The sequence below is a fragment of the Mesorhizobium sp. P2_B5 genome, from assembly GCF_056404775.1.
Genome location: NZ_JBFUDJ010000003.1, coordinates 165,323 through 277,677, shown reverse-complemented (window position 1 = coordinate 277,677; position 112,355 = coordinate 165,323). Strand labels below are relative to the sequence as shown.

Sequence of the window (112,355 nt, the reverse complement as noted above, 5' to 3'; positions counted from 1 at the left end):
TGGCCGTTGCCTGGCACCCGTACGCCGCGCCCGTGCGTCCCCAGCCTTTCGTATCGTGGTCACCCGGACCTTGCCCAATCCTTGCCAGGGCGTTCAATAGGTTCGTTGTCACGCATTGGGGCGCGGCTAGTGCGGCAGGACGCTGAAGACGATGGCCGCCAGCGCCACGGCGATCACTGCGACCACGATCGCCGCGATCCGAAAACGCTTCGCCCACACTTTGCGCCCAGGGCGAGCCACTGTCGCGGCATCGTAAGCGCTGTAAATGCGCCGACCATCCTCCTCGAAACGGTCGCTGTTGGGGTATGCCTTTTTGGGCTTTGGCCTAGGACGAAGAAAGCTCACTGATCCCTCCCAAGAAACCGCTTCCAGCCCGTGTCTATTAGCACATACTTGTATTTATATTGAAGCGGGAGCATCCTTGCGGATGCGCGGAAGAGGCCGCCAGGATAACGGTTGAAAGGGGTAGTTCATGGAAACAGTTTGCTCCGTCCCCGGCGGGATTTGTCTCTTGTCGGTTTTCGTCAGTGTCGCGATGGCGTTTGTTGTCATGGCGCCGTTCGCAGCTACCCGCCTGCTCGTGTTGAGGATGCGCGAGCGTTCGGTCGGACACCTTCAACCCGCCTGAATGTGTCGGCCGCGTCCTTCTCGTCTGCTGCGAGCCGCTTGAACCTTGCGTTTTGCTCCCGGATCTCGTCATCGGCATACGCATGGCTGGCGAGTGATAGCCTTGCCGCTCGCCGCGTCGAAGTCGTAGTGCTTGCATTCGTTTGGCGTTGAGGTGCTGACTTTCAACAGTAGGTCATGGGTTCGAATCCCATCGCGCTCACCGATACCACTCGCAAAATGACAAGACGAACCTCGCGCCTGCATCGGCCCAGAGCAGCTTCCAACCTTGTCGCCACACCCGCCGCTGGCTAAACTCGACCTTCCCAGGGGAGGGTTCGAAGATGGCACTTCAGCTTTCGGCGGATGCTGTAGCTCCTAAGGCGGCGACACCTCAGAAGTATCTCTTCGGCCCGGTCGCCGATTTCCTCATGCTGGGCGGCAGCGCTTTTCTCATCCTGCCGGTGCTGTTTCTCGTTCCGCTCGAGTATGAGGGTCCGGTAGCCGCAACGATGGTCTTCGTGGCCTATCTCGTGAACTATCCCCACTTCGCCCACTCCTACCAGCTTTTCTATCGCAATTTCACGCGCAAGGTGTCCGGCGACGGCTACGACCGGAGCCTGCAACTCCGCTACATCTTTGCGGGCATTGTCGTGCCCCTGGTCATGGCCGGGTTCTTTGCCTATGGCGCGGCGGCGGCGAACACGCGGCTGCTCGGCTATGCAACCAACGCCATGTTCTTTTTCGTCGGCTGGCACTACGTCAAGCAGGGCTACGGCATGCTGATGGTGGATGCGGTGCTCAAGCGCAAATTCTTCGACGACCGCGACAAGAAGGTGTTGCTGGTCAATTCCTACACCGTGTGGATCCTGGCGTGGCTGCAGACCAACACCGCAGTCACCCAGGGCAAATATTACGGGCTGGACTATTACACATTCGCCGCCCCTTCCTGGATTGCCGACATTGCCCTGCTGGCGGCCGTAGCGTCGACGGCGGCCACGCTTTTGATGTTGGTCAATCGCTGGCGAAAGAACGGCGGCGGTCTGCCCTATAACGGCCTGGTGGCCTATGTCGCGTCGCTCTATCTGTGGATCCTGATTGCCAGAATAAACCCGCTCTGGCTGCTGATCGTGCCCGCGCTCCACTCGCTGCAGTATCTGGCCGTGGTCTGGCGCTACCAGACAAACGTCGAGCGCGACAGCTCCGATGCCGAAAGCGATCCGCAGCCGAAGGTCCTGTCCTTTCTCGGCCCTCTCTACAGGTTCCGGCTCCTCGGCTTTATCGTCGGCGGCACCGCCCTTGGCTATCTCGGTTTCTGGCTTATCCCGTCCGCGCTGACGGCTTTGGTCCCCTATGACAGGCAAGTCCTGGGATCATCGCTGTTCTTCTTCATCGTGCTGATCTTCATCAACGTGCATCATTATTTTCTGGACAATGTGATGTGGCGCCGTGGCAATCCGGAGGTATCGCGGTATCTGTTCCGCTAGCCGTCAGGAGCCGTCGAACACCAGCGAGACATTGCCGCCGGCGTGGCGCTCGATGCGGCCGGCAAGGTCGAGTTCAAGCAGCACCATCGACACCTGGGCGGCGTTGAGGCCGGTGTGGCGGATGATTTCATCCACCGCCACCGGAGTCGGCCCCAACACTTCGAGCACGCCGCTGCGCTCGTCCTCGCCGGGCGGCGGCGTTGCCGAAAAGTCGGGCGCCTTTTCCGAGGACGCCGCCATGGGCGGCCGCGTGCCGGCCAAGGGCGCGATCGCGCCGGAAACATCGGATGCCTCGGTGACCAGGGTGGCGCCGTCCTTGAGCAGGCCGTTCGAGCCAGCGCAGCGTGGATCGAGCGGTGAACCCGGCACGGCAAAGACCAGCCGGCCCATTTCGCCGGCCAGGCGCGCGCTGATCAGCGAGCCGGAGCGTTGCGCCGCCTCAATCACCACCAGTCCGAGGGCCGCACCCGCGACAAGCCGGTTGCGGCGCGGAAAATCCTGCGCCCGCGGCTGCCAGCCGAACGGCATCTCCGAAATAACGGCACCGCCACGTTCGGCAATGTCGTCGCACAAGCCGGCATTTTCGGGCGGGTAGGGGACGTCGAGCCCGCCGGCCAGCACCCCAATCGTGCCTGTCGAGAGACTGCCCTGATGTGCCGCCGTGTCGATGCCGCGCGCCAGGCCCGAGACAATGGCATAGCCGTCGCGGCCAAGATCCGCCGCCAGCATGCGCGCCATCTTGATCCCGGCCAGCGAAGCGTTGCGGGCGCCGACAATGGCAACGGCCGGCAGGCGAAACACCGCGGCTTCGCCCTTCATGGCGATCAGCGGCGGCGGATTGTCCATGTTTTTCAGCATCGGCGGGTAGTCGGCCTCGCCGATGCCGACGAAGCGGGCGCCGTTCTCGCCGGCCGCCTCCAGTTCCGCTTCGGCCTCGGCGATGGAGGGAATGCGGACGATTTTTCTGGCGCCGCCCGAAATCATCAGCTCGGGCAGCATCTCAAGCGCTGTCTCGGCCGAGCCGAAGCGGTTGATCAATTCGCGAAACGAGGCCGGGCCGACATTTTGCGTGCGGATCAGCCGCAGCCAGCTCAGCCGCTGCCGGTCGCTGAGGCGCGGCCCGGCGGCAGGCTTGCTCATCCCTTGGCTCCAATCTTACCCTCGGTGCCGGCAAGCAGGCGCGAAATGTTGGCGCGGTGTTTTACAATGACGATCAGGCTCATCACCACGAACAGCCCGGCGACCTCAGGCGTGCTCCAGAAATAAAGCGCGATCGGCACGACGACCGCTGCCGTCAGCGCCGCCAGCGAGGAGTAGCGAAACAGGAAAGCCATCGCCAACCAGACGACGATGAAGATCAACGCCACATGCCAGCCGAGCGCGATCAGCACGCCGAGATAGGTCGCCACGCCCTTGCCGCCCTTGAAACCAAGCCAGACCGGAAACAGATGGCCAAGGAAGGCGCCGAGGCCCGCCCAGAGTCCAAGGCCGGCCCACGGTCCGAAGTCGTGCCCATAATGGCGCGCGATCATCACCGCCGCCGTGCCCTTCAGCGCGTCGAGCACCAGCGTCGCGGCGGCCAGGCCCTTATTGCCGGTGCGCAGCACATTGGTGGCGCCGATATTGCCGGAGCCGATCTTGCGCACGTCGCCGAGACCGGCGGCGCGGGTGATCAGCAGGCCGAAGGGAATCGAGCCCAGGAGATAGCCGAACAGCAATGCCAGGATAACGTTGTAACTCATTGTTTCCCCCCGCATTTCCCTGGCAGCAAATCGACGTGCAATGGGCCGCGATTGCCCTAGGCTGAAAACACTGTGCGGCCCGCCACCAGCGTTTGCAAGACCATGCCCTGCAGCCGCGCACCTTCGAAACAGGTGTTTTTCGAGCGCGAACGGATACCGCTTTCGCTGACGATCCAGGGTTCTTCCAGATCGACGACTGCAAGATCAGCCGGAGCGCCAGGCTTCAGCGTGCCGCCGGGCAGGCCGAACAGTTTCGCCGGCGCGGTCGACAGCGTCTCGACCAGCCTGAGCAGCGGCACATCGCCATTGTGGTAGAGCCGAAGCGCTGCGCCCAGCAACGTCTCCAGCCCGATGGCGCCAGCGGCGGCATCGGCGAAGGGCAGGCGCTTGGTATCGACATCCTGCGGGTCGTGCGAGGAGACGATGATGTCGATCGTGCCGTCCTTGACCGCTTCGATCATCGCCATCCGATCTTCCTCGGTGCGCAGCGGCGGCGTCAGCCGGAAGAAGGTGCGGTATTCCCCGACATCGTTCTCGTTGAGTGACAGGTTGTGGATTGCCACACCCGCCGTGACATTGGCTTGGTCGGCCTTCGCCCGCGTCACCGCTTGCGCTGATATCGCCGTCGAGATCTTTGCCGCGTGGTAGGCGCCGCGTGTCAACCGCGCCAACGCCAGGTCGCGCTCCAGCGGGATGGACTCGGCCTCGCGTGGAATGCCGGCTAGGCCAAGCCAGCTGGCATAGAGGCCTTCATTCATCACGCCTGCCGAGGCGAGATCGCCATCCTGCGTCTCATGCGCGATGACGCCGCCGAAATCGCGGGCATAGGTCAGTGCCCGGCGCATCACCAGCGCGCTGGATATTGTATGCCGGCCGTCGGTGAAGGCGACCGCGCCGGCCTCGCGCAGCAGGCCGAACTCGGTCATTTCGCGACCGGCAAGGCCCTTGGTGATCGCCGCCGCCGGGAAGATATTGACGATTGCGGTGTCCCGGGCAGTGCGCAGCACGAATTCGACCAGCGCGACATTGTCGATCACCGGGTCGGTGTCGGGCATCATGACGACGGAGGTGACGCCCCCGGCCGCCGCCGCAACGCTTGCCGATGCAATCGTCTCGCGGTGTTCGCCACCGGGCTCGCCGATGAAGACGCGCGCATCGATCAGGCCGGGGATAATCGTCTTCCCGGCGCAGTCGACGACTGTGGCTCCCGCCGGCACCCCCTGGTTCGAGGCAGCCTTGCCGGCAGCAACGATCTTACGGCCCTCGACGATGACGGTGCCGACTTCATCGATGCCCCGCGACGGGTCGACGATACGGGCGCGCTCAAAGACCGTCGTGCTCATGCGCCTCGGCCCTCTGCGTTGCGGCGGGGATCAAGCAGCGCTTCCATCACCGCCATGCGCACGGCGACACCCATTTCGACCTGTTCCTGGATGACACTTTGCGGGCCGTCAGCGATTTCGGACGCGATCTCGACGCCGCGGTTCATCGGTCCGGGATGCATAACCAGTGCGTCATCCTTGGCCGCCTTCAGCTTTTCGACATCGAGGCCGAAATAGCGGAAATATTCGCGCACCGACGGCACGAAGGCGCCTTCCATGCGCTCGCGCTGCAGGCGCAGCATCATCACCACGTCGGCGCCTTTCAGCCCTTCAGCCATCGAGCGCGAGACGATGACACCCATTTTCTCGACGCCGGACGGCAACAGCGTGGACGGCGCGACGACCCGCACCTGCGCGCCGAGCGCGTTCAAGAGCATGATGTTGGAGCGCGCCACGCGCGAATGCAGGATGTCGCCGCAGATCGCCACGATCAGCTTCGACAGCGGCCCCTTGGCGCGGCGGATGGTCAGCGCGTCGAGCAGCGCCTGCGTCGGATGCTCATGTGCGCCGTCGCCCGCATTGACCACCGAGCAGCCGACTTTCTGTGCCAGAAGCGCGGCGGCGCCCGCCGACTGGTGGCGGATGATGAGGATGTCAGGGCGCATGGCGTTCAGCGTCATCGCCGTGTCGATCAGCGTTTCGCCCTTCTTCACCGAAGAACTCGCCACCGACATGTTCATGACGTCGGCGCCAAGCCGTTTACCGGCCAGCTCGAACGACGATTGCGTGCGGGTCGAGGCTTCGTAAAAGAGGTTGATCTGGGTACGGCCGCGCAGCGTCGAGGTTTTCTTCTCGGATTGCCGGGAAATGGCGACGGCGCGATCGGCCCGGTCGAGCAAAAGCTCGATATCGGCGGGGGAAAGATCGCGGATGCCCAGAAGATGGCGATGAGGATAAAGCGGCAGGGACGAAGCGTCGGTCATCTCAAGGCGCTGCTATAGGGGGGAGAATTCCTTGCTGCAAGCGCCAGCTTGGGATTGCGGCCTTTCTCCCCGGTATTTTCGTCGCGCGCTCCGGCAAGCTTGGGCTATATCTAGCCGATGGCTTCGGATTCGAAGCCTTCGTAACGTAAGGACTGTCCGTGACCGACGACGTGACCAACCAGCCGCCGCCGCTGACGGGCGGCAACGCTTGGCGGGGCGATCCGTTGCTGATCCAGCTCGCCGAACGCTTTTCCGATCCGGTGCGCAAGGATCTCGACGGGCTTGGCCGCTTCGTCCTGACGCAGGAAGCGCAGGAGCTGGCGCGTCTTGCCAATGTCGAGACGCCCAAGCTCCGCACGCATGACCGCCAGGGCCGGCGGATCGACCAAGTCGAATTCCATCCGGCCTATCATGCGCTGATGCGGCGCTCGGTCGCCGGCGGGCTGCATTCCTCGATCTGGGAAAACGGCGACAGCGAGATCGGCCGCCGCCATCAGGTCCGCGCCGCGCGTTTCTACCTGACAGCCGAGCTCGAAACCGGGCACCTGTGCCCCATCACCATGACCAGCGCTTCACTGGCCGCGTTGATGGCCAGCCCAAAGCTGTTTCGCGAATGGGCGCCGCGCGTGACGACGCGCAAATACGACCAGAGCCAGAAGCCGCCGGTCGAAAAGACCGGGCTGACGCTCGGCATGGGCATGACCGAAAAGCAGGGTGGCACCGACGTGCGCGCCAACACCACAAGGGCCGAGCGCGCCGGCAGCGGTTTTTATCGCCTCACCGGCCACAAATGGTTCATGTCGGCGCCGATGTCAGACGCTTTTCTCGTGCTTGGACAGGCGCCGGAAGGGCTTTCCTGCTTTCTCGTCCCGCGCATCCTCGGCAACAGCTCCGGCAACGGCTTCCGTTTCCAGCGGCTGAAGGACAAGCTCGGCAACCGCTCCAACGCCTCCTCGGAAGTGGAATTCGTCAATGCCATCGGCGAGATGGTCGGCGAGCCCGGTGCCGGGGTGAAGACGATCATGGACATGGTCACCTTGACCCGGCTCGACTGCGCTGTCGCCTCGTCGGCGATCATGCGCGCCGGCTTGGCCGAAGCCGTCCATCACACTCGCCACCGCCAGGTGTTCGGTTCGACATTGATCGAACAGCCGCTGATGCAGCGTGTGCTGGCCGACATGGCGCTCGATGTCGCCGCCGCCACAGCGCTCTCGTTCCGGCTAGCGCGTTCTTTCGACGAGGCGGCCAGCGACCGCGGCGAGGCGGCTTTTGCCCGCGCCATGACGCCGGTGGTCAAATACTGGGTCTGCAAGATCGCGCCGCCGCTGCTCTACGAGGCGATGGAATGCCTCGGCGGCAATGGCTATGTCGAGGAAGCGCCGCTCGCCCGCTACTATCGTGAAGCCCCGGTCAACGCGATCTGGGAGGGCTCCGGCAATGTCATGGCACTCGACGTGCTGCGCGTGCTTGGCCGCGCGCCCGGCCTGTTCGAGGAGGTGCTGGCCGGCATCGATCGCGATCTCGGCGCCGGCGGACGCGGCACCATCGGCGTGCTCAAGGCCGCCATGCAGGTCGCAGGCACCGATGAGGGGTCGGCCCGCCTGCTCACCGAGCAGCTGGCGCTGTCGGCGGCAGCGGCGGAATTGCGCCGGCTGGGGGCAGGGCGGATTGCCGATGCCTTTGTCGAGACGCGGCTCGCCGGTCAATGGCGCAACACCTATGGCATGCTCGATTCACGCCATGACGCGCGCATGATCATCGACACGCTCTATCCGCCGGTCAACTGAGGCCGGCTGCACAGCCTGTCACCGCGAATTTATCGCGACCTGTGGATGGACGTTAACCTTAACAAATGGTTTCCATTGCAGCGGCGGGCCGCAAAGCCCACTGTCTTTGTCACCAAAGCAGGAATGCCATGCGTGCCATTTTGACCTCTTTTCTGGCCTTGCACTGGGCAGTGGTTTTCGCCCTGCTGGCGTTCATCTGTATGGATGGAAACCGCGGCGTTGCGGGCGCTCTGGCGGTGCTCGGCGTCGTCGTGGAAAACACCCGTCTGGTCGATCTCGACAACGCTGCCGTCGTGGCGCCGCTGGCCATTGCGCTGCTGGTCGTCGCGGTGTTGTTTTGCTGGGTCTTCGTCGAGAGTTTGGTTAACGCCTCAGCGAGCCCCGACGGAGCCGATAGCGTGGCGCGGACCGCCTTTATTTCCGCATCCGCCGTCCTGTCGCTGATCCTGATCGGCGGCGCCGCGCAAGGCATCAACGGCCTGTTCATGGTTGTGGCCGTGCAACTGGCGGCACTTCTGGCCTCTTACCTCGCCATGCATGCCGAGCGGAGGTCGGTTTTGGCCGTCGCAGTTTCGCACGAGGCCGAGAGCCGCGACACTGCGCACGCTATGGCACAAGGCGCCGCGCACGGCTCCTTGCTGTCGCGCATTTCCGGCCGGCCGGACATTGGTCCCAGGGATGGCGGTCCCAGAGACGGTGGCCATAGAGGCGGCTCCAGCCGCAGGGACGGTCACTGATGCGCACTCTGTTCGCATTGTGGGCCGCCCCACTTGCTCTGTTCTGGGGCTGGTTCTTCCTGTCGCTCAACGACATCAATTTCGGCTACGTCATGCTCAGCCGGCAGCTGCATGACGTCGTGTTCCAGCTCTACGGCCAGATGCTGGGCATCGACCCGGCAATCATTCCGGGCATGGTGGCAAGAGCCTGCGTCTTTGACGGATTCCTGTTGATGGCATTGTGGGCGTTCCGGCGCCGCCGCAACATCGCCGCCTGGATCAGGCGCCAGACGGGAAGTCCGGTCCCGTCCGATCGGATGAGCCAAGCGACTGGAGTCGATCTAAAGCTCCCTGCAGAATAAAGGCGGCGGCCGCCGAATCGATCTTGCCGGCGCGCTTGGCGCGCGAGAAATCCATTTCGATCAACGTCCGCTCGGCGGCGACCGTCGACAGCCGCTCGTCCCACAGCACGAAGGGCAGGTCGGTCACGCCTGCCATGTTGCGCACGAAGGCGCGCGATTTCTGGGCGCGGGGACCTTCCGACCCGTCCATGTTGATGGGAAGGCCGAGCACGAACGCGCCGATATTGTCCTTCTGCAGTTGGGCAAGCAGCGCCGCCGCATCCAGCGAAAACTTCTTGCGCAGGATCACCGGGCGCGGATGGGCGAAGGACAGGCCCCGGTCGGAAACGGCGACGCCGATCGTCTTGTCGCCTAGATCCAGCCCGGCCAGCGTCCTGCCGCCTTCCAGGCGCGCCGGCAGATCCTCGATCGCTATGATGCCCAACGGCTTTCCCCAAACCAGTTTTACCGTGACAAAGCACCTGACACGTTCTTTTGAACCAGGAGCACACTATGTCACTTTAATTTCGCAGCCGGCGTTCTATCTTCCGGCGCAACCAAAATCGAGGAAAACGATTGATGAAATTGACCTGGTACGGACATTCGGCCTTTCGCATCGAGACATCAGGTGCGACCATCCTGATCGACCCCTATCTCATCGGCAATCCGTCATGGACGGGCGGCTGGGAGGGGCCGGCGGAGGGTGTCACCCATGTGCTTTTGACCCACGGCCACAATGACCATGTCAGCGGCGCGATGGAGGTGCTGAAGAAGAGCGGTGCGCAGCTGGTCGCCAACTACGAGATCTGCATGTACCTGGTCGGCAAGGGCGTCGACGGCAACAAGATCAACCCCGGCAATCTCGGCGGCACCGTCGATTGTGGCGCGTTCACCACCACCTTCGTGCAGGCGCTGCATTCCTCGTCGTTTGGCCTCGATGGTGGCCAGAACGTCTATCTCGGCAATCCGGGCGGGCTGGTCCTGCATTTTCCGGAAGACAAGACGCTCTACCACATGGGCGACACCGACATCTTCTCCGACATGGCGCTGATCAACGAATTGCACGAGCCGAAGATCGGCATCGTGCCGGTCGGCGACCGCTTCACCATGGGCGGTGCGGTGGCGGCCCTTGCCTGCCGGCGCTTCTTCCACTTCGGCACGGTCGTGCCCTGTCACTTCGGCACGTTCCCGATCATCGACCCAACGGCGGAAAAGTTCGTTGCGGGCCTCGAAGGATCGGGTGTTGACGTGGCCTTGCCAGCAATCGGCCAAACGATCACACTGTAGAGCGATCGCTTGGACGATCCCTTGTCGCAAAAGGGAATGAAACCATGGGTTTGAGAAGGACTCTTTGCGTGTCGATGCTGGTTGCGGCGTCACCCGCATCGGCCGCCGAGGACTTCATCAAGGGCGTCTATCTCCAAACCCAGGAGCTTTGTGCGCAAGCAAAAAAGGATACGCTGCAGACGCTGATCGACGCCGGCAATGTCATCCTGTCGGCGGACGGACTGCAAAGCGTCGAGTACAATTGCGAGTTCGTCCAGGTCACCAAGGCGACGGGCTCGCCGAGCTGGGCGGTCACCGCCATCTGCCAGGAGCCGGGCTTTCTTTTTCCCGACGTGCTTTCGATCACGCAGATGAACGCGACGCAAATCGACATCGTCTCGGTGCGCCCGACCGCCGACGAAGGCGAGCAGGCCGGCAATGGCGGCAGCTATTACCTGTGCGAAGGCGTGTCCCTGCCTTGAGCAATTCCAGGAAAAGTGTGGAGCGGTTTTCCGTCGGAATTGCGTAAAACAAAAAGGCTGAAATTTGCTTTCCGGCGAGATGATGCACCGCACACATCCGCATGCTAGCGTGACCCTATGGGGATGCTGAAACGGATGGGATTGCTTTTGCGGGGAGAGCAGCCGGTGTTCCGGAAGCTCGAACTGCATGTCGCACATGGCTGCAATCTGGCCTGCGAAAGCTGCTCGCACTATTCCAACCATGCCCATTCCGGCACGGTGTCGCTCAAGGATGCCGACCGCTGGATGGGGCTGTGGAGCCGGCGCGTCTCGGTCACCCGGTTTTCCCTGCTTGGCGGCGAACCCACCATCCATCCGCACTTGCCGCAATTTGTCGGTCTGGTGCGGCGGCATTGGCCGCACACACAGATCGAGATCGTCTCGAACGGCTTCTTCCTGCATCGCCACCCGACGCTGCCAACCATCCTTGCGGCGGACTCGGATGCCCGCCTTGTCATATCCGTGCATCATGATTCCGAAGAGTACCGCGAGCGGTTGAAACCGGTCTTCGCCTTGCTGGAGCAATGGCGGCAGGAACATGGATTCGTCGCCAGAGTGCGTCCAGCGCACAAGAACTGGACCCGGCGCTACGAAGGTTTTGGCGACACGATGCTGCCGTTCGAGGATGGCGACCCGCGCGCCAGCTGGGAGGCCTGTCCGGCTCGTCACTGCAAGCAGCTTTTCGATGGGCGCATCTGGAAATGTGCTCCCTTGGCCTATCTGCCGATGCAGAAGGCAAAATACCGGCTTTCCGACAAATGGGATGGCTATCTCGCCTATCGCCCGCTCGAACCGGATTGCTCCAACGCCGAGCTGAAAGACTTTGCCGCGCTCGAAGATGAGGCCGCCTGCGGTATGTGTCCGGCGAAGGAGCGGCTGTTCGAATTGCCGCTTCCGCTGCGTCAGAGGAAGGCCCGGGCCGGCACTGCAGCGCAGCCCTGAGCACGATCGATGTTGCGCGGCACGCGCCGCGCCGCTATAGCGCCATCTGGTTTTCCCAAAGGCTAAAGACATGTCCGTTGATCTGCAGACAGTGAAGCGCGTCGCGCGTCTCGCCCGCATTGCGGTGAGCGAGGAGGATGCCGAGCGCATGACCGGCGAGTTGAACGCCATTCTGGGCTTCGTCGAGCAGCTGAACGAGGTCGATGTCTCCGGCGTCGAGCCAATGACCTCGGTGACGCCGATGGAGATGAAGAAGCGCCAGGACATCGTCACCGACGGCAACAAAGCCGCCGACATCGTCGCCAACGCGCCGGCCACCGAAGAGAATTTCTTCCTCGTGCCGAAGGTCGTGGAGTAGGCGGCCGATGGCAATCGAGATCGCCATCGAAACGCCGTTGCAGGACGATGTCCGCGCTTTGGTCGAGGAGCTCAACGCGACGCTGCTCGAACTGACGCCGCCGGAGCACTGTTATCACCTGACGGTCGAGCAGATGGCCGGCGCAGACACCACCGTCTTCATAGCCCGCGACGACGGGCAGGCCATCGGCTGTGGCGCGCTGAAGCGCCATGATGCGACCGTCGGCGAGGTGAAGCGCATGTATACGCGGCCCTCGCATCGCGGCAGGAAGATCGGCGCCAAAATCGTCGAGCGGGTCGAGACGCTGGCGCGTCAAGAAGGATTGAAGCGCCTGGTGCTGGAAACCGGCGACCGCCATCCCGCGGCATGGACCGTCTATGAACGCGCCGGCTTCTCGCGCTGCGGTCCGGTGCTGGATTATCCCGATTCCGAGTGGTCGGTGTTTTACGAAAAGAGCCTTTGATGAGCGAACTGACCCATCTGACGATTTCGCAGGCCCGCGCCAAGCTGCGCGGCAAGGAGATTTCCGCCGCCGAGATCACCGAGGCCTATCTCTCGGCGATCGAGCGCGCCAATCCGGTGCTCAACGCCTACATCGTCGTCACCGGCGACAAGGCGCGCGATATGGCCAAGGCCTCCGACGCCAGGCTGGCCAAGGGCGAGGGCGGTGCGATGGAAGGCATCCCGCTCGGCATCAAGGACCTGTTCGGAACCGAGGGGGTCCACACCCAGGCCTGCAGCCATGTGCTGGACGGTTTCAAGCCGCGCTACGAATCGACCGTCACCGCCAACCTTTGGGCCGACGGCGCCGTCATGCTGGGCAAGCTCAACATGGACGAGTTCGCCATGGGCTCGTCCAACGAGACCTCCTATTACGGCCCGGTCGTCAATCCGTGGCGGCGCTCGCGCCTCGACACGGTGGTGATGCCGACCACGCATCAGGGCGATGGCGGTTTCGTTTCGGCCGGCGGCACCAAGACCGCACGCACTTTGGACAACGCGCAGCTGGTGCCGGGCGGTTCGTCGGGCGGCTCCGCTTCGGCCGTTTCGGCCTTCCTGTGCGCCGGCGCCACGGCCACCGACACGGGCGGCTCGATCCGCCAGCCCGCCGCCTTCACCGGTACGGTCGGCATCAAGCCGACGTATGGCCGCTGCTCGCGCTGGGGCATCGTCGCTTTCGCTTCGTCGCTCGACCAGGCCGGCCCGATCGCCCGCGACGTGCGCGACGCCGCGATCCTGTTGAAGTCGATGGCCTCGGTCGATGCCAAGGATACCACTTCGGTCGACCGTCCGGTGCCGGAGTACGAGGCGGCGATCGGCAAGCCGATCAAGGGCATGAAGGTCGGCATTCCCAGGGAATACCGCGTCGACGGCATGCCGGAAGAGATCGAGGCGCTGTGGCAGAAGGGCATTGCCTGGCTGAAGGATGCCGGCGCCGAGATCGTCGACATTTCACTGCCGCACACCAAATATGCTTTGCCGGCTTATTATATCGTCGCGCCCGCCGAAGCGTCGTCCAACCTCGCCCGCTACGACGGTGTCCGCTACGGCCTGCGCGTACCAGGCAAGGACATCGTCGACATGTATGAAAAGACCCGCGCCGCCGGTTTCGGCCGCGAGGTCAAGCGCCGCATCATGATCGGCACCTATGTGCTGTCTGCCGGCTATTACGACGCATACTATTTGCAGGCGCAGAAGGTGCGCAATCTGATCAAGCGCGACTTCGAGACCGTCTTTGCCGCCGGCGTCGACGTCATCCTGACGCCAGCAACGCCGTCCGCCGCCTTTGGCATCGCCGACGAGGACATGGCCGCCGATCCGGTGAAGATGTATCTCAACGACATTTTCACGGTGACCGTGAACATGGCCGGCCTGCCGGGCATCGCGGTTCCAGCCGGCCTCGACGCCAAGGGCCTGCCGCTCGGCTTGCAGTTGATCGGCCGTCCCTTCGATGAGGAAACCCTGTTCCAGACGGCTGCCGTCATCGAGCAGGCGGCGGGAACCTTCCAGCCGGAGAAGTGGTGGTAGCATGTCGCCGCCGTCTCGCATTTCCATCGTCGAGACGGGAAACGAATTGCTGATCACAAACCCACCACGCACCTCGGATTTCAGGACGGGCTTTGTCCTGATCGGGGCCGCGATCGTAGCCTACACCGGCTATATGGGATTGAGAGACACGTCGCCCGCAACGCTCACCAGCGGCACTCTCGGTCTGCTGTCGTTCGTGGCGATGATTGCCCTGTTCACCTATTTCCTCGGCAAGGATTTCATCTGGCTGGTCTTCGGCAAGGAAACGCTGCGGCTAAGCCACGCCGCAGCCATGCGCGACATCAGGGGCTCTTTGCAAAATCGTTCGTCATTGCCTTTGAAAGGGCACCTTAAGGTCGAAATCCTCGACCATACCTATCCGACGGATGAAGCGGGACTGTCGGAAGTCATCAGATTGACCAACGCGGATGGCGTCCTTGTTTTCGGCAGGGAGTTGAGCCGTCCCGAGGCCGAGGCTGTGGCGAGTGCGGTCGAGCACTTCATCGGCCGTCAAAATTCGAGCTGGCGATAGGCAGGCAATGTTCTTCTATCTCTCCAAGATCTTCTGGTTCTTCGTGCAGCCGCTCAATCTGGCGATCTTCCTGCTGCTGGCTGGTTTGCTCGCGGCGCTGATCGGCCGTCGGCGGCTCGCAGCCACCGGCAGTGTGCTCGCCTTCCTGATTCTCGCGCTGTCGGCATGGACGTCGCTCGGTGCCATGATGCTCAATCCGCTGGAGGAGCGCTTCCCGAGGTCACCGCTGCCGCAGAAGGTCGATGGCATCGTGGTGCTCGGCGGCGGTTTCGAAGGCGCCATCAATCTGGTGCGCGGCGGCTATGAGCTGAATTCCAGCGGCGACCGCATGATCGAGACAGCGATCCTCGCCCGGCGCTTTCCTGAGGCAAAGGTGGTTGTCTCCGGTGGCACCGGCGAATTGTTGCTGGAAGGCGAGGGCGATGCGGCCACCGCGCCGCGCCTGCTTGGGGCGCTCGGCGTCAGCGCCGATCGGCTGGTGCTCGAGAACAAATCCCGCAACACCTATGAGAACGCAGTCTTCAGCAAGGAATTGGTGACGCCGAAGCCGGGAGAGACGTGGCTGCTGCTGACCTCGGCCTTCCATATGCCGCGCTCCAAGGCGCTGTTCGACAAAGCCGGCTTTCCGACGATCCCGTGGCCTGTCGACTATCGCACCTCGGGAAAGGAAGGCTTTGGCCTGTTTCGCGACAACGCACCGGATTCGCTGCAGACCACCACCACGGCGATCCGCGAATGGATCGGGCTTGCCGCCTATTGGCTGTCGGGCCGGATCGACCAGCTTTTCCCTAGCCCCGGCGGCTGACCGATGACTGCTTGTCTGGCGGCCGAGAAGAACTGGCGCCGCACCAGAACCGCCAGAAGCAGCAGCGTTGACAAAACGAACACGACCGGGTCGACGAACCAGCCGAGATAGCCGATCGAGAAGAACACGGCGCGCAGGCCTGAATTGAAGTGCTTGCCGGCCAACATGTTCATGCGCGCCGCGCGCCACACCGCCGTTTCGCTGATCGGGTTGCGCGAGGCCTCGCCATGCGCGATCGGCACCGCGCCGATCAGGATCGTGCAGTAATTGAAGAGACGATAGGCCCAGCCGAACTTGAAGAAGGCGAAAGCCAGGATCAGCACCAGGCCGAAGACCTTGATCTGAAAGGCCGAGCGCGATGAGGTCGCGTTCAGCGGCAGGTCGTTCAGCACGGCAAGCACCTGGTCCGAGGCGCCGAGCAGCGCAAAGCAGCCGCCGAGCGCAATCAGCGAGCTCGAGGCGAAAAAGGCGGTGCCTTGCTGCAGGCCGCTCATGATGGCGGTGTCGACGATGCGGATCTCGCGCTCGGCCATGGTACGCATCCAGGCCTCGCGCTGCACGTTCATGGCCATCGTCAGCGATATCCGGCTGACCAGCTTGCCGTCGGACGCCAGCGTGTGCAGCCACCATGCGAGGAGGAAGAAAGCCAGCGCCGCGAGATCAGCCGTCGACAGATGAAAGGAATCGCCCATGCAACCCTTTTACCACAGGCCAGGCGCCCGTTTCGACGGCTGGCTCAGGCCGGCAAAGGCGCGGCCATGTGCAACGCCTCGATGACGCTGTCAGTCCTGGTGATCCATCCGAAAGCGTGTTCGAAGTTCCACAGCGTCGACTGGCGGTTAAAGTCGGGACCCGAATGGTTCATCGCGTCCTCGACCAGGATCGGCCAGAATTCCAGCATGTAGGCGTCGCGCGCGGTGGCATCGACGCAGATGTTGGTGGCGACGCCGGTGAACAGCAGATTTCGGATCTTGCGGGCGCGCAGATAGGATTCCAGGCCGGTGTTGCCAAAACCGCTGTAGCGCGATTTGCGGATGATCTGGTCGCCCGGCTCGGGCTTCAGCGCGTCGACGATCTGCCAATCCCAGCTGTTGTCGATCAACAGTCTGCCGGCAAGCTCGGGACGCTCGCGCATCATGACCATCCCCAGCTCCTTGTGATGGTTCGGGGACGATGGGTCTCCCGCATCGCTGAGATCGGGCTTGTACGACATCTGCAGGTAAATGACGCTGACGCCGGCCTCGCGTGCCGCCTTGAGCAGGCGCCTGTTGGCGTCGATAGCCGGTGCGGCGCCGGATATGTCGAAGCCGGCGAGGTCGAACATGCCCCCTTTCGAGGCAAAGGCGTTCTGCATGTCCACCACGACGACGGCAGTCTCGGCAGGCGCGATGCGCACCGGCTGCGGCCTGGCATTCAACGTAAGCACGGTTCTCTCCCTCGGCAGACGAGAAACAAACGCTGCGGGCGCACCCCGGGGCGCGATGTTCAGAATAGCCGCGCCGTCATGGTCGAGCAATCAATGTCGCTGCCGGAGCAAACAAGGTCGGCGGGTGCAGCGCTGCGTTTGTCAAAACAGCACAAACATCATGGAAAGTCCTATATGTAGGTCTTGATCCCATTTCCGGAGACGGCGCAGCGTGTTCCTTTCGGTTTTCGACCTGTTCAAGATCGGCATCGGGCCGTCGAGCTCGCACACGATGGGGCCGATGACGGCGGCGCGGCGGTTTCTCGACGAGATCGCCGGCGATGACTGGCCACGCCCGGCCGGCGTCAAGGTCGATCGGATCGGCGCCAGCCTGCACGGCTCGCTCGCCTATACCGGCATCGGCCATGGCTCGGACCGCGCTGTTGTTCTCGGCCTTGCCGGCCTGACACCGCAGACAGTCGACCCCGATCAGGCCGATACCATCGCCACGCGCATCGCCGCCGAGAAACGGATTTCGCCGCCCGGCCATCCCTCTTATCGCTTCGATCCGGCGACGGATCTGGTGCTCGACAGGAAGACGCCGCTCACCGGCCATGCCAACGGCATGGCGTTCTACGCCTACGATGCCGGCGACCGGTTGCTGCTCAAGCGCATCTATTATTCGATCGGCGGCGGCTTCGTGGTCTCGGAAGAAGAGCTGCAGCGGATGAAGGTGAAGGGCTCGGTGACGACCGAAGGCAAAAAGGTGCCTTACCCCTTCAAGAACGCTGTCGAGATGCTAAAGATGGCCGGCAAAAGCGGGCTGTCGATTGCCGATATGAAGCGTGTCAACGAAGAGGCGCATATGTCGCGCGAGGAGCTCGACAGCGGCCTCGATGCCATCTGGGGCGCCATGAAAGGCTGCATCGACCGCGGCCTGTCGCAGGACGGCATCATGCCGGGCGGCTTAAAAGTGCGCCGCCGCGCCCGCATGCTGCACGACAAGTTGCAGGAGCAGTGGCAGCAGAACAAGCCCAACCCGTTGCTCGCCAATGACTGGCTATCGATTTACGCCATGGCGGTGAACGAAGAAAACGCCGCCGGCGGCCGCGTCGTCACCGCGCCGACCAATGGCGCGGCCGGTACGCTGCCGGCCGTGCTGCGCTACTGGCTGCATTTCCATCCCGAGGCCGACCAGCCGAGCATCCGCGACTTCCTGCTGACCGCCGCAGCCGTCGGCGGCATCATCAAGACCAACGCTTCGATCTCCGGCGCCGAAGTCGGCTGCCAGGGCGAGGTGGGTTCGGCCTCGGCAATGGCCGCGGCTGGTCTCTGCGCCGTCATGGGCGGCACGCCCGAGCAGGTCGAGAACGCCGCCGAGATCGCGCTCGAACACCATCTCGGCATGACCTGCGATCCGGTCGGCGGTCTTGTGCAGGTGCCTTGCATTGAGCGCAATGCGCTTGGCGCCGTCAAGGCGGTGACCGCCGCTTCACTGGCCATCAAGGGCGATGGCGTCCATTTCGTGCCGCTCGATGCGGCCATCGAAACCATGCGCCAGACCGGCCTCGACATGAACGAGAAATACAAGGAAACCAGCCTTGGCGGCCTCGCCGTCAATGTCGTCGAATGTTGAAGGCTCAACGCCACTGGCACTGTGGAGAAGTCGGGCAGGGCCGTTGACGCAATCGCGCGCCGGACTAAACCTTAAGCGATGGCACTCAATCTCCTAAAACTGTGCGTTGGTTGCGACAGCGTCGAGGATCTCGAAGAGTGGATCGCCTTCCGTCTCGATGAGCGGCGGCGTGCCGGCGAGCCGGCCGAACACTGGCACACGACCCGCATGGTGCCGACGCGCGGCGCCGAGGTGACCGATGGGGGTTCGCTCTATTGGGTGATCAAGGGCAGCGTGCAATGCCGCCAGTTGATCACCGAAATCCGCCCCTTCACCGACGATGAAGGTATCGGCCGCTGCCATTTGATGCTCGATCCGGAGGTCGTGCGCACCGACTGGCAGCCGCGCCGCGCCTTCCAGGGCTGGCGCTACCTGAAACCGTCGGACGCGCCGGCCGATATCGGCAAGGGCAAGGCCGTCGAGATGCCGCCGAAGCTGAAGCGTGAGCTCGCCGATCTCGGTCTGCTCTAACGCCTGGGCCGGGCGTCCTGCCCGCTGTGCGATCGCTGGGCCCTTTATCTTGTCCGAGACTGGACTTGCAAGCAGCCCGGCAACGCCACATCTTGCTTCTCATGAGCGACAAGAAGCAGCCGGTGCCCGCAAGGGCCAACCCTGCGCCGGTCAAGCCTCAATCCAATGCCGGCGAGATCGACGCCTTTATCCGTCAGGCGCGGACACTTGCCGCGTCCGCGACCGGCTCCGGGCGGCTGATCCTGGCGCTCGACGCGACGATGAGCCGCCAGCCGACCTGGGATCTCGCCACCAAGCTGCAAGGCGAAATGTTCGATGCCGTCGGCAAGGCCGGAACCCTCAGCGTCCAACTTGCCTATTTTCGCGGGCTGGGAGAATGCCGGTCATCGGTCTTCGTTGCCGACACCGATGCCTTGAAGACGTTGATGACGCGCATCGTGTGCCGCAGCGGCACCACCCAAATCGGCAAGGTCCTCACCCATACGCTGAAGGAGACGGCGAAGGCGAAGGTCAATGCGCTGGTCTATATCGGCGACGCCATGGAAGAGAATATCGACGACTTGGCGCAGAAGGCCGGCAGCCTAGGCCTGCACGGCGTTCCCGTCTTCGTCTTCCAGGAAGGTCATGATTCCGGCGCAGAAAAGGCGTTCAAGGAGATCGCGCGGCTGTCCAAAGGGGCCTGGTTCCGGTTCGACCGGCGGGCTGCCGCGACCCTGGCCGGACTGCTTTCAGCCGTTGCCGTCTATGCGACCGGTGGATTGAAGGCGCTCGAGGCAAGGGATCGGCCGGGAGACCGGCTGTTGATCGAGCATCTCAGGGGCGGCGGGAATTGATGGGCGCAATCATTGCACTTGTTGCACTGTTTCTGGTGCTGCTTGGCGCGGCGACGATCTTCGTCCGCGCCGATCCGCAAAAACTGGCTAGCGGCATGCGCACGCTCGGACCGGTGCTTCTGGCGCTGGTTGGCCTCGCCATGCTGGTGGTCGGCCGCGAAGGCATTGCCGGCCTCATCCTGGCCGGGGCCCTTGCCTGGTATGGTTCGGTGCGGATGAAGCGGCCCACGGTCAGGCCGGCGCCCGGCAAGCGCTCAACGGTGCGCACCGCCGCGCTGGAGATGGAACTTGATCACGATACGGGCGGACTTGAAGGCCTGGTTCTGGCGGGCCGCCATGAAGGCAAGATGTTGGGCGCGATGGGCCTGCCCGAACTGCAGCAGCTTTACCGCGAGCTCCCCGGCGATCCGGAGAGCCGTCAGTTGCTAGAGACGTATCTTGACGGCCGTTTTCCCGTCTGGCGCAAAGACGCTGAGGCGAACGGTGGCGAAGGGTTGGGTGTTGCGCCAGGTGCGGGCGCCATGACTAAGGAGGAGGCCTACAAGGTCCTTGGTCTTGAAGCGGGGGCCGCCGCGGCGGATGTCCGCAAGGCGCACCGCCGCCTGATGCAGCGCCTGCACCCCGACATCGGCGGCACGTCTTTCCTGGCGGCGCGGATCAACGAAGCCAAGGACGTCTTGCTCTCCAATCACAACTAGTCTCCTTCGACGCAGTAAATTTCCGGGAGATGGTTCCGACGCCGCCCTATTGCTGGACGGCGTAGCAGGTAATTTTCTTCTTCTTCAAAGCGTTGCAGGCATTCCATGCGGCATCCTTCGAACCGAAACCGCCGAAGCGGGCGCGGTAATAGGTCTCGCCATCCTTGTCGAAAGCGACCGTAAAACCGGAGGCAGATGCAAGGATCTTCGGCGCCTGCTTGGCGGTCTTGTCGAGGAAAGCCTGGGCTTCGGACTGTTTGGGCGAAGACGCCACCTGTACCGCCCAACCGGACGGCACCGAGGCGGTGTTGACCGGATCGACCGCCGGAGGCGATGCTGGCGTGGGCTCGGCGTAGGCCGCGACCATTTGTGCCGTTTCGACCTTGGGCGCCGTCACGATGACGGTCTTGACCTTCCTGGTCTTGACGACGGGTGCGGGTTCTTCGACCGCGGCCACCGTTTGTTCGTCAGCAGACTGCTCGTCAGCAGATGTCGGATCGTCGTTGGACGCTACGGCATCGTCTTCAACCATCGGCTTGTCGTCGGGCGTCGGCGCGTCATGCTTGGGCAACAGCACCTTGGCCAACGCTCTGATCGGATTGTCGCCACCAGCCTTGGCGATCAGGGCGCCGCCGCCGCGGGTGGAGGCGCGCGGCATATAGGCGTTGATCAGCCCGGCCATCTGGTTGTCGCGGCTGCGGCCCGAGGTCCCGCCCATGACGACGGCAACGAGGCGGCGATTGCCGTCCGAAACCGATGAGACGAGGTTGAAGCCGGAGGCGCGGGTATAGCCGGTCTTGATGCCGTCGACGCCCTTGATGCGTCCTAGCAGGCGGTTGTGGCCGTTGATACGCTGGCGTCCGTAGAGAAAGGAGCGCTGCGAGAAATAGCCGTAATACTGCGGGTAATGTTCCCGGAGCGCGATGCCGAGCATCGCCATGTCGTGGGCGGTGGTGAACTGGCCGGGATCGGGCAGGCCGTTGGCATTGCGAAACACGGTGCCGTCCATGCCGAGCTGCCGCGCCTTGGCCGTCATCATGCGGGCGAAATTGCTCTCGCTGCCGCCGAGCAACTCGCCGAGCGCGGTCGCCGAATCGTTGGCCGACTTGGTCACCATCGACAGGATGGCGGTCTCGACCGAAACCGCTCCGCCGGCCTTGACGCCGAGTTTGGTCGGGGGCTCGGCCGCCGCTTTTGCCGAAAACGGCACCGGCGTGTTCTTGCTGATCCGCCCCTTCGCCATGGCTTCGAAGGTCAGATAGAGCGTCATCATCTTGGTCAGCGACGCCGGGTAGCGCCGGCCATTGGCATCGGACGAATAAAGCACCTTGCCGGTCTTGGCATCGACGACGATCGCCGACGACCTGGCGGCCATCGACGATGCGACATCCGCAACGACGAATGACATCGCCAAAGCGAGGATCATGATCGTTTTGAGGGAAGATGCGGATTTTGAACCGAAGACCGACAACGCCTGACGCACTGATAGTTCCTTTGAAACTCATTGCCCTGGAGGCGGCAAAGGGATCCGACCTCACTTGCCGTCAAACTATCGCGGCCTGCGTTACCAATCCGTTTATGGTAACCGGCGCGTTCACCATTTTCCTCGGGCTTGAGGCTTTCTTTATTCGAATTTTAGTCGTTGCCGACGCAGCGCGGCCCGATGCCGCAGAAATCTTGACTTTTGTGCAGCGCACAATATATTCTCCTGCATTGCACAACTGCGCTCAGGCAAGGGGCGCTTTAAAACCGCCAAGGGAGACGTGAAATGACCCAGACCTATGAGGACTTCTCGAAATACGGCAAAGAGTTTGCCGAGACCGGATTGAAGAGCTTCGCTTCGCTCTCCAAGGGCGCGCAGGCGATCGCCACCGAAGCTGGCGAATACACCAAGAAGAGCTTCGAAGCCGGCAGTGCCGCGGTCGAAAAGCTGATCTCCGCCAAGTCGCTGGAAAAGGCGATCGAGATCCAGTCCGACTTCGCCAAGCAGAGTTATGAGAGCTTCGTCGCCGAGGCGACCAAGTTCGGCGATCTCTATGCCGAGCTCGCCAAGGAGGCCTACAAGCCCTTCGAATCGATTGTCGCCAAGGCGAAGTAATTTCGCTTCAAAATACCAGGCACGGCCTTTCGGGCTTGCAAAACAGACCCGGTCGCGAATGCGCGGCCGGGTTTTTTCATGCCGGTTTCAATTCCGGGGCCTTGGCGGTTCACGATTTTGAAAATCGCCTCGGTTTGCCCACCTAGCCATATTGTCAGCTAACAAGAAGGGCTTAAAATCGTCCATCGAACACCTACATGTCGAACTCGCATGGGGATTCGAAAAAGGCAGGATTACGTGACTTCAGGTTTGACTGCCACGACAAGCGTGGTGCGGATGCAAAGTGATAGCGACGGCAATGAGGCCGGTCGCGGCACGGCCGTCATTACGCGCACGAAAACCAAGACCAAGAAGCCTAGCCTTTATCGGGTCCTTATCCTCAACGACGACTACACGCCCATGGAGTTCGTGGTTCACGTCCTGGAGCGTTTTTTTCAAAAGGACCGCGAAGCCGCCACACGCATCATGCTTCATGTTCATAATCATGGAGTGGGCGAGTGCGGGGTCTATACATTCGAGGTGGCCGAGACCAAAGTGTCCCAGGTCATGGATTTCGCCCGACAGAATCAGCATCCGCTGCAATGCGTGATGGAGAAGAAGTGAGGTAACATGCCGGCTTTCTCCCAAGGCCTGGAAAAGGCGCTTCACCAGGCGCTGACGCTCGCCAATGAGCGGCACCATGAATACGCAACCCTTGAACATCTGCTGCTCGCGCTCATCGACGACACCGAGGCGGCCGCCGTCATGCGCGCCTGCAACGTCGATCTCGACGAGCTGAAGCACACCGTTCTCACCTATATCGACACCGAACTCGACAACCTCGTCACTGGTTACGACGAGGATTCCAAGCCGACCGCCGGCTTCCAGCGCGTGATCCAGCGCGCGGTGATCCATGTGCAGTCATCCGGCCGCGAGGAAGTGTCCGGCGCCAACGTGCTCGTCGCCATCTTTGCCGAGCGCGAGAGCCATGCCGCCTATTTCCTGCAGGAACAGCAGATGACCCGCTACGACGCGGTCAACTACATCTCGCACGGCATCGCCAAGCGCCCGGGCGCATCGGAGACGCGCTCGCCGCGCGGCGCCGATGATGAGCAGGGCGGCCAGAACGGCGCCGAGCCGCAAGAGGAAGGCGGCAAGAAGAAGCAGCAGCAGGATGCGCTGACGGCTTATTGCGTCAACCTCAACAACAAGGCCAAGGCCGGCAAGATCGATCCGCTGATCGGACGCGAGAGCGAGATCAACCGCACCATCCAGGTGCTGTGCCGCCGCTCCAAGAACAATCCGCTCTATGTCGGAGATCCCGGCGTCGGCAAGACGGCGATTGCCGAAGGCCTGGCCAAGCGCATCGTCGAAGGCGATGTGCCGGAAGTGCTGCAGGACGCCACCATCTTCGCGCTCGACATGGGCACGCTTTTGGCCGGCACCCGCTATCGCGGCGATTTCGAGGAGCGGCTGAAGCAGGTCGTCAAGGAGCTCGAGGATTATCCGGGCGCCGTGCTGTTCATCGACGAGATCCACACCGTGATCGGTGCCGGCGCTACCTCGGGCGGCGCCATGGATGCGTCGAACCTGTTGAAGCCGGCGCTGTCTTCGGGTGCGATCCGTTGCATTGGCTCGACCACCTACAAGGAGTTCCGCCAGTTCTTCGAGAAGGACCGCGCTCTGGTGCGGCGCTTCCAGAAGATCGACGTCAACGAGCCGACCATCGAGGACGCCATCGAAATCATGAAGGGCCTCAAGCCCTATTATGAGGAGTTCCACAAGGTGAAGTTCACCAACGAGGCGATCAAGGCTTCGGTGGAGCTGTCGGCGCGCTACATCAACGACCGCAAGCTGCCGGACAAGGCGATCGACGTGATCGACGAGACAGGCGCCTCGCAGATGCTGGTGCCGGAGGCCAAGCGCAAGAAGACGATCGGCATCAAGGAGATCGAAGCCACGATCGCCACCATGGCGCGCATCCCGCCGAAGACGGTTTCGGCCGACGACGAGAAGGTGCTGCAAGGGCTCGATATCGAGCTGAAGCGCGTCGTCTACGGCCAGGACACCGCGATCACCGCGCTGACCTCGGCGATCAAGTTGGCACGCGCCGGCCTGCGCGAACCGGAAAAGCCAATCGGCTCTTACCTGTTCTCGGGTCCGACCGGCGTCGGCAAGACCGAAGTGGCCAAGCAGTTGGCTGCCTCGCTCGGCGTCGAGCTGATCCGCTTCGACATGTCGGAATATATGGAACGCCACACCGTCTCACGGCTGATCGGCGCGCCTCCCGGCTATGTCGGCTTCGACCAGGGCGGCCTGTTGACCGACGGCGTCGACCAGCATCCGCACTGCGTGCTGCTGCTTGACGAGGTGGAGAAGGCGCATCCCGACCTGTTCAACATCCTGTTGCAGGTCATGGACCACGGCAAGCTGACCGACCACAACGGCAAGCAGATCGACTTCCGCAACGTCATCCTGATCATGACCACCAATGCCGGCGCATCCGATGCGCAGCGCGCGGCGATCGGTTTCGGTTCGACCAAGCGTGAAGGCGACGATGTCGAGGCGATCAACCGGCTGTTCACGCCGGAATTCCGCAACCGTCTCGATGCGATCATCCCGTTCGGCTCGCTGCCGGTCCCGGTCATCCATCAGGTGGTGCAGAAGTTCGTCATGCAGCTCGAGGCCCAGCTTTCCGAGCGTGGCGTCACCTTCGACCTGTCGCCCGACGCGATCGCCTGGCTCGCCGACAAGGGCTATGACGAGCGCATGGGTGCGCGGCCGCTCGGCCGGGTCATCCAGGAGCACATCAAGAAGCCGTTGGCCGACGAGGTATTGTTCGGCAAGCTCAAGAAGGGCGGCACGGTGCGCGTCACCGTCGAGAAGAAGGAAACCGGCGAAACCGGCCTGAAGCTCGAATCGCTGGCCGACGAAGCCCCGGTGCAGCCGAAGCAGGAGCCGGAAGAGGCGCCGAAAGCCCGCAAGGCAGTGGCCAAGAAGCCTGTCGCAAAGAAGGCGGTGGCGCAAAAGCCCAAGGGCAAGGACGAGCCTGAGCCCAAGGGCAAGGACGGCGGCAAGCGCAGCCTGGTGCCGCAACTGCCACGCAAGGGCTAAAAAGTTCGCCAATGAAAAGGCCCCGGTGACGGGGCCTTTTTTCATGGCGGCCGGTTTGCCGAAACAGCGCCCGTGTTTTCAGGTCGGATGCTGCCAGGTCAGGCGGCGACGCCGTCGGGTGCGAAGCGGGCCAGGAAATGACCGCACGCCTTCCAGATGGCGATCGAGATCAGCACGCTCGCATAGCCATCCACGGCATAGTGCCAGCCAAGGACAACCGAACCGACCATGATGATTGCGGCGTATGCCCACATCAACAGGCCAACCAACTGCGAGCGGCGCGTTGCATAAAGCGCGAAAAGCACCGCCATCGCTACATGCATGGACGGGAAGGCGGATATGCCGAGACTGCCTGGGGTCGCCCCGATGTAGCCGCTCCACAAAATGTCCTGCGTGCTCAGCGCCCAGATCGGATAGATGCGATCGGCAGCAGCGAGCGCCTGCATCAGGGGATGATAGTCGCTGCCCAGCCCCAGCCGCTCGTAAAAGCACGGCCCTGCCGAAGACAGGCCCATCGCCAGGAAGAAACCCGCCAGTATCCATACGAGCATGAAGCTCACCAGGAACTGGTGGCGCAGCTTCGTGTCCTTGCGCGTGATGCAAGCGATGAAGACCGAGGCGATAAGGACGACGAACCAGAAATTGTAGACCAGGTTGAACGCTCTTACGGCGAGCGGCGACTGGACGATAAACCATAGCCATTCATGAGGAGCTCGACCGAAATGCAGCGCCCGGTCGGCCTGGGCCAATGCGTGGTCCCATGCGAATGGCGAAAGGATCGCGATCGCGCCTTTCAACACACCGAAAGCGGATATGAGCGCAATGCTCGCGGCCAGACCGTTCAGGCTGTTGGCGTTGCGCTCAGCGTCGCCAAAGAAACCACCCATCGACCTCAGAAAAGTGCCGAGCGGTCTAGGATCCCGCTTGATGAGCGCAAGGTGAAAAAAACTGCCGAGTGCGAAGGCGCAGCCGCCCATCCAGAAAGCGAACAGAAGATATAGGGCGTAGTCTTCCAGCACGCTGAAATCCGGCATGTTTCCGGTACGCAGGCCGACCGCGGCTGCCAAGAGCAAGGCAGCGATGGCCATCACGTGCAGCAGCCGGTGTCGCCGGTATGCGTCTGCCAAGATGCTCAGAAAGACCCGCCCGGCACCTGCTTTTGCCAGCGGTTCTGATGTCACAACCGAATTTCCCACGATTTTTGAAAACCCAAACGCACCACGGTACGGCAAGTTACCATGGCGTGGTTTGATACTTTCCTAACCGACGCGGTGGAATTTGCCCAAGCGCATCGTCTTGAGGCACCCCGGCTTCAACCGTTCAGCACTGCCCGGATCTTGGCCGCGTTCTCAGCCAGCACTTCGGGCTTCTCCATCTGTCCCGTATGCGGCTTGAGCGCGATGCCTTCGAACCGCGGGATGACATGGACATGCAGGTGATAGACGGTCTGGCCAGAGGCCGGTTCGTTGAACTGCAGGACGGTGACGCCGTCGGCGCCGAATGCTTTTTTGACCGCCAGCGCCACCTGCTTAACGACCGTGAACAGCGGGCCGAGCGTCGACGGATCGGCATCGAGCAGATTGCGCGACGGCGCCTTCGGCACAACCAGCGTGTGCCCGGGCCCCTGCGGCATTACATCCATGAAGGCAACCACCGCGTCATCCTCATAGACGCGGTGCGAGGGGATTTCGCCGCGCAGGATCTTTGCGAAGATATTGCTGGGGTCGTAGCTGGCTTCAGCCATGGCGGTGCTCCGGAATTGTGCCTCCCCGTGTAGCGAAGCCTCCCCAAACCGGCAAGTCAGTCAGGTGAGATCGGCCATGCCGGCTTGGACCAGCGCGCGACGGAAACGCCGTCCTTTGTCGACGCGATGTCGAAACAGGCGGCTGGATCGTCGTTGCGCAAGGCGGCACGGGTGGCGAGACCGGATCGAGACCGCTATTCCTCGAGGTCCTTGCGGAAAGGCGTGTGCTCTTCCAGAATTTCGCCCATTCGCTCGACCTCGCGCCGCTCACGCCGGAGATAATCTGCCACCGCATTGCGCAGGCCGGGATGCGCAATGTAATGCGCCGAATGCATGGTCACGGGACGGTAGCCGCGGGCCAGCTTGTGCTCACCCTGCGCACCCGCCTCAACCACCTTCAGCTTGCGCTCAATGGCGAAGTCGATGGCCTGGTGGTAGCAGACCTCGAAATGCAGGAAGGGGTGGTCCTCGATGCAGCCCCAATTGCGCCCGTAGAGCGCACCGGAGCCGATGAAGTTGATGGCGCCGGCGATATAGCGGCCGTTGCGTTTGGCCATCACCAGCAGGATGTCGTCGGCCATCCGCTCGCCGATCAGCGAGAAGAACTTGCGGTTGAGATAGGGCCGGCCCCATTTGCGGCTGCCGGTATCCATGTAGAAGGCAAAGAAATCGTCCCAGGCCTTTTCGGTCAGGTCCTTGCCGGTCAGCCGGTCGATCGAGATATCGTTGGCGAGCGCCTCGCGGCGCTCCTTCTTCATCGCCTTGCGCTTGCGCGATGCCAGCGTGGCAAGGAAGTCGTCATAGGTCGAAAAGCCCTCGTTGAAGAAATGGAACTGCTGGTCGGTGCGGTGCAGGAAACCGGATGCTTCTAGGGTGGCGACGTCGCTTTCCTGCGCGAAGGTGACATGCGCTGAGGACACACCGAGCTTTTCCGTCACCGCCTTCAGGCCTGCCGCGAGACCAGCTTTAACAGTCGCGCTATCCTCGCCCCTGCTGACCAGCAGGCGAGGGCCGGTGACAGGGGAGAACGGCACGGCGCACTGCAATTTTGGATAGTAGCGGCCCCCGGCGCGCTCGAATGCATCCGACCAGCCATGGTCGAAGACATATTCGCCCTGGCTGTGCGATTTGAGATAGCAAGGCACCGCGCCCAGCAGCCGGCCTTGCGCATCTTCCAGCCTGAGATGATGGCCCTGCCAGCCGGTGCGCCGCACGGCGCAGCCGGAATCCTCAAGCGCGCTCAGAAAAGCGTATGAAATCAGAGGGTTATAGCCGTTTTCTGTGCTGCCGCGCGTGGTGCCGGCAAAGCCGTTCCACTCATCGCATGTGAAGGCATTAATTCCAGCGGCGATGCGGATGGAAAACTCCGCATTCGCCGTTTGTCCATCGCCTTCGTCACCCTGATCCATGAGACTTATTTAAGCTCTGTGCGGGCCGCTACAAGTCACGTTTGAGGCACTCGTGTCAGGCGACTTTGACCAGATCGGGTTCGAACCCTTCGAAGGTCATCTGGTCTGCGTATTTGAAGGTGAGATCGACCGCCGGCTGGTCATGCACCGTCCAGGTAATGACAGGCATTTTCAGCTTTTCGCGCACGAAGCTGACGAACGGGTTCGGCAAATCGCCCGCGGCATAGGAGGTGAAGGCAAGGTCGTGCGCCAGCATGGCGAAATGCGCCTCGATCAACTGGTTGTCCCGGCCATAGGCCGTGAGCCCGCCCGGAATGCCAGGCGCATCTTTGGGGAAATCGCGGACCAGCCAATGGTCGAACGACATGATCGCGGCCTTGCCCCTGTAGCGCTTGAGCATCTTGCCGACGCTGGCCACCAGTCCCTCGTCATAGCCGGGCACGCCCTTCAGTTCGACCACCAGCGGCACGCGGCCGTCGACAAGGTCGAGCGCTTCCTGCAACGTCGGCACATGGTCCTTGGTGCCGCCGATCCTGAGTGCCGCCAGTTCCGCCGCCGTGCGTTGCCAGACGAAGCCGTCCTGACCGGTCAGCCGCTTGAGGTCGCCGTCATGTATGATGACGGGAACCCGGTCGGACGATAAATGCACGTCGCATTCGATCGCATAACCGCGCTCGGCGGCTGCCGCGAAGGCCGACAGCGTGTTCTCCCAGCGCGTCTTGTTCATGTCGTGGAGACCGCGATGCGCGACGGGACGGGCGGTCAGCCAGGAAAGGTCGGTCATGGTCGTGGCTCTGCTCATGCGACTTCGAAGACGGCTTCGATTTCCACTGCGGCATTAAGCGGCAGCGAGGCGGTGCCGACGGCAGAGCGGGCATGCTTGCCGCGTTCGCCGAGGACGGCGACCAGGAAATCGGAGGCGCCGTTGGCGACCAGATGCTGCTCGACGAAATCCGGCACTGATGCGACGAAGACGGTGATCTTGACCAGACGCTGGATCTTTTCGAGATCGCCAAGCGCCGCCTTGGCCTGCGCCAAAATGTTGACTGCGCAGTATTTTGCACCTTCCTTGCCGGCTGCCGTGTCGATGTCGCGGCCGAGCAGGCCGCTTGCCTGCAGCTTGCCGTCCTTGAGCGGCAACTGCCCGGCGGTGAACAAGAGATTGCCAGACCTGCAATAGGGCACATAGTTCGCGGCGGGTGCTGCGGCGGCCGGTAACGTCACGCCGAGATCGCTTAGCCGCTTTTCGATTGTTTCACTCATCGTATTTCCCTATTGCTTGGAGACGCTGCGCTGGCCGGGGCCGAAATTGCTATTTTTGCCTCGCTTCCGCCACGACTTTTTTTAAGCTGGACCATCTTTCCCTGCGGCCTGCCACCAGCCGCGACGATCGGAGCCCCCTATGCGCGCAACGCGCCTTGCCTTCCACGCCGTTCTTGTCCCGGCGCTGTTCTCGATGGCGCCCGCCTTTGCCGTGCCGGCATTGCAGGCGCATCGCGCCGTCTACGATCTTACGCTCAGCAAGGCGTCGGACCGTTCGGGGATCACTGGCATCTCCGGCCGCATGGTCTATGAGTTCAATGGCTCGCCCTGCGAGGGCTATACGGTAAAATTCCGTTTCGTCACCCAGATCGTCACCGGCGACAACACCCGGCTGACCGACCAGCAGACCACCACGTTCGAGGATGCGGAGGGCAAGACCTTCTCGTTCGTGACCAAATCCTTCGTCGACCAGAATCTCGACAAGGAGGTCAAGGGCATCGCCACGAAAGAGACCAAGGGCCTAAAGGTCGACATCGACAAGCCCGAGAAGAACAGCCTCGAACTCGCCGCCACCCAGTTCCCGACCCAGCATCTGGTCGAACTGATCGGCAAGGCCGAGAAGGGCGAGAATTTCTACGAAACCAGCCTGTTCGACGGTTCGGAAGACGCCAACAAGGTGATGACCACCACCGTCATCGTCGGCAAGAAGACCGAGGGCGACAAGACCGATCCCGAAGCGCCGGCGCTGGCCAAGCTTGCCGGCGACAAATACTGGCCGGTCGACATCGCCTATTTCGACGAGACCGACAAATCCGGCGAAGAGGTGCCGGAATACCGCATCTCCTTCAAGCTGCATGAAAACGGCATCACCCGCGACCTCACCATGGACTATGGCGAGTTCTCGATGACCGGCAAGCTGGTAAACCTGTCGCTGTTCTCCCAGACAAAGCCTTGCCCGGTCTCGAAATAACAACGATGCGGAGCTGGCCACGGCAGGCATGATGGCGGTGTATGTCGACGCGGCGATCTGGAAGTGGGCCGGCCATCGCTGGTGCCACCTGATGGCAGACGATACCGACGAGCTGCATCGTTTCGCCGCCGTGCTTGGCGTCAAGCGTTCGTCCTACCAGGGTCCGCCCAAGACATCGGCGCCGCACTATGACATAACCGGCTTCGAGCGCGACCGCGCGGTGCGGCTCGGCGCTATCGAATGCAGCCGCGAGGAGATCGTCGCGATCTTCCGGCGCGTGCGGGTACCCAACGGAAAGGGCCGATCGTGACTTTAACGGCATTCCTGGCCTACTGCCTTGCCATCACGCTTGCCGCCGCAACGCCGGGTCCGGCGATGTTCACGGTTATCACCAACGGAGTTTCGCGTGGGTTCCTGCGGGCCTTCGTCGCCGGAGTTGGCATCGCTGCCGGGGACGCCGTGTTGGTCACCCTGGCCCTGCTCGGACTGGTGGCGCTGGCCCAGACTTTCGAATGGGTGTTTCTCGCCTTGAAGTATGCCGGTGCGGCCTACCTGATCTTTCTCGGCGTCAAGATGTGGCGGGCCGCGCACGCGCAATCGACCGCGCAGGGGATGCCTCAAACCAGATTGTCGCGGTCGTTCCTGCTTGGCGCGTCCGTGGCGCTCGGCAACCCGAAGGCGATTTTGTTCCATGCTTCGATCATGCCGCTGATCCTCAACCTCGACACCATGACATTTGCCGATGGCCTGCTGGTGGTGGCCGTCGTCGTCACCGTCAACATCCTCACCATGGGCACCTACGCCGCGCTGGCGGGCAGGGCATCCGGCTGGTTCAGGACGCCCAAACGCATGCGGCTGATGAACCGGTTCGCCGGCAGCGCCATGATCGGCACCGGAGCGCTGATTGCCGCACGCTGAGTGGTGAAGTGCCATACGGCTTGCGTTTGCAGCACTTCCCCTCTATATGCGCGCTCATTCCACACACGGACTTTGGTGTCTGCCCGGGAGAAATCCGGCTGAAACCTCCGGTGGCGTTCGAGGACAAAGTCCAAAAATGCCTGTGTCCGTGGAGGCTAACCGGAAAGGAACTAAGAATGGCACTGCCTGATTTCAGCATGCGCCAGCTTTTGGAAGCTGGCATTCACTTCGGCCACCAGACCCACCGCTGGAACCCGAAGATGGCGCCCTACATCTACGGCGCCCGCAACAACATCCACATCATCGACCTCTCGCAGACGGTGCCTTTGCTGCACCAGGCGCTGAAGCAGGTTTCGGACACCGTCGCCAAGGGCGGCCGCGTGCTGTTCGTCGGCACCAAGCGCCAGGCGTCGGACATCGTCGCTGACGCGGCGCAGCGTTCGGCTCAGTACTACGTCAACTCGCGTTGGCTCGGCGGCATGCTGACCAACTGGAAGACGATCTCGAACTCGATCCAACGCCTGCGCAAGCTCGACGAGATGCTGGCCGGCGAAGCTCAGGGCCTGACCAAGAAGGAGCGCCTCAACCTCGACCGCGAGCGCGAGAAGCTCGACAAGGCGCTGGGCGGCATCAAGGACATGGGCTCGACGCCCGACCTGATGTTCGTCATCGACACCAACAAGGAAGCGATCGCCATCCTCGAGGCCAAGCGCCTCGGCATCCCGGTCGTCGCCATCATCGATTCGAACTGCGATCCGGACAAGATCGACTTCCCGATCCCCGGCAATGACGACGCGGCGCGCGCCATCCAGCTCTATTGCGACCTGATCGCCAAGGCTGCCATCGACGGCATCGCTCGCCAGCAGGGCGCGCTCGGCGTCGACATCGGTGCCTCGGTCGAAGCTCCGGTCGAGCCGGCGCTGGATCCGACCCCGGCGGCCGAGACCCCGGAAGCCTGATAGCGGAGGCCGGTCCCGGCCTTCATCTTTCTAATATTTTGGCACGCTAAACGGACGCATCACCGAGTACCGGTGGTGCGTCGGTGCATTTAAAACAAAGAGGCGACAATGAGCATTTCGGCTGCACAGGTCAAAGAACTCCGCGACTTGACGGGCGCGGGCATGATGGACTGCAAGGCGGCGTTGACCGAGACCAACGGCAACATGGAAGAGGCCGTCGACTGGCTGCGCAAGAAGGGCATCTCCAAGGCCGACAAGAAGGCCGGCCGTACTGCGGCAGAGGGCCTGATCGGTGTCGACAATGGTGTGCGCGAGGCTGCTGTCGTCGAAGTCAATTCCGAAACCGACTTCGTCGCCCGCAATGCTGCTTTCCAGGAAATCGTCGCCAACGTCGCCAAGGTTGCACTCGCCTATGGCACGACCGAAGCCGTGGCTGCCGCAAAGTACCCGGGTTCGGACAAATCGGTTGCTGACACCATCAAGGACGCTGTCGGCACGATCGGCGAGAACATGGGCTTCCGCCGCTCGGCCAAGCTGACCGTTCCGCATGGCGCGGTCGCGACCTATGTCCACAACGCGGTCGCCGACGGCCTTGGCAAGCTCGGCGTTCTGGTTGCGATCGAAACCACGGGCAATGAGCATGCCGCCAACGCCTTTGGCCGCCAGGTCGCCATGCATGTCGCCGCCACCAACCCAATGGCGCTGACGGCCGAGCAGATCGATCCGGCTGCGGTGGAACGCGAAAAGGCGATCTTCTCCGACCAGGCACGCCAGTCCGGCAAGCCGGAAGCGATTATCGAAAAGATGGTCGAGGGCCGCCTGCGCAAGTTCTACGAGGAAGTCGTGCTCTTGAAGCAGGCCTTCGTGCTCAATCCCGACATCACTGTCGAGAAGGCGCTCAAGGATGCCGAGAAGGAAATCGGCGCTCCGGCCAAGATCTCCGCCTATCTGCGCTTTGCGTTGGGCGAAGGCATCGAAAAGGAAGAGACCGATTTCGCGGCGGAAGTCGCGGCTGCGGTGAAGAAATAATCCTTGGAAATAGCCCCTGAAAAAGGGGCTTCTCAGCTCAGGCAACTCGGCCGGGTGTCCGCAAGGATGCTCGGCCGATTTCTTGTGCGGTATCGATGAAGGCCCTGAGCTTCGGCGCCATCGAAGCCCGGCGCGGGAAGTAAAGGAAGAGGCCGGGCTCTTCGATCGCCGTTTGCGGCAGGATCTGCACGAGGCGGCCGGCGGCCAATTCCGCGCGCACCAGCGGCTCGAACACATAGGTCAGCCCGACGCCGGCAAGCGCAAGGTCGATCGCGGCGAGCGAATCCGTAACGATGACATTGCCCTTCGTCTCGACCACGACATCCTTGCCGTCTTCGGTCAGGTCCCAGCGATAGAGCGCGCCGGAGCGGACGAGCCGGTAGCCGACGCAATTGTGATTGGCGAGATCGGCCACGCTGCGCGGGCGGCCATGCCGGCCGACATAGGCGGGAGAGGCAACGATGACGGCCCTGAATGGTGGCGTCAGCCGGACCGTCACCATGTCTTGCGCGATCATCTCGCCCAGCCGGATGCCGGCATCGAAACCTTCGCCGACAATGTCGATGAGTCCCTGGTCGGTGAGCAATTCGACAGTCACATCCGGATAACGGTCCGCCATCGCAGCGACCACAGGCGTGACGGCAAGCGGAATAGCGATGTTGGGGACGTTGAGCCTGAGCAGACCCGACGGTCGGCCCTTGATGGCGTGGATGCGGTCCATCCGTTCGGCAATGTCCTGAAGGGCAGGGGCCGCCGTCTCCACCAGCGCCTTGCCGGCTTCCGTCAATGAAACGCTGCGCGTCGTGCGTGCAAACAACGGCTGACCGATGCGCTCCTCGACAAGGCGCACGGCATGGCTGACCGCGGATGGGGACATGCCGAGTTCGGCCGCGGCAAGCGCAAAGCCGCCACGTCGGGCGACGGCGACGATGACAGGCAGATGAGTGAGCAGGTCGCGGTCCATTCATGAATGATATCGCATAGTCCTTGCGAACAATTCAATCTTCTCGGTGCCGGCTGCGCGGCCCACATTGCCGCCAACAGGTCGGCGGTGGCCGATACACAAAGGAGAAGAGACATGAATGCCCTGAAACACATGACCTTCGCCGCAGGCTTGGCCCTGGCGCCGGCCGATGCCGGCGGCGCCGAGCCGTTCGGCTGGCGCGCGCTCGCCGACGAACGCGCCGTCATCCGCATAGCCGACGCCATTGACCGTGCCGTCGATGCGCAGGACTGGAAGCTTGCCCGTTCCTATTTCGCCGATCGCGTCACCGTCGACTTCAGCAGCCTGTCGGGACAGCCCGCGGCCACCATCGCCTCCGACGATCTGATCGGCACCTGGGCCGGCAACCTCCGCGGCAGCAAGACCAGCCTGCATCTGCGCACCAACCACCAGGTGGTTCTCGAGGCGGATGCGGCCAGCGTCTCCTCAAACGGCTATGCCTGGAACCGGATGGAAGGCAATGGCGACCCGCTGTGGGAAGTCTGGGGCACCTACGAGCATCATCTGGTCCGCTCAGGCGCCGGCTGGAAAGTCGACGGCTTCATTTTCCGCGCCAAGCATGAGCGCGGCAATCCCTGGGTCAAGGCAACCCCCGGCCAGTAAGTCGGCATCATTCAGATCAGCATCGGAAGAAACATCATGACCATGACCTATTACACGCTCGGCAACAGCGGCCTGCGCGTCAGCCGGCTGGCGCTGGGGACCATGACCTTCGGCACCGAATGGGGCTGGGGGGCGGACAGGGAAACGGCGCGCGCCATGGTCGACGCCTATGTCGACGCTGGCGGCAATTTCTTCGACACTGCCGATCTCTACACCGGCGGCACGAGCGAGACTTGGCTCGGCGAATTCATCGCCGAGCGCGGCTTGCGCGACAAGGCGGTGATCGCCACCAAATTCACCTTCAACGCGGACCCTGGCAATCCCAACGCCGGCGGCAATGGGCGCAAGAACATCTTGCGCGCCGTCGACGCCTCGCTGAGGCGGCTGGGCACCGATTACATCGACCTCTACCTCCTCCATGTCTGGGATCAGCTGACGCCGGTCGAGGAGGTCATGCGCACGCTGGATGATCTCGTGCGCGCCGGCAAAATTCGCCATGTCGGCCTGTCCGATGTGCCGGCTTGGTATGCGGGTCGCGCGCAAACGATCGCCGAATGGCGCGGCTACGAGCCGGTGTCGGCCCTGCAGCTCGAATATTCGCTGGCCGAGCGTTCGATCGAGCATGAATTCGTGCCCTTCGGCACTCGCCATGGCGCAGGCATCATGGTGTGGAGCCCGCTGGCCAGCGGCCTGCTAAGCGGCAAATACCGGCCGACGCAGGATGGCAATGCCGGCCGGCTCGACGGCTTTCGCAACACCACCCATCCGGGGTTCCAGAAATTCACCGACCGAAACTGGGCGATCGTGGCGGAACTCGAAAATGTCGCCGCTGAGCTCGGGCGCAGCATGCCCCAGGTCGCTGTCAACTGGGCGGCAACGCAACCGGGCATTGCCACCGTGATCCTTGGCGCCACCAAACTGGGGCAGTTGCAGGACAATCTGGCGGCGATGGATTTCGAGATCCCCGCCGAGTTGCGCGCACGACTGGATACGGTCAGCAAGACGCCGCCGCCATTCCCCTATTCCTTTTTCGGTTCCGAGATTCAGGCCCGGGTTACCGGCGGCGCCGTGACCGGCGATAAGCCGTCTGGCTATGCGCCGCCGTTGGTGGTCGAAGGCGCCGCCGTCAGCATCACCAGCAACTGACAGGCCGCGACGATACGGGCGGAATTGGCGAGGGGCGCCGCGTGACATCGCGGCGCCCTTCGTGTATCGGAACTCGGCATCGCGCCAGCGGCGGCGCCCGTGCGAGGGCGGCCCGCCCGGGCGCGCCACACGCAATAATGACGAGGTCCAGATGACGGCAAAGCCCCTCTATCGACGTGTCTTGCTGAAAGCGTCGGGCGAAGCGTTGATGGGCGAACAGCATTTCGGCATCGATGTCTCGGTCGTCGACCGCATCGCGGCCGACATCGCCGAAGCTCGCGCGCTCGGCATCGAGGTCGGCGTTGTGATCGGCGGCGGCAACATTTTTCGCGGTGTGGCGGTAGCGTCCAAGGGTGGCGACCGCGTCACCGGCGACCATATGGGCATGCTTGCCACGGTCATCAACTCGCTGGCGCTGCGCACCTCGCTGAACAAGATCGGCGTCGATGCCGTCGTGCTGTCGGCGATCGCCATGCCCGAACTGTGCGAGAGTTTTTCCCAGCGCCAGGCCACCGCCTATATGAACCAGGGCAAGGTCGTTATTTTCGCCGGCGGTACCGGCAATCCGTTTTTCACCACCGATTCGGCCGCAGCCTTGCGCGCCGCCGAGATCGGCGCCGACGCTCTGTTCAAGGGCACCCAGGTCGACGGTGTTTATTCCGCCGATCCCAAGAAGGATCCGAATGCGACCCGCTTCGAGCGCATCAGCCACGCCGAAGTCATCAACAAGGGCCTTTCGATCATGGATACCGCCGCAATTGCACTTGCGCGCGAAAACAACATCCCGATAATCGTCTATTCGATCCACGAAAAAGGTGGTTTCGGCGATATTCTGAGGGGCGGCGGCCGTTGCACGATCGTCGCCGACGAGTGATCCGGGGTATACTCTCCGGAAGGGGATCAGGTTTTCGAAAGCGGGCTATTCGGGCCCTAAGCAGTGAACCCGGGTCAAACGGGTCGAGGAGACTAAGATGAGTGGTGAGTTCGACGACCTCAAGCGGCGCATGGATGGCGCGATCGCAGCCTTCAAGCACGACCTGGCTTCGCTGCGCACCGGCCGCGCCTCCAGCAATCTGCTCGACGCCATCCAGGTCCAGGCCTATGGCACCACCATGCCGATCAACCAGGTGGCGAACGTGTCGGTGCCGGAGCCGCGCATGATTTCGGTCTCAGTCTGGGATAAGTCGATGGTCGGCGCCGTCGACCGCGCTATCAGAGAATCCAATCTCGGCTTCAATCCGATCGTCGATGGCACCAATCTCAGAATTCCGCTGCCCGAGCTCAACGAGCAGCGCCGCAAGGAACTGGTCAAGATTTCGCACGGCTACGCCGAGAACGCCCGCGTTGCGGCGCGCCATGTCCGCCGCGACGGCATGGATTTCTTGAAGAAGGCGGAAAAGGACGGCGATATCAGCGAGGACGATCAGCGCAAGCGCTCCGATCAGGTCCAGAAGCTGACCGACGAAACGATCAGCACCATCGATCACCTGCTTTCCGATAAGGAAGCTGAAATCATGCAGGTTTAGGGTCGGCCCACACCGGCCCGAAAGCGAGACCATGGCAACGCCCGCGCATGTCGCGATCATCATGGATGGAAACGGACGCTGGGCCAAGGCGCGCGGCTTGCCGCGGCTTGCTGGCCATCGCGCCGGCGTCGAGGCGCTGCGCAAGACGGTGCGCGCTGCGCCCGGTCTCGGCATTTCCTTCCTGACCGTCTACGCCTTTTCGTCGGAGAACTGGTCGCGGCCCAAATCCGAAGTCAGCGACCTGATGGGACTGTTGAAGCTGTTCATCCGCCGCGATCTGGCCGAACTGCACCAGAGCGGCGTGCGCGTCAGGATCATCGGCGACAGGGCAGGGCTGCAGCCGGACATCAGAGGCCTGCTCGAAGAGGCCGAATCGCTGACCGCCCGCAATGAAGCGCTGACGCTTATCATCGCCTTCAACTATGGCGGGCGCGACGAGATCGTGCGCACGGCGCGCAAGCTCGCAGCCGCCGTGGCGCGCGGCGAGATCGACAGCGAGGCGATCACGGCGGAATCTTTTGCCGGCGCCCTCGATACCGCGGGCATTCCCGACCCGGAGCTGGTCATTCGCACCAGCGGCGAGCTTCGGCTGTCGAACTTCCTTTTGTGGCAGGCAGCCTACAGCGAACTGGTCTTCCTGCCCTGCTATTGGCCCGATTTCAGCCGCGAACACCTGGCCGACGCACTGCGCGACTTCGCCGGCCGCGAGCGCCGCTTCGGCGGGCTCGCCGCCCAAGATGTCGCCGCCTCGTGACCGGCGGCGGGATGAACAATCTTCAGCTTCGCATCGTCTCGGCGCTGGTGCTGGCCGCAATAGCACTTGGCCTGACCTGGTTGGGCGGGCTGTGGTTCCGCCTGCTTTGCGCCGGCATGGCGGCAGTCATCTTCTATGAATGGGCGCGCATGTCGCGCCCTGCCGCCGGTGCGGCCCTCGGATTCGTTCCAGAGGCGTTGCTTCTGGTTTTCGTCGGCGCCCTGATCGTCGGCGTGCCGGCGTCATGGCTGCTGTCTCTTGTCCTGGCCATGGTTGTCGTTGCGGCGGTCGGCGCACGCATGCGCGGAACCGCGCAATGGGATGCCGCCGGCCTTGCCTACGCAGCGCTGTCCGGCCTGTCGCTGGCGTTATTGCGCGACGGCGACCGTTCCGGCATGGTCGCGATCCTGTTTTTGTTCGCCGTGGTCTGGGCGACCGACATCTTTGCGTATTTCGTCGGCCGCGCCGTCGGCGGGCCTAAGCTTGCGCCATCGATTTCACCCGGCAAGACACAGAGCGGCGCGCTTGGCGGTGCTGTCGGCGGCGTGGTCGCCGGCGTGCTTCTGGCCGCCGCCGCCGGAGCCGGCAATCTTGGCGTCCTCGCTTTGGTCGCGTTGGTGTTGTCCATTGTCGCTCAGGCTGGCGACCTCTTCGAATCCTGGGTCAAGCGCCGGCACGGCCGCAAGGATTCCAGCGCGTTGATACCAGGGCACGGCGGCGTCATGGACAGGGTGGATGGGCTTGTCGCGGCGGCTTTTGCCCTATACGTCATCGGTTGGATTTCGGCGGGCGCCGATCATCCGGCGCAGGGGCTTTTTCCGGCTTGAGCGGCATTTGACGGCGAAGAAATGGCGCGTGCCACGGATTCGCCTGGATTGATGTCACAGTCGCGGCGTCACCTTTTCGCCGTGGGTGAATTTGAGGGCACGACTTGAACGAGATACTTCACGCGTTTTTCAGCACGCAAGGCTTTGTCCTCGGCACGCTGGTGCCGTTTCTGTTCGTGCTGACCGTCGTCGTCTTCGTTCACGAAATGGGCCACTACCTCGTCGGCCGCTGGTGCGGCATCGGCGTAAAAGCCTTCTCGATCGGCTTCGGCCCCGAGCTTTTCGGCTTCAACGACAGCCACGGAACGCGCTGGAAGCTTTGCGCAATACCGCTTGGCGGCTATGTCAAATTCGTCGGCGACATGAGCGCCACATCGAGCCAGCCCGGCACGGAAGAGCTGGAGAAACTGACCGATGCCGAACGCGAAGTTGCCTTCCACACACGGCCGATCTGGAAGCGCGCGGCCACGGTGGTTGCCGGGCCGCTGTTCAACTTCCTTTTGACCATCGCCGTCTTCACCGTGATGTTTTCTCTCTATGGCCGCCCGGTGCTGGAGCCGATGGTGGCTCAAGTCACCGCCGATAGCCCGGCGGAAAAGGCCGGCATTTTGCCCGGCGATCGATTCGTCGCCGTCAACGGCAGCAAGGTTGAGACCTTCGCCGACGTCCAGCGCCTTGTGCAGGGTCGCGCCGGCGACTCGCTCACCTTTACGATGCTGCGCGATGGCAAGGAGATCACCGTCACCGCGACGCCGGAGTTGATGGAACAGCAGGACGCGCTGGGCAACAAAACCAAGGTGGCCGTCATCGGCGTCGTCAACAACAAGGAGCTCGGTCAGCCGAGAGTGATCACCTACAGTCCGATTGGCGCGCTCGGAGCGGCGGTAGAGCAGACGGGGCAGGCCATTCAGGGCACTGGCAATTTCCTGCAACGTTTCGTTGTCGGCCGCGAGGACAAATGCCAGCTGGGCGGTCCGATCAAGATCGCCAAGATGTCGGGCCAGGCGGCCAAACTCGGCTTCGAATGGCTGGTGCAACTTGTTGCATTGCTGTCAGTCGGGATCGGAATTCTGAACCTTTTGCCGATTCCCCCCCTCGACGGCGGCCATCTCCTGTTCTACGCCATCGAAGCCGTTTTTCGACGTCCGGTATCGGAGCGGATGATGGAAATGGGGTACCGGGCCGGCCTCTTTCTGGTGCTGGGATTTATGGGCTTCGTTTTCTGGAATGATCTGTTTGGGTGCTGAAATCATGAAGAAATTCGGCTTCGGCACCGGCAATGTTGAGACGCCGTTTACCATGCACGGGGGTATGCGTGACGCGAAAGCCACGCATCAGGGTTAAGTAATTACAAATTAACCAGAAGCCTTGCGTGTAGGGAAAATCCGGTTAATACGGTAGGGGAAATTACCGCACGTCCGGTTTTCTCGCCGTGGGGACTTCGAGAAAAGGTACAAAAGCCCGATGAAGGCAGCATCCAAGTTTTTGAGCGCCGCGTCCGCGGTGGCTATGTCCGCCGCTCTGGTTGTGCCAGGCGCGCTCGCCGTGCAGTTCGTTGCCACATCTGCTGCGCAGGCGGCCGTTGTCTCGAGAGTCGAGGTCAGCGGTAACCAGCGTGTCGACGCCGACACCATCCGCAATTACATCTCGATCAAGCCCGGCAAGGCGTTTTCCAGCGCCGATATCGACGATGCGGTCAAGGCGCTGTTCGGCACCGGGCTGTTCTCGGACGTCCAGATCAACCAGGTCGGCTCGGCGCTGGTCGTCAAGGTGTCTGAATATCAGGTGGTCAACCAGGTCCTGTTCCAGGGCAACAAGAAGCTCAAGGACAACGCGCTGGCAATTGCGGTGCAGTTGAAGCCGCGCAGCACCTTCTCGCAGGCAACGCTCGATTCCGACGTCGAGGCGGTAAAGGCCGCCTACAGGCGCATCGGCCGTGACGATGCCGCCGTGACGACGCAGATCATGGATCTCGGCGACAACCGTGTGAACGTGGTCTTCAACATCAACGAAGGCGGCCGCACCAAGATCGCCGCAGTCAATTTTGTCGGCAACAGCGCCTATTCGAGCCGCCGCCTGTCCGACGTCATCGCCACCAAGCGCTCGAGCTTCCTGTCCTTCGTGCTGCGTGATGACGTCTATGACGAGGACAAGCTGCGCGCCGACCAGGAGACGCTGCGTCGCTTCTACTACAATCACGGCTATGCCGACTTCCAGGTGGTCTCCGCAGTCGGCGAACTCGACGACACGACCAACCAGTACACCGTTACCATCACCGTGCAGGAAGGCGATCGCTACACGTTCGGCGATGTCAGCGTCGAGAGCACCATTCCGGAAGTCGATTCGAAGTCGCTGGAATCGGTGGTCCAGACCCGCAAGGGCGACGTCTACAACGCCAAGGATGTCGAGGACACGATCATCGCGCTGACCGAGAAGGTCGCGGGTTCAGGCTATGCCTTCGCCCAGGTCACGCCGCGCGGCGATCGCAACTTCGAAAACCACACCATTTCGGTCGTCTATACGATCGACCAGGGCACCAAGGCCTATATCGAGCGCATCGAAATCCGCGGCAACGATCGCACGCGCGACTATGTCATTCGCCGCGAGTTCGACGTCAGCGAAGGTGACGCCTTCAACCAGGTTTTGATCCAGCGCGCGAAGAAGCGGCTGGAAGCGCTGGATTATTTTGAGAAAGTCGACATCTCGACTGTTCCCGGTTCCGAGCCTGATCAGGTCGTGCTGGTGGTCGACGTGGTCGAGAAGTCGACCGGCGAGTTCTCGGTCGGCGCCGGCTATTCGACCGGTGGCGAGACTGCAGGTCCGTCCGTCGAAGGTTCGATCGCGGAGCGCAACTTCCTCGGTCGCGGCCAGTACATCAAGGTCTCGGCCGGTGGCGGCAAGAACTCGCGCGACTACAGCCTCTCCTTCACCGAGCCCTATTTCCTCGGACGCCGTATCGCAGCTGGCTTCGATATCTTCCAGCAGACCCGGAATTTCAGCAAATACGACAGCGAGACGCTGGGCGCGACAGTTCGGTTCGGTTTGCCGATCACCGACAATATCTCGACCCAGCTGGCGTACAATATCGCCCAGGAGAAGTACAAGCTCGACGACGGTTGCGATGACACGCCTCACGATGGCGTTCCCGACGCCGACTGCGACATATCTCCTGCGATCGTCGAGGGAATTGACGAAAGCCCGTGGATCAAGTCATCGGTTAGCCTTGGGCTGGTCTACAACACCATCGACGACATGAAGAGCCCGCATGAAGGTATCTACGCCACCACGACGGTGGAAGTGGCTGGCCTTGGTGGTGATGCTAAATTCGTCAAGGTTACCGGTCGTGGCACTGTCTACCAAACCTTGTCCGAACAGTTGGATCTGGTCGGCCTGATCTCAGGCGGCGCTGGCCATATTGCGGGCTATGGCGATAACGGCCTGCGTATCTTCGATCAGTTCCAGAGCAGCGACCGCATGATCCGCGGTTTCGAGTATGGTGGCATTGGCCCTGCGGACGTCAATACGGGTGACCATCTCGGCGGCACCACCTATTTCAATGCGTCGGCGGAAGCCCAGTTCCCGGTACCGGTCATTCCGGAAAGCTTCGGCCTGCGTGGCGCAGTGTTTGCAGATGCCGCCACACTGTATGGCAGTGCGATTGACACCACTGGTGTCACCCAAACCTCAACTGACATGAAGCTGCGCGCCTCGGTTGGTGTCGGTTTGTTGTGGTCGTCGCCTTTCGGCCCGATCCGCATCGACTACGCGATCCCGGTCAAGAAAGAGTCGACCGACGACGTGCAGGAATTCAACTTCGGCATGTCGAGCCGCTTCTGACGTTCGGGTAACGATGCTTCCGGGCCGTTAGGGTCCGGAAGAAACTGATCCGACCTAGCTGGATATTGCTTCTGGAATGACCGATCCGGTGTTCTTCGCGCCATCACGCCGGTATACGGCCGGCGAAGTCGCGAATCTGACCGGCGCGGCGCTAGTCGATTCCGACCTTGCCCACATATCGATCGACGCCCTGGCGCCAGCCAGTGAAGGCGGCGAGGGTGCGCTCGTCTTCGTCGACGGCAAGCGAAATTTCGCGCTGATGCAGTCGCTGAAGGCGGCGGCCGTGCTGTGTCCGGCCGAATTTGCCACCAAGGCGCCGGCCGGTATCGCGGTTCTGGTCCATCCTCGACCGCAACAAGCTTTCGCCATGGTCGGCCGGCTGCTGTTCCCGATGGCGGCCACACCTGGACCGATGACCAGCGAAACCGGGGTCTCCCCGCAGGCTCATGTCGATGCCTCCGCGCACATTGAGGCCGGTGCCATCATCGAAGCCGGAGCGGTGATCGGCCCACGCGCTTCCATCGGCAGCGGAACGGTCATTGCGCCCCACGCCGTTATCGGCCCTTCCTGCCAGATCGGCCGCGATGGCTATATTGGTCCAGGCGTGAGCGTCCAGTATGCCCTGATCGGCAACCGCGTCATCATCCACGGTGGCGCCCGCATCGGCCAGGACGGGTTTGGCTTCGTCGGCGGTGCCAAAGGGCCTGAGCGTGTGCCGCAGATCGGCCGCGTCATCATCCAGGACGATGTTGAAATCGGCTCGAACACGACAGTCGATCGCGGCGCCATGTCGGATACAATCATCGGCCAGGGCACCAAGATCGACAATCTGGTGCAGATCGCCCATAACGTTCGCATCGGCCGCAATTGCATTATAGCAGGGCTTTCGGGTATCTCCGGCTCCGTCGTCGTCGGCGATGGTGTCACCATGGGCGGCGGCGTTGGCCTTGCCGATCATTTGACCATAGGATCGGGGGCCAAGCTTGCGGCGAGAAGCGGGTTCATGAGCAACGTGCCGGCGGGCGAGATCTGGGGAGGCTATCCGGCGCAGCCGATGGCGGAAGCCATGCGCGAGATCGCCATGCTGCGCAAGCTCGCCAGGACGCGCAAGCAGGGCGAGGGGGGAAGTAGCTGAGATGGTGCCGGGGACGCTCGAAGCGGTCGATATATTGGGGTTGATGAAGCTTTTGCCGCATCGCTATCCCTTCCTGATGATCGATCGAATTGTCGAGATCGATGGCAACAACTCAGCCATCGGCATCAAGAACGTGACCATCAATGAGCCGCATTTCCAGGGCCATTTCCCGGACCAGCCGGTGATGCCGGGTGTGCTGATCGTCGAGGCCATGGCACAGACGGCCGGCGCGATCTGCATTCGCAGCCTCAACACGGAAAAGCCGTCACTGGTCTATTTCCTGACCATCGACAACGCGAAATTCCGCAAACCGGTCGTTCCGGGCGACCAGTTGAAGATCCACGTCAAGAAAATCAAGATGCGCGGCAACCTGCTCAAATTCGCCTGCGAGGCCATGGTGGAAGGCGCAAAGGCCGCCGAAGCCGAGATCTCGGCAATGATGGTTACCGGCTGACGGTTCGACATGCTCATGAAAATACAGACTTCTATCCATCCCTCGGCCGTTATCGAGGCTGGTGCCCAAATCGGCGAAGGCGCCTCTATCGGACCTTTCTGCTTTGTCGGCGCTGACGCCGTGATCGGTGACCGCGTCGAACTGGTCAGCCATGTTTCGGTGCTGGGTGCGACCACCATCGGCGCAGGGACCAAGGTCTATCCGATGGCGATACTGGGCGGGCCGCCACAAAACACCAAGCACAAGGGTGGCCGCACGACATTGGTTATCGGCCAGAACTGCACGATCCGCGAAGGCGTGACCATGCATCTCGGCACCGATTCCAGCCGTGGCGAGACGACCGTCGGCGACAATGGCAATTTCCTTGCCTATGCCCACATTGCCCATGACTGCGTCGTCGGCAACAACGCTACCTTCGCCAATGGGGCCACGCTGGGCGGCCATTGCGAGGTCGGCAACAATGTCTATATCGGCGGCCTGACGGCCGTTCATCAGTTTGTACGTATCGGCGACAACGCCTTTCTCGGCGGCTGCTCGGCGATTGTCGGCGATGTCATCCCCTACGCCATTGCCGTCGGCAACCGCGCCAGCCTGCGCGGCCTCAACATCATCGGCCTGAAGCGCTCAGGCCTGTCGCGCGCCGAAATCCAAGTGCTGCGCAAGACTTACAAGATGATCTTCGACCGCTCCCGCACCGTCGGCGAAAACATCGAATTCGCCAAGGCCGAGTTCGCCTCGTCGCCGACAGCCATGAAAATCATCGATTTCATCGCCAGTCGCGGCAAGCGGCACTATGCCGTCCCGTCGCTTAAAGGTGGCGCCGGCGACGATGCCGATGACGAAGACTGAGGCCAGCTCAACGGGCCTCGATCTCGCGCCGGACGCCAGGGTCGGCATCATTGCCGGCGGCGGCAGCCTGCCGGTCGAAGTTGCCGCCGGCCTGGCAGAGGCCGGACATCCGCCGGTCATTATCCTGGTCGAAGGCCAGGCCGACCGTCAGTCCGAGCTCACCGTCTATGAGCATGAAAGCCTCGCCCTGGAAGACATTGGCTCGCTGGTTGCGTTGCTGAGGCGACGACGGATCACCCACCTTGTGCTTGCCGGCGAGATCAGGCGCAGGCCGCGGCTCGTCGACATGCGCCCGAGCCTTGGGCTGCTGGCGCTGATACCCTCGGTCGCCATGGCGCTTGCGCGCGGCGATGACGGCCTGTTGAAGATATTGACCCGCGGCCTGGAGGCGCGCGGCGTCAAGGTTGTCGGCGCGCATGAGGTCGTGCCCCGGCTTGTCGCGGCTGAAGGGCCGCTGACCAAGGCAGTGCCGCGAAAGTCTGACTGGCGCGATATCGAAGCGGCGCATGCGGCGGCAAAGGCCATCGGCGCGCTCGACATTGGTCAGGCGGCCATCGCCATCGGTGGTCGCACTATTGCCCTGGAAGGCGTCGAGGGCACTCACGGACTGCTCGAGCGGACGCAGCAGCTGCGCGGCCATGGCAGGCTCGCCGGCAAGACGCGCGGTGTCCTGGTCAAATGCGCCAAACCCGGCCAGGAACTGCGCGCCGATCTGCCGTCCATTGGCCCGCAGACGGTCGAGGTAGCACACGCCGCTGGGCTTGCCGGCATTGCCGTCGAGGCCGGCCGTTCGCTGATCCTCGAAGGTCCCGTCGTTGTCGCGCGCGCCAACGCGCTTGGGCTGTTCGTGTATGGCCTGCCGGCCATGGAGCCTGGCCATGGCAACTGAGAGACCGCTGAAAATCGCCATCGTCGCCGGCGAAGAGTCCGGTGACTTGTTGGGCGCCGACATCGTGCAGTCGCTAAAGCGCATGACTGGGCGCGATATCAGGCTGGTCGGCATTGGCGGGCGGCATCTGCAGGCGCTCGGGCTGGTGCCGCTGTTCGACGGGGCCGAGATCGCGCTGATGGGGCTCAGCGCCATTCTACGCGACCTGCCGCGCCTGATGCGGCGCATCGGCCAGACGGCAAGTGCGGTCGCTGCTGAGAAACCTGACTGTCTCGTCACCATCGACAGCCCTGACTTCTCTTTGCGCGTGGCCAAAAAGGTCCGCGCTGCCGATCCTTCCATCCCGATCGTCCATTATGTCTGCCCGAGTGTCTGGGCATGGCGGCCGGGCAGGGCGGTGGCGATGAAGCCCTATGTCGATCACATACTGTGCATCCTTCCTTTCGAGGTGAAGGAGCTCAGCCGGCTCGGCGGCCCGCCCGGCACCTATGTCGGACACCGCCTCACGCATGATCCGGGTGTGCTCAGCGCGGCAAGGGCGCAAGGCCAGCCGCGCGATCTCTCAGGGGACCGCGTCAAGACATTGCTTGTGCTGCCCGGATCGCGGCGCGGCGAGGTAAGCCGGCTTATCGATCCCTTCGGCCAGACGATCTCGGCGCTGCGCGCGCGCGGACACCGCTTGCGCCTGCTGTTGCCCACGGTGCCGCATGTCGCCGACCTGGTCAAAACATCGGTCGCACGCTGGGATGAGAAGCCTGAGATCATCCTCGATGCCGAGCGCAAATGGCAGGCCTTCGGCAAGGCCGATGCGGCGCTGATTGCTTCGGGAACGGTATCGCTCGAACTGGTGCTGTCTGGTGTGCCGATGATCTCATGCTACCGGCTCGATCCGGTGATGCGCATGGTCCAGGGGCTGGTCACGGTGTGGAGCGCCGCATTGCCCAATCTGATCGCCGACCAGGCGATCGTGCCGGAGCACTACAACCAATATGTGCGGCCGCGCTATCTGGCGCGGCAGCTCGAGGCTCTGTTTTCAGACACTGCCTACCGCACCTGGCAAAAGGACGGTTTTGCCGAGGTTGCCAGGCGCATGGCCACTGACAAGCCCTCCGGCGATATCGCGGCGGAAGTCGTTCTTCGCCACATCAAGCTTCGTCACTCCAACTAAAAAGCGCCCTTGCGGGCGCTTTTTGCAGTGTCATGGCGAAGCCGCATGCGGCTTCGATTACCGCTTTGCGATCGGCACGTAGTCGCGTTCCGGCGCGCCGGTGTAGAGCTGGCGCGGGCGGCCGATCTTCTGGTGCGGATCCTCGATCATTTCCTTCCACTGCGCGATCCAGCCGACGGTGCGGGCGACCGCGAACAGCACGGTGAACATGGTGGTGGGGAAGCCCAGCGCCTTCAGCGTGATGCCGGAATAGAAGTCGACGTTCGGATAGAGCTTCTTCTCGATGAAGTAGGAATCGGTCAGCGCGATCTTTTCCAGCTCCATGGCGATGTCGAGCAGCGGATCGTCCTTGATGCCGAGCTCGCCCAGCACTTCATGCGCCGTCTTCTGCATGATTTTCGCGCGAGGATCGTAGTTCTTGTAGACGCGGTGGCCAAAGCCCATCAGCCGGAACGGATCGTTCTTGTCCTTGGCGCGGGCGATGAATTCCGGGATGTGGTCGACATGGCCGATCTCGCCCAGCATGTTGAGCGCGGCCTCGTTGGCGCCGCCATGCGCAGGGCCCCACAGGCACGCGATGCCGGCGGCGATGCAGGCGAACGGATTGGCGCCAGACGAGCCGGCAAGACGCACCGTCGAGGTCGAGGCGTTCTGCTCGTGGTCGGCATGCAGGATGAAGATACGCTCCATGGCGCGCGCCAGCACCGGGTTGATCTTGTATTCCTCGCACGGCACGGCAAAGCACATATGCAGGAAGTTGGCGGCGAAGTTCAGCTCGTTCTTCGGGTAAATGAAGGGCTGGCCGATATGGTATTTGTAGGCCATGGCCGCGATCGTCGGCATCTTGGCGATCAGCCGCATCGAGGCGACCATGCGCTGATACGGGTCCGAAATGTCGGTGGAGTCGTGATAGAAGGCCGACAGCGCGCCGACCACGCCGCACATCACAGCCATTGGGTGCGCGTCGCGGCGGAAGCCGGTGAAGAAGCGCGACATCTGCTCATGCACCATGGTGTGGCGCGTCACCCGGTAGTCGAAATCGTCCTTCTGCGCCTTGGTCGGCAGTTCACCGTAGAGCAGCAGGTAGCAGACTTCGAGGAAGTCGCCATGCTCGGCCAGCTGGTCGATCGGATAGCCGCGGTGCAGCAGGATGCCGGCATCGCCGTCGATGAAGGTGATCGCCGACTCGCAGCTCGCCGTCGAGGTGAAGCCAGGGTCGTAGGTAAAGGCGCCGGTGGTGTTGTAGAGCGCACCGATGTCGATGACGTCAGGCCCGACCGAGCCGCTTCGCACCTTGAATTCGTGCGTCTTGCCGGCCAGTTCAAGCGTGGCAGTCGACGGGTGCGTCGTCTTGCTGCCGGTTTCCAGTTTTGTCGCAGCTTCGCTCATTCTCAAACTCCTTCATGTTCCTCATGCCGGCAAGGCAATTCCTGCTAACGACACGTCGAAATCACCGGAATGCGCGAACTCGCCACCGCATTTTAGGAGGTGCGTGCCAGATTGGGCCAGGGCCTAATGTTGCACTGCGAAACGCGCCTTTCAATGCCAATCTTCTTGGGCCAGTTCGCTCCTAATCGATTTGATCCGCAATCCGCGCCAAGCTTTCCTCACGGCCGAGCACGGCAAGCACGTCGAAAACGCCGGGCGAGGTGCTGCGGCCGGTAAGGGCTGCTCTCAGTGGCTGGGCCACGGCGCCGAGCTTGTGGCCGCCAGCCGTCGCGAACTCGCGCACCGCGGCTTCCGCCGCAGCGGCCGTCCACTCGCCAGAAACTGTCTGCAATGCCGCGTGTGCGCCACGCAGGATCGCCCGCGCGTCGGCATTAAGCAGGGCTGCCGCCTTCTCGTCGATCGGCAGCGGCCGCTCGACGAACAGGAAGCCGGCGCCGTCGGCCAGCTCGACCAGTGTCTTGGCGCGCTCCTTCAGGCCAGGCAGCGCGGCCAGCAGCTGCGCCTTCCTGGTGTCGTCGAGGCGGGCGGCGAGCGCCGGGCCGCCTTCGAGATAGGGTAGAGTGGCGACGAAGATGTCGAGCAGCGCCTTGTCATCCATCTTGCGCATGTGCACGCCGTTCAGCGCGTCGAGCTTGGCGAAGTCGAAGCGCGCCGCACCCTTGTTGACGTCGCCGATGTCGAACCATGAGATCATGTCCTTGATCGACATCACCTCGTCGTCGCCATGGCTCCAGCCGAGGCGGGCGAGATAATTGAGCAGCGCCTCGGGCAGATAACCCATGGCGCGGTAGGCCTCGACGCCGAGCGCGCCATGCCGCTTCGACAGCTTGGCGCCGTCGGCGCCATGGATCAGCGGGATGTGCGACATGGACGGCACCTCCCAGCCCATGGCGTTGTAGATTACCGTTTGTCGCGCGGCGTTGGTCAGATGGTCGTCGCCACGAATGATGTGGGTGACGCCCATGTCGTGGTCATCGACGACGACGGCATGCATGTAGGTCGGGACACCATCCGAGCGCAGGATAATGAAATCGTCGAGATCCTTGTTGGGGAAGCGCACCTCGCCCTGCACGCGGTCATGCACCACGGTCTCGCCCTCGGTCGGCGCCTTGATGCGGATGGCGCCTTTGACTCCGGCGGGCGCCTCGGAGGGGTCGCGGTCGCGCCACGCACCATTATAGCGCGGCGGCAGGCTCTTGGCGCGCGCCGCCTCGCGCATCGCCTCGAGCTCGGCCGGTGTTTCGTAGGCGTAATAGGCCTTGCCCAGGCGCACCAACTCCTCCGCCACCTCGCGGTGGCGCGGCGCACGCTCGAACTGCGAGACGGCCTCGCCGTCCCAGGACAGGCCGAGCCAGGTCAACCCATCGAGAATGGCCTGGGTTGCCGCTTCCGTGGAACGCTCGCGGTCGGTGTCCTCGATGCGCAGCAGCATCGTGCCGTCGGTGTGCTTGGCATACAGCCAGTTGAACAGCGCCGTGCGCGCGCCACCGATATGCAGGTAGCCGGTGGGCGAGGGGGCAAAACGGGTGACCACCCTGTTGGACATGGCAATTTTGTTGGACATTGCAATTCTCGGGCAAGGCTAGAAAACGGGGGGCGTGATCGCGCGGACTTTCGCGCTTTGCGCGTTCATGTAGCATAGGGGGTCTGGGGCGCAAGGGGCAGACCCGATGGCTGGACGTGGCCGGGGCGAGGATCAAGGCGAGGGCGCTGCGACAAGCGTCAACGAACGCTCCCTGTTTGCCGACAGTCCCTATGCCGAGCCGATGCCCGTCGCGCTGCCCGAGACGCGGCCTGGCCTCCGGCCTTTGTCTCCGGATGACACTGCGTCGGTGCCGGTCGCCGTGCCCGGATCCGCCATCCGTTTGCGTAGGCTGCTGCGCCGTTCGACATGGCCAGCAATCCGTCGCAGCGTTGCCGTGGCTGCCGGCACCGAACTCGACCGCGGCGTCGCTTTCCTGCTGGTGCCGGTTTTCCTGGCGGCCGGCGTCATCATTTATTTCTCGCTGGCCAGCGAGCCGGGCTTTGCCCAACCAATCGCGATTGTGCTGCTCATGGCCTGTTGCGCAGCCGTCGCGCGGTCCTGGCCGAAGACGCATCTGCTCTGCGTGGCCGCGATGCTGTGCGCGCTTGGGGTGGTCGCCGCCAAGGTCGAGACCTGGCGCGCCGGAACGCAAATGCTGGGCTCCGAGATCCAGACACGGCTGACCGGACGCGTCGTCAGCCTTGAGGAGATGGAAAACGGCCGCGTCAGGCTGACGCTCGACATTGTTTCCACCGCTCACCCAAAGCTGCACTACGCGCCGGAGCGGGTCAGGCTCTCGGCGCGTGGGATTCCGGCCGATATGACCGCCGGCTCCCTCATCACCGGCTATGCCAGACTGTTGCCGCCGACGGGTCCGGTGCGACCGGAGAGCTACGATTTCTCCTTCGACAGCTATTTCGCCGGGATCGGCGGCAGCGGCTTCTTTCTCGGCAATCCGAAAACCATTGCTTCGCAGGGCCCGCCGCCGCTGACCGCACGGCTCTCTTCGGCAATCGAGAATGCGCGCGAAAACATTGCCGACCATATCAGGGGCAAGATCGGCGGCGCCGAAGGCGAGATTGCCGCGGCGCTCATTGTCGGCGTTCGCGCCGGCATTCCGGACGAGGTCAACGAGGCTATGCGGCGCACTGGCATCTACCACATCATCTCCATTTCCGGCCTGCACATGGCGCTGGTCGCCGGCACCATCATGGCATTGTTGCGCGGCGCCTTCGCGCTGTTTCCCGATTTCTCCTCGCGCCGGCCTGTCAAGAAATATGCCGCCGCCGCGGCGCTTGTTTCCATCGCCGCCTATCTCGTCATTTCAGGCATCGTGGTTGCCGCCGAGCGCAGCTTCATTATGCTGGCGGTCATGCTTGTCGCGGTGCTGTTTGATCGCGCAGCGCTGACCATGCGCAATCTGGCGATCTCGGCCATCGCCGTCATCCTGGTGTCGCCGCATGAGGTTGTCGGCCCGAGTTTCCAGATGTCGTTTGCCGCCACCGCCGCCCTTGTCGGCGCCTATGCCGGCTGGGCCGACTACCGCGCCGACAAGGTGAGAACGCCGCCCGCAAGGCGCTCGTTCGTCGGCTTTCTGTCGCGAAAATTCCTGCTGGCCATGGGCGGCCTCGCCATGACATCGATCATCGCGGGCAGCGCCACTTTGCTGTTTGCCATCTGGCATTTTCAGCGCGTGTCGCCACTCAGCCTGCTCGCAAATCTGGCCGTGATGCCGATTGTGTCGTTGATCGTCATGCCCTTCGCCGTGCTCAGCGCGCTGGCCATGCCGTTCGGCGCCGATGGACCGTTCCTTTATTTGATGGGCAAGGGCCTGGCGGCGATGATCGCCATCTGCGCCTGGATTTCCGAACGTTCGCCGGTCGATGCCGTCGGCCTGATCTCTATCCGCTCGGTGCTGCTGGTGGCGGTCGCGCTCGTCATCGCCACCATGGCCACCACCTGGCTGAGGCTGGCGGCCGTGCCTTTTGCGCTGGCCGGCCTGTTGACTGTGCCACAGGTGCGCACGCCCGATGTGCTCATCTCCGAGGATGCGCACCTGGTGGCCGTGCCGATCGGAGGCGGCGAGCTCGCCCTCAATCGCGAACGCTCCAACGAATTCACCACAGACAACTGGAAACGCGCGCTGAGGGCCGAAACCATAATCCCGCCTGAGATTTTCGAGGCAACGGACACGCGGTTCGATCTAGACCCGCTCGACCTGCCGCCAGGCTCGCCTTTCTATTGCACAGGCAATCTCTGCATTGCCCGGCACCTGACCGGAGCCATCATCGCGCTGGCAAAAGACCGCAACACAGCGCGGCCAGCCTGCGCTTTCGCGAGCCTGATCGTCATCGACGACGCCACTGCCTACAATCCGTGCCGCGACCCGCTGGTGCTGGTCGTGACCAAGAAGCAACTTGCCCGCGATGGCAGTGCCGCCGTCTTCTTCGACCCACAATCGGCCGCGACAGCGCCAATGATCCGTTTCGCCGTCGACAAACCCTATCGTCCCTGGCACGAGCAACGCCGCTTCTCACGCGAAGCACGCGGTCTGCCGCCTTACCAGCAGCGCGAAAAGTAAGCCGCCTCAGTAGCGCCGGATCAGGCCGACCAGCTTGCCCTGCACCTTGACCCTGTCCGGCCCGAAGATGCGGGTTTCGTAGGCCGGGTTGGCGGCTTCCAGCGCGATCGAGGCGCCCTTGCGGCGGAAGCGCTTCAACGTCGCTTCCTCTTCATCGACCAGCGCCACCACGATCTCGCCAGGGCTCGCCGTATCGGCATTGCGGATGATGACCGTGTCGCCGTCGAAAATGCCGGCCTCAATCATCGAGTCACCCTTGACCTCAAGTGCGTAGTGTTCGCCGCCCATGATCATGTCCGGCGGCACCGAGATCGAATGCGTCTGGTGCTGGATGGCGTCGATCGGCACACCGGCGGCGATGCGGCCCATCACCGGGATCGACACCGCAGAAACGGCGTCGTCATTGCCGGCCGACATCGAACGAGACGAGGAGGCCGGCTTGATCTGGCGGCCGAGACCGCCTTGCCCCTGACCGCCTTGACCGAGGCTGCCCTGGATGATGCTCGGCGAGAACTTCTTCGCCGCATTGAGGCCGGGTGCGATCGAGTCGGGCAGCCGCAGCACTTCCAGTGCACGCGCCCTGTTCGGCAGCCGGCGAATGAAGCCGCGCTCCTCAAGCGCCGTGATCAGGCGGTGAATGCCGGACTTGGACGCGAGGTCGAGCGCCTCCTTCATCTCGTCGAAAGACGGCGGGATTCCGCTCTCCTTCAGGCGTTCATGGATGAACATCAGAAGTTCATGTTGTTTGCGCGTCAGCATCGCGGCTCCCACGGGTTCTGAAACCAGAATCGGAAAAAACAAACCCAGAACAAACACTATCTGTTCCAGTTGTGTTCCGCAACCTTTTAAAGTTTAATGAATGTGTTGACGTTTTGTTCAGCGTAACATCAGGACGCTGCAGGCGGCACCCGCGGCGGCGGCCGGAGCGAAGGGCTCGCGCACGATCAAGCCGTTTGCGTCGGCCAGCATTCTCAGCATCGAGGAATCCTGGATGCCGAACGGCGTCGCCACCCGTGCGCCGGTTTCTTCGCTCACCACGGCGCGCACATAGTCTTGCCTCAGATCATTGGCCGGCATCGCGGCGCCAAGCTGCGCCGGGCGGATGTCCTGCCGGTACGTGCGGCCGCCGAGCTGCGCCAAAAGCGGCTTCAAAAACAGCTGCGAACAGACCAGGCTCGCCACGGGATTACCGGGCAGGCCGATGCACCTGATGTCGCCGAGACGCCCGAACATCAGCGGCTTGCCCGGGCGCATTGCGAGCTTCCAGAAATCGAGCTTCATGCCTTCGCCGGTCAGCACGTCATGCACGAGGTCGTGGTCGCCGACCGAAGCGCCGCCGAGCGTGACGATGACGTCCGCCTTTGCCGCGACAGCCTTTTTCACCAGTGCTGCGATCGCTTCCTTGCGGTCGGCCGCGATACCGAGATCGAGCGCGCGCGCGCCGACCGACTGCGCGGCTGCCGCGACGCCATAGGCGTTGGACGAGATGATCTGGTCGGGGCCAAGCGCACTGCCCGGCGGCAGCAACTCGTCGCCGGTTGCGATGATGGCCACCAGCGGCCGTTGCACCACGTTCAGGGTCGGGTGATTGGCCGATGCCGCCAGCGAGAGTGCTGCCGGATCGAGCTCGCGGCCTTTTTCCAGCAGGACGTCGCCTTGTGCAAAATCCAGACCACGGCGGCGGATGTTACGGTCTTTTGCGGTCGGCTCGGTGACCTCGATATGGCCATTGCCAAGGTCGCGGACATTCTCCTGGATGACGATGGTGTCGACGCCTTCAGGCAGCGGCGCGCCCGTGAAGATGCGCACGGCCTCAGCCTTGCCGACCGTGCCGTCAAAGCCGCGTCCTGCGGGCGCCATGCCGATCACCGAAAGCCGCGCCGGGGCGGATGCCACATCCTGTGCCCGCGCGGCATAGCCGTCCATGGCGGACGCGTTGAAGGGCGGCTGGGTGCGCAGCGCCACGACAGGTTCCGCCAGCACCCGGCCGGCCGCATCCGCCAGGGCGATGCTTTCACCCGGCAGCGCCGCAGCGCCTTCCAGCAGGCGCTCCAGCGCCTCGGCCACCGGAACCAGCGCCATCAGGCGCCCGCCTTGTAGTCGCCGGACTTGCCGCCGGTCTTCTCCACCAGCCTTATGCCGGAAATCACCATGGCGCGATCGGCCGCCTTGGCCATGTCGTAGATAGTCAGGCATGCCACCGAGGCCGCGGTCAGCGCTTCCATTTCGACCCCGGTCTTGCCGGTGACGCGGGCGAGCGCGGTGACCCTGAGGCCGGGCAGCGCCGCGTCCGGCTCGATGTCGACCGACACCTTGGTCAACAGCAGAGGATGGCAGAGCGGGATCAGCTCATGCGTCTTCTTGGCTGCCATGATGCCGGCGATGCGCGCTGTGCCCAGCACGTCGCCCTTCTTGGCGTCGCCGTCGAGGATCATCTTCAGGGTTTCAGGCCGCATCGAGACAAAGCCCTCGGCGACTGCCGTGCGCGTCGTCTCCGCCTTGTCGCCGACATCGACCATGTTGGCCTCGCCCTTGGCGCCGAGATGGGTGAGGGCCGCTGGCATCCTCAGACGGCCTCTGCCGGCGTCTTGCCCGTCAGAAGCAGGCGCGTTGCCGCCGCCACATCCTGTTGCCGCATCAGGCTCTCGCCGACAAGGAAGGTTTCGATGGCGGCCTTTTGCATCCTGAGGCAGTCGTCGTGGGTGAAAATGCCGCTCTCGCTGACCAGCAAGCGGCCGCCCGGCACCATGGATGCCAGCCGCTCGGAGGTTTCAAGACTGGTCTCGAACGTCCTCAGATTGCGGTTGTTGATGCCGATCAGCCGCGACGACAGTTTTAGCGCGCGCTCGGTCTCGGCTTCGTCATGCACCTCGATCAGCGCATCCATCCCGAGCTCGAATGCGGTCGCTTCCAATTCGCTCGCCAAGGCATCGTCGACGCTGGCCATGATGATCAGGATGGCGTCGGCGCCCCAGGCGCGCGCCTCGTAGACCTGGTAGGGATCGAACAGGAAATCCTTGCGCAGCGCGGGCAGCGACACCGCCTTGCGGGCGTTTGTTAGAAATTCCGGCGCGCCCTGGAAGGACGGCGCATCGGTCAGCACCGAAAGACAGGCGGCGCCGCCTTTTTCATAGGCCTGCGCCAGCGTCGGTGGGTCGAAATCGGCACGGATCAACCCTTTGGAAGGGCTCGCCTTCTTGATCTCGGCTATCAGGGCAAAGTTGCCCGATCTGCGCTTCGCCTCGAGCGCCGCGAGAAAGCCGCGCGGCGCGGCGGCATCCTTCGCCCGTGCCTTGATCTCGGCCAGCGGTATCAGCGCCTTTGCCGCCGCGATCTCGTCGCGCTTGTAGGCCTCGATCTTGCGCAGAATGTCAGCCACGGCCCTATCCGTTCGAAATCTCGACCAGCCTGTCGAGCACGCCTAGCGCCCGGCCGCTGTCGATGGCTTGTGCCGCCGCCGCCATGCCGTCGGCAAGCGTTGTTGCCTTGCCCGCCACCACCATGCCGGCGCCGGCATTCATCAGCACCGTGTCGCGATAGGCGCCGGCAGCGCCGCCCAGCATGTCGCGCAAAGCCTGGGCATTGTAGGCGGCGTCTCCGCCGCGCAACTCGTCCTTGGTGTGGCGCTGCAAACCGACTGCTTCCGGGGTCAGCGTAAAGTGGCGGATCTCGCCACCGGCCAGTTCGGCAACCTGCGTTTCGCCGGTGGTGGTGATCTCGTCATAGCCGTCGCCATGGACGACCCAGGCATGCTCTGTACCCAGCGCCTTCAATGTCTCGGCCACCGGCACGATCCATTCCGGCAAGAACACGCCGACCATCTGGCGGCTTACGCCGGCCGGATTGGACAGCGGTCCGAGCAGGTTGAAGATGGTGCGGGTGCCGAGCTCGACGCGCGTTGGGCCGACATGCTTCATTGCCGGATGATGCGCCGGCGCGAACATGAAGCCGACGCCCGCCTCATGGATGCAGCGGCCGATCGTCTCCGGCGGGATATCGATCTTGACGCCGAGCGCAACCAGCACGTCGGCGGCGCCCGTCAGCGACGACAGGCCGCGATTGCCATGCTTTGCCACCGGCACGCCGCAACCGGCGATGACGAAGGCCGAGGCCGTCGAGATGTTGACCGAATGGGAGTTGTCGCCGCCGGTGCCGACGATGTCGATGGCGCCTTCAGGGGCTTCGACGCGCAGCATCTTGGCGCGCATGGTTGCAACGGCACCGGAGATCTCGCTCACCGTCTCGCCACGTACGCGCAGCGCCATCAGGAAGCCGCCGATCTGGCCCGGCGTCGCGTCGCCCGACATGATGATGTCGAAGGCTTCGCGCGCTTCCTCGAAGGTAAGCGCGGTCCCGCTGGCGACCTTGGCGATATGGATCTTGAGGGCGCTCATGGGGCCAAAACGTTCATTGGGCTACGGCTTGCGCAACGGCGGCCTGGTCGATGCTGACGGCGTATTGCGTCTGCAATTGCGCCACCAACTGGTCGAGCAGATCGTCGGACATGCCTTGCGTGAAGGATTTCTGCGCGTCGTCGGGCACCGAACTGGCGTCGGCTCCGGCCGGCTCGAACACTTCGGCCACCTTGAACAGAATCTGGCCTTCGCCGGTGGGCGAGGGGATCAGCCCTGTGCCGCCTTCGCCGACGCCGAACATCGCTGCAGCGCCGTCCTTGCCGAAATCGACGTCGTCGGCCTCGCGCTTCACGCCGCGCTTGGTCTGCTTTTCGAGCTTCAGTTCGCCGGCGATGACGTCGAGTGTGGTGCCGGCCTTGAGGCGTTTGTCGAGCTCGTCTGCCTTCGCGGTCAGCCGTTTGGTCGTTTCCTCGGTCGTCCAGTCGGCCACCACCCTCTGGCGAACCTCGTCGAGCGTGCGGTCGCGAGCCGGCGTGATCGATGTCAGCTCGTAGAACACGAAGCCATTGTTGGTCGTGGTCAGGGCTTCATTCTCGGTGTTGGGCTCAGCCTCGAACACCGCCTTGATCAGGTCAGGCGATGCCGGCAGGTCCTTGATGATGGTCCCGTCCGGCTTGAGGCCGGTGCGGTCGATGGCCTCGACGGTGACGTCCTTGAGCTTCAGTTTGGCGGCGGCTTCGGCGAGCGTGCTGCCGGCGGCGCGGGTGTCTTCGTAATTGTCGTGCACGTCGAGCAGGATGCGGCTTGCTTCGCCCAGCGCCAGATCCTTGCGGATCTGGTCAGACACTTCGGCCAGCGGCTTCACCACTTCCGGCTTGATCTCGGTGACGCGCAAAAGCACCGGGCCGAACGTGCCCTGGACGACCGGGCTGATTTCGTTGACGGCAAGCGCGAATGCGGCATCGGCGACCGCCTTGTCGCTGATCTTGTCCTTGGAGAGCGTGCCAAGCAGCGTATCGGCCTGGGTCTTTCCTTGCGCGGTGACGATCTTGTCGAAGGTGGCGCCCGTCTTCAGCGAATCGGACGCGGCCTTGGCGGCGTCCAGCGTCGGAAACACCAGCTGTTCGATGGTGCGCATTTCCGGCGTGGTGTAGCGCCCCTTGTTCTTGTTGTAATCGTCGCTGACCTGCTGGTCGGTCACGGCGCTGATATCCATGATGTCTTCAGGCTCGAGCCGGACATAGGAGAATTTGCGGTATTCCGGCGCCGCGTAGGTTTTCTTGTTGGCCTCGAAATAGGCCTGAAGCACGCTGTCGGATGGTGCCTGGATCGGCTCGACCAGCGCCTTCGGCAAGGTCAAATAGTCGATGGTGCGGTCTTCGCCGCGATAGAGCGCGACCGCCTTGAAGAAGGTGTCCGGAGCCTTGAGGCCGTCCGAAACCGCCTCGACGATCTGCTGGCGCACCGCCACCTGAGCCCGGTTCTTCAGATAGTCCTCCGGCCGCATGCCGAGTTCGCGCAGCCGGGATTCGAACAGCCGGCGATCGAACTGGCCATTCGGGCCCTGGAAGGCAGGTTCCTGGCGCGTCAGTTCGGCCAGCCTGTCCTTGGAGAAGCCAAGTCCGAGCTTGCGCGCCTGTTCGTCGAGGACGGCGCCCGACACCAGCTGCGCCAGCACCTGGTTGTCGATGCCATAGGCCTTGGCCTGCTCGCGGCTGATGCGCTGGCCGATCTGCTGCTGCAGCATGTTGATCTGGCGATCGTAGGCGAGGCGGTATTCGGTGATCGACACGGTGGTGCTGCCGGCGGTGATGACCGCGTGATGTCCGGCCAGGAAGCCGCCCGCCATGCGGGTGGTGGCACCCCAGGCAAGGAAACTCAACACCAGCAGCGACAGCAGCGCTTTCGCGACCCAGGTCCCTGCCGCGTTTCTCAATATACCAAGCATTGTTACTTCCGATTTTTGCGCAGTTTTGCGTGCGCCCGAGTCTGAAACAAGCGCAATAGCGCCCTTCCGGCTCACTGTCGATTGCTTTGTGGCCTGATTTTGATAGGGAGGGCGGGACCCCAATGTCGCCCGGAGAACCAGATCCCATGACGCCAGGAATTCGACCGCTCGTTGCCGGCAACTGGAAAATGAACGGCACCAGTGCCTCGCTGAACGAGCTCAGGATGATCGGCAACGGCTTCATGAGCGGGCTCGATGCCGAGACCGAGGCATTGGTCTGCGTGCCGGCGACCTTGCTGTCGCGCGCGGCCGAAATCCTGTCGCGCACGCCGGTGCGGGCCGGGGGCGAGGATTGCCACATCAAGGAGAGCGGCGCGTTTACCGGCTGTGTCTCGGCCGAGATGCTGAAGGATGCCGGCGCCAGCCACGTCATCGTCGGCCATTCCGAATGCCGCGAACAGCGCGGCGAGGACGATGCGATTGTGCAGGCGAAGGCGTCTGCCGCATGGCGAGCCGGGCTTGTGGCCATCATCTGCATCGGCGAAACCAAGGCCGAGCGCGAAGCGGGCGCCGCGCTCGACGTGCTGTCGCGCCAGGTCGCCGGCTCGGTGCCGCCCAGCGCGACGGCGGCCAACACCGTCATCGCCTACGAACCGGTATGGGCGATCGGCACCGGCCTGACGCCGACCGCCGACGACGTGGCCGAGGCGCATGCGCATATCCGCGAAAAATTGTCGGCGGGACTCGGGGCCTCAGCGGCCGGCAAGATCCGCATCCTCTATGGCGGCTCCGTCAAGCCGTCCAATGCGGTCGAACTGCTCGGCGTCAAAAACGTCGACGGCGCGCTCGTCGGCGGCGCAAGCCTGAAGGCGGCGGATTTTCTCGCCATCGCCGAAGCCTACCAGAGTATCGCGTAGGCTCCGCTCCCTCGCCGACTTATGAAACGCCGCGCCGCGGCCGAAATCGTTGCAAAGGGCGCATTGCTTCCCATATTCCGGCCACGGGCTTGGAAATGCCGTTAAAGCATTGTATGGAGCCGCCTCCAAATCACCGGCCCTGATCGCCAGGGAGCGGCAGGGCTTGCCAGGATAAAATATGGAAACCGTACTGATCGTCATCCACCTCATGGTCGTGCTCGCCCTTGTCGGCGTGGTGCTGCTGCAGCGCTCCGAAGGCGGTGGTCTCGGCATTGGCGGCGGTTCCGGTTTCATGACCGCGCGCGGTGCCGCCAATGCACTGACGCGCGCGACGGCGATCCTGGCTGCGGCTTTCTTCGTCACGTCGCTGACACTCTCGATCGTTGCCCGCTACGGCGAAAAGCCGATCGACATTCTCGACCGCGTGCCGGCCGACAGCGGCAACGGCGTGCTCAACCAACTGCCCGGCACGACGCCGCCGGCGCCACCTGCCGGCACCACCGCACCGGCTGCGCCTTCGGGCAATGGCGCCGCCACGCCGCCGCCGGCGACCGCTCCTGCCACAGCCCCGGCTCCGGCTCCGGCTCCGGCGACAGCGCCTGCGACCGATTCGGCCACGCCGCCGGCTGCCAACGGCGTCACCTTGCCGGTCACGCCACAGGTCCCGAACCAGTAGTCGGATAGGGTCACATGCCGCGATCTGTTGTTGTTTCAACACAGTCGCGGCAAATGGCACTTGATCACGAAGATTCGACCATGCGTTCCGCTTGAGGCCGCTCCGGCACTTCGATTATAGATTGCGCGCGGCACTTTCTGCGCCCTTGGGGGGCGCCGGGCGACGCCGTGGGCAACAAGCATTGAACGATCGGATCTTCGCTATGCAGCTTCGCAGCTTCATTTTCATGGGGTTTTGTGCCGTATTCGGCATGAGCTCCGCGGCCTTCGCCGGCACTCCGGCAATGACCTCACCGCAGGCGGTTGGCAAAACCGCTGTCATCAACGTCGCCGCCAAAAGCGATGCGGCGCAGCTGAAGCTTCTCAAGAAGAAGAAGAACCCGAGCTCGGACGATCTGGCTCAGATCAGCAAGCTCGAAGACAAGATCGCGGCCGACAAGGCGGCAGCCGGCGCCAAGGCGCTCGAGGCCCGCAAGCTGGCCATGCGCGAGGCGGCGAAAGCCAAGGCCGACGCTCAGCGCCAGGCCTTCCTGGCCAGCAAGGGCAAGCCGGTCGTGGTCGCCGACGCCAAGCCGGCCAAGAAGACCACCAAGATCATCTCGCCAGTTGACCCGATTGCGTCGCTCGTGCCGATCGAGTCGGCCGAACCACTCCCGGCCGAAGCGATGAACGTCGCGCTGACCGGCAACAATGGCGAATTGCGCAGCGAGGCCCCGGGCCAGAAGCCGAGGAGCGGGGGGCTCTTCGCCGGCCTGTTCGGCGGCACATCGTCTGCCTCCTCGATTGCCTATCTTCCCGAGACGCGGGCACTCGATCAGGCGCTCGCCAGGCGCGAAGCCAAGAAGCAGTTCAAGGTGAAGCCGGAATTCGTGCCACAGGACGTCGAATTCGCCGGTTATGAGCCGGGAACCATCGTCATCGATACCAGCGCACGCCGTCTCTACCTCGTCGAATCGGCTTTCACCGCCCGCCGCTATGCCATTGCGGTCGGCCGCGAAGGCCTGCAATTCAAGGGTACGGTTGCGGTTGGCGACAAGCAGGAATGGCCGCGCTGGATCCCGACGCTGGACATGCAGAAGCGCGAGCCCAAGCACTATGGCCAGTACAAGGACGGCATGCCCGGCGGCGGTCAGAACCCGCTCGGCGCCCGCGCCATCTACCTTTATGACGGCAAGAAGGACACGCATCTGCGCATCCACGGCACCATCGCGCCGCAGTCGATCGGAACCAGCGCCTCCAATGGCTGCTTCCGGATGATCAACGAGCACGTCATGGACCTCTACAGCCGCGTCCGGGTCGGCACCAAGGTCGTCATCATCTGAGGTTCTTCCAATTCTGCCGAAAGGGCCGGCTTCTGCCGGCCCTTTTGTTTTGACCAAGAACTACAGTCTCGAACCTCGGGACTATCGCGCCTTCTCTGGAAAAAGCCTCAGCGGCGGTTTTTTCTCTGGCGGAATCAATTCGGCCGCGTTAAGCGATGACTCCCATGGCGCGATATGTATTCATCACAGGCGGCGTGGTTTCCTCACTTGGAAAAGGCATTGCCGCAGCGGCCCTTGGGGCTCTCTTGCAGGCGCGAGGCTATCGCGCACGCATCAAAAAGCTCGATCCCTATCTCAATGTCGATCCCGGCACGATGTCGCCTTACCAGCATGGCGAGGTCTTCGTCACCGATGACGGTGCCGAGACCGATCTCGATCTTGGCCATTACGAGCGTTTCACCGGCCGCTCGGCCAACCAGCAGGACAACATCACCACCGGCCGCATCTACAAGAACATCATCGAGCGCGAGCGGCGCGGCGACTATCTCGGCGCGACCGTCCAGGTCATTCCGCACGTCACCGACGAGATCAAGCATTTCGTCCTCGACGGCAATGACGATTACGACTTCGTGCTGTGCGAGATCGGCGGCACCGTCGGCGACATCGAGGCGATGCCTTTCCTGGAGGCGATCCGCCAGCTCGGCAACGACCTGCCGCGCAACAACGCGGTCTATGTGCATTTGACCTTGATGCCCTACATCCCGACGGCCGGCGAGCTGAAGACCAAGCCGACCCAGCATTCGGTCAAGGAACTGCGCGGGATCGGCATTGCGCCCGACATCCTGCTGGTCCGCGCCGACCGCGCCATTCCCAAGGAAGAGCGCAGAAAACTGTCGCTGTTCTGCAATGTCAGGGAAAGTGCCGTCATCCAGGCGCTCGACGTACCGCACATCTATGACGTGCCGATGGCCTATCACAAGGAAGGCCTCGATTCGGAAGTGCTGGCCGCCTTCGGCATCGACCCGGCACCCAAACCCCGTATGGAGCCCTGGCAGGCGGTGTCCAACCGCATCCACAATCCGGAAGGCGAGGTCACCATCGCCGTGGTCGGCAAATATACCGGCCTCAAGGACGCCTACAAATCGCTGATCGAGGCGCTGTCGCATGGCGGCATGGCCAACCGCGTCAAGGTTAAGCTCGACTGGATCGAAAGCGAGATCTTCGAGAAGGAAGACCCGACGCCTTGGCTGGAAAAGGTGCATGGCATCCTGGTCCCCGGCGGCTTCGGCGAGCGCGGCTCCGAAGGCAAGATCCTGGCGGCAAAATTCGCGCGTGAGCGCAAGGTGCCGTATTTCGGCATCTGCTTCGGCATGCAGATGGCCTGCATCGAGGCGGCGCGGTCGCTGGCCGGCGTCGAGCATGCCTCGTCGACCGAATTCGGCCCGACCGACGAGCCCGTGGTCGGCCTGATGACCGAATGGCTGAAGGGCAACATGCTGGAAAAGCGCCGCGAGACCGGCGATCTCGGCGGCACCATGCGGCTCGGCGCCTATCAGGCCGAGCTCACCAAGGGTTCGAAGATCGCCGAGATCTACGGTGATACCCAGATTTCCGAGCGCCACCGCCACCGCTACGAGGTCAATGTCGACTACAAGGAGCGGCTGGAAGATTGCGGCCTGGTGTTTGCCGGCATGTCGCCCGACGGCGTGCTGCCGGAAACGGTCGAATACCCCGACCATCCCTGGTTCATCGGCGTCCAGTATCACCCGGAACTAAAGAGCCGGCCGCTTGAGCCGCATCCGCTGTTTGCCAGCTTCATCGAGGCGGCTGTGGAACAATCGCGGCTGGTCTAGCTGCCTGCGGGTTTAGCAGCTGATGCAAACCTATGTCGCGCTGCTCTACAGCATCATCCTCGGCGAAGGCCGCCGGGTCGTCATGTCCGACCTCAAGACGATGGCCGAAGGCCTCGGACTGAAGAACCCGCGCACACTGGTAGCGACGGGCAATCTGGTCTTCGAGGCGCGCGCGGCGGATATCACCAGGCTGGAACAGCGGCTCGAAACGGCCTTCGAAAAAACCTTCGGCCGCCATGTCGTCATCATCGTGCGCACTGCCGAGGACTGGCTGAAACTCGCCGCCGGCAATCCATTCCCAGTCGAGTCGGCTGAAACCGGCGATCAGGTGGCGGTGCGGATCATGCGCAATCCCGCGCCCATGGACGGTGTAGCAGCGCTCCAGGCCTATGCCGCCGACGATGAGAAGGTGGCTTCGGTCGACGGCGACATCTGGGTCGTCTTTTCGCGCGAGCGGCCAAGCTCGCGCCTGCTTTCGGCGATGAACCACAAGCGCATGGGCATCGGCACCGCACGCAACTGGAACACGGTGCGGAGGTTGGCTGAGATGGTGGGAAGAATAGGCAGTAGGGCAGTAGGGCAGTAGGGCAGTAGGGCAGTAGGGCAGTAGGGCTCCTATTTCCCTACTCCCTTACTGCCCTACTGCCTTATTCCCTCCATTTCATGCCTTCGCCGTCTTCGCTCCAGCACCCAGTGCCATCGTGCGCAGCACGTAGTAGATGGCGCCGGCAATCGCCACGCCGAAGAACCAGCCATAGACGCCCCACCAGGCCGGCAGCCAGTTGGTGAAGTTGGGCAGGATCGACGAGAAGATGGCGCCGATGCCGGCGGCGATAAAGGCATTGACGTGCCAGCCGCCCTGGAAGCGAAACTCGCCGTCCTCGCGGTAGAGCGCCTCGACGTCGACCTCGCCTTTGCGGATCAGATAGTAGTCGACCATCATCACCCCGAAGATCGGGCCCATCGTCGCGCCGATGATGTTGACGAAGGATGCCGCACTGCCTTCCCACGGCGCGAAGGGGTAGAGCACCAGCGCGATCAAGGCTGCGATGTAGCCGCCCTTCTTGAAGTCGATCTGCCGGGGAAAGACGTTGGAGAAGTCGAAGGCTGGGGAGACGAAGTTCGCCACCACATTGATGCCGAGCGTCGCCACCGCGAAGGTCAGTGCGGCAAGTGCGGCCAGGAACCAGCTGTCGAACTTGGCCGAGATCTGGTCGGGGTGCAGCAGCACTTCGTGATAGACGTCATAGGCGGCAATGGTGGTGACGCCGGCAACCAGCGAGAACAGGATCAAATTGACCGGCAGGCCCCAGATGTTGCCCTTGCGCAGGGACGCCTGGTCCGGCGCGTAACGGGCGAAATCGCAGAAGTTGAGATAGAGCGCCGAGAAGTAGGTGACCCAGATCGCCGCCACAGCAAACAGCGCCGTCCACGAACCGGGCGTGCCCGGCACGCCGGCGTCCTTGGTCTTTTCGAGCAGCACGTCCATCGGGATGTCGCTGGTGAAGGCGAAGGTCCCGGCTTTGACGCAGAGATAGATCGCCAGGATCAGCATCATCACCCACACGGCCGGGCCAGCCCAATCCTGGAAGCGGCGCACCGTGTCCATGCCGCGCTGGATGATCAAAAGCTGCAGCGCCCAGATGACGACGAAGCAGATCACCTCCAGGCCGCTATGACCGAGGAAATGCGTGTTGGCGTTGAAATCGGCGAACCATTGCGAGCGGATCAGAAGCGCCACGATGGCGCCGGAAGCGGCGGCAGTCTGCGCGCCATACCAGAAGCAGGCGACGATGGCGCGCACCAGCGCCGGAATGTTGGCGCCCCAGATGCCGAACGAGGCGCGGGCCAGCACGGGGTAGGGCACGCCGGTCTTCACGCCGGCATAGCCGACCATGTTCATCAGTGCATAGATGATCAGCGAGCCGATGCCGATGGCGATGATGAAATTGACGAAGCCGCCGCAAAACAAGAACAGGCTGGCAGCGAGATAATAGCCCCACAGGCTGTGAACGTCCGACGTCCAGACATTGAAGATCGAGAATGGCCCCCAGTTCCGCACCTTTGCCGGGGCGAGGTCCTCATTGTAAAGGCCAGGCGATGCGCCTTGTATTGTCACTGCGATGTCCTCCCCTTGCTAGCCGAACGCGCCTCCACGCGGTGCCGCGCAGGTTAAGCCTGACGCAAGGGAACCGGCAAGCAATCCATTTGCCGGCTTTGGCCTTAAAGATATTCAACGAGAATCGCGCTTATCGGTCAGCGTTTGTCGGAGACGGGCCGCAGTTCCGGCGGTCTTGATTCGATCCGCTGGTGCCAGCGATCAGGATGCTTTGCGGGCGAGGGCCGGTGACGCTTCGAAATTGGCGGCAAGCCAAGCTATCGCACGGGTGACGTCATCGAGCTGGTACTGAGCTACAGTGGGGCCGCGCGGCCTGACCCGGATCGAGATGCCGCCGGCTTCGTTGATCGCCTCGAAACCGTTTTCATCAGCGGTGTCGTCACCGAGGAAAACCGGCCGCCTTCCGGTAAAGGGCGAGATCGCCATGAAACGCCGCACGGCAGCGCCCTTGGCCGCCTCGAGCGGCATGAGTTCAACGCCGGCATTTCCGGGAATGACGCGGTAGCCTTTGGGGAGCTCGGCTAATGCCTGCTCGACAAGCTGGGTAGCCCTGGCCAGCAGATGCGGCGCCGCGCGGGTGTGAATGGCGAGGATCGGACCCTTGCGCTCGATATGAACCTGGCCGTCATCCAGTTCGGCTTCAATGGCGTCGGCAAGGGCGACCATATCGGCGGGAGCATCCGCGGCAACAACAGGACCGTCAGGCGTCAGCCGGTGTTCCAGCCCATAGAGGCCAGCAACGCGCAGCTTCAGCGGATGAAACAGGCGGTCGGCGACTTCCACCGAGCGGCCGGTGATGAAGGCGACGGCGCCGCCCAGCCGTTGTTCGATGACGCCGAGCAGACTGCGCAACTCGTCGCTGACGGACACCGCGTCCGGGTGGGCGGCGTGTTCGAGCAAGGTGCCGTCAATGTCGAGGAAAAGTGCCCATTGTCCTTCCGGCAGGTCGGGAGCTGCTGGCAGGCCCAATGCCTTCGGTAGACTATTCATGACGCCACCCGCCGCATGCGATCGAAAAGCGAGACGATGTTGCTATCGGTGGTTGCAGGCCGTTCGGTGACACCTGTCGCCCGGTCGAGGTCGCTGCGTTTGCGCAGCCGCGCCGCGTCCAGCAGCATGCTGCCGGCCCAGCGATAGACATTGTTGTCGCGCACCATTTCGCGCATCGGGCGCATGCGCTCGCGCTGTTCGTCCGGCGACATGGTCAGTGCCTGCAGCAGCGCATCGCTCATCATCGCCGCATCGTAGGGATTGACGATCAGCGCCTCGAGCAGTTCGCGCGACGCACCGGCAAATGTGCTGAGCAACAGCACGCCCTGCTCGTCGTCGCGCGCGGCGACGAATTCCTTGGCGACGAGATTCATGCCGTCATGCAGGCTGGTGACCATGCAGATGTCGGCAGCGCGATAGATCTCGTAGACCTGTTCCTGCGAGTGATGTTCGGCCACCATGATGACCGGCTTGTAGCCGTCGCTGCTGCCATAGCGCTGATTGAGCTCGTCGGCATAGCGCATGCATTCGTCATGCAGTTGCTGGTACGCCGGTAGCGTGCCGCGGCTGGGCGCCGCGATCTGCAGGAAGACGAGTCTGCCGATCCATTCGGGATGGCGCGTGAACAATTCGTCCAAGGCCTGAAAACGGTCGAGAATGCCCTTGGTGTAGTCCAGTCGTTCGACGCCGATGCAGAGCTTAACGTCGGCCTTGAGGCCGAACCTGTCGCGCAGGCGGGTTCGGCATTCCTCGACTGTGGGCAGCTTCGACAGAAGTTCGGCCGGCCATTCGATGGAGATGGGGTAGGCGTGCACCAGCGTCGTCTGGCCACCGTAAGAGATCGCCGCATCGGCGCGCTCGATACGGCTTTCCAGGAAGCGATCGACGCTTTCGGTAAAATTGTTGGCGTGGAACTGGGTGTGGAAGCCGATGATCGAGCTGCCGAGCAGCCCCTCCAGGATGCGTTCGCGCCATGGGCAGATGCTGAAAACTTCGGAGTTCGGCCAAGGGATATGCCAGAAGGTGATGACGATCGCCTCCGGCAGGCGCTCGCGGATCATGCGCGGCAGCAGCGCGAAATGGTAGTCCTGGACCAGCACGATCGGCCGCTCGTTGCGCGCCTCTGCCACAACCGTATCGGCGAACTTGCGGTTGACGGCCTCATAGGCTTCCCAGTCCGAGGCGCGGAAGATCGGCCGGGTGAAGGCGATATGGCAGAGCGGCCACAGGCCTTCATTGGCAAAGCCGAGATAGTAGCCTTGATATTCCTCCTCGCTCAGCCATACGCGGCGCAGCGTGTAGGACGGCTTGTCCGGCGGCACTGGCACCCGGTCGTTGTCGTCCACAGTGAGGCGGTCCGCGCTACCGCCGCCATAGGCGATCCAGGTGCCGCCGCAGGCGCGTGTGATCGGCTCCAGCGCCGACACCAGCCCGCTGGCAGGCACGACAAGCTCGACGCCATTGTCCTTGACGTTGTGGATGTAAGGTTCGCGGTTGGAGACGACGATGACCTGGGCGTCCGGGAGGTCGTCGGCGAGGATCTTGCGCAAGGTCTCGGGTGACCATGTCACCAGTGCGGCATCGGCGGACTGGCCGTTCTTTTCGAACTCGCGCATGACCTTGCGCGCCGCTTCCGCCGCCACATCCTCACCAGCCGCGCGGGCAACGGCCGGTGCGTGGCTGTCTCGGCGCCGGGATATCGAAAACAGGACGGCGAGGGCGGATAGGCCGAGGCTTGCCAGGATCACGATCCAGAGCATCTCGACGCCATAATTTGTCATTGAAGTGCCAATCTCCGCCTTTGGCGGTCATTCTTCTTGTTTCGAATTTGAACCTATCGCTGGCAGCCTGGTCGCCGACAGCTGTCATTTTGCAACGCACAAAACCGCGATCGGTTCCGACCGAAATGACCAGTTCAGCTTCGCACGATCAGCGGAACCAACCCTTCATGGCGGTCGGCGAGAAAGGCGACGACGCGGTCGCCGACGCGCTGGAAAGTGAGATCGACTTTCTTTTCGCCAACGCCGAGATGCCTCAGCGTCAGCGTGTCGATGCCGATCGGCAGCCTTGGACGGGTGACATGGATTTCACCATTCCAGCCGTCGATTTCCAGACCGAGGCAAGCCTGCATCAGCATGAAGGCCGAACCCGCCGACCACGCCTGCGGCAGGCAGGCGACGGGATAGGCGATCGGCGCTTCGCCGACCGAGCGGGTAAAGCCGCAGAACAGTTCCGGCAGCCGCATGTTGAAATGCACGGCGGATTCGAACGTGCCGCTCATCAGCCGCACCACATTGTCGCGCTCGCCAAACCGCGCCAGGCCGGCGCCGCAAATCGCCGTGTCGTGCGGCCAGATCGAGCCATTGTGATACGACATCGGGTTGAACAGCACCGCATCGTCGGCAAGCGTCCTCACCCCCCAGCCCGACTGGAAGGACGCCGATAGCAGCTGGTCGGCGACCATCTGCGCCCGCGCCGGCTCGGGCAGCCCGACATAGAGCAGGTGACCGGCATTGGAGGTGCGCACCTTGCAGGGTTCGCCGGCGCCATCGATGGCGAGCGCATAGAAACCCAGATCGTCGAGCCAGAAATCGCGTTCGACGGCGATCCGCATCTCTTCGGCGCGGTTTTCCCAGTGCTCGGCTTGCGCGAACTCGCCCCGTCGGCGGGCAAGAGCAGCCAGGCCCCTGAAGGCGGCAAAAACATAGCCCTGCACCTCGACCAGCGCGATCGGTCCTTTGGGGATGCGCCCATCGGCGTGGAACACAGAGTCGAAACTGTCCTTCCAGCCCTGGTTGGCGAGGCCGGATTCAGCGGCGCGCTGATAGGTGACGAAGCCTGTCGCGCGGCTGGCTTCCTCGGTCCACTCGGCGGCGGCGCAGAGAGACGGCCACAGGCTGGCGATGAAGTCCATGTCGCCGGTGCGCTCTGCATAGGCGCAGGCGAGGTGGATGTAGAGCGGCGTGGTGTCGACGCCACCGTAGTAGCGGCCGAAGGGAAGCTCCTGCAGCGCCACCATCTCGCCCTTGCGCGTCTCGTGCATGATCTTGCCGGGCTGCGAGTCGCTGAATGGCGATGTCTCGGTCGCCTGATGCTGAGCGAGGAAGGAAAGCACGCCGCGCGCCAGGCCGGGGTTGAGCCACAGCATCTGCAGCGCCGAGATAACGCCGTCGCGGCCGAATGCAGTCGAGAACCAGGGAATGCCTGCATAAGGGTAGGGGCCGGTCGAAAGCTCGGTGGTCAGCAAGGCCACATCGGCGCGGGCGCGTTCGACCCAGTCGTTGAAGACGCGGCCTGAACTGTGCACCGTCGCGCCATGACGGCGCTTCGCTCGCATGCCGAAGCGGGCACGAGCGGCCGCGGCGCGAAAACGGTCGCGGTCAGGCGGCTCGGCCAGTTCCGGGCCGACCTCGACATAGAACACCTTGCTGCTGCGCTTGGTCACCGCGATCAGGAAATCCGCACGCTCGGCGCTGAGCTGGTCCGGCGCCTGCGAAAACGAGATCGCTGACTGCCGCGCCAGACCGTCCAGTCCGTCGTAACGCAAGAGCACGGATGTCGCGTCGATTTCGGCCGCATGCGCCGTGCCGCGCTTTGGCCTGGTCGACCCGCGCACCTCGAACATGTCGCGGAAATCGGCGGCGAAGTGCAGCGAGATGCGGATTGCCGAATGCTCCTGGCTGTAGTTGGACAGGGTGATGCGTTCGAACAGCCGGTCCTGCCAAAGCAATCTGACGCGTTCGATGTGGATCGCGCCTTGCGGGATGTCGCGGCCGCCGACGCTTTGCATCGGCAGGTTGGTCAAATTGCTGGAGAACAGCACATTGTCCTGACTGAGCGAGGCGCCGAGGAGCGATGTCTGCCGGCCGCCGACGGTCAGCCGAAACTCCGACAGCACACGCGTGTCGTCGCGAAAGAAGCCGTCACCGGCGCCCCGGATGTCGCCATAGGCATCGGCCACCACAAAACAGTCGCCTTGTTTCAGGGCGAACAGCCGGTGCGGCTCGCGCGGCGCGGTTTCGTCAAGGGAGGCGAGGGCCACGGCAGGGTCGAGCTTGCGCTCGTCAAGTTCAGTCATCAGTCACAGATCTCTGTTTTCGGGCTCGGAGCGTCGGCCGTCGTTCAAGACGCTTTCTTTTCCGCTGAATTACCGATCAGGCGCGCATAAGCAGAGAGATAGTCACGGGCCATCCTGTTGGCGGAGAACCGCTTTTCGAAGACGGCGCGCACCTTTCTCCGGTCGAGCTGCAGCAAGGCCGGCACCGCGGCGACTGCGTCGTCGAGCGAATCGATGATAAAGCCGGTAACGCCATGGTCAATGACTTCCGGCAATGCGCCGCAGTTCCAGCCGATGGTTGGCGTACCGCAGGCCATCGCCTCGATCGCGGCAAGGCCGAACGGCTCGGGCCAGTCGATCGGAAACAGGAGCCCGGCGGCATTGCCGAGGAATTCAGCCTTTTCGTCCTCGGCGATCTCACCGACATAATCGATGCGGTCGCCGTCGATCAGCGGTTCGATCGTCTCGTGGAAATAGGCCCGGTCGTCATCGCCGATCTTGGCCGCCAGCTTGAGCTTCATGCCCGAGCGCAAGGCGATGTCGATGGCGCGGTCCGGCCGCTTGTCGCGCGACAGCCGGCCGAGAAAGGCAAGATATGGTTCGTCGGCCGCCGGCTCGAAGGTCGGCTGGTAGAGGCCGATCGGCAGCCCGTGATGGATGGTCGCCAGCCAATTGGCGTTGGCAAGCCCGCCTCTCTGGCTGCGCGAGATCGAAATCAGGGGAAAGCGTGGAAAGCGCTCATAGGCCGGCGCCAGATCGACATAGTCGAGCCGGCCGTGTGGCGTCGTCACCGTTTTGTCCGGCATATGGTCGAAGAACGAAAAATGCAGGAAGTGGCTGAGGTGAAAATGAATGATATCAAAGTCCTGAGCTCGGTTCCTCACATCTGCCAGCATCGCGAGATGCGCCGCGGTGTCCGACTTGAGCGGGCGCGGATCGAGGCGCAGCGCGCGTTTGCGGCCCGGAACCAGCCTGGCGGATGTGTGGCTGTCGCCGCTGGCGAACAAGGTCACCTCATGGCCGAGTTCGACCAACCCTTCGGTGAGGTAGGAAACGATCCGCTCGGTTCCGCCATAGAGCCTGGGCGGCACGGATTCGTGCAGGGGGGCGACGTGGGCTATGCGCATGATTTGGACTGTCCCTCAAAGGCGAACACAGGAGCGAAATGCGTCAGCGGGCGTAACGTTCCGGATAAAATCCGGCCGCCAACAATCCCAAGTCAATCCGCGCAAATTTTTTTGCAAGAAGCGGGAACCAACTCGCCGTTCGCGAATTCCATAAGGTTGGTTCGCACTGCGGCCGACCAGGGAGAGAACAAATGGACCGCTTGCATTTCTTTACGCCGGTGCGCATTGCGCGCGGGCAGGGACACCCCGTCGAGGAAGTCGATAGCGTTGCCGAAGCGATGGTCTTTCTGCAGAAATGGCCGTCGGGTCGGCGTGGGCCTGTGTATCAATGTGCCCTGAATTGCTGCTCCGCAGCCCTGTCGGGCCGGATGTCGCCTGAGGAGGCAAGGAAGGCCTTCACCGGTTTTGCCCGTATCACCCGCCTGCTCGACGACGACATGGCGCTGCCATTGGGCGGCGAAAGCGTGGCCGAAGTCTACGCGCTGAGACGTTAGGGTCCAGTCCGGTCATTTTGTGATTGAACGCCTGCGCCGTAGTGGCTCGGGCCGCTGTTTCTCGCACCAGCCTATTCCCGCGCCCGGCCCTTCACCCCACGGGCTATCTTGTGCTTTCATGCTGCGCGTGACCGGTGGTTGATGACCAATCCACGGACGGTCCGCACGTGGAAGGGCAGACATTGCCGAGACTGATCCTGGGAACACTCGGCGCTATCGTCATCGCCCTTGTCTGGGCGGTCCTCGCCAGTTTGATGGGCGCACCATCGATCGTGATCACGGTCGGTGCGGTCGCCATAGGGGCCGGCGTCTACACCTATGTTGACAGACGCTCGAATTGATCCGTTCCTGTCTGTCGGGCGGCCACAGATGCCCTCATAGGGTCGTTTTTCGCACCGGGCCAACGGTGGCGCGTTCGACCAAGCGCACGCCGATGTTGACGCGCACAATGTTTGCGCCCGGATCCGCGATGCGTTTCATCAGCATCTGTATGCCGGCGCGACCCAGTTCGATGCGGTCGATGCGGATGGTCGTCAAGGGTGGGCGGCTATGAAGGGCGACCGCGATATCGTCGAGACCGATGACGGAAAAATCATTCGGAACCGAGAAGCCACTGCATTGCAGCGCCTGCATGACGCGTGGCCGCCCCCGCCTGTAACGCGACAACGATGTCGGCCATGGCGTAGGCAAAAAGGGCGCCGGCACCAAGCCCGCTCCAGGCAAGGTCGCGGCGGCGCATCAAGCGCAAGCCAGCCGAGAGGTCGCGCCGGAGCAAGGTCAGGACAAGCCTGTCGTACCGCATTGTTCCATCTTCGCGATCGGGCCTCGCAAGCCAGTTGGATATCGACATAGGTCGGCGACGATTGTGCCCCCAAGTAGGGCCGTGGCGGCTCAGCCTCCCACAGCGGGTTTGGCGTTGACATTCTTCAGCGCCATCAGGAGATAGTCCTGCATCGTCGCCTGAAGGCTGGTCGTGGCGGTGCGCACCGCTGCCATCGCATCCTTCACCGCGGCTTCGTCGAAAGGCGTGGCTTTCTGTGCCGCCGCCAGATTGGCGCGCGCGGCACGCAGTTCGCGCAGTGCCTGGAAGGTTCGCGCGCGGTTGTCGCGCAGCACGCCGCGGAACTCCTTCCTCACCTCGGGCGGATAGCTGCTGGCGATTTCCGACAACAGCACGCGCGCTGCCGCGCCCTGGCGCAGCCCATGCACAGCATAGCCGACGAGGAAGAAGTTGAGGGCGAGCGACAGCGCAAGCAGCACCAGCGTCGCCGCCCATATCCAGGAGCGCTTCAAAGCGAGCCCTCCTCTGCCGGATCATCCGCGACAACACCGCCATCGGCCAGCGACGATCCCGACGCCAGCGCCAGAAGCTCCGTATCGGACGGATCGTCCTGCAGCCGCGCCACCTGGTAGCCTGCCAGCGCCGCCGTCACGAGCGCGGCAGCGGCGCAGGCCGCGAACCCGGTCGGACTCAAGAGCAGGCGCGCCCGGAAGGATGGGCCAGCCGAGCCGGCTTCGATGCGAGCCAGCACCTTGCTAGCCAGTTCCTGGTCGTCGCCATCGGTCAGCGCTGCTTCAAGAACGAGGCGGTCGAGCGCGGCATCGGGATCGTCCTTCCGCTCCGCTGCCATCAAGGCCAGTGCCTGCTGGCGGAAGGGCGCCGGCCATGCCTCGACAATGTCGCCGAAGCGCCGCCTGTTTCGTTCGAATTCGTCCCGTGTCATGAGGACTTCCTTTCGCGGCCCACGGCCGCCATTGCCAAATGATCCCTGAGTGCGCGCCGTCCGCGAACAAGCAATTGCTCGGCCGAGCCGGCGCTGCTGCCCATCACCTCGGCGATTGCCGCGATATCTAGGTCGCCTACGGCCCTGAGCAGCACTGCCATGCGCTGCCGTTCCGGCAGGCGCGAGAGCCCGTCGCGCACGATCGCCAGTTCCTGCCGCGCCGCGGTCGTCGCTTCGGCATCCGCCTCCGGCGACGCGACCTCGTCGCTTATGTCGTCCAGCCCGATGAAACTGCGTAGCGCCCTGCGTCGACGCTGGTCGATGCAACGGTTGGCGGTGATCCGGTAGAGCCAGGTCGAAGCCCGCCCTCTGGCCGGATCGAACCGCGCGGCCTGTTTCCAGACAGTCACGAACACCTCCTGCACCACATCCTCGGCGTCGCCAGCATTGCCGAGATAGCGCGCGGCAAATATCCGCAGCCCACGGCCATGGCGGGCGATGAGCTCGGACAGCGCGCTTTGGCTGCCCGTGGCGATGCGCGCCAGAAGCTCATCGTCGCCACGGGGCTCCTCATGTCGCACGGCGGCGGGCATCCACGGACGAGGCTGCTGGTTCGGCGAATCCGAAATTCGCATCGATCAGGAGGAGCACAGAAACGAATTTCGGGTTCAAATCCATCACACCAGAATGTCAGCGACGCCAGCGGCGGAAACCGTGGACCCTGTTGCCGTTTGGGCCGGTGAAGCTGCCGGCCGAGCGGCCCCGGAACGGCCCGCGCGCCGACACCCGTTTTCCCGAAAAGGTCTGTCCATTCGGCCCGGTACCAGAATAGCTGCGGGCACAGCGGTCAACAACGCCTCCTACGCATTTTGAGTTGGACGTATAGGTGCCGCCATTGGGGCCGGTGCGAGTTGTCGAGCCGGTGTAGACGTTGCCGTCCTTGCCGACGCTGCGGCTGATCTCGCCGCCATGCGCAGTCGGCCGTTTCCATTCCTCGGCCGAGGCAGGAGATGCCGCCGATGCGAGGAAGATGGCGCCGAGGCAGAACAGCTGGATTTTCATTGGAAAGGTCATGTCATGTTCCTTGGTGAGGCAGATTGACGATCGATCGGCGTTGAAGATCAGTTGGTACGCTTGGCTATCAGCTTGCGGACGGAGGCAATCTCGTCGGCCGACAGCTTGTCGTCGCCATCCCGATCCGCGAGGTCGAACAAAGGCATGCTGCTGGCGAATTCCTGCTCGGAGACCTTGCCGTCGCCATTGGCATCCATGCGCCGCCAGCGGTTGCCGAGCCGCGCCTGCGCCACCTCGGCACGGTCCTTGATCGCCTGGCGGGCACTCGCGATTTCCTTCTCGTCGATGACGCCGTCGCCATTGCGATCGAGCCGCTTGAACACGCGCTCGCGGGCGGCCGCCATCTCCTCCTTCGAGATGACGCCGTCGCCGTTGGTGTCGATCCGTTGCAGAATGCGCTGGCCGGGCAGGTCCTGCGCCTGGGCCGCGCCGAGCGGAGTGAGCCCGATGAGCAGGGCCGCAATCAGTACTGAGCGTTTCATGATGATGTCCTTTCGTTCTCCCGTCGCGGGGGGCGACTGCTGACCGATACGCAGCGAGAGCCCGGCTCCTACGCTCGACGCGCAAGATTCTTTGCTGGACCTGCCAATCCCCACCGGCAGGGATCGGTCGTTGCGCCGGCAGTACCGAGAAAAAATCACCCTTCCCGCGTAGGAGCACGAGAGGCGCTGCGTAGAAGGCTCTGCAAGGAAGGTCCGCGGCGGACCATCCGATCCAATGCGGAGACCAGCATGAACAAGATCATCATGGCCTTTGTCGGCCTGTTGCTTGGCGCGGGCAGCGCCAGTGCTGCGGACGGCAGCGGCGCCAGGGAACTCTTCCGGCGCATCGACACCAACGGCGACCGCAAGCTCGAATTCAGCGAGATCCAGGCCGCGCGGGCGCAGATGTTCGACCGGATGGATGCCAACCACAATGGTCTGCTCGACGCGGGCGAAGTGCGCGCGGCGATGGAACAGGTGAAGTCGAAGCGCGACTTCCAGACCGCGCAATTCGCCGGCTTCCAGGCACAAGCCAGCCGCATCGACCGCAATGGCGACGGCAGGATTTCGCGCGACGAGTTTGCCGCCTTCATTCCCGATCGGTTGCTGCGGGCGGACACGAATGGTGACGGCGCGCTTTCGATCTCCGAACTGCGGGCGCTCCGACGTCAGTAATCCCCGAGCCCTTCGACCCCATCCAAAAGGAGTGAAAAGATGAAACGGACAATCACAGCATTTTGCGGTTTGATGATTGGCGCCACAGTGCTCGCCTCGCCGGCCGAGGCCTTGCCGGTCGCGCCGGCTTCTGGCCCGGCATCGGTAACCACAGCGCCGACGCCGGTCTGGTTTCGTCGCGGCTTCTACGTCGTCGGCGGCGGCTACTACTACAACGGCTACCGGGGCTATGTCCGTGTGCGGCCCGGCTACCGCTACTACAACGGCTACTGGTTCCCCGCCGCCGCCTTTGCCGCCGGTGTCGCGGCGGCGACCGTCGCACCATTACCACCGCGTCCGGCGGTTCGGCTTGCCGCAGCGCATGTGCGGTGGTGTTCCGAGCGCTACGTCTCCTACCGCGCTTGGGACAACAGCTATCAACCCTACAAGGGGCCTCGCCAGCAATGTTGGTCGCCGTACAACTGACAACGGGCGAAAGCACATCGCCAATGCGGTGCATCAACAATGGAGACCGGAGAATGATCCAGACCATATCGGAGGCCGTCGCATGGCGGCGCCACGAACAGGCAAGGCCGCGCAGGCAAGCGGAGATCGATCCGAATCCGTCTGCCTGCTATGTCGGCCACTACCAACTCGAGAGCGGCTGTATTGTCGCCGTCACCTGCAGCCATAGCCGTATGTTCATAAGTAAGAATGACGGTCGCCTTAGGAATGGCAAGGAAAGCGGGAATGGGTCGGCCTGACGCAAACCTTCCAGTATGATCTGGTAGGGCGGGTCACGAACGGGGTGGGTAGCTATGGCAACGACAGCTATGATGTCGCCGGCAACCGGCTGACGCGTTCGCTGGTCAACGGGGGGCGACCTCGACCACCTACACCTACACGAGCACCAACACCCAGCTCGCCCAGCGTTGCAGGTAGGAAAATGCCGCGAAATCGCCTATGTGAGCGGCAAGTCGAACCGTTTGCAGCGCTAGAAGTCGCCAGGAATGCAAGATAACAACTGTAAAAGCGTCCGGATTTCGGTCGCCCCTATGATGGATGGGGACGATACTTAAAGAAAATCAGTTAGTTATGAGCTAGCGTGTGCAAAACTCGCACACGAAAGTTCTGCTTCTCTTCCATTTTCGTTCCTGCGATAGGGCAACCGCGTGTGGCCTTCGGCCGTCGGGAAGGTTCTCTCTAGTCGAACTTGCCAATGCTTCCATGCCGAAAGTTCGCGCGAGCTCACGCAGGCTTTGAGCCACCGCACCGAAACCGAGAACCGATTCTGCAATCGCTGATTAAGGCGCACGATGTAGACGACACGGCTTTCGGTAAGGCCGTCCACGAAGTGAGCGGCGGCCACGACTCCGACAGAGCCCAGCAAAGGCGCAGGGTTAGTCATCTCAGCCGACCTGCAGTCGCCAGCGACAGCTTGCTTCTTGGTCGCCTCGAGAGACTGCTTGGCAAACATATTTCCCGAGGTGGTTGCGAAGGGGAGGGTTGATTGGAGCCTCTTGAAGAACACGGGCTCAGGTGACCAGTCGGAGCAATCACGTACTAGCTGTCATCACATTGTTGCTTCACGAAGAAATTCGCCATCAATCGACTTCATCCATCCTTGCGCACTAGGCAGTGTGGTGAACATTATTACAGTCTTGTCTATCAGTTTTCAATTTGGCCGGTGACATAATGGGACGTGACAATACGATGGAGGAAGCTTCGACAAAACTGCCAACCCGACTTTGGTTGCGTGTAAGTTGGGCCTTTGTCGCAACACTCGCCTTACATCCCTGCAGTGCGGGTTCTGAGGAATTCCCAGACCAAGTGCAGGAAATAAATATAAAGCGAGGCAATGGCGCATCGGTGTCTATGATTTCTGATGAAAATCCCGATCCGTTGCCAGTTCATGAGCTAGACGTACTACCCGGTTCCGCAGGAAAACAAAAATACCGAGAGGATAGGCCGGGGGATGCACGATGCGGAGTTGACAGTAGAGGTTTCAATGCATGGGTCGAAGCCTATAGGGCGAGCGCTCAGCACCGCGGCATCGACACCCGACCACTTTCTGGGGTCAGATACGAGACCGGTGTAATTCGGATGGACCGCCAGCAGTATGCTGCCTTCAAGGGCACTATGGAGCAGTTTCTGAACCGGCGGGCGCCGATCTCCTATGTCAGCAAGGCCAAGGGGCTGATGAAGTCGCAAGCCGGGCTGTTAGGCAAGATTCAGTCACGCTATGGCGTACAGCCGGAAGTCGTCCTCGCCATCTGGGGCATGGAGACCGGCTTCGGCGCCAATTCCGGCTCCAAGAGCGTATTCGGGCCATTGGCGACTCTCGCCTACGACTGCCGCCGCTCGGCCTATTTCACCAACGAGTTGGATGCGGCGCTGGAGATTGCGCAGAAGGGCTACATTTCGGCCAGCCAGATGAAGGGCGCCGGCTTTGGCGAGCTAGGCCAGACGCAGTTCCTACCGTCCAAATACCTGCAGTTCGCCGTCGATTTCGACGGTGACGGCCGTCGAGACCTCATCCATTCAAGAGCCGACGTGCTGGCGTCGACCGCCAACTTCCTGCGCGGCCATGGCTGGGTTGCTGGGGGCGGCTATGGGCCGGGCCAGGCCAATTACCGTGTCTGGAACGACTGGAACCGCGCCTCGGTCTACCAGCAAGCACTGGCCGAATTCGCGCGAAGGATAGCTGAGAGCGACGTTCAATGAACGGGTGAACTTCGCGACGAATGACAAGCGTACCGGCAAACGCGTCTCTGTCACTGCTGATGCCCGAAATGACAGCAAGAACATCACGCTCCGATGGGGCGACTGGCATTAAGTCCTTCCGGCGTCTGAAGGGCTGCAATCGCAGACTGTCGCGGATACGCGAGAACCAGAATCCGGTCAATGGCGGCATCCGCCGCCAGCCCGAACTGCGAACACGAGGATATCGCGCGGACGGCGCAGATCGATGACGAGTTCGGCCTTGATCGGGGACGACACCGACAATGATGCCATCCGTCGGCGTTCTCTCGACCGCAGAATGCGGCAGGTCTCGCGAAAGGCCACACGCAACTCCAAAAACCTGCGGTCGGATCAATTTGGCTACTCCCAACAGCTTGTTACTCTGGGGAACCTCCCTTCGGAGAGTTGTCATTCGCCGGTCTATAACCACCTTCGGGACGAATCTCATCAGCGCGTGGACTGCGCACTTCCGGCCTCAACGACTTTCCGCCAGGACCAACATGTTCGGTGTGTTCCTTCACGTTCGGGCGAGGTATGTCTCCGTGCGGCTTCCCGCTTGGGCGAAATTGCTTCGAACGATTACCCTCCCATGTGGTATATCCACCGTCAGGTTGTAGAATGCTATGATCAGAGCCCTTAGCTTCCGGAAGCGGGCTTGGTGCTTTTGACCTGCTCTCAACCCATGTGGGCATGACCGGCTGAGGCCATGATGGCAGGAGGCTCAGACCGGTTGCATCCTCAATTCGATCGATTGTCGTGCCAATTAGCCCCCCGGTAGCGGTTCCGAGTAGACCGAGCGAACCGGCACCGAGTGATACGGTAATCGGAGCCGCAGCGCCGAATGTGGGAATCGAAAGTACAACCCCGCCGGCGCCTCCTACTACCACTCCAGCAACTCCGCCCATCGCGCCGACAATCACAAATCCATCTGGCGTACCTGGCGCCATTCCATCAATGTCGAGGTAATTTATCGGGTTACCCCAGCCGAACCCGTATGCAGCCAAATTCCTTGAATTGAAAACTCCGTCGTTGATATCGCCCGATAAGTAGGCGCCTAGTATCGGATCCGGAGACAGCCATAGCGCCATGCGCTGGTCGTAGTGACGGGCGCCGAAATAGGTCAGGCCAGACTCTTCGTCATATTCCTTGGCGTTAAAACGATAGAGAGGCCGCGCCAGCCCATTGCGGCCATTAGCGTCACCGGCGACTGGCATCTCGCGGCCGACCAGAATTTCGCCGAACGGCGCGTATTCCATCTGCTTGTGTATGCGCGCGGTCGCTGGATCGTCGCCATTCGAATAAACAATGTCCGAGATGCTGCGCGTCGGCATTTGCGCGTGGTAGATGAACAGTCCGTTGCCGTCGGCCCATTTTGTCGCGATGCGCCTTGAGCCTGCGAGCACATGGTAGAGGGCATCCGGCTTTTCTCCCGGCTTGCGGGTCACCGTTAGGCGCGCATCGGCGTAGATCGTCTCGACCAAGTTCTTCCCGACGGCAGTTTTCTTAAACTGTCCGATCTTTTCCTGGGCGCGTTTGAGAACGCGCTCGCCCGCATAATCGTAAGTCTGCTCGGTGTATATGAAATTGCGCTGGCCCCCAGAACCCTTGTGCTTCCCGGCCTTCGGCGGATCGACACGCCGGTGCGTCGAGACCAGCGTATCGTCGGGATCCCAGCCGTATTCATTCGCCACATATCGCTTCTCACCCCGCGCAGGCTTTGCGAGACAGCCGGCACAACGCGTCAATTCAAGCCGGCCGGCAGCGTCATGGACGTAGGCCATTTCCTCCTTGAACGGCGCCTCAGGCTTCTTGACCGTCGTCAGGTCGACTGCGTGGGGTCCTCCATGACTGTATTCGTGTCTGATCTCCGTCGTGAGTTCCGGTCCATAGTCATTGAAGTCCGTAGCAGGAACGCCTGGTGCCTCGGAATCGCCCATCTGCAAGGTCCGGCGAAGACCTGTGAGGAGATGCGAGTCGGTAAAGCGGAATTCCTCCTTGAACTTGATGAAGGAGAGCGGCGCTTCGGCCGCGGCTTCCGCAGTCAGAGTCAACTCGTCTGCCGATTTGTTGAACGTGCCTAACACCTTGTCCGCCGATTTGAGGCGGCCGATCTCGTCATACGCAAAGTTGTTGGTCGAACCCGAAACCAGCAAGCCATAGGCCACCGCATTCGCTTTCGAAAGCGGGGAGCAGGCAGGCAGTGACGAGATGGGCAAGCACGGAAAAATGTCCCGCGGCAAGTTGTCATATCCAACGACTTGGCCTGCGGCGTCATAGCGATAGGCAAGGTTCTGGAACTCGATGGGAGGAGCTTGTCCGCTGCAATCGTCCGACGCCTCCTCATCGCAGCGCACCCCGATCCTCGATGAGGAACGCATCATGCGGTTTGTCGGGTGGGAGAACGTGTTGCGCGTAACGACGCCGTTGCCGTAGGCAATGCGCACCGCATTGCCACGCTCGTCAAATGACGTGTCGGCGACAATACGAAGCGGTCTGAACTGCTCGCTGCATTCAGGTGTATTGGCTGGCCAATCGTCAGTTGCGTCGACCGGCAGCTTGCATGGCGATCCCGCGAGAATCTCGGCAACTGGCCCGGCCGGCGAATATCTGTACCAGGTCGCCTGTGCGGCAGTCAGGACATTGGACAGATCGCGGTCGGCAGTACCGCCCTCCGCAAGCCCCGAGAACTCGCCTTGGAGTGCCGTGCGGCGCAGGAGGCCCCAGTTGTCGAACAAGCTTGCCGTTTGAACAGTACCCATAACCGGCGGCGGATCTGCCGCCGGATCGCTCCGCACCAGACCATACAGCGTCCGCTTGGTTTGTTCCGGCATTCCAAGCGCATGATAGCGGGGTGTGGCGTGGCGGCCCGTTGCATCGGTGATCTCAATAATTCGTCCGGCGCGATTGTCCCGCACATCATTGTCATTCGACGCCTTGCCATAGATGTAGGCCGCGTTCTTCAAGTCTCCATCAACGGAGACGGGGTCGACGTAAAGAACGTTTGCCAACCGGTCGAACTGGTATTCGTTCCTGATCGTGCGCGCAATGATCTTGCTGTTTTGCACAAGCGGCGCGAGGCACAAGTCTTCACCCGCGAGCCGAGTGCCGCCTTCGACGCGGCGCGCGCGCTCGACGTCGAATTCAGACAGAAGTTCGACCAGATTTTCCGGCTTTGAAACAGGCTCGGTCGTACGCCTGCAAATCACATTGGAGGCCAGATCGTACGAGAGCCGCTCGACGCCACGGTCAGGATCCGAGATGAGTGTCCGGCGCCCCAGTCCATCATAAGCCACGTCGATGCTCGATCCTGAACTCGCGCCACTTGTCGTGGCTGTCTCGGCCGGCAGCGCGACGCTGACCAACTGGCTTAACTCATCGTAGCGATATGCGGTTCTGGACCTCGCTAACGGGCCGCCGATCTCGCTCTCCAGATCCCGCAATGGTGCAGCGATCAGCGACTGGCCGGCAGCCACGGTGTCAGACACCTCGCCTTGCTCACAGCCGACACGCTGCTGGTCGCGATCATCGCCATCATAGGCGATCGTCTTGACCCAGCTCAGCAATTTTATCACCGCGTCGTCCTCAGGATTGCCGCTCGAACCCAAGGCGTGCTTTCCAAAATCCTTCTCGCCTAGGCTGCGATGAAAATACTCGCTGACCGAAACAACGTTTCCTCGCACGTCGCGATCAATCGCATGCGGAACGCATCGCGCGTCGCGGCTCACCGAACGGTGCCGGAGCTTGCCATCAACGTCCACGACCAGATAGCGGAACGCATAGCCGTTGCCATCAGAAAGTTGGACATGGAGCGGCCGGTCGAAGCCGTCGTAGACGATGCTTGCCTTTTCTTGCGAAGCCGGCCCGTCGGGAAGCCGGGCCTCATGAATCGGGGGCAGGTCATCGTGAGGCGTCGGCAGGAATATCTCCGTTTCGCGATCAAGGTTGTCGCGGCGGATCAATGGACCGGCCGCGTATTTCTTGCGCAGCGACGGGTCGCAGGAGGCGCCTTCGTCGGATTCTTCGCCTGGAATGCAGACGTCGGCCGGCGAGATCGTGTTTATGGCGATCCCGAGATGGTCGAAATGCGTATCCGAAACCAGCGCAAGCAGCCCGCTGCCAGGCTTCTCGACGCCGGCGTACTTATAGTTTCGGGCGCTAACAAAGCGGGTAACCCGGGAGACCGCTGTATTGGCTTCATGACTTGCCCCCACCACTTCGAGGCCGACCCTGTATTGATACTCGGCGATCGAGCTCCAAACAGCATCGGATGGTTTCTTTCCATCCGCCGTGCATTTTGCCTTGGCGCCGGGTTGGACACTATCGCCTTCCGGTCCTGCCCATGAGACGGAAACGCGCGTCGGGCGGCCAGTATTGTCATATTCAGTTGTCATGCCATTGCGGTTTACATCACATTGGGTCGTGGCAATCGCGTGGCGCCAATCGAAATCGCTGAAGGTCGAACGGAAAACGCCTTCCGTGCTTGCCGTTCCCATGGGGCATTTGGAACCCTGGCCGTTCGTTGTGACCGCACGATCCCGAGGGGGGACTTCCTTATCGAGCTTGCAATATTCCGTCTCCTCGCTGACTTCAGCGTATCGCACAACGTCATCGTAGGTATATGATTTCACGACGAAATAGCCGTCAGCAGATAGCGGGGAAGCATATCTTTCGATGTTCCCATACTGATCATATTGGTAGTTCGATACGGCAACACGCGAGAGCCGATTTATGTCCAACTCGGAGGCAAGTGGTGGGATGAACGCCTCACCCTCGCAAGGATCGGCAGAGGCAGAAACGTCCTCGAACGCGCATACCGCCAACAGGTCGCCGAACTCCCGAGAATACGATGCGGTTCGCCGGCGCAAGGGTTTCCCGGCCGGGTCGGCGCTGTCAACAACCACCGCACGCACGCGGTTCTTCAAATCGTAGGCAAGTGTCCCTCCGCCCGTCGCGCCGTGGATGAAGGAGAGCTGGATAGAGGAATCGTATTCGATGTTCGAGCAGAGGTCGTCAGCTCGGTCAGTAAGGTCGCCGAGATTACACATCTCGACGATGCGCCCGTAGTGATCGACGCCGTATTGCAAAGCCGATATGAGTTTTAGATCGCCTCCTTCCGTCGTCGACTGCACCGTTTGGACGAGCACCGGCGCGAGGCGCCGCGATTCACGGGGATCCCTTGGCGACGGCGGATCAAATGCTGCGGTGGATTCGAATTCGAGCACCGGCACGGGCTCACATTGCCCTGCCTCCTGATCGTCATTCGCGGGGCTCGGGAATGCAATCCGTCCGGGCTTGCCCTCGCTCATCTCGAGCATCGCCCTCATGACGGGTTTCATCGACGCGTCGCCACCTGCGGCTCCACTTGCGACATTCAACATCTGGCAGCCGAAATGCCGTGCAGTCGATACGCCGATATCCACCAGCACATAGGTATTCTCGGTTGTGCGCTCGCCACCTTTCTGGATGGACGACACGACCGGGGTCGCAAGATCGATCGTGTGCTCGCTGAGAAGTAGGCCTGATTCATAGATCGATCTGTTTGCATAGGTTCGCGCAGTTCTGCGGATGCCCGGCAGTACGGCAAGCCCTTCCGCCGACACCATGCCGATCGGTGCATCGGTCAAGGGCTCGTCGCAACCATCCACACTGACCACCTTCGAGTAGCCGAGGAATGTCCGCTCGAAGCGATCGAAGTATCCGCCGCTGTAACCATAGCAAGTACGACGGCGCTGATTGGGCATCACGTTGTCGGCCTGGACCCCATCCCAGACTTCCAGCTTGCTGAACACACGTCGTGTATTCGGATCGTTCCAGCTTGCGGCGACGAGCGAATAGCCGAACCGATAGTTGGCGATGGCGCCGGGCGGCAGGACGCCCTTACTCGCATCCGGGTTAGTCGGGAGGTAGACGGCACTCAGAACCCCGTGCCTGGCAAACGGGTTCTTGTAGATTTTAGCATCGCTATTGGAAAACATGAGGCTGAGATCGCCGGCGACGTTGATGCCGCCCGCGACCGCAAGGTCGGATAGGCCGTCGCCGTCCATGTCTCTGAAAGTGATGACCTGGCGATTGACGACTGCGCCAGTCGATGCACCCGGATTGATCACTATGTAGATACATCCCCATGGAACCGGAATGCACGGGCTAAGCGTAAAAAAGCCGCTCGCCGTGACGCTGTCGGTTTCGCCTTGCGACAGACCACCAAAATCCCGAGGAAGCGTTGCTATCTGCACAGAGCCGTCGGCGAACCCGTCGCCGTTGTTGATGCGGGCCGACACTGTTTTGCCGCTGATGCTGATCTGATCGACCAGCCCGTCATTGTTCATGTCGGCTAGGATCGCATTCTGCCTCGAATAGTTCGTCGCGGCTGAAAAGCCGCCTCCATAGGATTGCTTGTCGTCGCCATAACCTATGGATGCGCTCAAGCCTACCGAGGCCGACCGCTCAGTGATCAGCCCTCCGTTCCAGGGCTGCGCGGCGCTCTGGCCGATTGCCTGCCCGAGATTGAGTGAAACGCTCGCCGCGCCGGCGGAGGCGCCGGTCACTGCATCTGGTAGACCGTCACCGTTCATGTCCATGAAGTCAGCGTTTCTGGTTGTAGCGCCTTTGGTAAAGTCGAGGCCGAGCGACATTCCCCAGCCTGGGTCTCTGCTCGTCTGGTTCTGCGCCGGTGGATTGCCGGATCGGGAGCCCGCAAGACGCCCAGCTGCGCTCGCCGTGGCTTCGGCGAAAGTCTTCGGCGAGAGGAAGGGTATGCTGAGTGAGTTGGTCGATCCCTTCGACAGCCGCTGAAACTCTGACTTTACTGTTCCCGGTGCTGCCGGCCTTTCCGGGCAGTCGGCGGGTATGTTCCATGCGCCCTCCGTCAAACAGCGGAACCGTCCCGCAGGGTCAGTGAGAAGCACCTTGTTGCCCTGAATCTGGTCAGGGAAGCCATCTCCGTTGAGGTCGAGAACATCGGCAACGGAGTTGGTTTCGGTCGACATTTGAGAGACGCCGAGAAAGAGCTGAGCACTGTTGCCTTTGGAGGAAGTCGTCGAAACTTTCGGGAGCATTCGCACGAGCAACGGGCCAGCCGGCACCTTCGTTGCGGCTGGGCCAGCCGTCCCGCCCGCATTCTCATCCAGGCTGCTTGCGCGCCCTTCCAGATATTCAGCCTCGACGTTGGCCAGATCCTTGTCGCCGATTCTGCTCGAGCTCAGGTATTCGCCAGACGTCCACGCGCCCCTATCGGGCCCGACAGCGCAAAGATGCGGTGAGATCGGTGCCGCGGCGGTCGTGATGCCGGCGTGGTCGGCGACCGCCGTGGTCAGCTTGTTGTCTACCTGGGCAATCGATTCGGTTGTCGTAAGCGGGCGCCTGATCGGGTTCTCGGAACAGTAGATCCAGTCGTTCGGGCCAAGCGTCGATTCGGCCGGCTGCGCAGGTACACCGCTTTGAGCTTTCAGTTGTGGCTCGGCGGATGCCTTGAAGCTCAAGGTCAACGGAAAAACGCGCATTTGCGATAGGAACAGCTTGCGCTTGCAATCGTCTGGCGTATCGTTTGGCCCGTTGCATAGCCCGTTGTTGACCGCGTTGACCGCGTCGCCTTTTCCTATGGGACCTATTCTAGTCAGATATCGAGTGAGCAGTTTTGAGTACGTGCGGACTGTCGGCAGGTCCGAGATCGCTGCAAAGGAAGGTGGACCGGCAGTAGGCAACTCGGTTGGATCGGCCTTGCCGAGATCGATGGGCTCAAGTTCGTCGTATTCGGTGGTCAGGGCCAGTTCACCCCAGCCTCTTGATGACGATGGCTCGATCGGCGCTTGGCGTTGTGTGTAGGTTGGATCGAAAACCGCATAGGGAGCCGGTTTGCGAACAGGACCATCAAACACAGCTCCGACCAAGTGAACCGAACTGGAGGCGATTGGGCAAAGGCTAGGCCCACAGTCTCCCGTAGCCGCAATCGCAACCGTTTGCGGCTGTCTTGCACCGCCGAGGCCAGCCGCATTTTCGACGATGCTGGTAATTTCAATCGTCGATTCGTCGGGTACGCAAAGGCTGTAGGCGATCCGATCCGAGCGGACGAGCCTTACGCCGTCGTCGCCCTCGATAGAGTTGTCGGGCGTGGTATTGATCCGAGCATAAAAGCCCGTGAGTTTGGCAGGGTTCGGCTGCGTTGGCGACAGCGGCGGCAGAAGCCGCGCTTCCTGTGTCGTCAACTCACCGGCGGCTTGTGGCAGCATAGTGAGATCGCCGGAGCTCTGTGCGAAGAAATCGATCAGGTCGGAATCATCGATTCGCGCCGGCCATACATTGTTTAGAGGCCATGTGGTTTTTCTGACCGTAAAGGGCGTCAATTGGATCGGTTGGCTGCCTTTGCCGTCGACTAGCGTGACGAGCGTGTTTCGCAGCGCAAGTGCGGGTCGCTCCAGGTCGACCTTCTTTGCGACTTCGATCTCATCGGCCTGATCGGTCTCGCCTAAAGTCGCGGGTTCGAGCCGCAATCGATATTCTTTCAGATTCCCCTGGCTACCGACGGGGGCGGTTTGGCCCGGCCGGCAAGCAAGATCGCTGGCCGGCAATTTGATCGATTGCGTGCGCCTTGCGAACCGTTGCACCGGCGCTGTAGCTGATCCGCGCTCCGCATAGAAACTCCGGGATGCGGCGCCGATGGTCTTCGGGGTAACCCAGTGCCGATCATTCACGACGATGCATCGGTAGTGGATCTTTGAGCTGTGCTTGGGCCACGTATCTGGCGGCGTAAGTTCGAACGGATCATCAGTCGTGGGTGGCAGCGCGATCTCCTGGCTATCTCCTTGCGTTGCTGGACAGTTCGAAAGATCGGCGCGCCTGGCATCGCGGTCGGCCGGAGGGAGCAATTCGTCCACCTCCTCGTCGGTCCGATCCCTGTCGAGATAGAGCGTCAGCAGCTTGCGATCGAACCGAACTGAGAGCGCGTCTTCCTTCCAGCGGAAAAGCGACAAGTCCTGGGGCCAGACGATCGGTTTGTCCTTGCCCGGTTCTCTGAACCGAAGGAACAGGCAAACAAGGTCGCCTCGACGAACCTTGAACGCTTCGGTCGTCACTCGTCCCGCTTCGGAGCTTTCGGAAATTGCTGCTTGGCCGAATGCCAGGATGCGTGTGAACTGCTCTTTTCCTTCCTGCCCGGGCTGGCCATCCTGATCGGGTTTGCAAGATTCTTGCTGCGAGATCTCTGTCGGATTGCTGGGCCGCGGCAGAATGCGCGCTACGATCTCTCCAGACAGCAATGTCGCCGGCTTCGTGAGCGCTCCCTCAAAATGAAATGTTCCGTCGATCGGCGAGATAAAAAGCCCCGACCCATTTGCGAATTGGTCGTATTCCTCGGTCAGTCGATATCTCGTCAGACTGCGACCCCAGGGGTCGCAAAGTCTTGCCTTCGCTTCGTCGAAAATGAAATTGAATCCGCCAGGCAGCCGAACCTCCATCGGATGACAGTTCGACGAGAGGAACTCGAGTGACGCGGCTACCACAGAAGAGCCCGTGACGTCGGTGATTCCATATACTATATCCGCGGGCGGAGCGGGTGCGCCGATAGGTCGCAATTCGGCCATTCGCACATAGTCGATCTGCGGCGAAAACTGCACGACATCGTCTTGTGCGTTGTCGATGGAATGGGTTCGGAAGAAGACTACATCTCCAGCATTGACCGAGACCAGTAGACCGTCGTTCGGCCCGGCGCCGTGTGGGAACGCCGCCACAGCAGGAAGGTCGGGCCAACCCGGTCGCACGGTTTTAAGGCAGTTGCTCACTGGAACCGTGCCTGCGCCCGCAGCTTGAGTAACGAGCTTCACTTTCTGACCAGTCCCGCCAAGCGTCGCAGCGAAGCAGCGCAACATGTTGCCTGGTTGATCCCAAGCCCGGTCTTGATTCAGTTCGACAGTGAAGTATAGGCCGTCGCGCCTGTCCTTGCGTCGGATCGCGCTAAGCAGTGGATCTGGCTCTAGGGGAACATCTCGCAAGTCGGATGGCTCGCGGGGAGGAGCGTAAGTCACATTGCCGCGTATCAGCACTTCTCCAGAGAAAGGTGCACGCCAGTATCGCGTGACATCGACGCGCGGCTCGTTCCCGCTGGCATTCGAGGTAGCGTTGCGCACCTCTTCGGCCATAGACTTCAGACGAAGAGTGGCCTCGCCATTCGAAATAGCGGCATAGTCGCGGTCATCTACGAACGAACGATCCTGCTCCAGAGCAAACGAGACTTGTCCGCCGCGTGACGTATTGAAGAAAACCGTCCCGCTACCAACCACATCAGGGCGCCCATCGGCATTGACGTCCTGGACAAAGACATCTTGAACGGCCGAGCTTTTTGATCTGTAGGACGCAAAGAAGGAGGTCAGGAAATGGGCTTCGATTGCCGATCCACGCGTACTCTGGAAAGGTTCGCGATTGAAACCCATGAAGCCCGGCGGCACGGCAATGGCAATCGGATCGGCATCCAGAGCGAGCGTGCCAGTTGCATCGAGCTTGCCGAGCGTCGCTTCGTAGCGTCCAGCCTTGCGGCCGACGACGTCAAGCAGGCCATCTCCGTTTACATCGATGACTAACGTCGACTCTTGGTACGACGTTCGCTTGGAACTGTTGACTTTGACGCCGAAGGAATTCGTCTTTCCGGCATTGAAGAAATTGATACCAAGATAGAGGCTGCCGGCCAGGTCGGTCGTTTTCGAAGTGCCAAGCATCGATGACGCGAGCGGGCCCTTGGTTGCACTGCTCGAGCCCAGGATCGCGCCTCTGACCTGCGCTGCCAGTTCGACCGGAGCAGTGCCTTCCAGGACTTTTTGCCCGTCAACAGTTGCGGTTCCTGTCTGCGTCCATGAACGTGGTAGTGCTAGGCCAGCGACCGCTGACGTAGGCAGTTCGTAGTCCAGCCTTGTCGTATACGTGGTCTTGCTGTCTGTCAGGTCGTCAGGGAATGCAGAACACGCGCGTGGATCGGCGCCTGCGACCTTTTCGAACGGTGTCGAGTTTTGTGACACTACCTTGGCGATGCTCTTGAGGAACATTCGCCCCGCTGACACACCGCCTTGGCCTTTCGCAGTACTGAATTCCGGCTGGTAGTCGAATACATAGCTTAGAAACGCGGGCGAACAGCGCCAAGCGAGGGACTTTGCTCCCAGGTTTGGCGTGATCGTTGCCGACGCGTCGAAGAGTTGTCGCCCACGAACCTTGATTTTCGAGAGCATCAGCCCGCGTTTAACAAGGCCGCCGGTTCTCGAATCCGTGCGCACGTAGTGGGTGGCAGGAGAAATCCAGTCAAAGGCAACGTCATAGAGCGCGACCCGTCTTTTGCAGCTGGCAGCACCAGGAGTTTCACGGCATCTCAGGATCGTTTCCTCGGTCGCTAGGTTCGACGTGTACAGCAGTCTCCGCAAATAGAGATCGTGCCACCCGCCCGGGTCCCCCCCGTTCAGATCCCAGAAATAGTCGATTGTATTGCCGTGCCCATCAACTTCGCGCGCCAACCCCCATTTCGTCTCAGAGCTTTGATCGACCGACGCTTGAGCGCCCGCTCTGAGCAGTGCTCTACCTTCTGAGTACGATCCCGCACCTGCCATCTCGGGTTGTGGTAGATCTGCGTCATTGATGAAACTTGGCACACGCCCCGGAGCCCGGCCAAAATAAAGCGTGCGGGGACTACCTCCACTTGGGCTTTCGGCCCACGCCTCCCACCAGTAGTCCCTGGGGTTATCGCCATGACGTATTACACGCCAAAGTTCATTGTCTCGACGGAGCACAAACCTAGCCTGTCCTCTCTTGCGCGGTCGCAGGTTTGTGGTCCGATGCGGCATTGGCTGCAGCTGCAACGCGTCGGCCGGGTTCCCGACAAAGTTGTCGCCGGCCTCAGGCACGAGTTGGCTCCCGTTGAGCAGATAGGTTTCTGTTTCAAACGCCTCGCTGTAGACTGGAACGCCCCATCGTGTTTCAACCGTGATTGTAGGAACCTCCAGTTGCCAGCCCTCGCCGAGAGGACCGTAGCCGGTATTCGATCCATATCGGATGCTAACCGAAGGAGAAAAACCCCGCCGGGTTCCTGGGAATTCAATCGGATACGCGAGCGTCAGTTCGCCGGTTGGTGACGCCTCAGGCGTTTGTATCAGCGGAACGCCGGATAGCGGATTGGCCGATTTGAGCGCCCCTAGCTTTTCGCTATCCATTAGGCTGAGAGGCTTCGCCGTGCGGTCGACTTCCCTGATCGCGCCCGCAACAAACTTACCGGACTGCTCTTTCAAGGTGAAGACGGTGCGCTTGTTGTCGATGTCGAGGTAGGACTCGAGTGGCTTGAGCGCATCCAACTGGGCGACACGCTGCTCTACCGCAAATACGCCAATTGCTGTTTCATCGATTTCGTCGCCTAGCTCCGGCGATACGTACGGAATACCCAATCTCACCTGGCCGCTTGAGATCACCGAGAATGAAGAGCACTTGTCGGTGGCATTTAGAAAGGAGGCGTTGGGCAGGCCCTGCTCAGCAGCGTTGCATCTGACGAGCACGCTCACTCCATCGACATCATTCTGTTGTCTATGCTTCTCAAGAGCTGCCACAAGGCCAAATGCGTTTCCTTCACGCTTATGGCCGGTGAGAGTCAGTACAATTGAAGAGCCGTCATCTGCACCAAATTGCAGCGGCCGTTCGCTCTTCGTCGAACTTGACATGCTACGCGCGTCAGTTATCTGCGTAACAACCATCAAGCAAGAAAGCAAAAAGGAAAAAGCGCGACAAGAAACCCCGGTGGAACTGACGCCCCACATCTTGCACCCCCTGGCTCGCCGCTTATTTAGGCGGTCTGTCTAATATTGGTGGCGTATTTCGATTTCATTTGCAATCGCTTATTTAGTGGCAAGCGTATTGCGCCCAACATAGTCCCGCAGAAGCGGGTAGCGCTCATTGCGGGTTGAATCTATGTGTTCGGTATGTGGAGACGCCATCCGGACAGACAGAGCAAGAGCATCTTGAAGGGCGTTTTCTTTCTAAGCAGAGACACGGTTTGATGATGTCCCGCCTGAGTCCGGCAAGTCGAATGAATCTACTGCTCGTCAAGCAAAGCGAGCAGAGGCCCGAGGATTGGGCGAGCTCCGCGAGATGCTGAAGAGATTGATGTACAGGGCAGATAGATAATACAATCAAATGGTTAGGGAGGCTCGTGTGCAAAAACTGCACACGAAAATTCTACTTCTCTTCCATTTTCGTTCCTGCGAGGACATGGCCGTTTGGCCTCTTCACGCGCTTTTTGCTGGCGCATATCGCCAACTTCACGAGCCTACGCCCGAGTAGCGGCTACGAATAAGCCGAATCGATCCTAGACGGCTTCTCTGAGACCGTCTCTCGTCGAGAACGTTTGGATGCCAGCTGCCCTCTCACCTGGGCCAATTGCCTCATGAAACCGCTTTGCCGAGAACACGTCGAGCGCTTGCGGCTTTACTCCGCTGACAATCCAGTCCGTGAGGCATTTGGTGAAGCCAAGGGCTATGGCGAAGCCATGGCCAGTCCAGGCAAATCCATAGATGGTGTTGTGCAAAGCGGAAGGCGTATCGACGATCGGGATGCCGTCAACCGCACAACTCTCGACGCGGGAAGCATCGACCTTCAGGAAGGCGGACTCGTCGATGAAGGGCAAGGTCGCGATAGTATCGGTCAGGCCGAGCGCTGTTGCACTGAGTGACCCCTTCCAACTCCCCCCCGGCGTATAGGCGACGCTTTGGCCGCCCGATAGCATCAACGTTCCGTCCTGGATCTGCTTCACCGACAGCTTGCGGTGGGCATGGCCGAGAAGATGATTGAGTTTTTTGCCGTTTGGGTTGGTGACGAACATCATCTGCGGAATCTGCGTGATGACGGGCATGATTTCCTGCACCTGGAGAACCGGTTTTAACAGCGGCAGTGCGCCAGTGTTGGCCAGGAGAACGAGTTTCTCGCCAACAGGCACGATTTCTCCACTCGTAAGCTTCACCCCGGTTGCCCTCCCTTTGGTGTGGAGGATTTCTGTGACGCGCGTTCCTGTGCGCAGGCTCGCTCCAGCCTTGCGCGCCTGTTTGGCGAATGCCAGCGTGGCGAAGCTGTGATCGCACACGCCGTCTTGCGGACAATAGATCGAGCCGATCAAATCCCCCGACAATTCCGGCTCACGTTGCAGCGTTTCGTCACGACTGAGAAGCTGGGAAGGAACGCCGAGCGCGTTTTGCACGATTGCCATGGCTTCCATGCTGCCGCGCACTTCGTGTTCGTGAGCGCCGTGAGGAATGTTGAAAAGATGCAGCCCGCCGATCCGGCGGTAGCCAACGCCGCCTTCGAATTGCTGCTGATATTTCGCCCAGAGCGGAAAGCTTGCGGTCGCCATCGGCAGCTCGCGCAAATCGCGGCCGTTTGCACGCACGCCCCGTTCCCCGAAGCCACCCGATGCGCCGGCCGCGATTTCGTCGGCCTCAAGCAGTGTTACGGTCTTGCCGGCCTGCGCCAGTTCGTAGGCAAGGCTCGCACCATAGATACCGCCTCCGACGATCACGATTTCAGATGCGGTGGCCTGTGTGGTCATGGCGTCAGTTCCTTCTCAGATATTTTGTCGTGACTATCGCATGGTGGGAAACGCGGTCGGCTCATTTGAGCCGTTGCCGCCAGACAGGAATTGCCGGAAGCAGTCGGACCGGCCGGTGGCGAACATTTCGTGGGGTGAGCCTTCCGCTTCAACCGTGCCCTTGTGCAGGAATACGATCTTGCTGGAGACGTCCCGGGCGAAGCTCATTTCATGAGTAACGACGAGCATCGTCCTGCCTTCCTCGGCGAGCGCGCGCATGACACGGAGGACCTCGCCGACAAGCTCCGGGTCGAGCGCGGAGGTCGGCTCGTCGAAAAGCATGACCTTTGGGTGCTGGGCCAGCGCACGGGCGATGGCCGCCCGCTGCTGCTGACCACCGGACAGATGGGCGGGATAATGATTGCGCTTCTCGGCAATGCCGACCTTTTCCAAAAGCGCTTCAGCCTCCTCCACACAATCGGCGCGGGGGCGCTTCTGAACGTGGATCGGGGCCTCAATCAGGTTCTCGAGGATCGTCATATGAGACCAGAGATTAAAGTTCTGAAACACCATCCCTATGCTTGCGCGCATGCGCTGCAACTGGCGCCTGTCTGTGCCGCCTACTTTCGTCAGCCGGATGGTCTCCGCGCCGACTTCGATCTGCCCGCTATCGGGCCTCTCCAGCATATTGATGCAGCGCAGCATCGTCGACTTGCCGGATCCGGAGGAGCCAAGAACGGAGACGACATCGCCTTCCATCGCCTCGAGTGAGATGCCCTTGAGCACCTCGAATGCGCCGAAGCTTTTGCGCAATTCCGTCAGGCGCACGGCCGGCTTGATCTGGTCGTTCATAGGGATCCTCCTTGCCCAGGTGCTGCCGGTGGCGGCCTTAGATCGGCGCCGAGTGTGTATTCGGCCCACTGAACGAGGCGCGTGACGGTAAAGTTGATGAAGAGGTAGATCGCGGCTGCCACGATCAAGATTTCGATGGCGCGGAAGGATTCGGAAATGAGCTGGGCCGCGAGACCAGTCACCTCCATTAAGGTGACGATGGAGGCCAGCGCCGTCGATTTTATCATCAGGATGAATTCGTTGCCGTATCCCGGCAAGGCATGGCGCAGGGCAAGCGGGAAGACGATGCGTCGGTAAAGCGTGAAGGTCGACATGCCGCAGGCCCGCGCGGCTTCGATCTGACCGGAGGGGACCGACAGCAATGCACCACGAACGATCTCGCAGGAATAAGCAGCTGTGTTCAAGGTCAAGGCGATGAGTGCACACCAATAAGGTTCGCGCAGGAGAGGCCACAGAAAACTGGTCCGCACCGCATGGAACTGCCCAAGGCCGTGATAGATCAGAAAAATCTGCACCAGCAGCGGCGTGGAGCGGAAGACGAAGACGTAGAAGGACGCGGGCCAGGCGAGCAGCCGCAAACCCGACAGCCTTGCCAAAGCTAGCATGACCGCCAGAACGGCACCCAAGCCCACCGAGGATGCCGCGAGCTGCAATGTCAGCGGCACTCCCGTCAGAAGTTTCAGCAGTGTCTCGTACAGGAACGGAATGTCCATCAGGCCCGCCTTGCGCCGATTGCGAAGTGCGCCTCGGTCCGCCGCAGAAGCCAAGTCGAGAACGACGAAATGGCCAGGTACAGAAGGGCGGCGGCGAAGAAGAATGTGAATGGTTGGCCGGTCGATCCCGCGCCGATCTGCGCCTGTCGCAGAATTTCCACGAGCCCGGTGACCGATACCAGTGCAGATTCTTTAAGCACCAGTTGCCACACATTGCCGAGACCCGGTAGTGCATGCCGCAGGACCAGCGGCGCGATGATCCGGCGAAACATGGTCATGCGGGACATGCCGGCGGCGATCGCCGCTTCGATCTCTCCGGGCGAAACCGCGCGATAGGCGCCGCGCATGACCTCGGCCTGATAGGCGCCCGACACCAGTCCGATCGCCAGCGCGCCGGCCATGAAACCCGGCAGGCTGACGAAACCCGAAATGCCGAACAGACCGGCGAGCGGTGTCAGAACAGCGCTCGAACCGAAGTAGAAGAGATAGATGACGAGAATGTCGGGTATGCCTCGCAGCACAGTAGTATAGGCGTCGGCAATCAACCGTGAAAAAGTGCTCCCTTTGATCTTTGCCCATGCGCCCAAGCTTCCAACGAGGAGGCCGAACGCGTAGCCGGTCAACGCCACGGCCAGCGTCATCATCGCGGCTAGAAGCAGGGCCGTTCCCCAGCCGGCCTTACCAAATCCCAGAACGAAATCGGAAGCTGTCATTGCGGGATCTCATCGCGCAGGGCCGAGGCGGACATCGCTTAAGTGACGGTGCAAGCGAGACGACCCGGCGCCAGGCCGCTCTTCACAACAGGGACGACAAATCGCGGAAGACCGGCTCGCGCTGGCTCGGTTCAGTTCTTCACGGAAATATCGACGCCGAACCATTTTTCCGTCAGCGCCTTGTTGAACCCGTCAGCGTTGACGTCGTGGATCGCGGCGTTGAACTTGTCCTTCAAGGCGGTGTCGCTTTTGCGAAAGGCCACGCTTGTTCCGCTGGCCAGGACAAAGGTCGGTCCTACGAGTTCCGCCTCAGCCATGTCAGGCCGTTTCAGGGCCTCGGCGAGAACCGTGATATTGGCCATTGTGAGGTCGATCCGGCCCGCCACCAGGTCGAGATTGGCTTCGTCCTGCGTCTTGTAGGATCTGACCGTGACCGCGTCCTTCAGATACTCATCGACAAATTTGCCGGCCGTCGTCGATCCCTGGATGCCCAGGACCTTGTCCTTGAGTGCCGCGTCGAGCTTTGCGACAATCTCCTTTGACCCGGAGGCTTTGTCGCGAAGGTCGAATTTGTCATGCCAGGGCAGGGCCTCGGCCAGACCGCTGCCCTTCAGCGCCAGGAAAGCGTTGGGCGCGGTGGAATAGGGATCGGAAAATGCCGCCACCTCCGCTCTCTCGGGTGTCACACCCATGGACGCGATGATCGCATCGAATTTTCCGGCGTTCAGGGCGGGCAACATGCCATCCCAGTTCTGCGCGACGATCTCGCATTGCGCCTTCATGCGCTTGCACAATTCCTTGGCAAGATCGATCTCATAGCCGGCAAGCGTGCCATCCGAGAGCGTGTAGTTCCATGGCGCATAGGCGCCTTCGGTTGCGATGCGGATATGGGTCGCGTCCTGTGCTGAGGCCTCGCCACACGAGTAAAGGCCGGCCAGCGATAGCGCTGCCGCAAGGATGGTGTTTCTAATCATGGTGAAGTTCCCTCTCTTGTTGTGACGCGCCCGCAAACCTCACCGCCAACGATAGGAAAAATCGATGCTATCGCTTGGGTATAAGCGAAAGAATCAGCTTTTCCGAGGCGGCGAATGTTTGTCTAGGCTGGCTTGGACGGCTTATTGCGATCGATTAGAACGGAATCTAGCGAAGCATGCCAATATGAAATCTTGCGCAGGGCATAGCTTTTTCCTATGGTGTGGCTCACGCGAACTGCTCGGGCACGGTTGATGAACTACAAGCAGCTTGAGGCATTCCGAGCCGTCATGGAGGCCGGAACGGTGACCGGCGCGAGCGACCTTCTGCATATCGCCCAGCCCTCGGTCAGCGCGCATATCTCGAACCTGGAACATGCGCTGAAAATCCCGCTCTTCATTCGTCGGGCGGGTCGCCTGGTTCCGACAGCGGAGGCCATGCTTCTCAATGAAGAGGTCGGTCGGATCGTAAAGGGAATGGCGAGAATACGACGTCTGGCTGGAGATATCAGGCAATTGGAAGCCGGGCGGCTGATGATCGGGGTCTATCCGGCGCTTGCAAGCATCGTCCTACCCCGTTTTGTGAAGTCATTTGCCGGGCGCCACCCAAAGGTTCGCATGAGCATCTTTCCGGCGGCCTCACTCCGGATTGCGGAATTGACGGCAAACAAAGAGATCGATCTCGGCCTCATTCAGATGCCAGTGGTGGATCCCGCCTTCGCCTGCGACCTGATTTTCCAAACGGAATGCGTCTGCGTGGCGCCGCTCGACCATGCGTTCGCCGATGACAGCGTGATTTTCGCGCCCCAGATGGAGGGACAAGAATTCATTGCACTTGGCCGCGAGGACCGCACACGGCAGGATATTGAACGCGTCCTGGATCACGCTGGTGTTGCCGCCGACTACCGTTTCGAAACACCGTTCGCCGATATGGCGTGTGCCCTAGTCGCGCAAGGTTTGGGAGTATCGATCGTTGACCCGTTCTCCGCAGCCAGATGGGCGGGCAAATTGACGATACGCCCTTTCAGCCCACATCTTCTGAGCCACATCTACATGATCAGAAACAGGGCTCAGGTGTCGTCCATGCTGCAACAGGCGTTCGCGCGGGAATTCCGAATTGCGCTTGAGGAAAATATGAGCGGAGGCGTTCGTCTGTTCTAACCACTCTCTCCCAAGATCGGTATTAGACTTGGTCATCGCGATCAACGGGTGATGTCCGCGATACGATCTGCACCGCTCTCAAGCTCCAGACCGAGCGGGGCCGTGTTTTCGGCTGAGCTATGCAGAAGTAGCTGGACCTCAAGCGTTGGCTGTTGCCAAGAGCCAGAAGGGAGTTTTGCGCTCCGTGTGCACTCAGTCGTCGAAACGTGGCGAAAAGCGTCGCATTGTGGCGTACATTCGTGTGCACTCGGTGCGAGTTAACTAGTTGAGACTAATCGGAAAATGAAGCAATATCAAGCACATAGATTGGCTATTGCACCTATGATGGACTGGACCGACCGGCATTGCCGGTTCTTCCATCGCCAGCTGACGCGTCGCGCGCTGCTCTACACCGAGATGGTGGTGGCGGATGCCGTTATCCATGGTGCACGCGAACGCCTGCTTGGCTTTGATGACGCCGAACATCCGGTGGCGCTGCAGCTCGGCGGCTCCGATCCGCAAAAGCTGGCCGAGGCGGCGCGCATCGGCGAGGCCTTCGGCTATGACGAGATCAATCTCAATGTCGGCTGCCCGTCGGACCGCGTCCAGTCGGGCACGTTCGGCGCATGCCTGATGAAAGTGCCCGACCTCGTCGCCGATAGCGTGGCGGCGATGAAGGTGGCGGTGAAGATCCCGGTGACGGTCAAATGCCGCATCGGCGTCGATGAGCAGGATCCTGAGCCCGCGCTCGATGCGCTGGCCGACGGCGTGTTCGCGGCCGGCGCCGACGCGCTCTGGGTGCATGCGCGCAAGGCCTGGCTGGAAGGGCTGAGCCCGAAGGAAAATCGCGATATCCCGCCGCTCGACTATGACAGAGTCTATCGCCTGAAGGCCGGAAAAGCGAACAAATTCATCGGCATCAATGGCGGCATTCAATCGCTCGAAGAGGCTGCTCGCCACCTCGACTATGTCGATGGCGCCATGCTTGGCCGCGCCGCTTATCACACGCCGGGCATTCTGGCGGGCGTCGATGCAGCGTTTTATGGGGCTGAACCCGGCGCATTCGATTTTGCCGCGCTGATCGACACGATGGCCGACTACGCCGCGCGCCATATCGAGCAGGGTGGGCGGCTCGGCCACGTTACCCGCCACATGGTCGGCCTGTTCCACGGTCTGCCTGGCGCGCGCCGCTTCCGGCAGATCCTGTCGACCGATGCGACGAAGCCCGGCGCAGGGCCGGATGTGTTGAAGGTGGCGTTCGCTGCGGTCGATTTCGACCACGCCGAACAGGCCGCCTAGGCGGTTCAGTCGCGCAAAATCATCCGGTCGCCGCGCACGTCGAAGCCTGACAGCGAGCCAATAAAATTCATGCCGAGCAGGCTCTGGCTGAGAGCGCCCGGTGCGGCGACCATGACCTGCATGTTCTTGCGTACGATGCCGCCGATCGCCAGTTCGTCCGTCCTCACCGAAGCGGCGCGCGTCATGCCGTTGGCGGTCGAGACCGGGACGGTGAAGCTCAATGCAGCCGGATTGAAGCCGGCCGCTTGCGCGTCTTCGGCCGTCAGCACCGTGCTGGTCGCGCCGGTATCGACCACAGTGCGGATCGGCGCGCCGTTGATCGTGATGCGGGCCTCGAAATGGCCGCTGTCGGCCTTGTCCAGGGTCACGGTCGCATGGCCGTCCTCGACGCCGAGCGCCAGCGGGCTGCCGGGAATGAGGCCTGCCGTCACCCGGCTTGCGAAATCCTGCAACTCGTAGCGATACTGGTAGCCGGCGACGAGCGCCAGCACGATCGCGGCCCAGGTGCCGAGATTGCGGGCCATCGCGCCGAGCGGCCTGCCGGATCGGATCAGGCCGGCGCTGACCAGCAAGCCGATCGCGCCCAGCCAGACCAGCCGGCTGAAATCGTAGTTCTCGATGCCGAACGTGCTGCCGGCGTCGTTGTTGATCATCAGCAGCATCAGCCCGACGCCGATTGCCGCCATCACGATCCAGAACAGTCGGTTCATTGGGTCTGCCGTTTCACGAGAGGACGTCGCGCTCGCGCGCCATGCGGCTGCGGCGTGTTTCCCGGCGCGGCCGACGCTCGACCGTCTCCAGCCGGGCCGGCAATTCGGCCATGACGCTGCGGCGGTTTTCCGGCGTCATGCCCATCCAGGCGCCAATTTCATCGCGCGTGCGACCACACCCGAAACAGAAGCCGGTTTTCATGTCGATCGAACAGACCAGGATGCAGGGGGATTCGATGGCCGTCATGATGTTCTCGTGAGATCCCTTTGCGGAATCCCTTGTCCCGCTTCCACATGGTGCAACGGCAAAGCCAATGCAAGCCCTCCGGATTTCGCCGCCGGCAGCCGCTTTTGCGGCACGGCCCGGTGTTGCGGCTTGATGGTTGTGCCGGCCGGGCAAGGCGGCTATGCCGCTTGGCAATCTTGGAGATGAGCACCGACGTCATGACCAGCGCACTGCCTTTCGACGATTTCCGCGATCTGCTGGCGAACCTGCCGCCGGCTGACGAGGCGGCCGAGGCCCGCGTGCGCACACTGTTTGCGAGGGCCGACAAGCCGAAGGGTTCGCTCGGCCGCATCGAGGACATCGCCGCCTGGCTTGCCGCCTGGAGCGGCCGCGCGCCGCCGGCGGTGAACCGGCCCCTGGTGGCGATTTTCGCCGGCAACCACGGCGTCACCCGTCACGGCATTTCGCCGCGCGCCGTCGCTGCGACCGCCAGTGCCGTCGAGTTTTGCGCTGCCGGTGGTGCCGCGATCAATCAGGTTTGCATCGCCAACGATCTTGGCCTCAAGGTGTTCGACCTGGCGCTGCACATTGCGACCGCCGATATCACCGAGGACGCAGCCCTCGACGAGCGCGGCTGCGCTGCCACCATGGCCTTTGGCATGGAGGCGATTGCCGGCGGCGCCGATCTGATCTGCCTCGGCGATCTCGGCGTCGGCAGTTCCACCGTCGCGGCAGCCTTGTGCGCGGCCTTGTTCGGCGGCAGCGGCGCCGACTGGGTCGGCCCCGGCTCTGGCGCCGACGCGGCGATGCAGGCGCGCAAGGCTGACGTGGTCGACGCCGCCCTTGCCTTTCACGGCGCTGCTCTCAGGGATCCGCTGGAGGCACTGCGCCGGGTCGGTGGCCGCGAATTCGCTGCCATCGCCGGCGCCATCATCGCTGCCCGGATGCAGAAGATCCCGGTGCTGCTCGATGGCTTTGCCGCGACCGCCGCGGCGGCCGTGCTGCACGCCGCCAATCCCGCGACGCTCGACCATTGTCTGTTGGCCAGCCTGTCGCCGGAGCCCGGCCAAAGGCTTGCCGCCGAGCGGCTCGGCCTCATTCCGCTGCTCGATCTCGGCGTCAGCCACGGCGAGGGGGTAGGGGCAGCCCTTGCCGCTGGCCTGGTCAAGGCCGCCGCGCTTACCAGTTCGGGCATGGCGGCTGCGGTCAAAGGATAGAACAGGCCGCTAGCGCCGCCGCGCCGCTACCGCCTTGGTCGGCAGCGCTGGCAATTCCTCCATCACCCGGCTCAGCGGGAAGATGGCAATCGCCTCGGTGCCTTCGCGCAATTTGGAAAGAAGTTCGAATTCGCCGCCATGCATGGCGAGCAAGCCCTGCACAATCGGCAGCCCGAGGCCCGTGCCCTGTTCGGCGCTCTTGATGGCGATCGAGCCCTGGCCGAAGGCGGACAGCACGATCGGGATTTCGTCTTCCGGAATGCCCGGCCCGTTGTCCTTGACCGAAATGTATTGGCCCCCGCCCGCCGTCCAGCCGACGCGCACACGAACTTCGCCGCCGGTGGCGGTGAACTTGATGGCATTGGACAAAAGGTTGAGGATGATCTGCCGCACCGCGCGCTCGTCGGCGAATAGGCGCGGCAAGGCGTTTTCAAAATCCTGGACGATGCGGATGTCCTTGTTGCGCGCCTTCAACTCCATCATGTGGCAGCAATCTTCAGCGATGTGGAGCAGCATCACCGGCTCCTCGTTGAGCTGGTAGCGGCCGGCCTCGATGCGCGACAGGTCGAGAATTTCGTTGATCAGGTCGAGCAGGTGCTGGCCGGAATCATGCACGTCGCGGGCGTAGTCGCGGTAGGTTGGGTTGCTCATCGGCCCCAGCACCTCATTGGCCATCACCTCGGAAAAACCGAGAATGGCGTTGAGCGGTGTTCTCAGCTCATGGCTCATCGAGGCGAGAAAGCGCGACTTCGCCAGGTTGGCGTCTTCGGCCCGCCGACGGGCTTCGTCCGACATCGATTTTGCCGTCTCTACTTCGGCGAGCAACGCATCCTTTTCGGAACGGAACGACAGAAGCATCAGCGACGAGTGGTTGAGATGACGCGCGAAGTAGGCGAAGAACGGCAGAGCCGCGACCAGCAGTGCGACCATCATCGTCTCGACCGACATCCACAGTTTTGATTCGGCATAGGCATAGACCGCCACCGGAATGACGAAGGTGGCGAGCAGCGCGCTGCGCAGGGACGACGCGGTAATCGCGGTCGCTGCCATCGCCAGCAGCAGCACCATCGCCTTGATCACCGGGAAATAATCGATCTGGCAGGAGGCGCAGCCGAGCCAGGCGAACCAGGCCCAGCCGAGGCCGCACAGCGAATGGCCGATCAGAAAATCCCGGCGTGTCAAAATAGGGTCGAGTTCGGCCGCTTCGGTGCGTTCGACGCGCCGCGCCATGAAGGCAACGATCGAATAGCAGATGAGCGTGAACAGCGCCCAGATGCTGATCTGCTTGTCCATGCCCGCCAGAATCCCGGTCGCCGCGATCGCCAGCACCAAAAGCGGAATGACGGTCGCACCCCCCACCATGGCGCGGGCATGCAGCTTCAGGAGCTCGCGGTCGAAGTCGAGATTGCCGACCTGTTGCGAAAGACGGTCGCGCGTTCTGCGCACCGCGCGCGCCACATCGCTGTTGCGGTGCGGTTTCCTGCGGTCCACAATGAATTTATCCGCTGTGTTCGAGCGTAGCAGAGGCATGGAAACTTCAATTTATGCGCGCAGCGATCTCAATTCGTTAAGCTACGTTCGAATGATTAAGAGACTGTTTGCCATATGAGCCGTTCGTGGTCGCCAAGGCCGCGCCGGCGATACTATCCGCCGCCACCGCGAAGCCTGTGGCGCAGACTGCTGGATTACGCACTGACGATCATCCTGCTCGGCCTGCTGATCCTGCTCGCCGCGCGGCTCGACCGCTTCGAGACGCGCAAGGCGGAGGGCGCCGCGATTGTCAATGACGGCGATTCGCTGACCCTTGGCACTGAACGCATCCGTATGCGCGGCATCGATGCTCCGGAATACCAGCAGACCTGCCGCAAGGACGGCGCCGATTATGCCTGCGGCAGGCTGGCGCGGCAGGCGCTGGTGCGGCTGATATCAGGCAATCCGGTGACCTGCAGCGGCTGGCAGCGCGACCGTTACGGCCGCCTGCTCGGGGACTGCAAGGCCGCCGGCAAGGATTTGAACCGCGCCCAGGTTGAGGCCGGCTGGGCCATCGCCTATGGCGACTACGAAACCGAGCAGGCCGTTGCCCGCGCCGGCAGGGCCGGCATCTGGGCCGGCACGTTCGACCAGCCGCAGGACTGGCGCGAAAGCCACCACGAAGGCCCTGTCGAAAGACGGCACGGCACGCTGGCTTCGTTCGGTGACGCCTTGCGCGAAATCTTTCGCTTCCGGTGAGAGGCAGGCCGTGTCCTATAGTTGCAAGCCCTGTGGTTGCGGGCAAAGATCGGGGAGGATTGAGATGAAACTGTTCGACGGTGGCCGCGCCCCCAATCCGCGGCGTGTCCGGGTCTTCCTCGCCGAAAAAGGCATCGAAGTGCCACTGGTGCCGGTCGACATGGGTGCCATGGGGCACAAGCAGGAGCCGGTCAGCTCACGCAACCCGCTGCAGCGGCTGCCGGTGCTTGAGCTCGACGACGGCACCATCCTCACCGAATCCGTCGCCATCTGCCGCTATTTCGAGGAATTGCAGCCAGAGCCGGCGCTGTTCGGGCAAGGCGCGCTCGGCAAGGCCAAGGTCGAGATGTGGCAAAGGCGCATGGAGTTCAATCTGCTCAGTTGCGTCGCTCAGGCCTTTCGCCACATCCATCCGGCAATGAAGGAATGGGAAATTCCGCAAATCCCCGAATGGGGCGAAGCCAACAAGACGAAAGCGGTCGAATTCCTGAACCTGCTCGACACCGAACTGGCAAACCGGGAATTCGCCGCCGGCGACACCTATTCGATCGCCGATATCACCGGGATGATCGCCATCGACTTCATGAAACCGGCGCGCATCAAGGTACCGGACGAGTGCTCCAACGTGCTGCGCTGGTACAGCGCCGTCACCAGCCGGCCGAGCGCTTCCGCCTAAGATGGAGGCGGACCTCGAACGCCTGACGGTAAAGATCCGCGCCTGCCGCATCTGCGTCGACAATCCGGTCGGCCGGCCGCTGCCGCATGAACCACGCCCGGTGCTGCTGCCGTCGTCCAGCGCCCGCATCCTGCTCGCCGGCCAGGCGCCGGGCACCAGGGTTCACCTGTCCGGCATGCCGTTCACCGACGCGTCCGGCGACCGCTTGCGAAGCTGGCTGGGTGTCAGCGCGGAGGAATTCTACGACACGGAGAAATTCGCCATCGTGCCGATGGGGTTCTGTTTTCCCGGCCAGGACGCCAAGGGCAGCGACCTGCCGCCGCGCCGCGAATGCGCGCCGGCCTGGCGCGCATCGCTGATGGCGTTGATGCCGCAGATCGATCTGGTTCTGACGATCGGCTCCTACGCGCTGTCCTGGCATATGGGTGAGGCGCGGCGGTCATCGCTGACCGAAACCGTGAGGGACTGGCGCGCCATCTGGGATACGCCGGCCAGCCTGAAAGTGCTGCCGCTGCCGCATCCTTCCTGGCGCAATTCCGGCTGGCTGAAGCAGAATCCATGGTTTGAAATGGATTTGCTGCCCTTCCTGAGATCGGAAATCCGCTATCGCATTGCTTAAGCTTTAAGCAAGATATCACTCGCATTTGTGCCATTCGGCAGAATTCCTTTCTTGTGAAAGGCCGAAATAAGAGGGAGTATAGCCAATCTATTCCCAAAGCGCGCCGCGGCCGAGGGAACGCGGCCTGCACCAGGGAGCATCTCAATGGATCGCCTCGACAGAAAAATTCTCCGCCTCCTGCAGGAGGATGCGACGCTCGCGGTTGCCGATGTTGCCAAGAAAGTCGGCCTGTCGACAACGCCGTGCTGGCGCCGTATCCAGAAGCTCGAGGAAGAGGGCGTCATCAAGCGGCGCGTCGCCATCCTCGACCACGAAAAGGTCAATGTGCGCGTCACCGTCTTCGTGTCGATCCGCACCAATTCGCACAGCCATGAATGGCTGCGGCGCTTCTCCGAAGTCATCCAGGAATTTCCCGAAGTGGTCGAATTCTACCGCATGAGCGGCGACGTCGATTATCTCCTGCGCGTGGTTGTACCCGACATCGCCGCCTATGATGCCTTCTACAAAAGGCTGATTGCCAAGATCGAGATCCGCGACGTGTCGTCGTCCTTCGCCATGGAGCAGATCAAGTACACGACCGAAATGCCGCTCGACTACATGGTGCTGGACAAGGAATCCGGGGCCAACGCGGCTTAAGGCTAAACCCGCTAGTTCTTCTTTTTGTTGAGAAAAGTCCAGGGCGAGTTGACCGGCAGCGTGATTGTATCCGGCACGTTGTCGACAGCCACCACCTCGGCTTTGCGCACGGTGTAGCCGGACTGGATGATCGAGACGCCGTCGAGAATGAACAGCTGGCTCTTCTCCATGCCGGGCTGCAAAGCGCCGGTCACGGCAACCGACTCATAGGCCTTCGACATCTTGTAGGGGCGGGCCGGCGTGACCAGCACGATCTGGTTCGGCGGCGGCGTTGGCATGTGGCTGCAGGCGCCTGTCCACGGCACCAGCAGGAACTGATAGACGAGGTCGCCATCGCGGTCGACAGGCAATGCATAGCCGGCTAATTGAACGGTCTTGTCCTGGAGGTTGAGCGACAGCGTCTCGCCATGATCGGGCAGTTTTGCCGCGATCATCGGCAGGCCGGCATCTTCGGCAACCGCCTGCGTCGCCGGCCGCAGATCCTTCCAGAAGATGTGCGCGGTCTGTGCCGAGGCATCAAAGGTAGTGGATGCCAGCAACGCGGCTGCAAGCGCCATGGTCGGTTTGAGATGTCTGCTCATCGGCCGCTTCCTTTGTGCTGGGAGTAAAGACGCCGTGGCCGATTGCGTCAACTCTCGAGCCGCATCACATGTCTGCGAGAGCCGGCAATGCCGATCTCGTGGAACCCGCGAGCGGCGAACATGTCGCGAAAACCCATGAAGGTATAGCTCGGCGATGCCTGGTCGACCGGATAGGCCTCGACGGTGCGCGCACCCTCGGCAAAGGCATGGTCAACGGCAGCGTCGAGCAGGGCAGCCGCCAGCCCACCGCCGCGCAGCGCTCTCGGCACATAGAAGCAGACGATCGACCAGATATCCGTCTCGGCATCGTCCTGTTGCGGCGATAGCTTGCGGTAGGTCTGGCGCGGCGCGACCGAGCACCAGCCGACGGTCTTGCCATCGAGCTCGGCCAGAATACCGACCGGCGTGCCGGCCTCGATAGACGCCATCATCATCCGCTTCTTCTCATCATTCTCGACATGCTCGCGGCTGGAATGGCGCCAGGCCATGCACCAGCAATATTTGGGTCCGCCCGGCGCCTCGAACAGGTTTTCGAAATCGGCGCGGGTTCTCCGCGTCACGTCCGTGAACCGGAGTTTGCCCAGGTCAGGCTTTTCTGGCGGCGATCCGCTCGAGCGTCTTGGCATTGGTCAGCTCCCGAACTGCGTCCTTGCCATTCCAGCGCGCCGTCTTGTCCGTCGACTGCGCCAGGCGTTCGGCCACGACAAGGGCAGCGCCGTGCATCTCCACCGATCGCTTGCCGATCGAACGAAGAGCCCAGTTTACCGCCTTCCTCACGAAATTGCGGCTGTCGGTGGCATGCGCTTCAATGATCGGCAGGAAGCCGAGGAAGGTCGCTGCCGGCTCTTGCTTTCGGTGCACGACAGACCAGGCCATCATGGCAAAAGCCGTGCGTCGAACGAACTCGCGCTCGTCCGCCGCGAACTCCTCGATCAGTTCCTTCCAGGCGTCCGTGTCGACGAACAGATCGGAGACGCCGTCGACAATGTCCCAGGAATCGAAGGATGCCGCCCATTGCCTTGCATCAGCAGCGGAAAAGCGCTTCGGGTCGGCGGTGACGGAAGCGATGAACTGCGCCTCCATGATGCCGGTCTGCCAGAGCTCGAAGGCGCGCTCGTGGTTGCGTTTGATCTTTTTAGCGATCTGCCGCTGCATGCCATGCGAAATGCCGAGCGCCCGCTCGATCTTGATGCCGTAGCGCAGCATGCCGCGGCGATTTTCTTCCGAGCCGATCGACCGCAAATGCGCGACGATGTCGCCGGCGCTGGATTGGGGCGATAGCTCGACCATCCCAGCCTATTTCTCCAGGCGCGCCAGCAGCGAAGACGTGTCCCAGCGCTTGCCGCCCATCGCCTGCACATCCTTGTAGAACTGGTCGACAAGCGCCGTCACCGGCAGTCTGGCGCCGTTGCGGTCGGCTTCATCAAGGCAGATGCCGAGATCCTTGCGCATCCAGTCGACGGCAAAACCGAAATCATATTTGCCGGCATTCATCGTCTTGTGGCGGTTCTCCATCTGCCAGGAACCGGCAGCACCCTTGGAGATCACCTCGATCACCTTTTCGATGTCGAGCCCGGCCTTCTTGCCGAAATGGATGCCTTCGGCCAGTCCCTGAACCAGCCCGGCAATAGTGATTTGATTGATCATCTTGGTGAGTTGGCCGGCGCCCGATGGCCCCATCAGCCCTACCATGCGGGCAAAGGCATCGATGACCGGTTTGGCTTTGTCGAAGGCAGCCTGCTCACCGCCGACCATCACCGTCAACACACCGTTTTCGGCGCCCGCCTGGCCGCCGGAGACCGGCGCGTCGAGGAAGGAAAAGCCGGCCTTTTCAGCAGTTTCGGCCAGTTCGCGCGCGACCTCGGCCGAAGCGGTGGTGTTGTCGATGAAGATCGAACCTTTCTTCATCGCGGCAAAGGCGCCGTTGGCTCCGGTCGTCACCGAGCGCAGATCGTCGTCATTGCCGACACAGGAAAAGACGAAATCCTGGCCCTCGGCTGCCTCGGCCGGCGTCAGGGCAAGCTTGCCGCCATGCTGGGCCACCCATTGCTCGGCCTTCGCCGCGGTGCGGTTGTAGACGGTGACCTCGTGGCCGCCTTTGTTCCTGAGGTGCCCGGCCATGGGATAGCCCATCACGCCAAGACCGAGAAATGCCACAGATGCCATAGGTTTGCCCTTCAGATGGAAACGGAATTGTTGGGAAAGCTCTCTAGGCCCTGCACTCAATTCGTCAAGACGCGCGTGGGCCGATCGACTGGTGCAGCCGACCAGTCAGCGCTTCAGATGTATGGTGATCCGGCGTTCGATCCATTCAACGCCATGGCGCAAGATCTCGACCATCACCAGATAGACAAGAGCGACCCAGATATAGGCCTGGATGTCGAACGAATTGGCAAAGGCAAGCTTGGCCTGACCCATCAAATCGTAGACGGTGATGATGGCCACGATGGCCGAAGCCTTGACCATCAGGATCAACTCGTTGCCATAGGGACGCAAGGCGACGATCAACGCCTGCGGCAGAATGATCTTTCGCAGCGTCTGCAACTTGTGCAGCCCAAGCGAGGCGGCACCCTCCCACTGGCCTCTTGGCACGCTTTCGATGGCGCCGCGCAGGATCTCGGCCTGATAGGCGGCGGTGTTGAGTGCGAAGGCAAACACACCGCAGTTGAAAGCGTCCTTGAAGAAATCCCAGAGGCCAACCGTTTGAAGCTCAGCCCTGAACGATCCCAGTCCGTAGTAGACCAGATAGGTCTGGACCAGCAACGGCGTGCCGCGGAAGAAATAGACATAGCAATAGGCGAGGCCGGACAGGAGCCGGTTGCTGGACATGCGCCCATATGCGACCGGCACCGACAGGATCGCTCCGAGCACCATCGATATGCAAACCAGTAACAGCGTGGTTTGCAGGCCCTTCAGATAGGCCGGGGCATATTTGGCGAAGAAGTCGGCGTTCCAGGCAAAGATCAGATAGCTGACGATGCCGAGGCCAAACAGGATCCAGAAACCGACCATCGCATAGCCGATGACACGGCTGCGCGGCCAGCCGCGCGCCCGTGGTGGCGGTCGTTCTACAAGGGTGGCGGCGACGCTCATCGTTGCGCCTCTCGCCGGCCGAGCGAGCGCAGGATCGCGCTGGTAGCAAAGGATGAAACGACAGCCAGACCAAGGAAGACCATGGCCGCAACGCCATAAAACAGGAAAGCGTGCTTGGTAACGCGGGCAGCAGTGTAAGCATTGCGCAGCGTCTCGGCGAGGCCGACGACCGATACGAGCGACGTATCCTTGAGCAGGCTAAGCCAGCAGTTCTCAAGCCCGGGAAACGCGATGCGAAGGAGTTGCGGCAAGATCACCTTGCGCATGGTCAGCCAGTTCGACAGGCCGATGGCATAGCCGCCCTCGTACTGACCTTTCGGTATGGCTCGAAAGGCTGAAAGAAACACCTCGCTGGCATAGGATGAAAAGATCAGCGACAGCACGATCATGCCGGCGACGAAGCTGTTGACGTCGATGGTCGCGTCTGGTCGGAAATATCGCACGAGGTGCTGCAACAGGATTGGTACGCCGAAGAAAAACAGGAACAGCGTCACCAGTTCCGGCAAGCCGCGGAAGACGGTGGTGTAGATGTTGGCGGCAAGCCGCAGCGACGGCTCTTCGGATTGTTTGGCCCAGGCGACGAAAAAGCCGATCGTCAGGCCTATGGGCAGTGTCGCCAGCGCAAGCGCGATGGTGACCAGTGCGCCATAGGCAATATCGTCAATCCAGCCATCGGGTCCCCAACTCAGAAGTATCCATATGTTCTGGCTTGGCATTGACGGGTCTTGTCTCCACTTCTGTCAGGCCAAGGCGGCAGGAGAAATCTCCCCTGCCGCCTTGTTTCAGGTGATCAGGACTCGGCGCCGAAGACGTCGAACTTGAAGTACTTGTCGTTGATTTCCTTGTACTTTCCGTTGGCGCGGATAGCGTCGATGGCGGCGTTCAACTTGTTGACCAGATCCGTCTCGCCCTTGCGCACGGCGATGCCGGCGCCCGGTCCAAAGATCTCGACCGGCTGCGGCGAGGGCTGGCCGAGAATCTTGCAGCAGGCGCCATCAGGCGAATCCAGGAACTGCTGCAACACGACGATATCGTCCTCAATCGCGTCGAGACGGCCATTGGCGAGATCGGCCTGCTCTTCGGGGCTGCTCGGATAACCCTTGATGGTGCTGTCGGTGTAGGTCTTCGAGGCATAGTTGAAATGCGTCGTCGTCGTTGCCACGCCGATGGTCTTGCCGGCCAAATCTTCCTTGGTCACGCCCTTGAGGGTCGAGTCCTTCGGAACGGCGATCGCCGATGGCGTGTTGTAGTATTTGTGGGTGAAATCGACCTTTTCCAGACGCTCGGGCGTGATCGACATCGAGGCGACGATCGCGTCGAACTTGCCGGCCTGCAGCGCCGGGATGATGCCGTCCCAATCCTGGGCGACGAAGGTGCACTTGACCTTCATCTCGTCGCAGAGCGCCTTGGCGATGTCGATGTCGAAGCCGACGAGCTGACCATCGGAGGTCAAATTGTTGAAGGGTGGGTAGGCGCCTTCGGTGCCGATCCTCAGGGTTTCCTGAGCCTGGGCGACGCCGAGCGTCAGCAGCGCAGCCGATGCGGCGAGCGCGATACGCAGTGCAATACGCATGATAGTCCTCTCTTTATGGCTCCCGGCCGTCGTTCCGAAACGGCTCTGTGGGGCGGTGCTTTTGACCGCCCGCTGGCGCGATACTCCCACTGTTTTCGGGAGAAAAGCAACTGTAAAACCGTTGCTTGCGGGATTTGCAGGTCCAGCCAATGCTGACGCCGGGTCAGACAATGAGACAGCCAAGGAGAGCGGCTGAACCGGGCTCGGGCAGGGGCCTCAAGGTTTGAGGCCGGTGGCACGCTCGATGAAGTCGGCTATCGATCCGGTGTCGTTGAGATCAAACACCGGCAGGCTTTCGCCCGTGACCGCAAAGTCGGCGGCAATCGCCACGATATGCGCGTCGTTCGCCGAGAG

The 112,355-nt window shown here is 62.2% G+C and carries 107 protein-coding genes (1 of these 107 cut by a window edge); 56 read left to right on the top strand and 51 right to left on the bottom strand.

Annotated features, from left to right (window positions below; genetic code table 11):
• Window positions 1–126: 126 nt before the first annotated feature.
• On the bottom strand, window positions 127–345 hold the full coding sequence (locus AC1D1N_RS14035; protein WP_477349178.1) for a hypothetical protein: 219 nt from the start codon (window positions 343–345) through the stop codon (window positions 127–129).
• 605 nt (window positions 346–950) lie between these two features.
• Here AC1D1N_RS14035 and AC1D1N_RS14030 point away from each other — a divergent pair.
• Entirely contained in the window at window positions 951–2,093 is a 1,143-nt protein-coding gene (locus tag AC1D1N_RS14030; protein ID WP_477349176.1) for a hypothetical protein, read from the top strand.
• A 3-nt stretch (window positions 2,094–2,096) separates the two neighbouring features.
• On the opposite strand, the gene dprA is transcribed toward AC1D1N_RS14030, so the two are convergent.
• The 4 genes from dprA to AC1D1N_RS14010 are packed head-to-tail and all read right to left on the bottom strand — an operon-like array spanning window position 2,097 to window position 6,140.
• Window positions 2,097–3,233, bottom strand: a complete 1,137-nt coding sequence (gene dprA / locus AC1D1N_RS14025; RefSeq protein ID WP_436259846.1) for a DNA-processing protein DprA — start codon at window positions 3,231–3,233, stop codon at window positions 2,097–2,099.
• Window positions 3,230–3,835 carry a glycerol-3-phosphate 1-O-acyltransferase PlsY gene (gene plsY, locus AC1D1N_RS14020; RefSeq protein ID WP_352586912.1) on the bottom strand — a complete coding sequence of 202 codons (606 nt, stop codon included), beginning with the start codon at window positions 3,833–3,835 and terminating at the stop codon, window positions 3,230–3,232. The genes dprA and plsY overlap by 4 nt, the downstream gene beginning before the upstream one ends.
• 56 nt (window positions 3,836–3,891) lie before the next feature.
• On the bottom strand, window positions 3,892–5,178 hold the full coding sequence (locus AC1D1N_RS14015) for a dihydroorotase (protein WP_436259847.1): 1,287 nt from the start codon (window positions 5,176–5,178) through the stop codon (window positions 3,892–3,894).
• A complete protein-coding gene (locus AC1D1N_RS14010) occupies window positions 5,175–6,140 on the bottom strand; it encodes an aspartate carbamoyltransferase catalytic subunit (protein WP_477349174.1) in 966 nt (321 codons plus the stop codon). Before AC1D1N_RS14010 ends, AC1D1N_RS14015 begins: the two co-directional genes overlap by 4 nt.
• Window positions 6,141–6,298: 158 nt before the next feature.
• Here AC1D1N_RS14010 and AC1D1N_RS14005 point away from each other — a divergent pair, with 158 nt between their 5' ends.
• From AC1D1N_RS14005 to AC1D1N_RS13995, 3 genes are all read left to right on the top strand, one after another.
• Window positions 6,299–7,927: a DNA alkylation response protein gene (locus AC1D1N_RS14005; protein WP_436259849.1), complete on the top strand. Its 1,629-nt coding sequence runs from the start codon at window positions 6,299–6,301 to the stop codon at window positions 7,925–7,927.
• A 128-nt stretch (window positions 7,928–8,055) separates the two neighbouring features.
• Entirely contained in the window at window positions 8,056–8,664 is a 609-nt protein-coding gene (locus tag AC1D1N_RS14000) for a hypothetical protein (RefSeq protein ID WP_477349512.1), read from the top strand.
• Window positions 8,664–9,005, top strand: coding sequence for a DUF6105 family protein (locus tag AC1D1N_RS13995; RefSeq protein ID WP_112561608.1), 342 nt, complete (start codon window positions 8,664–8,666; stop codon window positions 9,003–9,005). Before AC1D1N_RS14000 ends, AC1D1N_RS13995 begins: the two co-directional genes overlap by 1 nt.
• On the opposite strand, the gene ruvX is transcribed toward AC1D1N_RS13995, so the two are convergent.
• A complete protein-coding gene (ruvX, locus tag AC1D1N_RS13990) occupies window positions 8,923–9,429 on the bottom strand; it encodes a Holliday junction resolvase RuvX (protein ID WP_477349172.1) in 507 nt (168 codons plus the stop codon). The genes AC1D1N_RS13995 and ruvX overlap by 83 nt on opposite strands.
• Before the next feature lie 134 nt (window positions 9,430–9,563).
• On the opposite strand from ruvX, the gene AC1D1N_RS13985 reads away from it, so the two are divergent.
• The 8 genes from AC1D1N_RS13985 to AC1D1N_RS13950 all read left to right on the top strand — a co-directional run bounded on the left by AC1D1N_RS13985 (window position 9,564) and on the right by AC1D1N_RS13950 (window position 15,436).
• Window positions 9,564–10,271, top strand: coding sequence for a metal-dependent hydrolase (locus AC1D1N_RS13985; RefSeq protein ID WP_436259851.1), 708 nt, complete (start codon window positions 9,564–9,566; stop codon window positions 10,269–10,271).
• Window positions 10,272–10,345: 74 nt separating this feature from the next.
• A complete protein-coding gene (locus tag AC1D1N_RS13980; RefSeq protein WP_162712131.1) occupies window positions 10,346–10,732 on the top strand; it encodes a hypothetical protein in 387 nt (128 codons plus the stop codon).
• Between the two features lie 165 nt (window positions 10,733–10,897).
• On the top strand, window positions 10,898–11,713 hold the full coding sequence (locus AC1D1N_RS13975; protein ID WP_436259852.1) for a radical SAM protein: 816 nt from the start codon (window positions 10,898–10,900) through the stop codon (window positions 11,711–11,713).
• Window positions 11,714–11,783: 70 nt separating this feature from the next.
• Window positions 11,784–12,071 carry an Asp-tRNA(Asn)/Glu-tRNA(Gln) amidotransferase subunit GatC gene (gatC, locus tag AC1D1N_RS13970; protein ID WP_112618355.1) on the top strand — a complete coding sequence of 96 codons (288 nt, stop codon included), beginning with the start codon at window positions 11,784–11,786 and terminating at the stop codon, window positions 12,069–12,071.
• Between the two features lie 7 nt (window positions 12,072–12,078).
• Entirely contained in the window at window positions 12,079–12,534 is a 456-nt protein-coding gene (locus tag AC1D1N_RS13965) for a GNAT family N-acetyltransferase (RefSeq protein WP_477232627.1), read from the top strand.
• Window positions 12,534–14,099: an amidase gene (locus AC1D1N_RS13960; RefSeq protein WP_477349169.1), complete on the top strand. Its 1,566-nt coding sequence runs from the start codon at window positions 12,534–12,536 to the stop codon at window positions 14,097–14,099. The genes AC1D1N_RS13965 and AC1D1N_RS13960 overlap by 1 nt, the downstream gene beginning before the upstream one ends.
• Window position 14,100: 1 nt before the next feature.
• Window positions 14,101–14,631, top strand: a complete 531-nt coding sequence (locus AC1D1N_RS13955; protein ID WP_477349167.1) for a hypothetical protein — start codon at window positions 14,101–14,103, stop codon at window positions 14,629–14,631.
• Window positions 14,632–14,638: 7 nt separating this feature from the next.
• Window positions 14,639–15,436: a YdcF family protein gene (locus tag AC1D1N_RS13950; protein ID WP_477349166.1), complete on the top strand. Its 798-nt coding sequence runs from the start codon at window positions 14,639–14,641 to the stop codon at window positions 15,434–15,436.
• On the opposite strand, the gene AC1D1N_RS13945 is transcribed toward AC1D1N_RS13950, so the two are convergent.
• Both AC1D1N_RS13945 and AC1D1N_RS13940 read right to left on the bottom strand, forming a co-directional pair.
• A complete protein-coding gene (locus tag AC1D1N_RS13945; RefSeq protein WP_436259856.1) occupies window positions 15,385–16,128 on the bottom strand; it encodes a DUF599 domain-containing protein in 744 nt (247 codons plus the stop codon). The two genes, AC1D1N_RS13950 and AC1D1N_RS13945, sit on opposite strands and share 52 nt — an antisense overlap.
• A gap of 44 nt (window positions 16,129–16,172) precedes the next feature.
• On the bottom strand, window positions 16,173–16,862 hold the full coding sequence (locus AC1D1N_RS13940) for a cysteine hydrolase family protein (RefSeq protein ID WP_436259857.1): 690 nt from the start codon (window positions 16,860–16,862) through the stop codon (window positions 16,173–16,175).
• A gap of 211 nt (window positions 16,863–17,073) precedes the next feature.
• Between AC1D1N_RS13940 and AC1D1N_RS13935 the strand changes: the two genes are divergently transcribed.
• From AC1D1N_RS13935 to AC1D1N_RS13920, 4 genes are all read left to right on the top strand, one after another.
• Window positions 17,074–18,477 (top strand): L-serine ammonia-lyase, encoded by a 1,404-nt coding sequence (locus tag AC1D1N_RS13935; RefSeq protein ID WP_112561620.1) that lies wholly within the window; start codon window positions 17,074–17,076, stop codon window positions 18,475–18,477.
• A gap of 78 nt (window positions 18,478–18,555) precedes the next feature.
• The gene (locus tag AC1D1N_RS13930) at window positions 18,556–18,987 is read left to right on the top strand and encodes a DUF1489 family protein (protein ID WP_112561621.1); all 432 of its coding nucleotides are present in this window, start codon (window positions 18,556–18,558) and stop codon (window positions 18,985–18,987) included.
• A 101-nt stretch (window positions 18,988–19,088) separates the two neighbouring features.
• The gene (locus AC1D1N_RS13925; protein ID WP_112561622.1) at window positions 19,089–19,820 is read left to right on the top strand and encodes a VWA domain-containing protein; all 732 of its coding nucleotides are present in this window, start codon (window positions 19,089–19,091) and stop codon (window positions 19,818–19,820) included.
• Window positions 19,820–20,518, top strand: a complete 699-nt coding sequence (locus tag AC1D1N_RS13920) for a DnaJ domain-containing protein (RefSeq protein WP_436259859.1) — start codon at window positions 19,820–19,822, stop codon at window positions 20,516–20,518. Before AC1D1N_RS13925 ends, AC1D1N_RS13920 begins: the two co-directional genes overlap by 1 nt.
• A 46-nt stretch (window positions 20,519–20,564) precedes the next feature.
• On the opposite strand, the gene AC1D1N_RS13915 is transcribed toward AC1D1N_RS13920, so the two are convergent.
• Window positions 20,565–21,944 (bottom strand): SPOR domain-containing protein, encoded by a 1,380-nt coding sequence (locus AC1D1N_RS13915; protein ID WP_477349162.1) that lies wholly within the window; start codon window positions 21,942–21,944, stop codon window positions 20,565–20,567.
• 68 nt (window positions 21,945–22,012) lie between these two features.
• Between AC1D1N_RS13915 and AC1D1N_RS13910 the strand changes: the two genes are divergently transcribed.
• The 4 genes from AC1D1N_RS13910 to clpA all read left to right on the top strand — a co-directional run bounded on the left by AC1D1N_RS13910 (window position 22,013) and on the right by clpA (window position 25,709).
• Window positions 22,013–22,285: a hypothetical protein gene (locus AC1D1N_RS13910; RefSeq protein ID WP_477349161.1), complete on the top strand. Its 273-nt coding sequence runs from the start codon at window positions 22,013–22,015 to the stop codon at window positions 22,283–22,285.
• Window position 22,286: 1 nt separating this feature from the next.
• The gene (locus AC1D1N_RS13905; protein ID WP_477349159.1) at window positions 22,287–22,616 is read left to right on the top strand and encodes a phasin family protein; all 330 of its coding nucleotides are present in this window, start codon (window positions 22,287–22,289) and stop codon (window positions 22,614–22,616) included.
• Window positions 22,617–22,892: 276 nt separating this feature from the next.
• The gene (gene clpS, locus AC1D1N_RS13900) at window positions 22,893–23,219 is read left to right on the top strand and encodes an ATP-dependent Clp protease adapter ClpS (protein ID WP_477349510.1); all 327 of its coding nucleotides are present in this window, start codon (window positions 22,893–22,895) and stop codon (window positions 23,217–23,219) included.
• A 6-nt stretch (window positions 23,220–23,225) separates the two neighbouring features.
• Window positions 23,226–25,709, top strand: coding sequence for an ATP-dependent Clp protease ATP-binding subunit ClpA (gene clpA / locus AC1D1N_RS13895; RefSeq protein WP_112561626.1), 2,484 nt, complete (start codon window positions 23,226–23,228; stop codon window positions 25,707–25,709).
• A gap of 98 nt (window positions 25,710–25,807) precedes the next feature.
• Here the strand turns inward: clpA and AC1D1N_RS13890 are convergent, their stop codons facing one another.
• From AC1D1N_RS13890 to AC1D1N_RS13870, 5 genes are all read right to left on the bottom strand, one after another.
• Complete coding sequence (locus AC1D1N_RS13890) at window positions 25,808–26,941, bottom strand: phosphatase PAP2 family protein (protein WP_477349157.1); 1,134 nt, start codon at window positions 26,939–26,941, stop codon at window positions 25,808–25,810.
• A gap of 80 nt (window positions 26,942–27,021) precedes the next feature.
• Complete coding sequence (locus AC1D1N_RS13885; protein WP_112561627.1) at window positions 27,022–27,453, bottom strand: HIT family protein; 432 nt, start codon at window positions 27,451–27,453, stop codon at window positions 27,022–27,024.
• Window positions 27,454–27,647: 194 nt separating this feature from the next.
• Window positions 27,648–28,862: a GNAT family N-acetyltransferase gene (locus tag AC1D1N_RS13880; protein ID WP_477349155.1), complete on the bottom strand. Its 1,215-nt coding sequence runs from the start codon at window positions 28,860–28,862 to the stop codon at window positions 27,648–27,650.
• 55 nt (window positions 28,863–28,917) lie between these two features.
• Window positions 28,918–29,646 carry a glycerophosphodiester phosphodiesterase gene (locus AC1D1N_RS13875; RefSeq protein WP_436261985.1) on the bottom strand — a complete coding sequence of 243 codons (729 nt, stop codon included), beginning with the start codon at window positions 29,644–29,646 and terminating at the stop codon, window positions 28,918–28,920.
• 14 nt (window positions 29,647–29,660) lie between these two features.
• Window positions 29,661–30,125: a RidA family protein gene (locus AC1D1N_RS13870; RefSeq protein ID WP_112561629.1), complete on the bottom strand. Its 465-nt coding sequence runs from the start codon at window positions 30,123–30,125 to the stop codon at window positions 29,661–29,663.
• 139 nt (window positions 30,126–30,264) lie between these two features.
• Here AC1D1N_RS13870 and AC1D1N_RS13865 point away from each other — a divergent pair, with 139 nt between their 5' ends.
• From AC1D1N_RS13865 to tsf, 5 genes are all read left to right on the top strand, one after another.
• Complete coding sequence (locus tag AC1D1N_RS13865; protein ID WP_477349153.1) at window positions 30,265–31,095, top strand: cell envelope integrity EipB family protein; 831 nt, start codon at window positions 30,265–30,267, stop codon at window positions 31,093–31,095.
• Window positions 31,096–31,126: 31 nt separating this feature from the next.
• Window positions 31,127–31,405, top strand: a complete 279-nt coding sequence (locus AC1D1N_RS13860; protein WP_112561631.1) for a DUF4031 domain-containing protein — start codon at window positions 31,127–31,129, stop codon at window positions 31,403–31,405.
• The gene (locus tag AC1D1N_RS13855) at window positions 31,402–32,013 is read left to right on the top strand and encodes a LysE family translocator (protein ID WP_477349151.1); all 612 of its coding nucleotides are present in this window, start codon (window positions 31,402–31,404) and stop codon (window positions 32,011–32,013) included. The genes AC1D1N_RS13860 and AC1D1N_RS13855 overlap by 4 nt, the downstream gene beginning before the upstream one ends.
• Before the next feature lie 176 nt (window positions 32,014–32,189).
• Entirely contained in the window at window positions 32,190–32,972 is a 783-nt protein-coding gene (gene rpsB / locus AC1D1N_RS13850) for a 30S ribosomal protein S2 (protein WP_142865747.1), read from the top strand.
• A gap of 108 nt (window positions 32,973–33,080) precedes the next feature.
• The gene (gene tsf / locus AC1D1N_RS13845; protein WP_181057059.1) at window positions 33,081–34,001 is read left to right on the top strand and encodes a translation elongation factor Ts; all 921 of its coding nucleotides are present in this window, start codon (window positions 33,081–33,083) and stop codon (window positions 33,999–34,001) included.
• Window positions 34,002–34,038: 37 nt separating this feature from the next.
• On the opposite strand, the gene AC1D1N_RS13840 is transcribed toward tsf, so the two are convergent.
• Complete coding sequence (locus tag AC1D1N_RS13840) at window positions 34,039–34,965, bottom strand: LysR family transcriptional regulator (RefSeq protein WP_436259866.1); 927 nt, start codon at window positions 34,963–34,965, stop codon at window positions 34,039–34,041.
• 114 nt (window positions 34,966–35,079) lie between these two features.
• On the opposite strand from AC1D1N_RS13840, the gene AC1D1N_RS13835 reads away from it, so the two are divergent.
• From AC1D1N_RS13835 to lpxB, 13 genes are all read left to right on the top strand, one after another.
• Entirely contained in the window at window positions 35,080–35,607 is a 528-nt protein-coding gene (locus AC1D1N_RS13835; RefSeq protein ID WP_477349149.1) for a nuclear transport factor 2 family protein, read from the top strand.
• Window positions 35,608–35,643: 36 nt separating this feature from the next.
• A complete protein-coding gene (locus AC1D1N_RS13830) occupies window positions 35,644–36,753 on the top strand; it encodes an aldo/keto reductase (RefSeq protein ID WP_477349147.1) in 1,110 nt (369 codons plus the stop codon).
• A 151-nt stretch (window positions 36,754–36,904) separates the two neighbouring features.
• Complete coding sequence (pyrH, locus tag AC1D1N_RS13825) at window positions 36,905–37,627, top strand: UMP kinase (RefSeq protein ID WP_023671026.1); 723 nt, start codon at window positions 36,905–36,907, stop codon at window positions 37,625–37,627.
• Between the two features lie 97 nt (window positions 37,628–37,724).
• Window positions 37,725–38,279: a ribosome recycling factor gene (gene frr, locus AC1D1N_RS13820; RefSeq protein WP_112561637.1), complete on the top strand. Its 555-nt coding sequence runs from the start codon at window positions 37,725–37,727 to the stop codon at window positions 38,277–38,279.
• A complete protein-coding gene (locus AC1D1N_RS13815; protein ID WP_352561640.1) occupies window positions 38,260–39,033 on the top strand; it encodes an isoprenyl transferase in 774 nt (257 codons plus the stop codon). The genes frr and AC1D1N_RS13815 overlap by 20 nt, the downstream gene beginning before the upstream one ends.
• A gap of 11 nt (window positions 39,034–39,044) precedes the next feature.
• Window positions 39,045–39,860, top strand: coding sequence for a phosphatidate cytidylyltransferase (locus AC1D1N_RS13810; RefSeq protein WP_477349145.1), 816 nt, complete (start codon window positions 39,045–39,047; stop codon window positions 39,858–39,860).
• A 104-nt stretch (window positions 39,861–39,964) separates the two neighbouring features.
• Window positions 39,965–41,107 carry an RIP metalloprotease RseP gene (rseP, locus tag AC1D1N_RS13805; protein ID WP_477349143.1) on the top strand — a complete coding sequence of 381 codons (1,143 nt, stop codon included), beginning with the start codon at window positions 39,965–39,967 and terminating at the stop codon, window positions 41,105–41,107.
• Window positions 41,108–41,324: 217 nt separating this feature from the next.
• Entirely contained in the window at window positions 41,325–43,697 is a 2,373-nt protein-coding gene (bamA, locus tag AC1D1N_RS13800) for an outer membrane protein assembly factor BamA (protein WP_477349140.1), read from the top strand.
• A 76-nt stretch (window positions 43,698–43,773) separates the two neighbouring features.
• The gene (gene lpxD, locus AC1D1N_RS13795) at window positions 43,774–44,832 is read left to right on the top strand and encodes a UDP-3-O-(3-hydroxymyristoyl)glucosamine N-acyltransferase (RefSeq protein ID WP_477349138.1); all 1,059 of its coding nucleotides are present in this window, start codon (window positions 43,774–43,776) and stop codon (window positions 44,830–44,832) included.
• Window position 44,833: 1 nt separating this feature from the next.
• Entirely contained in the window at window positions 44,834–45,286 is a 453-nt protein-coding gene (gene fabZ / locus AC1D1N_RS13790) for a 3-hydroxyacyl-ACP dehydratase FabZ (protein WP_436259875.1), read from the top strand.
• A 15-nt stretch (window positions 45,287–45,301) separates the two neighbouring features.
• Window positions 45,302–46,135 (top strand): acyl-ACP--UDP-N-acetylglucosamine O-acyltransferase, encoded by an 834-nt coding sequence (gene lpxA / locus AC1D1N_RS13785; RefSeq protein WP_477349135.1) that lies wholly within the window; start codon window positions 45,302–45,304, stop codon window positions 46,133–46,135.
• Window positions 46,122–47,024: an LpxI family protein gene (locus AC1D1N_RS13780; RefSeq protein ID WP_477349133.1), complete on the top strand. Its 903-nt coding sequence runs from the start codon at window positions 46,122–46,124 to the stop codon at window positions 47,022–47,024. Before lpxA ends, AC1D1N_RS13780 begins: the two co-directional genes overlap by 14 nt.
• On the top strand, window positions 47,014–48,192 hold the full coding sequence (gene lpxB / locus AC1D1N_RS13775) for a lipid-A-disaccharide synthase (protein WP_477349131.1): 1,179 nt from the start codon (window positions 47,014–47,016) through the stop codon (window positions 48,190–48,192). Before AC1D1N_RS13780 ends, lpxB begins: the two co-directional genes overlap by 11 nt.
• A 57-nt stretch (window positions 48,193–48,249) precedes the next feature.
• On the opposite strand, the gene gltA is transcribed toward lpxB, so the two are convergent.
• Both gltA and gltX read right to left on the bottom strand, forming a co-directional pair.
• The gene (gltA, locus tag AC1D1N_RS13770; RefSeq protein ID WP_142865733.1) at window positions 48,250–49,581 is read right to left on the bottom strand and encodes a citrate synthase; all 1,332 of its coding nucleotides are present in this window, start codon (window positions 49,579–49,581) and stop codon (window positions 48,250–48,252) included.
• A gap of 181 nt (window positions 49,582–49,762) precedes the next feature.
• Complete coding sequence (gltX, locus tag AC1D1N_RS13765; protein WP_477349507.1) at window positions 49,763–51,187, bottom strand: glutamate--tRNA ligase; 1,425 nt, start codon at window positions 51,185–51,187, stop codon at window positions 49,763–49,765.
• 124 nt (window positions 51,188–51,311) lie between these two features.
• On the opposite strand from gltX, the gene AC1D1N_RS13760 reads away from it, so the two are divergent.
• Window positions 51,312–53,747 carry a ComEC/Rec2 family competence protein gene (locus tag AC1D1N_RS13760; protein WP_477349129.1) on the top strand — a complete coding sequence of 812 codons (2,436 nt, stop codon included), beginning with the start codon at window positions 51,312–51,314 and terminating at the stop codon, window positions 53,745–53,747.
• A 6-nt stretch (window positions 53,748–53,753) separates the two neighbouring features.
• Here the strand turns inward: AC1D1N_RS13760 and lexA are convergent, their stop codons facing one another.
• The 6 genes from lexA to AC1D1N_RS13730 form a co-directional block, all read right to left on the bottom strand.
• On the bottom strand, window positions 53,754–54,506 hold the full coding sequence (gene lexA / locus AC1D1N_RS13755; RefSeq protein WP_436259880.1) for a transcriptional repressor LexA: 753 nt from the start codon (window positions 54,504–54,506) through the stop codon (window positions 53,754–53,756).
• A gap of 117 nt (window positions 54,507–54,623) precedes the next feature.
• Window positions 54,624–55,829, bottom strand: coding sequence for a molybdopterin molybdotransferase MoeA (locus AC1D1N_RS13750; RefSeq protein WP_477349127.1), 1,206 nt, complete (start codon window positions 55,827–55,829; stop codon window positions 54,624–54,626).
• The gene (gene moaC, locus AC1D1N_RS13745) at window positions 55,829–56,311 is read right to left on the bottom strand and encodes a cyclic pyranopterin monophosphate synthase MoaC (protein WP_192253893.1); all 483 of its coding nucleotides are present in this window, start codon (window positions 56,309–56,311) and stop codon (window positions 55,829–55,831) included. The genes AC1D1N_RS13750 and moaC overlap by 1 nt, the downstream gene beginning before the upstream one ends.
• A 2-nt stretch (window positions 56,312–56,313) precedes the next feature.
• Window positions 56,314–57,126, bottom strand: coding sequence for an indole-3-glycerol phosphate synthase TrpC (gene trpC / locus AC1D1N_RS13740; protein ID WP_477349125.1), 813 nt, complete (start codon window positions 57,124–57,126; stop codon window positions 56,314–56,316).
• A gap of 4 nt (window positions 57,127–57,130) precedes the next feature.
• The gene (gene trpD, locus AC1D1N_RS13735) at window positions 57,131–58,141 is read right to left on the bottom strand and encodes an anthranilate phosphoribosyltransferase (protein ID WP_192253906.1); all 1,011 of its coding nucleotides are present in this window, start codon (window positions 58,139–58,141) and stop codon (window positions 57,131–57,133) included.
• Between the two features lie 13 nt (window positions 58,142–58,154).
• Window positions 58,155–60,050 (bottom strand): peptidyl-prolyl cis-trans isomerase, encoded by a 1,896-nt coding sequence (locus AC1D1N_RS13730; protein WP_477349123.1) that lies wholly within the window; start codon window positions 60,048–60,050, stop codon window positions 58,155–58,157.
• A gap of 146 nt (window positions 60,051–60,196) precedes the next feature.
• On the opposite strand from AC1D1N_RS13730, the gene tpiA reads away from it, so the two are divergent.
• From tpiA to AC1D1N_RS13705, 5 genes are all read left to right on the top strand, one after another.
• A complete protein-coding gene (gene tpiA / locus AC1D1N_RS13725; RefSeq protein WP_477349121.1) occupies window positions 60,197–60,967 on the top strand; it encodes a triose-phosphate isomerase in 771 nt (256 codons plus the stop codon).
• Between the two features lie 178 nt (window positions 60,968–61,145).
• On the top strand, window positions 61,146–61,643 hold the full coding sequence (gene secG / locus AC1D1N_RS13720) for a preprotein translocase subunit SecG (protein WP_477349119.1): 498 nt from the start codon (window positions 61,146–61,148) through the stop codon (window positions 61,641–61,643).
• A 202-nt stretch (window positions 61,644–61,845) separates the two neighbouring features.
• Window positions 61,846–62,964, top strand: a complete 1,119-nt coding sequence (locus tag AC1D1N_RS13715; RefSeq protein WP_477349117.1) for a L,D-transpeptidase — start codon at window positions 61,846–61,848, stop codon at window positions 62,962–62,964.
• A 155-nt stretch (window positions 62,965–63,119) separates the two neighbouring features.
• The gene (locus AC1D1N_RS13710) at window positions 63,120–64,757 is read left to right on the top strand and encodes a CTP synthase (protein ID WP_352586144.1); all 1,638 of its coding nucleotides are present in this window, start codon (window positions 63,120–63,122) and stop codon (window positions 64,755–64,757) included.
• Window positions 64,758–64,779: 22 nt separating this feature from the next.
• Window positions 64,780–65,343: a DUF1697 domain-containing protein gene (locus tag AC1D1N_RS13705; protein ID WP_477349115.1), complete on the top strand. Its 564-nt coding sequence runs from the start codon at window positions 64,780–64,782 to the stop codon at window positions 65,341–65,343.
• Between the two features lie 75 nt (window positions 65,344–65,418).
• On the opposite strand, the gene AC1D1N_RS13700 is transcribed toward AC1D1N_RS13705, so the two are convergent.
• From AC1D1N_RS13700 to AC1D1N_RS13680, 5 genes are all read right to left on the bottom strand, one after another.
• Window positions 65,419–66,876, bottom strand: coding sequence for an NCS1 family nucleobase:cation symporter-1 (locus AC1D1N_RS13700; RefSeq protein ID WP_477349113.1), 1,458 nt, complete (start codon window positions 66,874–66,876; stop codon window positions 65,419–65,421).
• Window positions 66,877–67,077: 201 nt separating this feature from the next.
• Window positions 67,078–67,866, bottom strand: coding sequence for a trehalose-phosphatase (gene otsB, locus AC1D1N_RS13695; protein ID WP_477349111.1), 789 nt, complete (start codon window positions 67,864–67,866; stop codon window positions 67,078–67,080).
• On the bottom strand, window positions 67,863–69,647 hold the full coding sequence (locus AC1D1N_RS13690) for an alpha,alpha-trehalose-phosphate synthase (UDP-forming) (protein ID WP_477349109.1): 1,785 nt from the start codon (window positions 69,645–69,647) through the stop codon (window positions 67,863–67,865). Before AC1D1N_RS13690 ends, otsB begins: the two co-directional genes overlap by 4 nt.
• A gap of 134 nt (window positions 69,648–69,781) precedes the next feature.
• Window positions 69,782–71,944: an amylo-alpha-1,6-glucosidase gene (locus AC1D1N_RS13685; protein WP_112561661.1), complete on the bottom strand. Its 2,163-nt coding sequence runs from the start codon at window positions 71,942–71,944 to the stop codon at window positions 69,782–69,784.
• A gap of 44 nt (window positions 71,945–71,988) precedes the next feature.
• Window positions 71,989–73,050, bottom strand: coding sequence for a glycosyltransferase family 4 protein (locus AC1D1N_RS13680; protein ID WP_477349106.1), 1,062 nt, complete (start codon window positions 73,048–73,050; stop codon window positions 71,989–71,991).
• Window positions 73,051–73,241: 191 nt separating this feature from the next.
• On the opposite strand from AC1D1N_RS13680, the gene AC1D1N_RS13675 reads away from it, so the two are divergent.
• Both AC1D1N_RS13675 and AC1D1N_RS13670 read left to right on the top strand, forming a co-directional pair.
• Window positions 73,242–73,544, top strand: a complete 303-nt coding sequence (locus tag AC1D1N_RS13675; RefSeq protein WP_477349104.1) for a DUF982 domain-containing protein — start codon at window positions 73,242–73,244, stop codon at window positions 73,542–73,544.
• A gap of 182 nt (window positions 73,545–73,726) precedes the next feature.
• Window positions 73,727–73,885, top strand: a complete 159-nt coding sequence (locus tag AC1D1N_RS13670; protein WP_162712116.1) for a hypothetical protein — start codon at window positions 73,727–73,729, stop codon at window positions 73,883–73,885.
• Between the two features lie 34 nt (window positions 73,886–73,919).
• On the opposite strand, the gene AC1D1N_RS13665 is transcribed toward AC1D1N_RS13670, so the two are convergent.
• From AC1D1N_RS13665 to AC1D1N_RS13640, 6 genes are all read right to left on the bottom strand, one after another.
• Window positions 73,920–74,177 carry a substrate-binding domain-containing protein gene (locus tag AC1D1N_RS13665; protein WP_112561665.1) on the bottom strand — a complete coding sequence of 86 codons (258 nt, stop codon included), beginning with the start codon at window positions 74,175–74,177 and terminating at the stop codon, window positions 73,920–73,922.
• A gap of 258 nt (window positions 74,178–74,435) precedes the next feature.
• On the bottom strand, window positions 74,436–74,837 hold the full coding sequence (locus tag AC1D1N_RS13660; RefSeq protein WP_436259897.1) for a periplasmic heavy metal sensor: 402 nt from the start codon (window positions 74,835–74,837) through the stop codon (window positions 74,436–74,438).
• On the bottom strand, window positions 74,834–75,268 hold the full coding sequence (locus AC1D1N_RS13655; RefSeq protein WP_436259898.1) for a hypothetical protein: 435 nt from the start codon (window positions 75,266–75,268) through the stop codon (window positions 74,834–74,836). The genes AC1D1N_RS13660 and AC1D1N_RS13655 overlap by 4 nt, the downstream gene beginning before the upstream one ends.
• Entirely contained in the window at window positions 75,265–75,849 is a 585-nt protein-coding gene (locus tag AC1D1N_RS13650; protein ID WP_477349101.1) for an RNA polymerase sigma factor, read from the bottom strand. The genes AC1D1N_RS13655 and AC1D1N_RS13650 overlap by 4 nt, the downstream gene beginning before the upstream one ends.
• A gap of 109 nt (window positions 75,850–75,958) precedes the next feature.
• Complete coding sequence (locus AC1D1N_RS13645) at window positions 75,959–76,342, bottom strand: hypothetical protein (RefSeq protein ID WP_477349099.1); 384 nt, start codon at window positions 76,340–76,342, stop codon at window positions 75,959–75,961.
• Window positions 76,343–76,389: 47 nt separating this feature from the next.
• Window positions 76,390–76,824, bottom strand: coding sequence for an EF-hand domain-containing protein (locus AC1D1N_RS13640; RefSeq protein ID WP_477349097.1), 435 nt, complete (start codon window positions 76,822–76,824; stop codon window positions 76,390–76,392).
• Between the two features lie 249 nt (window positions 76,825–77,073).
• On the opposite strand from AC1D1N_RS13640, the gene AC1D1N_RS13635 reads away from it, so the two are divergent.
• From AC1D1N_RS13635 to AC1D1N_RS13625, 3 genes are all read left to right on the top strand, one after another.
• Window positions 77,074–77,499, top strand: coding sequence for an EF-hand domain-containing protein (locus tag AC1D1N_RS13635; RefSeq protein ID WP_477349095.1), 426 nt, complete (start codon window positions 77,074–77,076; stop codon window positions 77,497–77,499).
• A gap of 39 nt (window positions 77,500–77,538) precedes the next feature.
• Window positions 77,539–77,964 (top strand): BA14K family protein, encoded by a 426-nt coding sequence (locus tag AC1D1N_RS13630; RefSeq protein ID WP_112561673.1) that lies wholly within the window; start codon window positions 77,539–77,541, stop codon window positions 77,962–77,964.
• Window positions 77,965–79,173: 1,209 nt separating this feature from the next.
• A complete protein-coding gene (locus AC1D1N_RS13625) occupies window positions 79,174–80,202 on the top strand; it encodes a lytic murein transglycosylase (protein WP_477349093.1) in 1,029 nt (342 codons plus the stop codon).
• A gap of 395 nt (window positions 80,203–80,597) precedes the next feature.
• On the opposite strand, the gene AC1D1N_RS13620 is transcribed toward AC1D1N_RS13625, so the two are convergent.
• The 6 genes from AC1D1N_RS13620 to AC1D1N_RS13595 all read right to left on the bottom strand — a co-directional run bounded on the left by AC1D1N_RS13620 (window position 80,598) and on the right by AC1D1N_RS13595 (window position 98,005).
• Window positions 80,598–92,897 carry a SpvB/TcaC N-terminal domain-containing protein gene (locus AC1D1N_RS13620; RefSeq protein WP_477349091.1) on the bottom strand — a complete coding sequence of 4,100 codons (12,300 nt, stop codon included), beginning with the start codon at window positions 92,895–92,897 and terminating at the stop codon, window positions 80,598–80,600.
• Window positions 92,898–93,541: 644 nt separating this feature from the next.
• Entirely contained in the window at window positions 93,542–94,774 is a 1,233-nt protein-coding gene (locus tag AC1D1N_RS13615) for an NAD(P)/FAD-dependent oxidoreductase (RefSeq protein ID WP_477349089.1), read from the bottom strand.
• 33 nt (window positions 94,775–94,807) lie between these two features.
• Window positions 94,808–95,605, bottom strand: coding sequence for an ABC transporter ATP-binding protein (locus AC1D1N_RS13610; protein WP_477349087.1), 798 nt, complete (start codon window positions 95,603–95,605; stop codon window positions 94,808–94,810).
• Window positions 95,602–96,318, bottom strand: a complete 717-nt coding sequence (locus AC1D1N_RS13605; protein WP_477349085.1) for an ABC transporter permease — start codon at window positions 96,316–96,318, stop codon at window positions 95,602–95,604. The genes AC1D1N_RS13610 and AC1D1N_RS13605 overlap by 4 nt, the downstream gene beginning before the upstream one ends.
• Entirely contained in the window at window positions 96,318–97,031 is a 714-nt protein-coding gene (locus AC1D1N_RS13600; protein ID WP_477349083.1) for an ABC transporter permease, read from the bottom strand. Before AC1D1N_RS13600 ends, AC1D1N_RS13605 begins: the two co-directional genes overlap by 1 nt.
• Window positions 97,032–97,162: 131 nt before the next feature.
• Complete coding sequence (locus tag AC1D1N_RS13595) at window positions 97,163–98,005, bottom strand: transporter substrate-binding domain-containing protein (RefSeq protein WP_477349081.1); 843 nt, start codon at window positions 98,003–98,005, stop codon at window positions 97,163–97,165.
• A 252-nt stretch (window positions 98,006–98,257) separates the two neighbouring features.
• Here AC1D1N_RS13595 and AC1D1N_RS13590 point away from each other — a divergent pair, with 252 nt between their 5' ends.
• Window positions 98,258–99,163: a LysR substrate-binding domain-containing protein gene (locus tag AC1D1N_RS13590; RefSeq protein WP_477349079.1), complete on the top strand. Its 906-nt coding sequence runs from the start codon at window positions 98,258–98,260 to the stop codon at window positions 99,161–99,163.
• A gap of 282 nt (window positions 99,164–99,445) precedes the next feature.
• Complete coding sequence (dusA, locus tag AC1D1N_RS13585; protein WP_477349077.1) at window positions 99,446–100,441, top strand: tRNA dihydrouridine(20/20a) synthase DusA; 996 nt, start codon at window positions 99,446–99,448, stop codon at window positions 100,439–100,441.
• 5 nt (window positions 100,442–100,446) lie between these two features.
• Here dusA and AC1D1N_RS13580 read toward each other — a convergent pair whose 3' ends face one another.
• Window positions 100,447–101,151: a TIGR02281 family clan AA aspartic protease gene (locus AC1D1N_RS13580; RefSeq protein WP_477349074.1), complete on the bottom strand. Its 705-nt coding sequence runs from the start codon at window positions 101,149–101,151 to the stop codon at window positions 100,447–100,449.
• 13 nt (window positions 101,152–101,164) lie between these two features.
• Window positions 101,165–101,398: a DUF1289 domain-containing protein gene (locus AC1D1N_RS13575; RefSeq protein ID WP_112561682.1), complete on the bottom strand. Its 234-nt coding sequence runs from the start codon at window positions 101,396–101,398 to the stop codon at window positions 101,165–101,167.
• A 197-nt stretch (window positions 101,399–101,595) separates the two neighbouring features.
• On the opposite strand from AC1D1N_RS13575, the gene AC1D1N_RS13570 reads away from it, so the two are divergent.
• Window positions 101,596–102,594 (top strand): nicotinate-nucleotide--dimethylbenzimidazole phosphoribosyltransferase, encoded by a 999-nt coding sequence (locus AC1D1N_RS13570; protein ID WP_477349505.1) that lies wholly within the window; start codon window positions 101,596–101,598, stop codon window positions 102,592–102,594.
• A 9-nt stretch (window positions 102,595–102,603) separates the two neighbouring features.
• Here the strand turns inward: AC1D1N_RS13570 and AC1D1N_RS13565 are convergent, their stop codons facing one another.
• The gene (locus AC1D1N_RS13565) at window positions 102,604–104,124 is read right to left on the bottom strand and encodes a sensor histidine kinase (RefSeq protein WP_436259962.1); all 1,521 of its coding nucleotides are present in this window, start codon (window positions 104,122–104,124) and stop codon (window positions 102,604–102,606) included.
• A gap of 75 nt (window positions 104,125–104,199) precedes the next feature.
• Between AC1D1N_RS13565 and AC1D1N_RS13560 the strand changes: the two genes are divergently transcribed.
• From AC1D1N_RS13560 to AC1D1N_RS13545, 4 genes are all read left to right on the top strand, one after another.
• On the top strand, window positions 104,200–104,823 hold the full coding sequence (locus AC1D1N_RS13560) for a thermonuclease family protein (RefSeq protein ID WP_477349073.1): 624 nt from the start codon (window positions 104,200–104,202) through the stop codon (window positions 104,821–104,823).
• A gap of 64 nt (window positions 104,824–104,887) precedes the next feature.
• Window positions 104,888–105,499 (top strand): glutathione S-transferase, encoded by a 612-nt coding sequence (locus AC1D1N_RS13555; RefSeq protein ID WP_436259964.1) that lies wholly within the window; start codon window positions 104,888–104,890, stop codon window positions 105,497–105,499.
• Window position 105,500: 1 nt separating this feature from the next.
• The gene (locus tag AC1D1N_RS13550) at window positions 105,501–106,118 is read left to right on the top strand and encodes a uracil-DNA glycosylase family protein (protein WP_477349071.1); all 618 of its coding nucleotides are present in this window, start codon (window positions 105,501–105,503) and stop codon (window positions 106,116–106,118) included.
• Between the two features lie 144 nt (window positions 106,119–106,262).
• Window positions 106,263–106,754 carry an Lrp/AsnC family transcriptional regulator gene (locus AC1D1N_RS13545; RefSeq protein WP_006333679.1) on the top strand — a complete coding sequence of 164 codons (492 nt, stop codon included), beginning with the start codon at window positions 106,263–106,265 and terminating at the stop codon, window positions 106,752–106,754.
• Between the two features lie 11 nt (window positions 106,755–106,765).
• Here the strand turns inward: AC1D1N_RS13545 and AC1D1N_RS13540 are convergent, their stop codons facing one another.
• From AC1D1N_RS13540 to mobB, 8 genes are all read right to left on the bottom strand, one after another.
• Window positions 106,766–107,335: a DUF3299 domain-containing protein gene (locus AC1D1N_RS13540; protein WP_477349069.1), complete on the bottom strand. Its 570-nt coding sequence runs from the start codon at window positions 107,333–107,335 to the stop codon at window positions 106,766–106,768.
• Window positions 107,336–107,382: 47 nt separating this feature from the next.
• Window positions 107,383–107,895, bottom strand: a complete 513-nt coding sequence (locus AC1D1N_RS13535) for a GNAT family N-acetyltransferase (protein WP_477349067.1) — start codon at window positions 107,893–107,895, stop codon at window positions 107,383–107,385.
• Between the two features lie 25 nt (window positions 107,896–107,920).
• A complete protein-coding gene (locus tag AC1D1N_RS13530) occupies window positions 107,921–108,625 on the bottom strand; it encodes a DNA alkylation repair protein (protein WP_477349065.1) in 705 nt (234 codons plus the stop codon).
• 6 nt (window positions 108,626–108,631) lie between these two features.
• Window positions 108,632–109,501, bottom strand: coding sequence for an NAD(P)-dependent oxidoreductase (locus tag AC1D1N_RS13525; protein ID WP_436259969.1), 870 nt, complete (start codon window positions 109,499–109,501; stop codon window positions 108,632–108,634).
• 105 nt (window positions 109,502–109,606) lie between these two features.
• Window positions 109,607–110,428 carry an ABC transporter permease gene (locus AC1D1N_RS13520; protein WP_477349062.1) on the bottom strand — a complete coding sequence of 274 codons (822 nt, stop codon included), beginning with the start codon at window positions 110,426–110,428 and terminating at the stop codon, window positions 109,607–109,609.
• Window positions 110,425–111,144 carry an ABC transporter permease gene (locus AC1D1N_RS13515; RefSeq protein ID WP_112561692.1) on the bottom strand — a complete coding sequence of 240 codons (720 nt, stop codon included), beginning with the start codon at window positions 111,142–111,144 and terminating at the stop codon, window positions 110,425–110,427. The genes AC1D1N_RS13520 and AC1D1N_RS13515 overlap by 4 nt, the downstream gene beginning before the upstream one ends.
• A 74-nt stretch (window positions 111,145–111,218) precedes the next feature.
• Complete coding sequence (locus AC1D1N_RS13510; RefSeq protein ID WP_477349060.1) at window positions 111,219–112,001, bottom strand: ABC transporter substrate-binding protein; 783 nt, start codon at window positions 111,999–112,001, stop codon at window positions 111,219–111,221.
• Window positions 112,002–112,217: 216 nt separating this feature from the next.
• On the bottom strand, window positions 112,218–112,355 hold the end of the coding sequence (gene mobB / locus AC1D1N_RS13505; RefSeq protein WP_477349058.1) for a molybdopterin-guanine dinucleotide biosynthesis protein B. 366 nt of this gene lie beyond the right edge of the window; the window shows 138 of its 504 coding nt (coding positions 367–504); its start codon lies beyond the right edge, outside the window; it ends in the stop codon at window positions 112,218–112,220.

Bases quoted from the DNA above. Each gene is read 5' to 3' on its own strand.
- AC1D1N_RS14030 (WP_477349176.1), top strand. From the start codon at position 951: ATGGCACTTCAGCTTTCGGCGGATGCTGTAGCTCCTAAGGCGGCGACA.
- dprA (WP_436259846.1), bottom strand. From the start codon at position 3,233: ATGAGCAAGCCTGCCGCCGGGCCGCGCCTCAGCGACCGGCAGCGGCTG.
- plsY (WP_352586912.1), bottom strand. From the start codon at position 3,835: ATGAGTTACAACGTTATCCTGGCATTGCTGTTCGGCTATCTCCTGGGC.
- AC1D1N_RS14015 (WP_436259847.1), bottom strand. From the start codon at position 5,178: ATGAGCACGACGGTCTTTGAGCGCGCCCGTATCGTCGACCCGTCGCGG.
- AC1D1N_RS14010 (WP_477349174.1), bottom strand. From the start codon at position 6,140: ATGACCGACGCTTCGTCCCTGCCGCTTTATCCTCATCGCCATCTTCTG.
- AC1D1N_RS14000 (WP_477349512.1), top strand. From the start codon at position 8,056: ATGCGTGCCATTTTGACCTCTTTTCTGGCCTTGCACTGGGCAGTGGTT.
- AC1D1N_RS13995 (WP_112561608.1), top strand. From the start codon at position 8,664: ATGCGCACTCTGTTCGCATTGTGGGCCGCCCCACTTGCTCTGTTCTGG.
- AC1D1N_RS13985 (WP_436259851.1), top strand. From the start codon at position 9,564: ATGAAATTGACCTGGTACGGACATTCGGCCTTTCGCATCGAGACATCA.
- AC1D1N_RS13980 (WP_162712131.1), top strand. From the start codon at position 10,346: ATGCTGGTTGCGGCGTCACCCGCATCGGCCGCCGAGGACTTCATCAAG.
- gatC (WP_112618355.1), top strand. From the start codon at position 11,784: ATGTCCGTTGATCTGCAGACAGTGAAGCGCGTCGCGCGTCTCGCCCGC.
- AC1D1N_RS13965 (WP_477232627.1), top strand. From the start codon at position 12,079: ATGGCAATCGAGATCGCCATCGAAACGCCGTTGCAGGACGATGTCCGC.
- AC1D1N_RS13960 (WP_477349169.1), top strand. From the start codon at position 12,534: ATGAGCGAACTGACCCATCTGACGATTTCGCAGGCCCGCGCCAAGCTG.
- AC1D1N_RS13955 (WP_477349167.1), top strand. From the start codon at position 14,101: ATGTCGCCGCCGTCTCGCATTTCCATCGTCGAGACGGGAAACGAATTG.
- AC1D1N_RS13950 (WP_477349166.1), top strand. From the start codon at position 14,639: ATGTTCTTCTATCTCTCCAAGATCTTCTGGTTCTTCGTGCAGCCGCTC.
- AC1D1N_RS13945 (WP_436259856.1), bottom strand. From the start codon at position 16,128: ATGGGCGATTCCTTTCATCTGTCGACGGCTGATCTCGCGGCGCTGGCT.
- AC1D1N_RS13930 (WP_112561621.1), top strand. From the start codon at position 18,556: ATGGCACTCAATCTCCTAAAACTGTGCGTTGGTTGCGACAGCGTCGAG.
- AC1D1N_RS13925 (WP_112561622.1), top strand. From the start codon at position 19,089: ATGAGCGACAAGAAGCAGCCGGTGCCCGCAAGGGCCAACCCTGCGCCG.
- AC1D1N_RS13920 (WP_436259859.1), top strand. From the start codon at position 19,820: ATGGGCGCAATCATTGCACTTGTTGCACTGTTTCTGGTGCTGCTTGGC.
- AC1D1N_RS13915 (WP_477349162.1), bottom strand. From the start codon at position 21,944: ATGATCCTCGCTTTGGCGATGTCATTCGTCGTTGCGGATGTCGCATCG.
- AC1D1N_RS13905 (WP_477349159.1), top strand. From the start codon at position 22,287: ATGACCCAGACCTATGAGGACTTCTCGAAATACGGCAAAGAGTTTGCC.
- clpS (WP_477349510.1), top strand. From the start codon at position 22,893: ATGCAAAGTGATAGCGACGGCAATGAGGCCGGTCGCGGCACGGCCGTC.
- clpA (WP_112561626.1), top strand. From the start codon at position 23,226: ATGCCGGCTTTCTCCCAAGGCCTGGAAAAGGCGCTTCACCAGGCGCTG.
- AC1D1N_RS13885 (WP_112561627.1), bottom strand. From the start codon at position 27,453: ATGGCTGAAGCCAGCTACGACCCCAGCAATATCTTCGCAAAGATCCTG.
- AC1D1N_RS13880 (WP_477349155.1), bottom strand. From the start codon at position 28,862: ATGGATCAGGGTGACGAAGGCGATGGACAAACGGCGAATGCGGAGTTT.
- AC1D1N_RS13875 (WP_436261985.1), bottom strand. From the start codon at position 29,646: ATGACCGACCTTTCCTGGCTGACCGCCCGTCCCGTCGCGCATCGCGGT.
- AC1D1N_RS13870 (WP_112561629.1), bottom strand. From the start codon at position 30,125: ATGAGTGAAACAATCGAAAAGCGGCTAAGCGATCTCGGCGTGACGTTA.
- AC1D1N_RS13865 (WP_477349153.1), top strand. From the start codon at position 30,265: ATGCGCGCAACGCGCCTTGCCTTCCACGCCGTTCTTGTCCCGGCGCTG.
- AC1D1N_RS13860 (WP_112561631.1), top strand. From the start codon at position 31,127: ATGGCGGTGTATGTCGACGCGGCGATCTGGAAGTGGGCCGGCCATCGC.
- rpsB (WP_142865747.1), top strand. From the start codon at position 32,190: ATGGCACTGCCTGATTTCAGCATGCGCCAGCTTTTGGAAGCTGGCATT.
- tsf (WP_181057059.1), top strand. From the start codon at position 33,081: ATGAGCATTTCGGCTGCACAGGTCAAAGAACTCCGCGACTTGACGGGC.
- AC1D1N_RS13840 (WP_436259866.1), bottom strand. From the start codon at position 34,965: ATGGACCGCGACCTGCTCACTCATCTGCCTGTCATCGTCGCCGTCGCC.
- AC1D1N_RS13835 (WP_477349149.1), top strand. From the start codon at position 35,080: ATGAATGCCCTGAAACACATGACCTTCGCCGCAGGCTTGGCCCTGGCG.
- AC1D1N_RS13830 (WP_477349147.1), top strand. From the start codon at position 35,644: ATGACCATGACCTATTACACGCTCGGCAACAGCGGCCTGCGCGTCAGC.
- pyrH (WP_023671026.1), top strand. From the start codon at position 36,905: ATGACGGCAAAGCCCCTCTATCGACGTGTCTTGCTGAAAGCGTCGGGC.
- frr (WP_112561637.1), top strand. From the start codon at position 37,725: ATGAGTGGTGAGTTCGACGACCTCAAGCGGCGCATGGATGGCGCGATC.
- AC1D1N_RS13810 (WP_477349145.1), top strand. From the start codon at position 39,045: ATGAACAATCTTCAGCTTCGCATCGTCTCGGCGCTGGTGCTGGCCGCA.
- bamA (WP_477349140.1), top strand. From the start codon at position 41,325: ATGAAGGCAGCATCCAAGTTTTTGAGCGCCGCGTCCGCGGTGGCTATG.
- lpxD (WP_477349138.1), top strand. From the start codon at position 43,774: ATGACCGATCCGGTGTTCTTCGCGCCATCACGCCGGTATACGGCCGGC.
- fabZ (WP_436259875.1), top strand. From the start codon at position 44,834: ATGGTGCCGGGGACGCTCGAAGCGGTCGATATATTGGGGTTGATGAAG.
- lpxA (WP_477349135.1), top strand. From the start codon at position 45,302: ATGAAAATACAGACTTCTATCCATCCCTCGGCCGTTATCGAGGCTGGT.
- AC1D1N_RS13780 (WP_477349133.1), top strand. From the start codon at position 46,122: ATGACGAAGACTGAGGCCAGCTCAACGGGCCTCGATCTCGCGCCGGAC.
- lpxB (WP_477349131.1), top strand. From the start codon at position 47,014: ATGGCAACTGAGAGACCGCTGAAAATCGCCATCGTCGCCGGCGAAGAG.
- gltA (WP_142865733.1), bottom strand. From the start codon at position 49,581: ATGAGCGAAGCTGCGACAAAACTGGAAACCGGCAGCAAGACGACGCAC.
- gltX (WP_477349507.1), bottom strand. From the start codon at position 51,187: ATGTCCAACAGGGTGGTCACCCGTTTTGCCCCCTCGCCCACCGGCTAC.
- AC1D1N_RS13760 (WP_477349129.1), top strand. From the start codon at position 51,312: ATGGCTGGACGTGGCCGGGGCGAGGATCAAGGCGAGGGCGCTGCGACA.
- lexA (WP_436259880.1), bottom strand. From the start codon at position 54,506: ATGCTGACGCGCAAACAACATGAACTTCTGATGTTCATCCATGAACGC.
- AC1D1N_RS13750 (WP_477349127.1), bottom strand. From the start codon at position 55,829: ATGGCGCTGGTTCCGGTGGCCGAGGCGCTGGAGCGCCTGCTGGAAGGC.
- moaC (WP_192253893.1), bottom strand. From the start codon at position 56,311: ATGCCAGCGGCCCTCACCCATCTCGGCGCCAAGGGCGAGGCCAACATG.
- trpD (WP_192253906.1), bottom strand. From the start codon at position 58,141: ATGAGCGCCCTCAAGATCCATATCGCCAAGGTCGCCAGCGGGACCGCG.
- AC1D1N_RS13730 (WP_477349123.1), bottom strand. From the start codon at position 60,050: ATGCTTGGTATATTGAGAAACGCGGCAGGGACCTGGGTCGCGAAAGCG.
- tpiA (WP_477349121.1), top strand. From the start codon at position 60,197: ATGACGCCAGGAATTCGACCGCTCGTTGCCGGCAACTGGAAAATGAAC.
- secG (WP_477349119.1), top strand. From the start codon at position 61,146: ATGGAAACCGTACTGATCGTCATCCACCTCATGGTCGTGCTCGCCCTT.
- AC1D1N_RS13715 (WP_477349117.1), top strand. From the start codon at position 61,846: ATGCAGCTTCGCAGCTTCATTTTCATGGGGTTTTGTGCCGTATTCGGC.
- AC1D1N_RS13710 (WP_352586144.1), top strand. From the start codon at position 63,120: ATGACTCCCATGGCGCGATATGTATTCATCACAGGCGGCGTGGTTTCC.
- AC1D1N_RS13705 (WP_477349115.1), top strand. From the start codon at position 64,780: ATGCAAACCTATGTCGCGCTGCTCTACAGCATCATCCTCGGCGAAGGC.
- otsB (WP_477349111.1), bottom strand. From the start codon at position 67,866: ATGAATAGTCTACCGAAGGCATTGGGCCTGCCAGCAGCTCCCGACCTG.
- AC1D1N_RS13690 (WP_477349109.1), bottom strand. From the start codon at position 69,647: ATGACAAATTATGGCGTCGAGATGCTCTGGATCGTGATCCTGGCAAGC.
- AC1D1N_RS13685 (WP_112561661.1), bottom strand. From the start codon at position 71,944: ATGACTGAACTTGACGAGCGCAAGCTCGACCCTGCCGTGGCCCTCGCC.
- AC1D1N_RS13680 (WP_477349106.1), bottom strand. From the start codon at position 73,050: ATGCGCATAGCCCACGTCGCCCCCCTGCACGAATCCGTGCCGCCCAGG.
- AC1D1N_RS13675 (WP_477349104.1), top strand. From the start codon at position 73,242: ATGGACCGCTTGCATTTCTTTACGCCGGTGCGCATTGCGCGCGGGCAG.
- AC1D1N_RS13665 (WP_112561665.1), bottom strand. From the start codon at position 74,177: ATGCAGGCGCTGCAATGCAGTGGCTTCTCGGTTCCGAATGATTTTTCC.
- AC1D1N_RS13655 (WP_436259898.1), bottom strand. From the start codon at position 75,268: ATGACACGGGACGAATTCGAACGAAACAGGCGGCGCTTCGGCGACATT.
- AC1D1N_RS13645 (WP_477349099.1), bottom strand. From the start codon at position 76,342: ATGACCTTTCCAATGAAAATCCAGCTGTTCTGCCTCGGCGCCATCTTC.
- AC1D1N_RS13640 (WP_477349097.1), bottom strand. From the start codon at position 76,824: ATGAAACGCTCAGTACTGATTGCGGCCCTGCTCATCGGGCTCACTCCG.
- AC1D1N_RS13635 (WP_477349095.1), top strand. From the start codon at position 77,074: ATGAACAAGATCATCATGGCCTTTGTCGGCCTGTTGCTTGGCGCGGGC.
- AC1D1N_RS13630 (WP_112561673.1), top strand. From the start codon at position 77,539: ATGAAACGGACAATCACAGCATTTTGCGGTTTGATGATTGGCGCCACA.
- AC1D1N_RS13625 (WP_477349093.1), top strand. From the start codon at position 79,174: ATGGGACGTGACAATACGATGGAGGAAGCTTCGACAAAACTGCCAACC.
- AC1D1N_RS13620 (WP_477349091.1), bottom strand. From the start codon at position 92,897: ATGTCAAGTTCGACGAAGAGCGAACGGCCGCTGCAATTTGGTGCAGAT.
- AC1D1N_RS13615 (WP_477349089.1), bottom strand. From the start codon at position 94,774: ATGACCACACAGGCCACCGCATCTGAAATCGTGATCGTCGGAGGCGGT.
- AC1D1N_RS13610 (WP_477349087.1), bottom strand. From the start codon at position 95,605: ATGAACGACCAGATCAAGCCGGCCGTGCGCCTGACGGAATTGCGCAAA.
- AC1D1N_RS13605 (WP_477349085.1), bottom strand. From the start codon at position 96,318: ATGGACATTCCGTTCCTGTACGAGACACTGCTGAAACTTCTGACGGGA.
- AC1D1N_RS13600 (WP_477349083.1), bottom strand. From the start codon at position 97,031: ATGACAGCTTCCGATTTCGTTCTGGGATTTGGTAAGGCCGGCTGGGGA.
- AC1D1N_RS13595 (WP_477349081.1), bottom strand. From the start codon at position 98,005: ATGATTAGAAACACCATCCTTGCGGCAGCGCTATCGCTGGCCGGCCTT.
- AC1D1N_RS13590 (WP_477349079.1), top strand. From the start codon at position 98,258: ATGAACTACAAGCAGCTTGAGGCATTCCGAGCCGTCATGGAGGCCGGA.
- dusA (WP_477349077.1), top strand. From the start codon at position 99,446: ATGAAGCAATATCAAGCACATAGATTGGCTATTGCACCTATGATGGAC.
- AC1D1N_RS13580 (WP_477349074.1), bottom strand. From the start codon at position 101,151: ATGAACCGACTGTTCTGGATCGTGATGGCGGCAATCGGCGTCGGGCTG.
- AC1D1N_RS13575 (WP_112561682.1), bottom strand. From the start codon at position 101,398: ATGACGGCCATCGAATCCCCCTGCATCCTGGTCTGTTCGATCGACATG.
- AC1D1N_RS13570 (WP_477349505.1), top strand. From the start codon at position 101,596: ATGACCAGCGCACTGCCTTTCGACGATTTCCGCGATCTGCTGGCGAAC.
- AC1D1N_RS13565 (WP_436259962.1), bottom strand. From the start codon at position 104,124: ATGCCTCTGCTACGCTCGAACACAGCGGATAAATTCATTGTGGACCGC.
- AC1D1N_RS13560 (WP_477349073.1), top strand. From the start codon at position 104,200: ATGAGCCGTTCGTGGTCGCCAAGGCCGCGCCGGCGATACTATCCGCCG.
- AC1D1N_RS13555 (WP_436259964.1), top strand. From the start codon at position 104,888: ATGAAACTGTTCGACGGTGGCCGCGCCCCCAATCCGCGGCGTGTCCGG.
- AC1D1N_RS13550 (WP_477349071.1), top strand. From the start codon at position 105,501: ATGGAGGCGGACCTCGAACGCCTGACGGTAAAGATCCGCGCCTGCCGC.
- AC1D1N_RS13545 (WP_006333679.1), top strand. From the start codon at position 106,263: ATGGATCGCCTCGACAGAAAAATTCTCCGCCTCCTGCAGGAGGATGCG.
- AC1D1N_RS13540 (WP_477349069.1), bottom strand. From the start codon at position 107,335: ATGAGCAGACATCTCAAACCGACCATGGCGCTTGCAGCCGCGTTGCTG.
- AC1D1N_RS13530 (WP_477349065.1), bottom strand. From the start codon at position 108,625: ATGGTCGAGCTATCGCCCCAATCCAGCGCCGGCGACATCGTCGCGCAT.
- AC1D1N_RS13525 (WP_436259969.1), bottom strand. From the start codon at position 109,501: ATGGCATCTGTGGCATTTCTCGGTCTTGGCGTGATGGGCTATCCCATG.
- AC1D1N_RS13520 (WP_477349062.1), bottom strand. From the start codon at position 110,428: ATGAGCGTCGCCGCCACCCTTGTAGAACGACCGCCACCACGGGCGCGC.
- AC1D1N_RS13515 (WP_112561692.1), bottom strand. From the start codon at position 111,144: ATGCCAAGCCAGAACATATGGATACTTCTGAGTTGGGGACCCGATGGC.
- AC1D1N_RS13510 (WP_477349060.1), bottom strand. From the start codon at position 112,001: ATGCGTATTGCACTGCGTATCGCGCTCGCCGCATCGGCTGCGCTGCTG.